The following is a 107,375-nucleotide window of genomic DNA, read 5'->3' as shown; positions in this document are numbered from 1 at the left end:
TGTCTCGGCAGCCTGAAGAAGGTCAGGGTTTGTTCGATGGCATCCTCGGCCCAGCCTGTCAGGCGCGGATAGCGTGCCGACCATTTGGCAAGCCATGCGGCAAGATCAGCCCTGGCCTCTGCGAGATCGCGCCGGTCGTAGAGCCAGCGCAATTCCTGCAGGCAGTCGTCGCCGTGCTTCCTCGGCAGATGATCGAGCGCGTTCCTGAAGAAGTGCACGTAGCAGCGTTGCCAGGCGGCTTCGGGGATCACCTCGCCGATCGCTCCACCAGGCCGGCGTGATCGTCGGACACAACCAACTCGACGCCCTTGAGGCCGCGCGCCTTGAGGCCGACGAGGAAGTCCCTCCAAGCCGAGCGGCTCTCGCGATTGGCCATCTCCACGGCCAGGATCTGGCGCCTTCCGTCCCAGTCGATACCGACCGCGNGCGAGATCGCGCCGGTCGTAGAGCCAGCGCAATTCCTGCAGGCAGTCGTCGCCGTGCTTCCTCGGCAGATGATCGAGCGCGTTCCTGAGGAAGTGCACGTAGCAGCGTTGCCAGGCGGCTTCGGGGATCACCTCGCCGATCGCTGCCACCAGGCCGGCGTGATCGTCGGACACAACCAACTCGACGCCCTTGAGGCCGCGCGCCTTGAGGCCGACGAGGAAGTCCCTCCAGGCCGAGCGGCTCTCGCGATTGGCCATCTCCACGGCCAGGATCTGGCGCCTTCCGTCCCAGTCGATACCGACCGCGATCAGCACCGCCTGGCTCATGACAACACCGGCTTCACGCACCTTCTCGTAGCGCGCATCGAGGATGAGGTAAGGAAACGGCTCTTGAAGGGGGCGCCTGGCAAAGGCAGCGAGGCTCTCGTCCAGCCGCTTGTTGATGGCCGAGATCGACGAGGCCGAGAAGGCATGGCCGCACAGTTCTTCCGTGATCGCCTTCACCTTGCGGGTCGACACGCCCTGNGTCGCCACCAAGGCCCGCTCGGAACGCTGGTAGCGCTCGAACAGCTCGGTGGAGAAGCGCCCGGCCCGGTCCTGCGGAACCCGCAGCTCGAGCTTGCCGACCCGCGTTACAAGGGTACGGCCGTAATAGCCCGAGCGATACCCAAGGCGCTCAGGCGTGCGTTCGCCCTTCGAAGCACCCAGCGCCTCCTCCATCTCGGCCTCGAGAACCTCCTGCATTACCGCACGGATCACTTCGTGCAGCCCCTCCGGGTTCGAAAGCAGAATGTCTTTGACGGCAGCGCTGGTCGATTTACCTTCTGTCTTGGTCATGGTGGCGTTCCTTCGCGGGAATCAGGTGACGTGAACAATCACCAGCCTGCCATGACCGCCCTCTCTCAGCGAATTTGCAGAACTCTCAGCACACTACCCCCTCCCAACAAGGGGGAGGGAGACTAGGTTGGCGCTGATTTCCGCAAAACCGTCTAAGTCGACTTAAAAAAGGGCTGGGCGTGCGGCAGCGTTCCCTCCGCCTTGTGAGGGTCCGAAGGACGGGCGAAACCCTGGCTCGCCCCGGCAAGTTAGAGTGGCGGTCCTCTTCGTAAAAGCTCATATGCGATAGCCCTTGCCCCGAGGCATTGGCATTGCCAGCTCTGTATGAAGCGCTCCTCCGCTCTCCCCACCAGCTTTGCGCCTTGACCCACCGAGGGCTCTCCCTGGAACCAAATCCAGCCTAAACTGTTCAAGTTGGTTACGACGCCGACGAGCCCTGCCGGTTGGGCAAGCGGCGATCCTGAGGAGCTCCCACCATGACCATCTCGTCCAGCTTTCGTTCGCTCGCGGTCGCGGCCATCGCCACCGTTGCCGTCGGTGCTGCCAGCGCTGCTCATGCCGATAGCGGTACGATCCGCTTTGCCGTCTACAAGGCAGCCTTCTTCGTCGGCGGCTCGGGCGGTGAGGGCACGCTGACCTTCCATGGCCGCTCCTATCCCATCACGATCGGCGGCGTTTCGGGCGGCTTCGCCTTCGGGGTTTCCAAGACCTATTTCCGGGGCACCGTGCGCCATATCCGCAGGGTGCGGGATGCGACCGGGGTTTATGGCGCGGCCGGCGGTGGCGGCGCGCTCGGCAAGGGGGCGCAGGTGATCGTCATGACCAATGACAAGGGCGCCCAGCTCGAGCTTACGGGCCGGCAGGTGGGGCTGCAGGTGAATGCGGATTTGAGCGGGTTGGCGATTTCGTTGAAGTAAGGGGCGTTGCGTCTGGGTGGGCAAGGTCGCCCAGGGCGATGGCAACCGCATAGGGTGCTCCCCCACTCCGTCTCGGCTTCGCCGAGCCACCTCTCCCCCACATCCGTGGGGGAAGAGGAAACGCTAATCTCCGAGGTCGCGGCCTTCAAAAGTTTGGGTGTCCCTCTCTCTCGAAAAGCTTGGGTTCCTCCACGCCAAAAAGCTTGGCATTTCCTCTCCCCACGGACGTGGGGGTAGAGGGGGCTCGGCGAAGCCGAGAGGGAGTGAGGGCTGGCGCTGGCCTCGGCCCCTACCGCTCCTCCACAATCCGCAAATATGCCGCCGTCACGAACAGCACGATCAGCCCGAACAAGATCCGCCGTGCCCCCTCCGGCATCTGCAGGATGGTCAGCAGTGTCGTCAGCACGGTCAGGATCAGGGCGCCGATGATGGTGCCGGTGTAGCCGCCGCGGCCGCCGAAGATGGAGGTGCCGCCGATGACGGCGGCGGCGACCGAGGGCAGCACCAGCGGTTCGGCGAGCGACAGCGACGGCGCCTTGATCAGGCCGATATAGAGCAGGCCGGTGATGCCGGCGAGCGCGCTGGAGGTGACATAGAGCGCGGTGATGACCTGCCAGTATTGCACGCCCGACAGGCGGGTCGCGCGCTCATTGTCGCCGACGGCGTAGAGCAGGCGGCCGAAGCCGGTGCGGGCGAGCGTGAAGACGATGAGGGCGGCGAGCGGCACGAACAAAAGCAGCGCGTTGGGGAAGCCCCATGTCACGCCGGTGCCGAGCCAAGCCAGGAAGTCGGGGATTTTTGCGCCCGACGCGATCACCGTGCGCTGGTAGACCTGCAGGCAGCCGGTGCCGATCAGGCTGGTGCCCAGCGTCATGATCAGCGGGTGGACGCGGAAGACGCCGACGCCGATGCCATTGACGAGGCCGATCAGCACCGCCGGCATCATCGCCAGGAGGAACGCCACCGCCGGATCCTGGTTGACCACTTGCGTGGCCATGATGAAGGCGCTCATCGTCGCCACCGTGCCGACCGACAGGTCGATGCCGCCGGTCAGCATGGTTATGGTCTGGCATCCCGAGAGGATCGCCAGCGGGATGGCGAATTTGATGGTGTTGGCGATCCAGCGCTCGTTGACGATGCCGGGGCGCAGGACCTGCAGGATTATAACCAGGATGGCGAGCAGGACGATCAGCGGGATGAGCGGGCGATCGGCCATGAAGCGCTTTATGCGGCGGCCGAAGGGGACCGGGGTGATGGCGGTGGTGCTCATGGGGCGGCTCTTGGTGTTGTGTGCTGCGAGGATGGCGCTCTACGGCGCCCCCCTCTGGCCTGCCGGCCATCTCCCCCACTTGTGGGGAGATTGGCAGCTCCAGCGCCTCGCTCCTTTTTGCAACGTTGAAGGCTGGCGAAAGCGGCGATGACAGCTGATCTCCCCCCTCGTGGGGGAGATGTCCGGCAGGACAGAGGGGGGCGCGAAGGAACGCCGACGTCTCTCTGCGACAGCACACCCATCATTGCCGCCCCCGCATGGTGATAAACGCCCCGAACATCACCACCGCCACCATGATCAGCCCCTCGATGATGGCCGTGACATTGGGGTCGATGGCGAGCAGCGTCAGGTCGGTGCGCACCAGCCTCAGCACGAAGACGGCGACGATGGGGCCGAGCAGGCCGCCTTTGCCGCCGCCGAGCGCGACGCCGCCCAGCACCACGGCGGCGACGCTGGCCAAGAGATAAGGGCCGGGGATGGGGGCGCCGATGCCGGTGCTCATGGTCAGCGCCAGGCCGCCAAAGGCGGCGAACAGGCCGGACAGCGCATAGGCGATGATGCGGGTGCGCTTGACCGGCACGCCGGAGCGAAACCCCGCCAGTTCGCTCGAGCCGATGGCGTAGATGGAGAGGCCCAGGCGCGAGCGCCTGAGCGGTATCCAGATGACGCAGAGGCAGACGATCAGCACCAGCAGGGCCTTGGGCAGCCAGGCGTCTATGGCGTCGGGCAGGCCGGGGATCGGCACGGTGCCGGAGATCAGCGCCTTCAGCCATTCGGCGATGCCGCCGCCCGGCGCGTCGAGCACCAGCAGGGCGGCGCCCTGCAGCACGAACAGCATGGCGAGGGTGACGACAATGTCGGGCACGCGGGTGACGACGATGAGCAGGCCGTTGAGCGCGCCGAGCGCAAAACCCATGGCGAGCACGAAGGGCACCACGAACAGCGCGTATTCCTCGCTCGCGCCATTCATCATCGACGCCGCGGTGACGCTGGTCAGCGCCATCATGGCGGCGACCGACAGGTCGATGCCGCCGGCGATGACGACCACCGTCTGCGCGGCGACTGCGAAGGCATAGGGCAGAACGGCGCGGGCGAGCGAGCCGAAATCATTGCTGCCATAGGCCGGCTGGATGATCCTGGTGGCGATGAACAGGACGATGAGCAGGGCGAACAGGCCGACGACCCAGCCTTGGCGGCGCAGGAAATGGCTCATGGCGCGGCCTCCGGCGAAGCCGAAGTGTTCGCGGTCGGATCAGCCAATATGCCGATATCGGCCTTGGCGCCGCGCGGCAGGCCGTAGGCGGCGCGCATCAGCGCCGGCTCGTCGGCCTCCTCGACCGGAAAAATGTCGACGAGGCGGCCGCCGAAGATGACGATGACGCGGTCGCAGACGCGCTGCACCTCTTCGAGTTCCGAGGTGTAGAACAGCACCGACTTACCGTTGCCGGCGAGTTCGCGCAGCAGCTTGTAGATCTCCTGCTTGGTGCCGACATCGATGCCGCGTGTCGGGTCGAAGCACAGGATGGTGCGGGCATCCGCCGCGATCCAGCGGGCGATGGTCACCTTCTGCTGGTTGCCGCCGGACAGGCGCTGCACCTCGCCTTGCGCGCGGGTGTCGATCTGCAGCCGCTCGATGGCGCTGAGCACGGTCGCGCGTTCGCGGCGCATGTTGATCGGACCCCAGTTGCGCAAGGCAGCGCTGAAAGGCAGCGCGATGTTTTCGCGCACCGAGCGCTGCATGGCGAGCGCTTCCGAGCGGTCGCCCGGCACATAGGCAATGCCGGCGCGGATGGCGTCGATCGGATGCGAGAATTTCACCGGCTGGCCATCGACTTCGATCGTGCCGCCGGAGGGCCGGATCGAGCCGGCAAGGGCGGCGAACAACTCGTCCTGGCCCTGGCCTTCGAGCGCGACGACGCCGGCGACTTCGCCGTCGGCGAGATCGAAGGAGACATCGCTGAGCTTGGCGCCGACGCGCAGGTTTCGCACCGAAATGCGCGGCCGGGTGGTCGCGGGCGCGGCCTTCTCGGCAGCGCTGCGGGCCGCGACATGGGTTTTGACGATGCGGGTGCCGAGCATCAGCTCGACGATCTTTTCCTCGACGCCCGGCACGATGTCGACGACGCCGACGGTCTCGCCGTCCCGCAGCACGGTGGCGCGGTCGCACAGTGCCGAGATTTCGACGAAGCGGTGCGAGATGAAGATCACGGCGCGGCCGGCATCGCCCTGGCGGCGCACCACTTCCAGCACCTTTTCGGCAAGGTTGGCGGGCAGTGCCGCCGTCATCTCGTCAAGCAGCAGCACGTCGGGCTCGACGGCGAGCGCCCGCGCCAGGTCGAGCACGCGCAGCACGGCCAGCGGGATGTCGCGCGCGGTGTCGCGCAGATCGAGGTCGGTGATGCCGAGCTCGCGCACCCAGGCGCGGAACGGCTCCACCGGCGTGCCGGTGAGCCTGAGATTGGACAGAACGTCGAGATCGGGGATTAGCGACGGCTCCTGGTAGACCGGCAGCAGCCCGGCGCGGCGCGCGGCGGCCGGCGAGCGAATGTCGCGCGCCTCGCCGCGGATCAGGATGCGGCCGGCGTTCGCCGGAATGGCGCCTGTCAGGATCTTCACCAGCGTCGACTTGCCGGCGCCGTTGGCGCCCATCAGCGCGTGGACCTCGCCCGGCAGCACGGAGAGCGACGCGTTGCGAAGCGCTGCAACCGCGCCGTAGNGCCCATCAGCGCGTGGACCTCGCCCGGCAGCACGGAGAGCGACGCGTTGCGAAGCGCTGCAACCGCGCCGTAGTTCTTGGCGACGCCGGTGGCGTCGAGGAGGGGGCTGGTGGTCAAATGGTTTGTTGTCAAAATTGATGGTTCCAGAAACTAATGTCGGCGCTCTACGGCGCCCCCCTCTGTCCTGCCGGACATCTCCCCCACAAGGGGGGAGATTGGCAGTTCCGGGGCCGCCCCTCGTCTTGCGACGTAGAAAATTAGCGAAAGCCGAGATGACAGCCAATCTCCCCACCTGTGGGGGAGATGTCCGGCAGGACAGAGGGGGGCGCCGTAGAGCGCTAGTCTGTATAGCGAGGACGGCAGTTCGCCGTCCTCGCTAATTCATTCAAGCCNGCCCATCAGCGCGTGGACCTCGCCCGGCAGCACGGAGAGCGACGCGTTGCGAAGCGCTGCAACCGCGCCGTAGAGCGCTAGTCTGTATAGCGAGGACGGCAGTTCGCCGTCCTCGCTAATTCATTCAAGCCCAGCCTTACTCCCCCGGCCCCTTGCACGCGATGATCTGCTCCTTGGTGTACGTCGTCCACTCAGGGATCGAGATCGAGACCGGCCATTCCGGGCTCAGCGACGGGTCGGCGGCTGCCTTCAGCTTGGCCTTGCCTTCGTCGGTGGCGTTGTCCCACAGCTGCGGGTCGACCAGCACGGTCTGCTGCGCCGGCTTCTTGCCGTCGAGGATCTGCAGCGCCAGCGTCACGCCCGCGCCGCCGATCGAGCCGGGGTTGGTCACGGCTGCACCGACGAGACCTTTCACCGAGCTCAGCTGGCCGACGAAGCCGGCATTGTCGGCGCCGACCACCGGTACCAGCGGCGCCTGCGATTCGACCAGCGCGTCGACGATGACGTTGTCGATGCCCGACGTCCACACGCCGTTGAACGGCGTGCCGGTGGCCAGGAACGACAGCATCTGCTGCTTGGCCTGGTCCTGCTGCCAGCCGGTGAAGACTTCCTGCGCCACCTTCACGCCGGGGTTTTCGGCCAGCGCCTTCTTGAAGCCTTTGTCGCGATCGCTATCGGCCGAGGCGCCGGCGGCGCCGCGCATGTAGAACACTTCGCCCTTGCCGCCCATCTGCTGGAACAGCCATTTGGCGCCGAGATAGGCATACTGTTCCTGGTTGTTGGAGATGATGTAGGCCGACGGTTCGGTCACCGCCTGATCGACGGCAACGACGACGATGCCGGCCTTGGTGGCTTCTTCCAGGCCCGCCTTGATGCCGGCGGGATCAGCGGGGTTGACGACGATGGCGTCGACCTTGGCGCTGATCAGATTGCGGATGTCTTCGAGCTGGCCGGCGGCATCGGTGTTGCGGTGGGCGATGTTGAGCTTCGTCACTTCGCCCGAAGCCAGCGCCTGCGCCTTCATGGCGCAGACCATTTCCTCGCGCCAGCCATTGCCCTGCACGGTGTTGGAAATGCCGATCGTGTATTTGCCTTCGGCCGACGACACGCCCATCGATGCCAGCAAGGCGACTCCGCCAAGCAGCGGGACCATGGTCAGTATTTTCTTCATGTCAGTACTCCTCCACATTGTTGTTTTTCAGTTTCTGGGCCTGACCCGTTGGCAGGATCAGACCAAGTCATTCACCTCGTTATTTGACGAACGGACGCAGCACGTCGCGGGCGAGCAGGAAACCGCGCTTGACCTGATCGTCGCTGCCTTCAAAGCGCCTGTCCTCGTGTTCGATGATGACGGAGCCGTCATAGCCGGCACGGTAGAGGCCGGAGAAAAAGCCGCTCCAGTCGACATCGCCCAGCCCCGGCATGCGCGGCACCTGCCAGCCTATCCCGGCCGAAAGGATTCCGCGCTCGAAAAGTCCATCACGATCAATCATCAAATCCTTGGCGTGGACATGCAGCATGTAGGGACCGAATTCCCGGATGAAGCGGGCCTGGTCGATCATCTGCCAGACCAGATGCGAGGGGTCGAAATTCATACCGACTTCGCCGCCCCAGGCCTCGAGGATGCGCCGCCAGATGTAGGGCGAATAGGCGATGTTGTGCCCGCCTGGCCACTCGTCATAACTGAAGATCATCGGGCAGTTCTCGAAGGCGAGTTTTACCCCGTGGCCGCGCGCATAGGCGACGGTCTCGGGCCAGACTTTCAGCGCGTCCTGCCAGTTGACGTCGACGGTCTTCGAGGCATCGCCACCGCAGAAGGTGTTGACCACCGGCACGCCCATATTGGCGGCCAGCACGATGACCTTCTTCAGATGGCCGATGACGGCCTCGCGATGGGCAGGGTCCGGATGCAGTGGGTTGGGATAGTAGCCTAGGCCGGAGACCGTCAGCTTCTTCTCCGTCAGCGAAGCGACGATCTCCTTGGCCTGCGCGGGCGAGGTGGAGGCGGCGTCGATATGGCTGGTGCCGGCATAGCGCCGCGTCGCGCCGGAGGTCTTCGGCCAGCAGGCGATTTCCAGCGCCTCGAAGCCGGCCGAGTGCGCCCAGCCGGCGACCTCGCCAAGCGGCGTCTCCGCAAACGGTGCTGTAAGCACTCCTAGTTTCATTCTGCCTCCCTAGACCCGACGACTATAATGCCGATTGTTTGGATCGCTTCAACCTCGCGACCTCATCTTGTTCGAGACTGTGCCGGACAGCCGCCGTCGGATCGTCCGACAGCAGGTCGCCCAGCGCCGATGTGACGGCCGCGCGGAACGTCCCGTCAGCGGCAAGGCCGGGGTCGAATATCCCGTCGATGGCAAGGATGGCGGACACCAGCGCGCTGGCATCGGGACCCGTCGCGTCGGCGATTGCGGCGACCTTGCCGGCATAGGGATCCGACACCGGCCAGCGTCTGCCGAAACGTTCCGAGGCCTGGATCAGATAGGCCATCCAGCCGGCGACCGGCACCGACAGCAGGCCGATGCTCTGGCCCATCGCGAGCCGGTCGCGGATCGGGTTGAGCAGGCGCTGGACGATCTTCTGCGAACCGTCGGTGGCGACCTGGTGGTTGCGGTGGCGGATCGCGGTGTTCTTCAGCCGGGCAAGGCTCTGCTCGACATAGGCAAGCGGCAGGACGCCGGATACCGGCATCAGCGTCGGCACAGTCTCCTCGACCAGCATGCGCCTGATGAAGTCCGACAGCAGCGGGTCGGCCATGGCATCCGATGTGTGCTCGAGACCAGCCAGAACGCCGAGCGTGGCGAGTGCCGTCTGGGCGCCATTCAGCACCCGCATCTTGAGATGCTCAAACGGCGTGACGTCGTCGACGAAGGTGGCGCCGACCAGATCCCAGCGCGGCATGCGGCCGGCGAATTTTTCCTCGATCACCCACTGCCGGAACGGCTCACCGACAGCGACGGCGGCATCGTGGTAGCCGAACCATTGCTCGACACTGTCGAGGTCATCTTGCGTTACCGCCGGCGCGATGCGGTCGACCATTGACGAAGGGAAGGCGGAATTGGCTGCGATCCATGCGGCCAAGCCATTGCCGCGCTGCCTGGCGAAGGTCTGCACGACATTGGCTAGGATAACGCCATTGGCCGGAATGTTGTCGCAGGACAGCAGTGTCAGCGGCCGCCCATTTGTGGCCCTGCGCTGCTCCAGCGCCCGCACCAACAGGCCGGGGACGCTGCGCGGCGTCTCGGGGTTGGCGAGGTCGTGGACGATATCAGGATGGCCAAGGTCGAGTTCGCCGCTGGACGGGACGTGGCAATAGCCTTTTTCCGTCACTGTCATCGTCACCAACTCGATATCGGGTGAGATCAGCACGCCGAGCGCCGGTGCCGCACTCTCCTGGCTGTCGACCACCCGGACGATGCTGCCGATGACGCGCGCCTCGATGTGGCTGTTCTCGCGGATCAGCCTTGTGTACAGCCCGCCCTGCCGTCCCAGCGTGTCGGCAAGGCTGGGCGGGCGGATGTTGATGCCGACGATGCCCCAGCGGTCGAAGCGCAGCGAGATGAGATCGTCGGTGTATTCGGCCTGATGGCAGCGGTGGAAGGCGCCGACGCCGAGATGCGCCATGCCGGGCGCCAGGAGCGTACGGTCATAGGAAGGTGTCTGCACCGATGCCGGCAAGCGATCGAGCAGCGCCGGCCCAAGCGTTTCGATGGAAGCGCTCACCGGTTCGCCCCGATCACCGCCTGCTCTTGGTCGACAACCGCGCCGGTCATCGGGCCGGCGGCGTCGGACAGCAGGAAGACGGCGAGGCTGGCGATGTCGTTCGGGGTCAGCAGCCGCCCGAAAGGCTGCGCGGCATTGGCCTTGTCGAGCCAGCCGGGGCCGTTGCCCAATGTCTCCGCCTGCATGATGCGTTCGGCCGGCGTGTCGGTCCAGCCGACATTGATGCCGTTGACGCGGATGCGGTCGAAGCGGTGGGCGTTGGCGGCGTTCCTGGTCAGCGTCGCCAGCGCGCCCTTGGTGGCGGAATAGACGGCAAGCTCCGGCGAGCCGCAATGGGCATTGATCGACAGAATGTTGAGAATGGCGCCACCTTGGCCGCGCTGCTTCATGTCGGCAATCGCCGCCTGCATCAGGAAGAACGGCGCGCGCGCATTGACGGCAAACAGTGACGCCCAGTCGTCGAGGCTGGCGTCGAGGAAAGAGGCGCGATCGGTCAGGCCGGCGGCGTTGACCAGCGCATCGATGCGGCCGAAGCGCTCGATGCAGGCCTGCGCCAGAAGGGTGGGGGCGTCAGGATCGGCAAGGTCGGCGGCGACGAAGATGGTCGGCGTGCCCAATTGCGAAAGCTCGGCCGCCACGGCCTCGCCACGCGCCCTCTCGCGCCCGGTGACCAACAGCCCGGCGGCACCGGAACGCGCCAGCGTCTCGGCAATGGCGCGGCCAATGCCTTGCGTCGACCCGGTGACCAGAGCCACCTTGCCGCCAAGCCGGATCTCCATTCCTCCTCCCGGGAATAAAGTTTCTATTTTGAGAAATATGGAACGGCAATTCCCGATAGTCAATTGGACCAGTGACGCCTCATTCGTCGCGCCGCGCCGCCACGCCATGGACCAGCGCCATCCCAACGGCGAGCGAGGCCGCCAGCGAGCGGAAGCCGGCAAAGTCGGATTCCACCACTTCCAGCCAGCTGTCCGAGAGCGGGATCAGCGGGCTGAAGGTGCTGTCGGTGACGGTGACGATACGCGCCTTGCGCTCATGCGCCACCGCGACGAGATCGGGCGTGATCGAATTGTAGGGGCTAAACGAGACAGCGAGCACGGCATCCCGGCCGCCGATGCAGCCGATCTGGTCGAGTGCGGAGGAGCCGACATTGTCGACCAGCACATTGCGCACGCCCTGCTGCGACAGTGTCAGCGAGAGATAGGCGGTGACGGGAAAGGCGCGCTTGGAGCCGATGACATAGATCAGCTCGGCGGCCGCCAGCAGCGCCACCATCTTGTCGAAACTCGCGACATCGAAGCCCGCCTCGATGCGGCCAAGCGAGGCCTGCGACGCGCCGACCATGCCGTGCAGGAAATGCAGATTGGGCTCGGTCTCGGTGCGCGGTTCGCCGCGCCCTTCCGGCCATGAGCCCTTGATGTGCTCCTTGAACAGGCCCTGGAAATCGGAAAAGCCGGAATAGCCGAAGATCTGGGCAAAGCGCACCAGCGTCGAGGGCTGCACGCCGGCCTGTGCCGCAACCTGCGCGATGGTGCCGAGCGCGACGTCGCTCGGATGCTGCCACAGGAAGATTGCCACCTGGCGCAGCCGCTTGGGGAAATGCACCGTGCCCGACGACAGCACCGCGCGTAGCTCCTCATAGGTCTGCGGCTGGATGTAGCCAAGCGCGGCCAGCGAGCGTCCGCGCTTGCGCGTCGCCGCCTCGTCGGTGCTGGACCGTCCGGATGCCTTGCTTGCCCCACTCATGATTTCAGGCTAGCGCGATACGATCGTTTTACAATATGAAAATTGGAAATCGTATTCGAAAGCGGTGTGCCGGGAGGAGCTTGAAAATGGTCTACGCAACATCGGACGGATCAGCCGGCAAGCGGCTGCGGGTCGGCATGGTCGGCGGCGGCCGCAATGCCTTCATCGGCGCCGTGCATCGGCTGGCCATGCGCCTCGACGACCAGATCGTGCTGGTCGCCGGCGCGCTGTCGTCGGACCCGGAAAACGCCGCCGCGTCGGCCGCCGAGATCGGCATCGCGCCAGATCGCAGCTATGCCGACTACCGCGCCATGGCCAGGGCGGAAGCTGAGCGGCCGGACGGCATCGAGGCGGTGGTCATCGTCACGCCCAACCATCTGCACGCGCCGATCGCCACGGCCTTTCTCGAGGCCGGCATCGACGTGATCTGCGACAAGCCGCTGTCGACCACGCTGGCCGATGCAGAGGCACTGGTGGCGCTGGCGAAGGCGAAAAAGCGCCGCTTCGTCGTCACGCTCAACAACACCGGCTACGCCATGGTCCGCCAGGCGCGCGAGATGGTGGCGGCGGGCGCGCTTGGCCGCATCGTTTCCGTGCATGGCGCCTACATCCAGGACTGGCTGACCAAGCCGATCGATGCCGAGGGCCAGAAGCAGGCGGAATGGCGCACCGATCCGGCGCGCGCCGGCCAGTCGGCGGTGTTGGCCGACATCGGCGTGCATGCCTTCAATTTGGCGAGCTTCATCTCCGGATGCGAGGCCGAGGCGGTGTCGGCCGATCTGTTCACCGCCGTCCCCGGACGCCGGCTCGACGACAATGCGCATGTGCTGGTGCGCTGGACGGGCGGCGCGCGCGGCACGATCCTGGCCAGCCAGACCTCGCCCGGCCACTACAATGATCTCTCGGTGCGCATCTACGGCGACAAAGCCGGGCTCGAATGGTCGGGCGGCCGGCCGGAAGAACTGCGCTTCTCCATCTACGGCGAGGAGACCCGCACGCTGGTGCGCGGCGGCCATGGCTCGACCACTGAGAGCCAGCGCGTGTCGCGCATGCCGGCGGCGCATCCGGAGGGATATATCGAGGCCTTCGCCAATTTCTACCGCGACGCCGCCGATATCGTTCGCGCGCACCGTTCGGGCGGGACGGTTGATCCGGCGCGCGCTGCACAGGTGCCCGATGTCATCGATGGCGCGCGCGGGGTGAAGTTTGTCGCGGCGGCGGTGAAGTCGAATGCTGCGGGCGGGGCTTGGACGGCGGCAAGGTTCGGGTGAGGCGAGCTATCCCTTGATCGCCGAGCCGACGATGGAATCGACGAAGAAGCGCTGCAGGAAGACGAACAGGATGAGCGGCGGCAGCACGGCGAGCGTGGCGCCGGCCATCACCAGGCCGGTGTTGACCGCACCTCTGTTGTAGCTGAGCAAGCGGCTCAAGCTGATGACAATCGGATAGGCGTCGGCATTGCCCTGCAGCACGGTCAGCGGCCACAGATAGCTGTTCCAGTGATAGACGAAGGCGAAGAGGGCTAGAGCCGCGATTGCGGGGGCGACGCTGGGAGCGACGATCTTGTAGAGGATCAAGAACTCCGAGGCGCCGTCCATGCGCGCGGCGTCGATGAGCTCGTCGGGAACGCCGGAGATGAACTGGCGCATCAGGAAGATGCCGAAAGCGTTGGCGAGGTTTGGCACGATGATGCCGGCGAGGCTGGCGTTGAGGCCGATCGAGCCGACGAGGCGGTAGAGCGGGATCAGTGTCACGATCGGCGGCAGGAACATGGTGGCGATCAGCACAGAGAACAGCAGCGATTTGGCGGGGAAGTGGTATTTGGCGAAGGCGTAGCCGGCCATCATGCTGGTCAGCAGGATGCCGGCGGTGGTGATCGAGGCGATGACCAGAGAATTCCACATCGAGCGGCCGACATTGACCACGCCCGACACCTTCTCATAGGCGTCGAGGCTCGGCGTAAGGGGGATCCACACCGGCGGCACCTGCATGCTCTCGGCCGGCGTCTTGAGGCTCGACAGCACCATCCACACCAGCGGGAAGGCCGAGGCGACGGCGACCAGCAGCATCAGCGTCGCCAGCAGCGCCTTGCGGCCGGACAGGCGTCTGCGCGACAGCCGGCTCGACGATTCCGCACTCATTCGTCGTTCTTCCGGTTGGCGAAGGCAAACAGCGCGCAGACGACGACGATCAGCGAAAGCATCAGCATGACCGCCATGGCCGAACCCAGTCCGCCCTGTGCGCGCTCGATGCCGACGCGGCGGATGTGGTAGGTCAGGACGTTGGTCGAGCCGGCCGGCCCGCCCTGTGTGATCAGCGCCACCGGCTCGAACACCTGCACGGCGTTGATAATGGCGATGACGGCGCTGAACAGAAGCGTGCGCCGCATCAGCGGCAGCGTGATGAAGCGGAACTGCTCGAAGCGGTTGGCGCCGTCGAGCTTCGCCGCCTCGTAGAGGCTGCCTTGGATTTGCGTCAGCCCGGCGATGGCCAGCACGGTGAAATAACCGACCTGCTGCCAGACATTGAGGAAGACGATCGAGACCAGCGCCGAGCGCGGCGACGACAGGAAGGGCTGTGGTCCCATGCCGATCAGGCCGAGCATCTGGTTGAGCGGCCCTTCGCTCGGCGAATAAAGCTTCGACCAGACCAGCGCCACCGCGATCATCGGCACCATGTAGGTGGCAAACAGCACCGTGCGCAGCGCCGTGCCGCCGGGCACATCCTGCTGGTAGACCATCAGGCCGAAGGCCACCGACAGAGGCAGGATGAGGACGACGGAGAGCGCGGTGTAGACGGCTGTGTTCGTGAGCGCGGCCTTGAAGTCGCGGCCGATCGAGGTGGCCCCGAAAATCTCGCGGAAATTGTCGAGGCCGACGAAGCTGGCGCTGGAAAACGGCGTCTGCGTCGACCAGTCCTGGAACGACAGCCAGACGGTGAGCAGCATCGGCAACAGGATGAAGATGCCGATCAGCGTCACGGCGGGCGCCAGCATGATGCCCGCCGAGGCACGGTACCTCTGAATCATTATTTGGCGGCGCGCTCCAGGATCGAAATGGCGTCGGCCTGCGCCGTCGCCTGCGCATCCTTGGCCGAGACCTGGCCATACTGCAACGCCTCGAGCGTCTGCTGCAGCGATTCCGAGAATTCCTGGCCGCCGGGCACGACAGGGAACGGCTTGGCATCGGTGAGCACGCTGACATAGCCGGAGAGGAATTCCGAGCCGAGCTTGTCTTTGTGCGCCTCGATGTCGGAGAGGCGTGAGGGCAGGATGCCCATCGACAACAGGATATCCGACATCGCGGAAGCGCCGTTCTTGCCGGACTTTGGATTGTTCAGCCAGGCGAGGAAGTCCCACGCCGCCTTCTGCTCGGCGGCACCTGCATTGGCGTTGACCACGGTCATCCAGGAGTAGGAGATCGAATGCGGCTTGTCGCCGCTCGGGCCGACGGGAATCGGCGCCGTTGCAATGTCGGCGAATCTGTCGCCCATGCCGGCCTTCAGTGCGCTCTCCCACCAATTGGCCATGATGATCATGCCGGTCTTGCCGGAGACGAAATTGTCGAGGAAGGGGCCGGTGGTGTTGGCGTCGGCTGTCGCCATCGAAGGCACGCTGGCGCCGGACTTGATCAGGTCTTCATAGAGCTGGAAAGTCTCCTCGGCCTGCGGGCTGTCGAGCACCGGCTTGCCGTCCTTGACCAGGTCGCCGCCATTGGAGACCAGCAGCGAGGCGAAGGGGTGGACGACACCGGCGGCCCATGAATTGATCATGCCGAAGCCTTGCTGTCCCGCATCCTTGTTGGTCAGCTTCTTGGCCGCATCCTTGAACTCGTCCCAGGTCTTGGGTGGCGCCGCGATGCCGGCCTGCTTGAACAGCGCCTTGTTGTAGTTCAGCGCATAGACGTCGATTTCGTTGGGGATGCCGTAGAGCGTGCCGCCTACCGAGGCGGCGCTGGTGATGCCCGCCGGCCAGGCGGCCTTGACCTCGCTGGCCACCGCATCGGGAGCGGGCGCGACCAGCTTGTCGCGCGCCAGTTCCGGCAACCAGAGATCGTAAATGCCGCCGATCGTCGGGCCGTCCGCGCCGCCGCCTTGCGAGCGCAGCGTGGTCAGGAGGTCGCCGAAGGGGACGGCGCGCACGGTGACGCTGACATCCGGATTGGTCTTGGCATAATCCTTGGCCGCCGCTTCCAGCAGCGCGACCGTCTCCGGCGACCAGTGGGTGAGATAGGAGATGTTGACCGATTGCGCCCAGCCGGTGGTGGGCAGGATGGCGAGGCCTGCGGCCAGTGCCAGTTTCGACGTCCAGGCAAACGACATTCCTCATCCTCCTATCGGTTCACAATGACGTTATGACAAGTTAGCGCGGCGACGCAAGGGCTTGCTGGCGAAAAAGTCTCACATGGCACGGTCACAGATTTCTTTGCAGCGCTGGAATGTGGATATTTATCGTTAGATAACAAACGGATGCGGGTACTGCAATGTCGTGAGGCGGCCAACGCCGCCATTCCTGAGGCGCAGCAGACCTCTTGCGAATGCCGCTATGTCATTATAATGACTTTTCCCGAGCCAATGACTCTCTCACGGCAGGAAATGCCGCGGGACGCCAAGGACAGAGAACAATGGGAGACTGGCAATGAGCATGCTTTCACTTGACCGGCGCGCAGCACTTGGCCTGATCGGCGGCCTTGCCGCCGCCTGCGCCGGCGTCTTCGCCTCATTGCCGGCGCGAGCCGCCGACAGCACGGTGACGCTGTGGAGCTGGCGCACCGAGGACGAGGCAGCGATGCGCCGCATCTTCGATGCCTTCGAGGCGAAGAACCCCGGCATCAAGGTCGCCATCCAGTTCACGCCCGATGCCGACTACCAGAACCGGCTGAGCACGGCGCTGCGCGGCGGGCGCGGGCCCGACATCGCCCAGCTCAAGGCCTATGGCGAATTGCAGCCCTTCGTCGAGGCCGGCTATCTCGACGCGCTGGACGACAGCGTGCCGGAGCTGAAGAACATGGAGGACGCGGCGCTTGGCGGCGCGCGCGGCCGCAGCGACGGCAAGCTCTATGGCGTGCCCTATTCGGTGCCGATGATGGGCGTCTTCTACAACCAGGATATCTTCGCCGCCCAGGGCATCGAGATACCGAAGACCTACAAGGATTTCACCGCCGTCTGCGAGAAGCTGAAGGCGGCCGGCATCACGCCGATCGCCACCGGCGGCGCCAACGGCTCGGCCTGGGAACTGGAGATCGCCGTCGGCGTCGTCGGCCCGACCGTCTATGGTCCTGAATTCTACGACGAGATGATGAGCGGCAAGGCGACCTTCGAGGATCCGCGCTATGTCGCGGCGCTGAAGCGCTTCGCCGAGCTGAAGCCGTATTTCCCCGACGGCTTCGCCGGCATCGACTACACCACCGCCACGCAGCAGTTCATCGGCGGCAAGGCGGCGATGTTCCTCGGCGGTTCGTTCGAGAACGGCAGCTTCAAGGCGCAGAACCCGAAGCTGAAATTCTCGATCTTCCCGTTCCCCGCCGACGATGCCGGGGCAAAACTCTACACCTCGGCCTTCTCCGACGGCTCCTATGGCCTGGTCTCCGAGAGCCAGAACAAGGAAGCCGCGACCAAGGTGCTGGGCTTCATGGCTTCGGCAGAGTTCGCGCAGATGTTCGCCGACGAGCTCGGCTGGCCGCCGGCCCGCACGGATGTGACGGTGAAGGATCCAGTGCTGGCCTCGATGATGGAGATGGCGAAGAATTCGACGCCCTATCTGACGCTGGTCGGCTTCCGCTGGCAGTCGCCGACGGCGTCTTCGGTGCTGCAGTCGGAGATCATCGACATGGTCGAAGGCAACATCGCGCCGGAGAAGCTGGCGGCCGACATGCAGGCCGCAGTCGCCACCTGGTTCAAGCCGAAGCAGTAGGCGCGGCCGGTCGCAAAGCGGCCGGCCTCTCACGGACCAGAAAAGCGCATGAGCACCCTTCGCCGCACCAGCAGCCTTCGCCGCACGCAGCAGCGCATGGCCGTGCTGTTCATCCTGCCGGCGCTGGCGGTCTATGCGCTGTTCGTCCTCTATCCCCTGGGGATGTCGCTCTGGGGCAGCTTCTTCGTCTGGAAGGGGCTGCGCATGGTCGAGTTCGCCGGCCTGTCGAATTTCTCAAGGCTGTTCGTTTTCCCCAGCGGCGCGCGGATCTACGGCGCGCTGTGGCACAACACCGCCTGGTTCTTCGGCATCATGGTCTTCCAAAATGGCCTCGGCCTGTTGTTCGCCTGGCTGCTGTTCCTGCGCGACAAGGGTGCGGCCTTCTTCCAGTCGGTGTTCTTCTTTCCGGCGGTGCTGAGCCCGGTCATCATTGGCGCGCTGTGGCGGTTGCTTTTGGCACCGGGTGGCGTCGTCGAATGGGCGCTGAACGGGCTCGGCCTGCACCAGGGCAGCCTGACTGTGCTCGGCAACAGCCACACCGCGCTCGCCATGCTGATCGCCGTCGATGCCTGGAACTGGATGGGCCTGCCGGTGCTGATCTACACGGCAGGTCTGCGGCAGATTTCCGGCCAGATTTTCGAGGCGGCAAAACTTGACGGCGCCGGCAATGCGCGCATGCTGTTCTCGATCGCGCTGCCGCTGCTGATGCCGGCGCTGGGCACGCTGACGACTTTGTCGTTCATCAACACCTTCAACCAGTTCGACCTCGTCTATGTCATGCAGGGCGTGCAGGGCAATCCGAGCTATTCGACCGACACGCTGGTGACGTACTTCTACCGGCTGGCCTTCGGCGCGGAAGGTGCTGTCGGCATCACCGATATCGGTCTGGCTTTGGCGCTCGGCACCGTGCTGTTTTTGATCCTCAGCATCGGCACGCTCATGATGCTGCGCTTCTTCGACCGCCGCACGGTGCAGCTATGAGCGCGCTGGCGATTTCACAAAGACCGGCCATCTCTCGGCAGCTGGCGCGGCTGCCCGGCTGGACGGTGCTGGTCGTTTGGACGGCGGCCGTGCTGTTGCCGCTCTACATCCTCATCGTCTCCTGTTTCAAGACCACGGCCGAGATCTACGACAACAGGCTCGGCCTGCCGCAAAGCTTTGCCTTCGACAATTTCATCAACGCCTGGACGCGCGCCGATCTCGGCCAGAATTTCATCAACAGCCTGATCGTCACGGGCGGCGCCGTCATCCTCACCATCGTCGTCTCGGCGATGGCCGCCTATCCGCTCAGCCGCTACAAGCTTGGCTGGAATGCCATCATGCTCGGCCTGTTCCTGTCCGGCATCATGCTGCCCATCCGGTTGGCCTCGGTCGAACTGTTCACGCTGATGCGCAATCTCGGCCTGCTGGATTCGCTGACCGGGCTGATCCTGGTCTATTCGGCGATCCGCATTCCCTTCGCCGTCTTCATCTTCGCCAATTTCATGCGCGTCTTGCCCTCCGAGTTGGACGAGGCGGCGCGCATGGACGGCGCCGGCGAGGTCCGCATCCTGTTCCAGATCATCCTGCCGATGGTCAAGCCGGCGGTGTCGATCGTGGCCATCTTCACCGCGATCGCGGTGTGGAACGATTTCTTCTTCCCGCTGATCTTCATCTTCGACGACCGCTACAAGACGGTGCCGCTGGCGATCAGCGTCTTCGTCGGCCAGTTCCGCACCGACTGGGGCCTGGTGTTCGCCTCGCTGGCGATATCCATGGCGCCCATCCTGATCATGTATTGTCTGCTGGCGCGGCAGATTCGCGAAGGCGTCGGCACCGGAGGGGGCATGAAATGATCGAAGACAGGATTTATGCGGCGAAATCCATCCTGGTGGTCGGCGCACACGCCTTCGATGCCGAGGTGATGGCCGGGCCGCTGGCGGCCGCTGCCGTCAAGCGCGGCGCCACGGTGACCTTCCTGCATCTGACCATGGGTGAGCAGGGCCATCCGTACCTGGTTCCCGCGCATTATTGCGTGCAGAAGGAAGAGGAAGCGGGCAGCGCGGCGGAGCGGCTCGGCGTCGCCATGCGTAGCTTTGGCCTGCGCGACGGCTTCCTGCCCACAGACGATCAGACGGCGCTCGAAGTGGGCGACATCATTCGCGAGCTGAAACCCGAGATCGTCATCACCCATTGGCATGGCAGCTGGCACAAGGACCATCGCGCCGCCGCGCATTTGACGAAGACCGGTATCTTCTTCGCCGGACTGCCGACCGTTGCCAGCGACCATCCGGCGCACACGCCGCAACTGCTGCTGTTCGGCGAGAACTGGGAGGACGATGACGGCTTCCGGCCCGAGCATCTCGTCGATGTCAGCGACGGGTTCGAGGCCTGGCGCGACGCGGTCATGGAGTATGAGCTGGCGCGCGGCCTGAGCAGCTTCCCCTATGTCGACTATTACAGTTCGCTCTACCGGCTGCGCGGCTGCCTGCGTGGCACGCGCCATGCGCAGGCCTTCGCGGCGGCATCGCATTCGTGGAATGCCGGCAGCGGCCTGTTCTCGCTCCCCTTCGGCAAAGGGTCCGGTCGATGACGCGGGTACTCGCCATCGATCTCGGCGCCACCAATCTGCGCGCCGGCGTATCTACGGGCGATGTCGGTGCGTTGGAGACGCGGGGCAGCGAGCCGGCGCCGGCAACCCTTGATGCCTTCATTGCGCGCATCGACGCGCTGTGCGTGGAGGCCGGGCCGGTCTCAGCGCTTGGCATCGCGGTGCCGGGTCTGGTCGAGGGCTCAATCTGCCGCTGGATCCCCAACCTGCCGTTCCTCGACGGCGTCGACATCCAGACGCTGTTTCCCAAATTGCGCGTAGCGCTCGGCAATGACGCACAGATTGCGCTGCTGGCGGAGGCTGTCGAAGGCAGTGCGAAAAACATGTCGGATGCGATCCTGCTCGCCATCGGCACCGGCATCGGTTCGGCGGTGCTGGCCAATGGCCGCATCGTTGCCGGCGCGCATGGCGGCGCCTGCTCGTTCGGCTGGGCCTGCGCCGACGTCAAAGATCATGGCGAGGAGCGCAGCGGCTGGCTGGAGCGCGTCGCGTCGGGCCGGGCGCTCGATGCCCTTGCCGGACAGATCGGCCTTGCCGACGGCCGCCAACTGATCGCCGCTGCCCAGGCCGGCGAGCTGGCTGCACTCACCTTGCTTGAACTGCCGGCGCGACAGCTCGGCACCGCGTTTGCAGGCGCTGTCGCGCTGCTCGATCCGCAAGCGGTGCTGATTTCGGGTGGTTTGGCGGACGCGCTGGATGTGATCCGGCCGCCGCTGCTTGCGGCGCTGCGACGTCAACTGCCGCCGCATCTGCGCGGCATCGACGTCAAGGCTGGAAAGTTCGGTCCCTGCGCCAGTCTGGTCGGCGCGGCGCTGGCCGGCGCCGTTGGGCAAGGGTGGAGGCAGGTGCGATGAGCGAAGCAAGCTTTCAGCAACCGGACCGCAGACGGCCGGAGCCGCTCTGGTACCAGGTCGAAGAGGCGATCCGAGCCATCGTCAAGAGCGGCGAATGGGCAACGGGCGACCAGATCCCGGCGGAGGACAGGCTGTGCGCCCTGTTCGGCGTCAGCCGCATCACGCTGCGCCACGCCTTGCGCAATCTCGAGGAGGCAGGACTGCTCAGGCGCGAACATGGCCGCGGCACGTTCGTGCGCTCGACCACGCTGGTCGCCGGCACGCGCGAGCTGACCAGCTTTACCCAGGAGATGGGCAATATGGGCGTGGTCGCGGGCTCGCGCCTGCTCGACTGCAGCCTGACCACCGCCAACGCGGCGGCTGCCGGCGCGCTGGAGATCGAAGAGGGCGATCCGGTGGTGCGCATCCGCAGGCTGCGGCTCGGCAACAACGAGCCGATCGGCATCCAGACGGCGCAGCTGTCGGCCGTGCGCGTGCCGGGCTTCCTCGATGCCGGCCTGCTGCAGGGCTCGCTCTACGAGGCGCTGGAGCGCCATTACGGCATCGTGCCGGTGGCCGCGCGGGAGAACTACCGGGTCGGCGCGGTCGGCGCGGCGGACGCCGAACTGCTCGACCTCGCTGTCGGCAGCCCGGCCTTCGTCGTCGAACGCATCACCACCGACGAGCGCGGCCCGTTCGAATTCACCGTCTCGATCATGCGCGGCGACCGCTACGAAATCCGCTCGACGCTGCGCGCCGGACGCGTGCCGCTGAACCCAAGAAGCTGATCCATTCCAGACCGACACATCAAACAGGAGTACCCACGTGTCCGATCTCTACATCCACCGTCTCGCCGCCCTCATCGACCAGGCTGCGAAAGCCAATGAAGAGGCCTTTGGCCAGGCGGCCAGCCACTTTGCCGACTCGCTCGAGGGCGGCGGGCTGGTGCATCTCTATGGCTCCGGCCATTCGGTGCTGCCGGTGCAGGAAGTGTTTCCGCGCTATGGCAGCTATGTCGGTTTCAACCCGCTGACCGACCCGCGCGTGATGTGGCACAATGTGCTCGGCGCCGGCGGCGTGCGCGAGCTGTTGTGGCTGGAGCGGACGGAAAAATACGCCGAGAAATTCCTCGACCACCAGCCGCTCAACAAGGGTGATTCCATCATAATCTTCGGCCATAGCGGCCGCAACTCGTCCGGTATCGACACCGCGCTCTATGCCAGGAAGCGCGGCATCTTCGTCGTCGCGGTCACCAGCAAGAACAATCTGGACAAGCCGGCGACGCACTCCTCCGGCAAGCGGCTGGCGGATGCCGCCGACCTCGTCATCGACACCTGTTCGCCGATCGAGGACGCCATCGTGCCGGTCGAGGGCTGGAGCCGGCCGGTGTCGGGCTCATCGACGGTGCTTGCCATGATCCTGGCGCATGAGCTGATCGCGCGCACCGCCGAGCAGCTCGCCAAGCGCGGCATCGAACTGCCGGTCTTCGCCTCGCCGACCATTGCCGGCGTGACGCTGCACGACACCGACGTCATCTACGGCGTCTACCGCGAGCGCATGCTGGATGCGCAGAAGAAGCACCTGCCGACCTTCCAGGCAACGATGCGCGGAGAGTGAAAAAAGGGAGGCCCGGCACATGCCGGGCCTCCGACGTCTCGTTCCGCAATTCCTATCCGCTCAACGCCGCTTCGGGCGCCCGGCAGGCGATTTGTTGCCGCGCGGGCCGCTCTGAACCGGCGTGTTGCCCTGGTTTTCCTCCGACAGCTTGCGCCAGCGGGCAAGGCGCTCAGGGTCGAGCGTACCCGCCTTCAACGCAGCCTGCACCGCGCAGCCCGGTTCGTGGACATGGGTGCAGTCGCGGAATTTGCACAGCGGTGCGAGCTCGGTGATTTCGGCAAACAGCGTGTCGATGCCGGATGCGACGTCGCTGACATGCAGCGTGCGCATGCCCGGCGTGTCGATCACCCAGCCGCCACCGGCAATGGGGTGCAGCGACCGCGCCGTGGTGGTGTGGCGACCCTTGGCATCGTGTTCCCGGATGCCCGCGGTCTGTTGCGGCGATTGCTGCGCCGATCCGGCCAGCGTGTTGACCAGCGTCGATTTGCCGACGCCGGAGGAGCCGACCAGCGCCACCGTCTGCCCTGCGCCACACCAGGGAGCAAGCGCCGCTGCGGCATCGGCGACGCGCGGGTTCAGCACCACCACGGCCAGCCCACGCTGCAGGGCGGCGGCCTGGCCTTGGTAAGCCTCGGCATCGTCAGCGGTGTCGGCCTTGGTCAGCAGGATCACCGGCGTCGTTCCGGCCTCGTTGGCAAGCGCCAAATAGCGCTCGAGCCGGGCGATGTTGAAATCGGCATTGCAGGACGTCACGATGAACAGCGTGTCGACATTGGCCGCGGCCAGCTGCGGGATCCTGCCGCCCTGGGTACGGCGCTCCAGCACCGTCTTGCGGGTCAGCCGGCGGAGCAGCAGATGTGTATGCTGCTCGACCAGCACCCAGTCGCCGACGGCGTAGTCGCCGGTGTTGGCATTGGCCGGCAGCGTCAGATCCACTGGCCCTGCCCGGGACAGGCCGGCCAGGCGGTCGCGGTGCACCGAGGCGATGCGCGTCGGCACGAGGTCTGCCTCATCGGCTTCAAGCTGGTCGCCGAAGAAATCCGTCCAGCCCAGGCTTGCGAGGGAGGCCGTCACGGTTTTGACCACGGCGACGGCGTCACAGACATCGGAGAGTATCCTTTGGCAAAATGGGCGCGGACCCTCGGGGCGGTTGTTCAAGCCGTGTATGGGCGGCATGGCGGAATTTGGCAAGCCGAACCGCGCCGATGGCCGAGCCGTTTCGCGCACCACGTTGGAACGCATCGCGGCGGTGGTTCGCTGATGCGCTTACGCGTCGTTACTCTCAATGTCTGCAACACGGAAGGCGAACCGGAGCGCCTGGCGGCCATTAACCGGGAGCTGAGGCGGCTCGACCCCGATCTGTCGCTCTCCAGGACGTCGTCCAGACAGCCGATGTGAAATCCCTCGATACGCTGCCGATGGTCTTGATTTGCATGCCACGCATCAGGCCTCGTCGTCGACCTCGAAGTTGGCAGGGACGGCTGAGGATGGCAGGTCGAGAAGCCTGCCAAAAGGGGGAGGGGGATGGCCGGTACCGCAGGGGGCGGGGGGTTGGGATGGGGTTGCCTGAAGCACCGGCCAAAGCGGGACACGTCCCACGCCCACAAGCTAGCAGAGCTTGGATCGGTTCATATGGTGTGATCGCGGAACTGGCGCAAAAGCGCTTTCACATCCCCGCGCCGGCGTCGGCAACGAGCCCGCAACCGGGGGTTTCCGGTCGGTTGGTGGGTTGCGCAAGCGTCGGTTGAAGGCGCTGCGGGAGGCTGTCGTTTTTAGTGCGGTTCGAGTGCTATGCGCTCAGCGACAGGTGCTCAAGGCAGGGCAATCGCGTGGCGCCACCACATGCGATTGTCCTGCTTACGCCACCGGCAGCGTTCGCCCCGCAATCAGATCCGCAGCCTTCTCCGCAATCATGACCACGGCGGCGTTGGTGTTCGACGACACGATGCTTGGCATGACCGAGCTGTCGCAGACACGCAGGCCTTGCAGACCGCGCACGCGCAACTCGGGATCGACGACGCTGTCGGCATCGCCGCCCATCCGGCAGGTGCCGACTGGGTGATAGGCGCTGCGGCCATGTTCTCGGGCGAAGGCTTCGAGTGCTGAGCGCCCCTGCATCGCCTTGCCGGGCAGATGCTCGCGGCTGATGTATCTGGCGAAGGCTGGCTGCGACAGGATTTCGCGGCTGATCTCGATGCCGTCGATGGCGCGTTCGAGATCATAGCGCTCGGCGAACGGGTTGGGGTCGATGATGGGCGCATCGCGCAGGTCCGCGGACTTGAGCGTGACGCTGCCGCGCGAACGCGGGCGCACATGGTAGGAGTTCAGCGTGCAGCCATTGCCGCCGGGAACCGAGCCGATGCCTTCCTCAACGCCGGCGCCGGGCAGGAAATGGAACTGGATGTCCGGCGTCTTCTCCGCGCGGTCGCCCCACCAGAAGCCGCCGGCCTCGACGATGTTGGAGGCCACCGGCCCCTTGCCGAACAGCGCATATTCAAGACCGGCGACCGCTTGCCAGCGCTTCTTCTTGTAACGGTCGATGCCGTGTGGTCCGTTGAGCTCGGCGACGACATCGACGTCCATGTGATCGTGCAGATTCTGGCCGACGTTTTTGGAATCGTGGACCACCTTGATGCCGTGCTGGCCGAGATGCACGGCCGGGCCGATGCCGGACAGCATCAGCAATTTCGGCGAGCCGATGGCGCCGGCGGCGACGATGACTTCGCGCTCGGCGCGGAGCAGTTCGGTGCGGCCATTGACGATGATCTCTACACCGATGGCGCGGCCGTTCTCGACCACGATGTGGCTGACCGAGGCGTCGGTGCGTAGCGTCAGTTTCTTGCGGCCGAGCGCCGGCTTCAGATAGGCGACCGCCGTGCTCGAGCGTTTCCCCCGACGCGTCGTCGTCTGGTAGAAGCCGGCGCCCGCCTGCTCACCGGCGTTGAAGTCGGCGCGGAAAGGAAGGCCCGCCTGCTGCGCCGCCTTGACGAAGATGCGGGTCAGCGGATGCGGCGCGCCGCTGGAGACGCCGAGCGGGCCGTCAGTGCCGTGCTGCGCATCGGCAAAAGTGTCGTTGCCCTCGGAGCGGACGAAGTAGGGCAGCACGTCGGCATAGCTCCAGCCGGCACAGCCGGCGTCAGCCGCCCAGCCGTCATAATCCTCAGGGCAACCACGGGTGAACACCTGGGCGTTGATCGAGGAGCCGCCGCCGAGCACACGCGCCTGCGGATAGACCATGGTGCGGCCGTCGATCTCCTTGCCGGGCGCGGTGTCATAGCCCCAGATCAGAGGCCCCGACGTCATCTTGAAGAAGCCGACCGGCAAATGGATGTAGCGGTCGGTGTCGGGCGGACCGGCCTCGAGCAGAACGACGGACACGTCCGGGTCCTCGCTCAGCCGGGCGGCCAGAATGCAGCCAGCCGAACCGCCGCCGACAATGATGTAATCCGTCATTTCCACTCCCGGGTTCTCTTTGTTGGAGCATGATCTCCGGACAAAACGGTTTCCCGATTTGTCCGAGAAAACCGGTTCCCACTTCCAGGGATCATGCTCCGGCGGGCGATGAAAATCACCGCCCCTTCCTCTTGCGCGCGACGATCTCAAGTCGCTTGTGCCGCGTCAAGAGAAAGGGTATGGTTATCGTGTTGAAGGGTTGTCGTACAAGTGGAGGAGCTTGACGATCCTCACCAGGAGGTCCCGGCCGCGCTCCACGCGCAAGATGCCGGGCGGAACAGAATTCAATCGGGAGGTTTCGAGGTATGAACGACACGAAGAATTTTGCGGTCAACCGGCGCACGCTGATGATGGGCGCCACCGCCGGCGTGGCGGCACTCGCGATGCCGAGCGTGCTGCGCGCGCAGGAAAAGCCGACGCTGGTGACGTCGATCCGCTCGCTGTCCAACCCCTATCACGCGGTGTGGAAGACCGGCGCGGAAGCGTATGCCAAATGGGCCGGGCTGGAACACGTCACGCTGGTTTCGGAAGGCAACAGCGAGAAGGGCATTGCCGACATCAAGGCGATGCTGGCCAAGACCGGCGGCAACATGGTGCTGAATTCCGATCCCAACGACACGCCCGATGCGCGCCCGATCGTCGAGGCCTGCGCCAAGGCCGGCGCCTATGTGGTGACCCAGTGGAACAAGCCTGGGGATCTGCACCCGAAGGATTTCAACCCGAACTATGTCTCGCATATCGAGTTCGACGGCATCGACAGCGGCAAGACCATCGCCGAGATCCTGTTCAAGACCATTGGCGGCAAGGGCGGCATCGTCGCACTCGGCGGCCTGATCTCGACCACGGCGGCGATCGAACGCAAGAAGGGCCTCGATGCGGCGCTCGCCGCCAACCCGGACATCAAGCTGCTCGACTTCCAGGTCGCCAACTGGAAGTCGACCGAAGCCTTCGACCTGATGGGCAATCTGCTCACCCGCTTCGGCGACGACATCAAGGGCATCTGGGCGGCCAATGACGATATGGGCTCCGGCGCACTGGAAGCGCTGCGTGCCGAAAATCTCGCCGGCAAGGTGCCGATCGTCGGCGTCGACGGCATCAAGACGGCGGTCGATGCGGTGCGCACCGGCGAGTTCGCCTGCACCGTCACTTCGGATCCGTTCTGGCAGGGTGGCATGGGTCTAGCCATCGGCTACAACGCCAAGATCGGCAAGTTCGACCCTACCAAGGAGCCCCCGGAGCACCGTGAGTTCTACGGCAAGGCGGTGCTGATCTCGCACGACAATGTCGAGGAATATTACAAGACCAATGTCGATACGAAGCCCGAGATCGACTGGAACGATCTGTGGGGCCGGGTCACCGGAGCAATCCGCACCTGATCCATCGGAGTGGGCTGCAACTCCCTGGCGGCCCGCTTCCTCCCGCAGCCGTCGCGATCCCCTTGTCGCGACGGCTGTCACCAGCAGACGGGAAGCGGTTTCTTGACAATCCATACAGAACCCCTGAAGTCCGTTTCGGACATCGAGCGGACGACGCCCATGACATCGTTCCCCGGCCGCATCGCGACATTCCTGGGCGGCAGGCGCTGGCGCAGCCTTGCGCCGCTGGCGGTGCTGATCGTGTTGTGCATACTCATCGCCATTGCCAACCCCAATTTCATCGAGCTGCGCAATCTGGTGCGGCTTGCGAATTCCGCCGCCGTGCCGCTGACGCTGGCGATGGGGCTGACCTTCATCATCCTGATGGGCAGCATCGACCTCGCAGTCGAAGGCACGCTTTCGGTGGCGGCGATGGTGCTTGTGCTGCTCGCCGCCAATGACGGCAACGGCAACGACTATGGCTGGTGGGCGGTGCTCGCTGCCATCGCCGCCGGCACCGCCATGGGCTTCGTCAGCGGTCTCATCCAGACCATGCTGCGCATCCCGTCCTTCATGGGCACGCTCGGCATGTGGTTCATCGGCCTCGGCCTGTCGGTCTATATGCTGGGCGGCACGGCCATCAAGCTGAACGACGCCTCGATCCGCGACCTGGCCTTGCACCGTTTCCTCGGCCTGCCGGTGGCGGTCTGGGTCGCGTTCGGCGCCTTCCTGCTCGCCACTGTCATCCAGTATCACACCAAGCTCGGCCGCCACATATTGGCGATCGGCGGTGATGAGGATGTCGCCAAGCTCTCCGGCGTCAATGTCGTGCGCGTGCGCATCACCGCTTTTGCGCTGGCCGGGTTCTTCTTCGGCATTGCCGGCGTGCTGGCCGCGGCACAGCTCGGCCAGTCGCACGCCGTCATCGGCGACGGCAGGCTGTTTGCAGCGGTCACCGCAGTGGTCGTCGGCGGCACCGCTTTGACCGGCGGCGAGGGCGGCGTCGTCAACACGCTGATCGGTGTGCTTATCGTCACCGTGCTTGCCAATGGCATGATCCTGCTCGGCATCTCGCCCTACATCCAGCAGACGGTGCAGGGTCTGATGATCATCGCCGCGGTGGCGCTGTCGCTCGACCGTGTCCGCCTGAAAATCGTCAAGTGAACGCCATGCTGCAGGCGTCCAGCATCATCAAGAATTTCCCCGGCGTCCAGGCGCTGCGCGACGTCTCAATCGAGGTGCGGCCCAATGAAGTTGTCGGGCTGATCGGCGAGAACGGCGCCGGCAAGTCGACGCTGATGCGGGTGCTGGCCGGCGGCTACCGGCCGGATAGCGGCTCGCTGACGCTGGATGGCGAACAGCTGCGCATGCGCAACGCCCGTGATGCGGCCAGGCATGGCATCGGCATGGTGTTCCAGGAGCAGTCGCTGGTGCTGAACCTGACGGTTGCCGAAAACATCTATCTCGGCGAAGAGGACCGCTTCACCCGCTTCGGCCTCGTCAATTGGCGCGCCATGAACGCGGCGGCGCGGCGGCAACTGGCCAAGATCGGCATCGACATCGACGTCACCGCGCGCACCTCCGAACTCACCTTCGCCGCACGCCAGATGGTCGAGCTCGCCAAGGCGCTGACCTTGGAGGAAGTGGTCGAGCGGCAGTTGCTCATCCTGCTCGACGAGCCGACCTCGGTGCTCAGCGCCGCTGATATCGAGGTGCTGTTCGCGCGGGTGCGCTCGCTTAAATCCCGCGCCAGTTTTGTGTTCGTCTCGCACCGCCTCGACGAGGTGCTCAACATCTCCGACCGTGTCTACACGATGAAGGACGGCGCGGTCGTCGCCGAGCACCGCGCAGCTGAAGTCACCGCGCCGGAGCTGCACGAGATCATGGTCGGGCGCGGCCTGCAGGCCGAATATTACCGCGAGGCCCGCCAGCTCGCGCCGCGCGATATCGTGATGGTCGAGGCCAAGGGGCTTGGCGCCAACGGTTACTATCACGGCGTCGATCTCTCGATCCGGGCCGGCGAGATTGTCGGCATTGCCGGCGTCGTCGGCTCCGGCCGCGAGGAGGTGACGCGCACCGTTGGCGGCTTCGTCCAGCATGATGCCGGCGAGATGAAAATCGCCGGCGATGCCGTGCGCTTCTCCTCGCCGGAGCCGGCTGTGCGCAAGGGCATCGGCTATGTCCCGCGCGAGCGCCGGCTCGAAGGGCTGGTGATGTTCCTGTCGATCGCGGAGAACATTTCGCTGGCCGATCTCTCCAGCGTCATGCGCCATGGCGCCATCGACTATGGCAAGGAGCGCCGGCTTGCCGCCGACTGGATCAAGCGGCTGCGCATCAAGGCGCCCGGTCCCGATGCCGCCTGCCGCAAGCTCAGCGGCGGCAACCAGCAGAAGGTGGTGCTGGCGCGCTGGATGACGGCGGGCTCGCGCATCCTGGTGCTCGACCATCCCACACGCGGCCTCGATGTCGGCGCCAAGGAGGAGGTCTACGAATTGGTACGCGATCTCTCGGCGCAAGGCGTGGCGATCCTTTTGATTTCCGACACGCTGGAGGAAACGATCGGTCTGTCGCACCAGGTGCTGGTGATGCGCGACGGTGCAATCACCGCGCGCTTCGATGCCAGTCCGGGCAACAAGCCGAACCAGGTCGATCTTCTCAGGGCAATGGTGTGAACCGATGAATGAGGCGTTCTCCATCAGGCAGGTTTTCGAGGGCAAGTGGACGCAAGGCGCCATTCCGCTGATCCTGCTGGTCGGCCTGCTGCTGATCATCGAGATCGCCGCGCCCGGCTTCCTCACCGGCGAAACCGTGGCGCTTTTGTTTGCCAACACCGCCGTGCTGTTCATCCTGGCGACCGGCGTCACCTTCGCCATTCTGCTCGGCGGCATCGATTTGTCGATCCAGGCGGTGGCGTCACTAGCCAGCGTCATCCTGGGGCAATTGCTGCCGTCGCTCGGCCTCGCCGCCTTTCCGGTGGCGATCCTGTCGGGGCTCGCCTTCGGCGTGTTGAGCGGTGTAGTCCACGTCAAGCTGCGCGTGCCGTCCTTCGTCGCGACACTCGCCACCGGCGGCGTGGTCACCGGCCTGGCGCTCTGGGTCTCCAATGGCCGCGCCATCACCATCGAGGAGGCTGGTCGCGAAAACACCGCCTGGATCAACGCCACTGTCGCCGGCATTCCCGTGGTGGTGCTGATTTCGGCGGTCATCGGCATCGCCGCCTTTCTGGCGCTGCGCTACACGCGCTTCGGCCGGCAAGCGATCGCGGTCGGCGCCGGCGAACCGGCGGCGTGGGCGGCCGGCATCAATGTCGACCGCACCAAGATCATCGCCTTTGCCGCGTCGGGTATGCTCGCGGCCATCGCCGGCGTCGTGCTGGCAGCCAGGCTGTCGAGCGGTTCGCCGGTGCTGGCCAACCAGCTGCTGCTGCCGGCCATCGCCGCCGTAATCGTCGGCGGCACGGCGATCACCGGCGGGCTCGGCGGCGTTGCGCGCACGGCGGTCGGCGCGCTGATCATCTCGATCGTGCGCATCGGCATGACCTTTGTCGGCGTCAACATTTTCCTGGAAAACATGGTGTTCGGCGCGGTGCTCATTGCCGCCGTCGCCATTACCATCGACCGCAGCAAGATCGCGGTCATCAAGTGATCCCGCCTCCCAGGCAAGCGCGGACAGGACGGGACCGCATCGGCGCGAGGCCGATGCGGTCCGGCCCGATCGGATTACATCGTGTCGAGGCCGATCAGCTCGATCTTGTAGCCATCGGGGTCTTCGACGAAAGCGATGTGGGTGGTGCCGTGCTGCATCGGGCCGGGCTTGCGCGGGATCTTGGCGCCGCGCTTTTCCAGTTCGGCGCAGACCGCGTAGATGTCATTGACGCCGAGCGCCAGGTGGCCGAAGCCGGTGCCGATCTCATAGGGTTCCTCGCGGCCCCAGTTCAGCGTCAGCTCGACGACGGCTTCCTTGTCCTCGGGGCCGTAGCCGACAAAGGCGTTGGTGAACTTGCCGCCGGGATAGTCGTCGCGGCGCAGCAAGGTCATGCCGAGCACTTCGGTGTAGAAGGCGATCGACTTGTCGAGGTCGAGCACCCTGATCATGGTGTGCATATAGCGAAAGCCCGGGGCGTCGCTCATTGGGGAAGTCCTCCGAATTCTGTGATTTGCGGGTCTGATCATCCACATCGCACGCTTGGCGGCAAGCCTCGCTTGATGTTCTCAATCAGGGTTGTATGATAACACGACAACGCCGGTATTTGTCCAGCCGTTTTGCCGAGGGGCCCAGAGCCAATCCATGAATGCCGTGCCGCCACCCTCCGCATCGCAGATCGCAGCCCTGGCCGGCTTGCTGCCGAATGGCGGGCTGCTGACCGAGGAAGTGGATCTGGCGCGCTACAGCCGAGATTGGTCGGGCGATCATTTCGGCCGGCCGCTGGCGGTGGCGCGGCCCTCTTCGGTGGAGGAAATGTCGGCGCTGATGCGGTTCTGCCATGCCGAGCGCATTCCGGTCGTGCCGCAAGGCGGCCTGACCGGGCTCGTCGGCGCCGCAGTGGCGGCGGATGGCGGCGAGATCGTCATCTCGCTGGAGCGCATGAACAGGATTCGCTCGATCAGCCCGATCGACTTCGCCATGGTGGTCGAGGCCGGCTGCATTCTCGAGGACGCTAAGCGCGCCGCCGAAGCGAGCGACTGCCTGCTGCCGATCACTTTCGGCGCGCAGGGCAGCTGCCGCATCGGCGGCAATGTCGCCACCAATGCCGGCGGCTTCAACGTGCTGCGCTACGGCATGACGCGCGACCTGGTGCTTGGCCTCGAAGTGGTGCTGGCCGACGGCCGCATCTGGAACGGGCTGAAAGTGCTGCGCAAGGACAATCGCGGCTATGATCTGAAGCAGATCTTCATCGGCTCGGAGGGCACGCTCGGCATCGTCACCGCGGCGGCGCTGAAACTATTCCCCAAGCCGACGCAGATCGAAACCGCGCTGGTTGGCCTGCGCTCCGTCGAGGACGCGATGGCACTCTATGGAAGGGCGCGGCGCGATTGCAGCGATTTGCTCACCGCCTTCGAACTGATCCTGCGCGGCGGCATCGAGATCACCATGCGCGAAGGCCAGGATTTTCCCGATCCGCTCAGCCAGCCCTATCCCGTCTATGTGCTGATCGAGGTGTCGTCGGGCGGGCTGATCGACCTCTCCAATATGCTGCTGGGGTTTCTCGGCAGCGTGGAGGACATCGTCGAGGACGGCGTCATCGCTTCGACCAGGGCTCAAGGTGAGCGGTTGTGGCTTTATCGCGAGATCATGGTCGAGCGGCAGGGCAGGGGCGGGCGCTACCTGCGCACCGATGTGTCGGTGCCGATCTCCAGGCTTGCCGATTTCGTCACCGATGCGCTGGCCGGCTTGGAGAAAGCCCGGCCCGACGCGCTGGCCGTCACCTACGGCCATGTCGGCGACGGCAACATCCACCTCAACGTCGTGCCGCCGGAAGGCATGGGCACCGAGGCGATGGAACATCTGTTCGAGCAGGCGGAAGCCGAGATCTTCACCGTCGTCGATCGCTATGGCGGCTCGATCAGCGCCGAGCACGGCATCGGCCGGGTCAAGCAGAAGGCGTTCCTCGAACGCATCGATCCGGTGACGCTCGACCTCGCCGCCGGCATCAAGGACGCATTCGACCCGCGCCACATTCTCAGCAACGGCCGCGTTCTGGCGTCCGCACCCGCCGTCGACTATAGGTGAGCGATGACGCTGAAACTCGACAAGGTCAATCGCGGCCCACACCTCTCCACTCTGGTGGCCAGTTCCATCTCGCGCGAGATCGCGCAAGGCCGGCTGAAGCCGGGTGACCAGCTGCCGACCGAGGCGGCGCTGGCAACCACTTTCGGGGTCAGCCGCAACGTGGTGCGCGAGGCGATCGCGCGGCTGCGCTCGGAAGGCCGAATCTGGTCGCAGCAGGGGCGCGGCGCCTTCGTGGTCGAGAGCAACAACCCGACGGTGCTGACCATCGACCATGAGACGCTGCAGCGCGCCGACTCGTTTCGCAATCTGTTCGAACTGCGTGGCATCCTCGAAGTGCAGGCGGCGGCCCTTGCCGCAAAACGGCGCAGCGACGCCGATCTCAAAGCCATGGGCGATGCGCTGTCCGGCATGCGCGCCGCCCCCTATGGCAGCGTCGCCTGGCTGCGCAGCGACCTCGAATTCCACCGCACCGTCGCCGAGGCGACGCGCAATTCCTACATGGGCCAATTCCTGGTCTTCGTGTCCGAGCGGGTGCGCGAAAGCATTCTCGCCGCCGGCAACCAGCAAAAGTCGGACGACATGGCCCGCATCACGCTCGGCGAACATGAGCGCATCCTGAGAGCGATCCGTGCCGGCGACGCCGAAGGAGCGCAAGCGGCGATGCGCGACCATCTGGCGGGCGCGGCGCTGCGGGTGGGGTTGCATGAGGGGGAAGCTGCGGAGATAGCGCCGGGGCCCGAGGCGGCGTCTCCGGTACGGCATTCGCGGTTGCGGAAGGCTGTGCGCGGGCAGGCTTAGGGATAGCCTTGCCTTATCCGCGCGCTGGGCCAATCGCCTATGGCGGCGCTGACCCCCACTCCGTCTCGGCTTCGCCGAGCCACCTTGCCGGGGCGAGCCACGGGTCTCGCCCGTCCTTCGGACCCCCCATTTCATGGGGGATGAGGAAATGCCAATCTCCGACATCGCAGCCCTTCAAAGCTTGGGTTTCCTCTCCCCCACGAATGTGGGGGTAGAGGTGGCTCGGCGAAGCCGAGACGGAGTGGGGGAGCGCCATATCAGATTTCACTCGGTCGTCGGCTCAACCAGCTCAGGGCCGGAGATAGGCCGCCACCCACCGCGCTATTTCAGCGGCAAAAACAGCTCAGGCACCACCTCGCGCACCGGTCCGTTCGACGAAAAGTGTCGCTGGCAATAGATCGGAAAGTCGCGCGCCTCCTCGCCGCTGGCCGGAAGCCATTCGCGGTAGAGGTAGAGCGCTGCCGGCTCGAGATTGTTGGTGTTGCCGGGATAGCGCAGCACCGCGCAGCGTCCGGCGGGGATCACGCCGGCCTTCATCTGCGCGTCCTCGATCCGCCCGCCTTCTACCGGCAGGTCGGTTCCGGCACAGATATCCATGCTGTAATCGGCCGGGTTCGCCGGCTCCCTTTCGGAACGGAAGATGTTGAAGGTCGGGCTTGTCTCGGGCGAGAGGCCGGCCGCCTTGCGCCAGGCGATGAAGCGCTGGATGGTGTCCTGGAGCGTCGCCCGGTCGCCGCGATGCTCCATGATCGCCACAGGCGTCGGCGGCACATCGCGGATCATCACGTCGTCGGGTTCGAAGATTATCTGCATGAGCGTGGTCCTTGCTTTGTCGAGCGGCCCGAAGGCCATGAGCCACGACCCCCAGTCGGGAGATTTCCGAAACGACGAAGGCGATTGTCCGAACCGTTGCCTGAAGGCGCGGGCGAAGGCATCCGGCGCGTCGTAACCGGCATCCATCGCTATGTCGGTGACGCTTTGGGCGTCGCTCTCGGCAAGCCGGTACGAAGCGCGCTTCAGGCGGGCGAGCTGGACATAGCGATGCACGGACAAGCCGAAGGTTGACGTGAACTGCCGGTGGAAATGGTATTTCGAGAACGCCGCGACGCCGCTCAACGCTTCCAGGCCCAGATCGCCGTCCAGATGCTGGTCGATGTGGTCCAGCACCCGCTGCATCCGGGCATGGTAGTTTTCAAGTGGCGTCATCAAACGTCTCGTCCTGCGTGGCGACACCAGATAGGCGCTCCCGGATATATCGCGCTCGACCGATCTTGCGGTTTGACACGGATGGACGCGTGCCGCATCTCCGGCGCGCATTAACGACTGCGGATGGCTGCGGGCAGGTCGCAAGATAGGCAGTGGCTCAGTCTGTCCGGTCGGCGGACTGTTCCAACACGACATCGAGAGTGATCATCGCAGGGCTAAGGTCGCTGGCGGCAGTGTGAATGACCTGCCGTACCCGTCGGATTGGTGAAGCTAAGCAGAAGGCGACGCGTCTTTTGCTTTTACGTCAGAAACGAAGGGAAACTCCGCGCCGTTGAATGCCCACCAGTAGCGATTAATAATCTGCCACCAAGTCAAGTAAATGCGCTTTGACTTGTCGCTGCCTAGGCTTTCGGCAGCAGCATTGTAGGCTATGGCGTCCATTGCGCGCATCGGAGGCGGCTCCTCTGCGTAGAGGCGTTTAAGGGTCGCCTCCCAATCTCTGACCGTTGAGGGGCTAGGCTTGTCGGCCTCAGCGATTTCCGCCGTTAGTTCGTAGAAACGGCGTTGCAAAAATTCATGTGTGCGCGCCTTACCTCCAAAGTCGAACACCAACTGCAATAGTCCCGCCATGGTTGCCACAAAAGCCAGAACCGCCGGGGGAGCGAAGGTCTTCTCAAAATCGGCTACGGCCGCTGCGCCCGCTGCGACAATTATCAAGCTCATGAGCCGGTTGAGCAGGTCGTAGTAGTTGCGCCGCGCGGTGTGGTAGATCGCGTTTCTGAGCGCATCAAAATTGATTTTAGACGGTTCGCGCATCGCATTTGCCATCAGTTTGGGGGCGGTTTAACTCCCGGCCCCGCCATCCTAATATAGATCTTATTCCCGACCGGAGCAAATATGAGAGGTTTGATACTCTCGTATCCAAGTTTTTCAGTTATCGCTCCAAGCGCATCAACGAAGCCAGACTTATACGCGTCGAAATTGTCAGATTTTAGAACGGCGCGAAAATCAGAAGCGTCATTTTGTGACACCTCGATGTATGAAATCTGTCCGGCCTTGGCATTGGCGATCAATGCACCTGGCTGCCCATCAAGCATCACTTGATATTCCCCAGGCGGCACGCGGTATTGCCTTACGAGGGGAAAACCGGGCAGGTTCCATTCAAAATTGTCGAGAGAATTGCCCTTCGCATCGGTGGCGGAAATGGACAGTTCTTTGGACGGATTTTGGACATAGACTGCTATCCCACTCTGATCGGGAGGCATCTCAATCCACTTCTGTACATCGCCAGCAAATGCTGGAAGCGCGGCCGATGTTGTTGCAAGAAAAATCAGTGCTGCCCGCAACATCGGGTTCCCCAAATTCGATGAAGTGAGCACGGATAATGACATATCTATGGATTGATTGCTATCTGCGCTTTCTGGACTTGCCCAGGCCTGCGGATTCGTCTTTGTGTCTCTACTGTAGCCATGCAGCTGCGGCGTTTTGAGCATTCGCTTCAGCGTGTCTTTAGCTGCATATATCCGTTTTTCACTAGGTTCTAGAATGGCCTACGACGAATTTGAGATTGACAGAATTAAGCACGCTCTTGGCGACATGTGCATTGCATGGGCACATCTTGAGGAAGGGTGCTTCATGGTCCTCTTTTACACCATGCGGGATATCGAATACACGGCCTATGAACTTATCCGAAACGAGCTCGACCTTCGCGGTGCTTTGCAGGTCTGCAAGGGACATGCGGTCGCTAACCGCTGGGAGCGCCACAGCGACCATATCCCTATCCTGGTTGACTTGATCGATGGTGAAATTCGAGCAGCCCGCAACCGATTTATCCACGACCCAATCACTAGTGGGGTAACATCGTACATTCGCCAATCATACGTGACGCGCTACCGAAAGAGCCCACACAAACTCGACGTGCATATCGGCACCCATACCGAGGTGAGCTCCGAAGAGATTTATACATTCACGCGCGCCGTGCGGGCACTAGAGCGCTACGCTGGGTCAATCGTCCAATATCTCGATTGGTTGGATGGTGAGCGTCAATTCGATTGGGAGTTTCCGTCGATGGAACTCGCTCAGCTAGGCGCGCACTTTGCCATCACCGAGTACACCCAGATCGCCAAATCGCGGGGTTCAGTTCGATAATCCTCTGGCACCCATGGCGCTCAAATATATGATCGCGCTGCCCTATCGCTCCAGTCCCATCACTCCCCCGCCGTCTCCACCAGCGACACCCCATTCAACCCCGCGACAATATCCGACAATGCCGGCACGAACTTCTCGCCGTGGCCGGTGGCAACCGCCGTGGCAAACCCATTCCGCACGGCAGCGCCGATCGGGTTGGCCACACCTGCGGCCTGGGCGAACGACGCGAGGTAGGTCATGTCTTTCAGCGCGTTGGCGATGGCGAAGCGCTGGGCGTTTTCGTTGCGGTTGAGGACGAAGTCGAAGAAGGCCTGGTAGAAGCCGCAATCCATGCGGCTGCCGGAGATGACGCTGTTGAAGACCTGCGGCGTCAGGCCGCCCTTGGCGCCCAGCGTCAGCGCTTCGGAATAGATCGCGGAATAGCCCATCGAGACGAAATTGTTGAGCAGCTTCATGGTGTGGCCGCTGCCGGTCGGGCCGGTGTGGACGACACGGGCGGCAAAGGCTTCGAGCACCGGCCGGGCGCGGGCAACGACTTCCGCCGGACCGCCGACCATGACGTCGAGCTTGCCTTCAGTGGCTTCCTTGGGCGTGCGCGCCAGCGGCGCGTCGATCAGCGTTATGCCTTGCTGGGCGAGATCGGTGGCAAGCGCTGTCGTCGATGACGGGTTGGAGGTCGAGCAGTCGATGATGAGCAGAGGCGTCGCGGCCGCTGCCAGCCCGTCCGGTCCCTTGACCAGCGCTTCGACCTCGCGCGTGCCGGTGACGCACAGGATGACGATGTCGCAGGCGGCGGCAAGCGCACGCGGGCTTGCCGCTTCGGTGGCGCCGGCCGCGATCAGCCGGTCGGCGGCGGTGCGGCTGCGGTGGACATACACCGCCAGTGGCCAGCCTTTGCTGAGCAGATTGTCGGCCATGCCGGCGCCCATGCTGCCCAGGCCGATGAAGCCGATGCGTTCTTTCATGCAATCCTCCTTGGACCCGCGTCGGCGGGCTCACCTTTCGTCACCTTGCGGCGAACACCTGTCGATGCAATCCTTCGAACAAGAATCGAACCGGAGTCGCGCCGATGGCGGAGCCCATGACTTTCGATGCCATACCGCAGGCGCCCAATCTCAGGACCGGGCTCGTCAACACGCTGATCGCGCAGATCGAATCCGGTGACCTGGCGCCGGGCCAGCGGCTGCCGACCGAGCAGGAGATTGTCGCCGCCACGGGCGTCAGCCGCACCGTGGTGCGCGAGGCGCTGGCGGCGCTGCGCGCCCGGGGGCTGATTACCACGCGCCAGGGCCTCGGCGCCTTCGTCGCCAAGGATCCGATGCCGAAGATTTTTTCCGTCCTGCCAGACGATCTCGAATCGATCGACGAGGTGCTGCGCGTGCTCGAACTGCGCATGGGCATCGAGGTGGAAGCGACCGGCCTTGCCGCCGAACGGCGCAGCGAGGCAGCGCTGGCGCAGATGGGCGCGAAGCTGGACGCGCTGGAGACGGCGGTGCGTGCCGGCGGTTCCGGTTCGGAAGAGGATTTTGGCTTTCACCGCGCCATTCTCGCCGCGACGCAGAACCCGAATTTCACCCGGCTGTTCGACACGTTCGGCAGCGCCATGATCCCGCGCCAGTGGACGCGGCTCGACCGGATGACGGAGGCTGAGCGGGAAAAATATCTCGACCGCATGCAGCGCGAGCACCGCGCCATTCTCGGGGCCATCGAAGCCAGGGACGTCAACGCCGCGCGCCGCGCCATGCGCAGCCATCTGACCAAAAGCTATGCCCGCTTCGAGGATCTGCGCGACAAGGCTGTTCACGATTAGGGAGCCAGCCACGGTTGACCGACTGCTCATCCGGCGACCCCGCCGAGATAAAGTTGGCGCATCAGCGACATGTTCCTCCCGGCTCCAAATTGTTGCAATCTTGCCGGGTTGTCATACAACCCTGTAGTCTGGTAAATCCCAGGAAGAGGGATGTCAATCGCGTTGCCATGCGGTATGAGGCTCCCGAAATCAGAACCGTCATCAAAGCCGCAAGTCAGGAAGCAAAATGCATTCACGGAAATTTGGCCGTACCGGCAGATCAGTCAGCGAGATCGGCTTCGGCGCGTGGGCGATCGGCGCCGCCTGGGGCGAGGTCAATGATGACGATGCGGTCGCAGCCCTGCATGCCGCGCTCGATGCCGGCGTCAGCTTCCTCGACACCGCCGACGTCTATGGCGACGGCCGTTCGGAAAAGCTGATCGCACGGGTGATTAAGGAACGCGGTGGCGCGCGCCCGTTCATCGCCACAAAGGCCGGACGGCGGCTGCCGAAGCAGACCGTCGAAGGCTACAGCGTCGAGAACCTCAACGGCTGGATCGACCGCAGCCTGAAATACCTCGAGACCGACACGCTCGACCTGGTGCAGCTGCATTGCCCGCCGACCGATCTCTACTATCATCCGGAGGTGTTCGAGCGTCTCGACAAGCTCACCGAGCAGGGCAAGATCCGCAATTACGGCGTCAGCGTCGAGCGTGTCGAAGAGGCGCTGAAGGCGATGCAATATCCCGGCGTCGTCAGCGTGCAGATCATCTTCAACGCCTTCCGCCAGCGCCCGGCCGAGCTGTTCTTCGACCAGGCGAAAAAGAACGATGTCGCCGTCATCGCCCGCGTGCCGCTGGCCAGCGGCCTGTTGTCCGGCAAGTTCAGGGCGGACACCAAGTTCGAGACCACCGACCATCGCCTGTTCAACAGGAAAGGCGAAGCCTTCGATGTCGGCGAGACGTTTTCGGGCGTGCCCTATGAGGTCGGCCTAGCGGCGGTCGAGAAGGTGCGGCCGCTGGTGTCAGGCGACACCACGATGGCGAAATTCGCTCTGCGCTGGATCCTGATGTTCGACGCTGTGACGGTTGTCATTCCCGGCGCCCGCAATCCGGCGCAGGCGGTTTCCAATGCGGAAGCGGCGGAGCTTGCGCCGTTGTCCTCCGAGTCGATGGCCAAGGTGAAGGCGGTCTACGATGAGAACATCAAGCCCTACGTGCATCAGCGCTGGTGAGCCAGCGCCTGCCGCCCTCGACCGGCTGACTGACCAGAGGTCAGCCGGGGCAAAATTGCGCTCGTCGTTACAAGCTGTGCAGCGGATCCTTTGATCCACCGGTCATTTAATCGGCCGTGCCGCTTGTTATTGTGCAGTGCAGCAACGATATTGCTGCGTGTGCGTTGTGTGCACGAGTCTGCCCATTCCGGCGCGCAAGGATACCGATTTGCGAGACATATCCGATACGATCGCCCGGCTGAGCGCGATGCGCCGCCGGCCAGCCGGTGCAGGGCTGAGCAAGGACGACCACCTGTCCGAGATGACAGGGTTCGGGTCCAATCCCGGCGCCTTCCGCGCGCGGTTTTATCTCCCTGAAAACCTGCCGAAGGAGGCAGCGCTGGTCGTGGTGCTGCATGGCTGTACCCAGACTGCCGCCGCGTACGACCATGGTTCCGGCTGGACCGAACTTGCCGACGAGCAGGGTTTTGCCGTGCTTTTCCCCGAGCAGCAGCGCGCCAACAACGCCAATCTTTGCTTCAACTGGTTCGTGCCAGGCGATATAAGCCGCGACAGCGGCGAGGCGCTGTCCATCCGCCAGATGATCGAGGCGGCCGTGGTCACTCACGGTCTCGACCGCAAGCGGATATTCGTCACCGGCCTTTCCGCTGGCGGCGCCATGGCGGCGGTGATGTTGGCGACCTACCCGGACGTGTTTGCCGGTGGCGCGATCATTGCCGGGCTTGCCTATGGCAGCGCCTCGACCATCCCCGAAGCCTTCGACCGCATGCGTGGCCATGGCGGCCCGTCCAGAAGCGACCTGCAGCGTCTTTTGCGGGCTGCTTCGCCGCACAAGGGGCCGTGGCCGAGGATTTCGGTCTGGCAGGGCTCGGCCGATACGACAGTGGTGCCTTCCAATGCCGACGCGGTGCTGGCGCAATGGCAGGGCGTGCACGGCCTCGCTCAAGCGCCGACACGCACGGAAAAGGTCGACGGTCAGAGCCGCAAAGTCTGGTCCGATGGCAAAGGCCGCGACGTGGTCGAGGCATACAGCATTGCCGGCATGGGCCATGGCACGCCATTGCAGGCGAGCGGCGACAATGCTCTCGGCAAAGCAGGGCCGTTCATGCTGGATGCCGGGATTTCCTCGACGCGCCACATCGCCCGTTTCTGGGGGCTGACGAAGCCAGAGGTACGACGCACGGCGAAAGCCGAGGCCGCTTCAGGCACTGCATTGCAGCCTTTCTCGCCGAAGGAAAAACCGCGAGCTGTCCGTGTCGATCCGGCCCCGGAGCCTGTCAATCCGCCAGGCGGTCCGGCGGGCGGGATTACCAAGGTCATCGAGGACGCGCTGCGGGCAGCGGGATTGATGCGCTGAGGCGGAGGCTCGCCCCGCACGAAGGACAAGGGCAAGCACCAGCATCATTATCGCAGCAGGCCTTCGTCCTCGAACGCATCCCAGCCCTTCAGTCCGGGCGGCGGGCCCTCCGTGTCCCGGGCGTTCCTCGCAGTGCGCGCTTGGCCGGTGCCCTTTCCCGCGCGCGTCAACGCGGCCTTGCCCGCGCCGCGCCGCCTGTTCTCGGCCACTTCCTGGACATCCTGCTCTCTCCACACGGTTGCCAGATCGCGGTCCAGGACGTCCTCGATGTGGTGCGGGTCGAAAACGTGGAAGGTGAGCAGACTTTGATCGCCCACGCATCTTGACGGTGCGTGTGCCGGTGCTTTGCAGCCGACCGTCCTTGAGCCATTTGTGGCGCTCGCGCGAAGAGATCGTAAGGATATCCTCGACCTCGCGTGGAAGCACAGGCAGCGCTTCCACTCCCTCCAGTGTTTTGGAGATACTGGCAGAGGCGGCCTTGAACGCTTCCGCTTCTGATCTCGACATTCGCAATGCGATGCGGCCCGTCTCGGCCTTGACGTGCTTCCTGACTGCCCATGGCAGCCGGGCTCTGACTTCACGTTCGATCCCCTTGGAGCGCACGGCGGACCCGAGTGTCGCTGACGGCGACAACGGCCATTCGGCAATCAGTTGCGGGGACGGGCTCATGCTTTCCTGGGGCTGGGTTCGTTGGTTCGACGTCAACACGGCGAGAGCCGGTCAAGCCAAGGCAACAGCGAAAAGATGAGAACCCGCCCCTTATGGCCGAATCTGAACGTCGCTTGCAGTGCGCCGACAGCACCTTCGGCCCCGCCGCCGTACGGCGACGGGGCTCGATGATCAGAGTGGGCTGGCGTTGCGCGTTCTGTCGCGCTCGGCCTCGATGTCGGTGTAGGGGTCGGCATCGGCATCGAAGCCGGTCCAGCCACCGGCTTCGTAGGCGCGTCGGCGGTCTTGCAGATCGACCGAGTTGGACTCGCCAAGAATACGCTCGGCCTCGTCGGCGAGTTCGTCACTGACCCTGGCGGTCACCATCGTGCCACCGCGGCGAACGCCCTCCGCATAGACATGCGCATCCCTTTCGGGGACGCCGGACTCGGTCAGCGCCCCGACGATGCCGCCGGCAGCGCCACCGACGACCGCGCCGCCAACGGCGCCGACCGCGGTGGCGGCCAGCCATCCTGCGGCCACGACCGGACCGACGCCCGGAATGGCCATGATGCCAAGCCCTGTCAGAAGCCCGCCGGCGCCGCCAATGACGGCTCCGAGACCGGCGCCGCCGGCTGCATCCTCGGCGGCGTTGGAGGTGTCGCCATCGTCGTACCAGTCGTCCGAATTGTTGGCGACGATGCTGATGTCGGCCTGCGGCACGCCGATTGCCTCCAGTTCGCCGACGGCATCGGAGGCATCATCGTAGTTGTCGAAAAGTCCGGTTACCGTTTTCATGGTCTTGATCTCCTCGATCTGGTTCAGAGGTTCAGTTGGCGCCGGCAACGACGTTGCCCTGATAATCGAGCGCCACGGTCGTGGTCTTGCCATCCTTGGTGGCCTGACCGCGCCAGATGCCCTGGTCGTCTTTGGTCAGCTTGGACACGCCGGAGAAGCCGGCATCCTGAATGCGGCTCTTCGCCTGATCCTCGGTGAAGCTGTTGGCACCCGGGACCGGGGCGGCCGGATTGGTGGTGTCGGTCGTGCTCACGGCCGGGGTGGTGGAGCTGGTGGTCGACGATGCATTTTCGGCGGAAGCGATCTTCTCGACCATTTCCTGATGCATTTTGAGCGTCGGCAAGGTCTCGGAGGCGAAGGTCTTCAGCTGCGCGTTGTCGCCGTCGTTGGCGTAGCTCTCGAACAGCGTGACCGCCTCCGAATGCGCATCGCGCTGCATCTGGACATAGGGCTTGTCGACGGCATCGTTGGCATTCTGCAGAGCCTCCAGATCGGCCTTGTGCTTGGCGTCCAGCTCCGTCGGCACTTTCAGCTTCTGTTCGCCGGCGATGGTCGCAAGCTTGGCGTTGGCGGCGCCGTGATCGTCGATCATCTTCTTGGCGAAATCCTTGACGCCTTGATCCTGGGCCTTGCCTTCTGCGATCTTGCTGGAGTCCACTTCGAACAGGCCGCCGATGGCAGCCTTGTCGACAAAGTCCTGAGCACTGTCGGCGGCGAAGGCGGGCAGGGCGAAGACCATGGCTGTGGCGGTGGCCAGCGAAGCTAGAAGAACACGTGTTTTCATGGACAGAAATCCTCGTTGGGGCACACATCGTGCTGTGAGCCTAACCAGTGCGGCCAAGCTTTGTTCCGCCGCCCAAGCGTTATAACCGGGAGGGTCGATGCCGCGATGATGGCCCCTCATCCTCGGCTTTTTGCGCCTTTGCCATGCCGACGCTGAGGACGGCGACCCGCTCGATGGGCGCCTTGCAAGTCGATCAAAAAGGGAAACGAGGCCCTTCGCCGCCGGCAAGTGAACACCGCCCGCGGTGAACTATCGAGGTTCAGCGATCGTTGCGTTCGAGGCGGCGCGCCACCTCTGTCTGGGCGACCTGGAGCAGCGTGTCTATTTCGAACATCGCCGCCGCATGGCCGCCGTCGCGAATGACACGGCGGGCGCGGTGTAGCAGATCGGAGACCGTCCGCAGCGTTTCAGCATGGCTCGATCGATTCGACAAATGCGTGCCCTCCATCAGCCACAACCGTTGGATCGGGAGAGTGTTCCCAAAGTTGGCGGCCGGCCGGGTGAATGACTGTGAGCGCAGGCAGCGGAACCATCCTTGTCCGTTGGCCGTTCCCCCTGCCTCAACGAAAGGAACAGCCATGGCCGAGAACGACACCCCGAAGGACACCGCGAAGGACACCCCCAAGGACACCCCGAAGATTTCCGCCCGAGAGGCCCAGGAGGCCCTGGAGAAGCAGGTCGCATCGCTGAGGCGCGAGATCAGCAAGATCAACCGGACGCTTGCCGAGCGCGCAGAAGATGCCGTCGGCGAAGCCGGCGGCTGGTACGGCAGCGCGACCGAGCGCGCGGCACGGGCAACGCAGCAGCTGAGATCGCAGGCGCAGACGGTGTCCGAAGCCGTCCAGCAAAATCCCGGCACCATCAGCAGCGCTTTCGTGCTTGGTGGCATTGCCGGGTTGTTGATCGGCATGCTGCTCGGGCAAAGCCAGGAACGCGACCGAGGCTGGTTCTAGCGAGGTATCTTACGACCTATTGCGCCCGCCGGCTTTGCCGGCGGGCCTTGTATTTATGGACGCCAGATCAGTATCGCTTGAGTGAAAAGCTCCCCGCTCGGAAATTCGGCGTTGACGGCTAGTCCTACTAGTAGGTAGGTAAACGCCATGAGCAACCTTGTGGCGACCTCCGATCAGATTCTGGCGTCCGCGCGAAACTTCATCGTGGCCGGCGGCTACAACGGATTCAGCTATGCCGATATCGCCGGCGAGGTGGGGATCCGCAAGGCGAGCATCCACCATCATTTCCCCAGCAAGGTCGATCTTGTCCGCACGCTTGTGGCGCGCCATCGCGAGCGTACCGAGGCCGGCATGGCAGATCTGGAAAGTAAACTCTCGGACCCGCTTGCACTGCTTCAAACCTATGCCGACTACTGGGCAAAATGCATTGAAGATGCGAGCGTCCCGTTTTGCGTCTGCGCGCTGCTTGCCAGCGAACTCCCTGCGCTCCCGGCTGAAATTGCCGTCGAAGTGCGGGCTTACTTCAGGTTTCTGTCGTCCTGGTTGACCAGGGTCATGGAGCACGGCGCCGAGCAGGGGATTCTCGGATTTGCAGGCTCGGCGGAGCTGGAGGCCGAGACCTTCATGGCGACCGTTCATGGCGCCATGCTGTCCGCGCGCGCCTATGGCAACCCCGCCATGTTCGGCACCATTCTGACGCCAACCGTGCAGCGTCTGTCTCGGAAGGTTCACTAACAGGAATTTGCGCGACAGGGGCGGCGAGCCCCTTCACCGAATTCCCTCGACGCGTCCATCATGCCTACCTTCTAGTAGGTAAACACAAAAAGGGAAATCCGAAAATGCTTGCCAAGACGAATGAAGCCAACCAATCCTCATGGCTCACGAGCTACTATTTCATACGCTTTGCCGTGGCGGCCGCCTGGGTGCTGCTGGCCTTTACCGTCGCCAGCACAATGCCGTCCCTGGCAGCCATCATGCTGGTCGCCTATCCCGCCTGGGACGCGCTGGCCAATTTCGTCGACGCCCAGCGCAGCGGTGGGCTAAGCCGCAACAAAACGCAGCTGCTGAACTTCGTCATCAGCATCATCACCACGGCGGCGGTCGCCATTGCTCTGGGCAAAAGCATGAATGCGGTGCTCGCGGTGTTCGGCGTCTGGGCGGTCCTGTCGGGCCTCTTTCAGCTGGCAACCGCGGTCCGGCGCTGGAAGTCCGGCGCGCAGTGGGCAATGGTGCTGAGCGGCGCCCAGTCGGCGCTGGCCGGCATCTTTTTCGTGAAGATGGCGGGCAGCGCTGCGACGGTCGGGATCACCGATGTCGCGCCCTATGCCGCGTTCGGCGCCTTCTACTTCCTGGTCTCGGCAGTCTGGCTGACGGTGAGCGACGCGCGGCGCAAGGCGGCTGAGGCCGCCGGCTGAGGACGTCGCTCGTTCGAAACGGGATTTGTGGTCGGCGCCGCCTGCGCGGCGCCCTCGACAGTTGAGTTTCCCTGCCGCGGTCGTATGTTGTTGCCGTAGTGGAGGATCACAAATGCCCATTCGACGCAAAGCCACCGAGGCCGGCGTTTTGCAGCCATCCGAACTCGAGCTGTTGGGCCGTGTATTCGAGCAGCTTAAGCGCGACGGTCAATCGCCGGAAGCACGCGACGCCATCGCATCCCGGATTATCGCGAACTATATGGCCGGCGTGGTCGACGAAGCCGAGCTCGTCAGTCTTTCGAGGCAACCGCTGGGCCGGTAGCGCGCTTTCCATTCCGGGTTCAGAAGAGTTTCAGGTCGTCAAATCAGAGGGATAAGGCAATGCCGGCTGACCCACCGATAGAGCGACGGTCGCATATCCGTGATCTTGTTCTGAAGGAAGCGACAATCCGCGTTGGCGACGCCAGTATCAATTGTCTGGTTTGTAACCAGCACGCCCACGGTGCGGAGCTGCGGGTCAAGGCCGATATCGCAATCCCCGACCGTTTCGTCCTTCACGTGCCGGTCGATCATACCAGCTATCGCGCCGTGGTGCGGTGGAGACGGAACGAGCGACTTGGGGTGCAGCTTGATTCGGGAAGGCAGGCCTAGATGGCGGTAGCCGGGACGGATCACCCAGCTGTTCAAGTGCAGGGTTGATGGGACAAGGCAGGGCTCGTTTGCGGCACGAACGCTTCTTCCATGCTGCTTGCGATTTGCAATCAGTTGCTATAGCGTCTGACTGCTTGCATTACAAGCGGTTGGTCCGTGGACCCACTAGGTGAAGGCGCTGCTTTTGGGCAAACTTATCTTGGGAATGAACGTTTCCATCGATGGCTATGTCGATGACCTTGCCGGAAATCTGGTCATGGGCGCACCAAGCCAGAAGCACTTCGAGTACTGGATCGAGACGATTCGCAACCATGCCGGCGCTGTGTATGGCCGCCGGATGTACGAGGTCATGCGCTATTGGGACGATGATCACGCGGAATGGGATGCTTCGCTTCGCCAGTTCGCGACACTCTGGCGCAAGCTGCCCAAATGGGTCGTTTCGCGCACACTTTCACGGGTCGGCCCGAACGCCACCCTCATCTCCGGCGATATTGAAACGCAGATTCGCGAGATCGCGGCCCGCACGGAGGGTATCCTGAGCGTTTCCGGTCCGGAACTGGGCGGTCTTATGACCGGGCTGGGCCTGATTGAGGAATATCATCTGCACGTGAGGCCGTTCGTGCTCGGCAAGGGCAAGCCTTTCTTCCACGAGGCAAGGCCTCCGCTGCAACTGGTGTCGAGCACATTGATCGATGACGATACCGTTCATATGATCTATGTGCCGCGAGGCTGAACGATAAGGCGCTTCAGCGCCAACATGCGAACCAACACGTACGTTCGCAGTGGGCCTGGTCCCGGCCTTCGCACCGAGGTCTCACATGTCAGCTTGCGTGCTGGGTATCCAAGCAGCAGAGGGTCTGCTGTCGGCCGAAAATCTGCCGGTCAGCAATGCGCCCCATGCCGGTCAAAGAGGCCTTGCCGCCGTTCCTCCATAAGCAGACATTGCAGACCTACAAGGACATCGCTTTTACGCCCGAAGCGCCGCTTCGGTTGGTCCTTCAGTGACCTGGCGGCACAAGGGCGTCGTCCTCCACCGCCCGACCTCGTCCGCAACTCATCGTTGCCGCCAGCGGCTCTGCTCCTGGCCTTCCCGCGATGACCGAGCGGGTAGTGAAACATCATGGTCAAGCCTGAAAAGCAAGGTCCAACCTAGCCGCCTTTCCAGGCCTGCGTCATCATCGTCCAGCAGTTCAGGATCCTGCGTGCGCCAGCCGGGTCCGTCGGGTCGGCCGGCCGCACAGTTTTTTTCATCCCGCTGGAACATTGGCGAAGGAATGCAGTTGGTGTCGCTGCAGATGCCGCCGCGCGGTGCCTGTGGGCGATTGGTGGCAACACCTGATCGGCCGCCGCTCCTTTACGAGGGCGGCTTAGCGTGTGAGCCAATCCTGCAGCAAAGGCCTAGGGATTGGAACGACCAACAGGAGGCAGTCATGAAGCACCAGACACTCGATCAACTCCAGTCAGTCGCGGACATCAGTCCACTATCGCCGGCTCTGCTGGCTACAAGGACGCAACGGATAGAGCGGTGGGCGGAACTGCTCTATCGAAATCCGACGCGCTCCCTTGTGGCTCTCACCGGGACTGAGCATCTGCATCCCTCTGTCCGCGGAGAAGCGCGCGCGGTCGGATCGGCGATCAGTGTCGCCTTTGACGATCCACTGCTGCGTGCGTCGGGCATGCAATCGGATACCTACGGGGAAGCCAGACGCTTCTTCGAACTCTCCGATTGGCAGTTGCATGAGATCGTCTGCAGTTGCCACACCGGCGCCACCATGCAGGCTGGCTGGGCCGCCGGGCGTGTCCGCAGGGTCCTCAATGGGAGCAAGATATTGGCTTGGCTGAGAAAAGGATTCATGCCGCACTGAGACACAGCGCTTGCGCCTGAAGAAGCATGCAGGCTCCAGCAGAGATTGCGTCGGCTCCGCGAAGGCATGGCTGACCTCAATGGAGTAGGGCGGCCGAGTTGCTTGCGACTTCAGAAATGACGTTCACCATTGCTTAGTGGACCTCGTCAGGGTGATCGGCAAGTTCGTGAATAGCGAGTACCAGCGCCAGTTTCGACCAACCGGTCGGCAGCGCCCTCGTGACCAAGCGGGGTTACTTATCCTCGGTGCGTCACATGTGCGCTTCGTCAGCGGTATAGCCTGCCAATCCCTCCACAGCCGTTTTGACGCTGCGAAAAGCTCGAGGCGTGAGGGGGCAATTTAACCCAGGAATCCCGAAAACGGACCTTCCGCTTTCGGCCCCGAAATTGAAATCCGAGGCACCCCGCCATCACCCCGGAAAGATCGTAAACCCGCCATCGACGCGGAGCACCTGCCCATTGATAAATCGTGCGCGGGGGCCGGCTAGAAAGGCCACCGCCTCGGCGATCTCCTCCGGCTCGGCATAGCGGTTCAGCGACTTCTTGCTCGAATCCATGCGCTCCGGATCGACCGTGCGGGTCGCCTGGAAGCGTGCCGTCTTCGTGGCGCCTGGGCTGACCGCGTTGATGCGCACGCCGTCGTCGATCAGTTCCTTGGCGAGACAGCGCGTGTAATGCACGACCGCGGCCTTCAAGGTGGAGTAAACGACCTCGGGCGAGCAGCCGAGATGTGCCGCCGCGGAGGCGATGTTGATGACGGAGCCGCCGCCGCGCTGCTTCATCGGCGGCACGAAGGCCTGGCAGACCAGCATCGTGCCGATCAGATTGTTCTCGGTGAGCACGCGGATGTCGTCCAGTTCGATGTCGAGGGCGTTGTTCGGGTTCGGCTTGCCGCCCTTGGCGCCGATGTCGCCGCCAGCGCAATTGACCAGCACATGGACGTCGCCGAGATCGGCCTCGATCCTGCGCTTCATCTCGGCCACCGCCTTCTGGTCGCCAATGTTGCCGGTCACCGACGTGACCTTCGTGCCGTGCCGCTTCAGGCGCTCGACCACTTCGCCGAGATTGGCGAACTCGCCGTACTTCGCCGGCGCTTCCTCGTCCATGTCGTGGATCGCGACATTGGCGCCGAGTTCGGCCAGGCGCTCGGCCATCACGCGGCCGAGGCCACGGCCGGAGCCGGTTACGAAGGCGGTCAATCCATCGAGTTCACGTGCCGTCATCGGATATTCTCCATCAGTTTGCGCATGTTGGCGGCGCTGCGCCGGATCATGTCGAGCTCATAGGAAACCAGTGAGACGTCGGCTTCGCGCTCCCAAGGCGTGCGGTAGTCGGCATCGTCGGGCAGCCGGTTGCGCTGCGCGGCCGCCAGGCAGGCGGCAAATTCGCGTGCCGTCTTCTGCGGATAGCCGCGCCACCAGTCGTCGCTGAGATAGCGGACATGCCGGGCCTCTAAGGCGCCCGGTTCGAGAACGGCGGTCATGCGATCGTGGTGCTGGCCAAGAATGGCGAACAGCTTGGCAAACGGCACCGCACCGTCGCCGATGGCGCAGCGGATCAGCCGGTAACCTTCGGTCGTGAACTGCACGCGGTAATCCTTGAGGTGGACATGGCGGACATAGGGGGCGATCACCTTCGTAAAATCGAGCGGCGCTTCGCCGACCGGGAACGTGTTGCCGGTGTCGAAGGTGACGCCCACACTGTCACCACCGAGGGCGCAGAAATCGACGAGTTCCCGGCTGGTAAAGTCCTGGTGGTTTTCGATCGCAAGGACATACCCTTCGGTATTCGCGCGGGGACCCCATTCCACCAATCGCCCCCGAATGATGCCGGCGTACTCGCTCCATTTTGCGCCGGCGGCGTTGCGGTCGCCGCAGAGAACCGGCGTCAGCGCCGTCCGGATGATTTTGGCCTTGAGCAGGCGCGCGGCCCGAAACGCATCGTCGAGCGGTTCGCCCACCAGCAGGCCGCCGCTGACGACCGGCGTGATGCCAAGGCCGGCGAGCCGTTCGCGCAGCGCGATCACCGCGTCGTCGGAAAGCTCGCTCAGCCATGGCACCCAGATCTCCAGCACGCGCGCGCCGAGTTCGGTCGCGAGCGCGATGAAACCTTCGAGCCCCGCTGGCTGCGGATTGGCGCGTGGCGTGCCGCGGCCCTGGAGGCCGAGATGATAGGTCAGGCCGTAGGGGTTCAGGCCGACCTCGAGCATGAAGCGATCCTTTGAGTCAGGTGTGGTCATCTCAGGCCGGCATCCACGGTGATCGACTGCTTGGTGATCATGCGGCTGTCGTCGGCGGCGAGGAACAGCACCGTGCGCGCGATCTCCTCGCCGAGCAGAACCTTGCGGATCACCTGGCGCTGCACGACCTGGTCGACCGAACCTTCGGTCTTGTACCAAAGCTCCCGCTGCCGGTCGGTGATGACGGCGCCCGGCTCGATGGCGTTGACGCGGATGTTGTCGGGGCCAAACGCCCGCGCCAGCGCGAAGGTCAGCCCGACCACCGCAGCCTTGGCCGCCGCATAGGGGGCCATCTCTGACGCGCCGAAACGCCAGGCGATCGAGGAAAAATTGACGATCGAACCAAAGCCCACTTCCTTCATGTGCGGATGCACGGCCTGAGCGGCAAAGAAGTGGTGCCTGAGGTTCACATCCTGGGCATGGTCCCATGTCGCCTGGGTCACGTCGGCGACCGGCTGGCGATTGTCATCGGCGGCGTTGTTGACCAGCACCGCGACAGGCCCTAGGCGGTCGCGCACCGTGCCGATCGCGGCCTGGAGGGCGGGGATATCGGTCACATCGCAGCGCAGGAACAGGGGCGCGTGCGCTGCCGCGGCGGCGAGTTCCCGCGCGAGCGCCTCGCCGGCCTCCTGCTGCAGATCGAGAAACGCCACTCGTGCGCCATTGGCGGCGAAGGCGCGGACCGTGTCGGCGCCGATGCCCGACGCACCGCCGGTGATCAGCACGACACGCTCGGACAGGCTCGGATAGGTGGCGAAGGACAAGGCGGAACTCTTTTCAGATCAGGCTTCGGTCAGATCGGGTCAGATCAGATCAGGCGTTGGGTCGTCGGGTCGAACAGGCAGGCACGCGCCATGTCGATGCCGAGCGTCACCGTCTCGCCCATAAGCGGCGTGCCGTCGGGGTCGAAACGGCCGGTGATCTCCTTGCCGCCCAGGCGCAGGACGGCCATGGTCTCCGCGCCTGTCGGCTCGACCAGTTCGACCACTGCATCGATCTGCGCGATGCCCGGCTTGCGGCGCGCAAGGTCGGGATCGAAGCGGTAGATGTGCTCGGGACGGATGCCGAGCACGAGCTGTCGCGGCGTGTCGGATGGGAGCGCCTGGACGATCGGCAGGCTGGCCGTCTTGCCGTCGGCGGTCTGCAGGACAACAGTGCGGCGACCGCCTTCCTGGCTCAGTTCGGCGGCCAAAAAATTCATCGCCGGCGACCCCATGAAGCCGGCGACGAACATGTTGGCCGGACGATTGTAGATCGTGGCGGGATCGTCGAATTGCTGGACCTCGCCCTGATGCATCACGGCGATGCGCGACGCCAGCGTCATCGCCTCGACCTGGTCGTGGGTGACGTAGACGGTGGTCTTGCCGACGCGGTGATGCAGCTTCTTGATTTCGGTGCGCATGTCGACGCGCAGCTTGGCATCGAGATTGGAGAGCGGCTCGTCGAACAGGAACAGTTTGGGATCGCGCACCAGCGCCCGGCCCATGGCGACGCGCTGGCGCTGGCCGCCCGAAAGCTGTCCGGGCTTGCGCCCTAGCAGCGGTTCGATCTGCAGGAAGGCGGCAACCCGCTTGACGGCCTCGTCCTGCTGCGGCTTCGGGACGCGGCGGCTTTCCATGCCGAAGGTGATGTTCTCGCGCACCGTCATCGTCGGGTACAGGGCATAGGACTGGAACACCATGGCGATGTCGCGGTCCTTCGGCGCCACCGAATTGACCAGCCGCCCGTCGATGCGGATCTCGCCGGAGGTAACGGATTCGAGCCCGGCGATCATCGCCAGCAGAGTGGACTTGCCGCAGCCGGACGGTCCGACCAGCGCGATGAACTCGCCGTTCCGCGCTTCGAGATCGATGCCCTTCAGCACCTCGACCGCGCCGAAGTTCTTGCGCAGCGATCGGATGATCAATGTCGACATGCAATGCCCTTCACTTGATCGCGCCTCATTTGATGGCACCTTGCGTCAGGCCTCGCACAAAATACTTGCCGCCGAAGAGATAGATCAGCAGCGGCGGCAGCGCGCCGATCAGCACGGCGGCGCTCATGACATCGTAGGCGCGCACATTGGTGCCGCTTGCCGTCAGCGCGACGAGCGCTGCCGTGATCGGCTGTTGCTGCCCGGAGGTGAAGACGACGCCGAACAGATATTCGTTCCAGATGCCGGTGAACTGCCAGATCACCGTGACGATCAGGATCGGTGAGGAGAGCGGCAGAATGATCTTGCGGAAGATGCGCCAGAAGCCGGCGCCGTCGATGCGCGCCGCCTTGATCAGGTCGTCGGGGATGCTGACGTAGTAGTTGCGGCAAAACAAAGTGGTGAACGAAATGCCCTGGATAACGTGGATGAGGACGAGCCCGTAGACCGAATTGCTGAGGCCGAGATTGCCGAGGATGAACGCCCACGGCATCAACGAAATCTGGCCCGGAATGAAGACGCCGAGCAGCATGCAGGTGAACAAAGCTTCCGAACCTCTGAAGCGCCATTTCGACAGGATGTAACCGTTCATCGCGCCGACCGCCGTCGAGATGATCGTGGCCGGGATCGTCATCTTCAGGGAGTTGTAGAAGTTGCGCTGCATGCCCTCGCAGGTGCCGCCGATGCAATAGGTGCTCCAGGCCTGGCCCCAGGCATCGAGGCGGAAGCTGCGCGGCAGCGAGATCAACCCGTTGCGCGCGATCTCCTGCTGGTCGCGGAATGAATTCAGCACCACCACCAGCAACGGGACCAGGTAGATCGCCGCGAAGACGACCAGCAGCCCATAGATGGCGAAGCGGGTGAGAAAATGCCGGCGCGACGCGACTGCGGCAGCGCGACGGTCGAGCGACTGGTCCAGGGAGACGTCAGCCATGGCCGGCTTCCTTGCGCCGGCGCCAGACCACCCAGAATGAATAGGGCACCAGCACCACGGCAACAGCGGCAAGCATCATGATGGCGGCGGCCGCACCTTCGCCGATCTGGCCGCGTTGGAACATCAGGTCATAGACGTAGATGGCGGGGAAGGTGGTCGAGATCCCCGGGCCGCCTTTGGTCAGGGCCGCCACGAGGTCGAAGGTCTTGATGGCGAACTGGATCTGGATGACGGCGACCGCCAGGAAGATCGGCGCAATGGTTGGCAGAAGCACCTTGCGATAAATGCGGAACGTCGATGCGCCGTCGATCTGCGCGGCCTTGACGAGGTCCTGATCCACCGAGCGCAGGCCGGCCAGGAACAGCGCCATGGCAAAGCCCGAGGCCTGCCAGACACCGGTGATGATCACCGCGTAGATCGCATAGTGCCGGTCGCTGGCGAGTGCGAAACTGAAGCTCGCCCAGCCGAAACCGCGCACCATGGCCTGGATGCCGTCGGTCGGATTGTAGAGCCAGCTCCAGACCGTGCCGGTGACGATGAAGGAGACGGCCAGCGGATAGAGGAAGATCGTGCGCCAGGCCGCTTCGCCGCGCACGCGCTGGTCGATCAGGATCGCCAGCAGCAGTCCCACCGCCATCGAGCCGACGATGTAGAAAGCGCTGAAGAAAAACAGGTTGTTGTAGGCGATGTTCCAGCGCCGGTTCGCCCACAGCGACGCGTAGTTCTCGAGGCCGACGAAGCCGTAGGTCGGCAGCAGCGAGGAGTTGGACAGCGAGATATAGAGCGTCCAGCCGGTGAACACGAAGACGTAGACGAAGCTCGCCACGAGAGAGGGGCCGAGCACCAGCAAGGGCATCGCGGAGCCCAGCCGCTCGCGCCAGGGGCGGGCGGGCGTCGGGACCGACAGGATCAGGTCGTGATTTGACATTCAGAGCACGGAAATTGGCAGAGCACGGGACTGGAAGGGAGGACGGCCGGGCGGATAGGCATCGCGCCCGGCCATTCCCGTCTATTTCTGTGCTTCCGCCGCGTCGGCCATCGCATTGGCGCCATCCTCGGGCGACATGTCCGGTGTCGCCACGAACTCGGTAATGGAGTCCATGATCGCGCCGCGCATCTTCTGCGGGATGGTCATGTTGTGCGCCATCGAGCGGACCAGCGTGCCGTCCTTGATCGAAGCCTGCAGATCCTTCTGCGAGAGCTGCTGGCACGGATTGAAGCCCTTCGACAGATCGATATCCAGGCGTGCAGGGATCGAGCCCTTGGCCTGGTTGAAGACCGTCTGGAAGTCGGGCGACAGGATCAGGCTGGCCAGCAGCTTCTGGCCGTCGATGTAATCCTGGTCCTTCTGCTTGAAGAACACGACCGAGTCCGAGTTGAGGATGAAGCCGGGTTTGCCCCAATCGGTCGGCGCCTGGGCGCAGACATAGTCGGTGCCTTCCTTGAAGCCGGCGGCGGTCAAAAGGCCGATCGTCCAGTCGCCCATGATGTGGAACGCCGCGTCGCCCTTGCCGACCAGCGCCGACATCGAATCCCAGTCGCGGCCGACCATGCCCGGATCCATGTATTTGCTCGTCATCAGGCGCATCTGCGTGAAGGCCTTGACCATTCCCGGGCTGCGCATGGACTCGACATCGCCTTCCACAAAGGCCTTACGGTAGAGATCGATGTCCTGGCCGTAGAGCACGACCTCGAACACCGTCGAATCCGTCCAGTCGGCGGTCGAATGCGAGATGCAGATCTTGCCTGTGGCGACGATCTTGTCGCAGGCGGCATTGAACTCGGCCCAGGTCTTGGGCATTTCCGCCACGCCGGCCGCCTGCATGACCTTGGGCGAGGCCCAGAGCCAGTTGATGCGGTGGATGTTCATGGGCGCGGCGACCCATTTGCCGGTCGGCTTCATCACCGGAAGCAATTCCGGCGCCACCACTTTCTCCCACCCTTCCGAGGCCGCCAACTCGTCGAGATCGGCGGTCATGCCGGTCTCGTTCCATTCGGCGATCTCGGGGCCCTTGAGCTGCACGGCAGGCGGGGCATTGCCGGCGATCACGTCGGCGCGCAGCTTGGCCAGCGTATTGGCGGTGTGGCCGGCGATCGAGGTCTGTTCCCATTTGCCGCCCTTGGCGGTGAACATCTCGCCGAGCTTGGCGATCGCCTGGGCGTCCGATCCGGTCGCCCATTGGTGCAAAAGGTTGGTCTTGGGCTCGGCGAAGGCTGTTCCGGCGAAAAATGTGCACGCAGCAGCGGCCGCAAGCGCGGTCATGACGGACTTCATCGTTTCACTCCCATATCGTGTTGCACGGTTCGTCTCGACCGCTTAGGGCCGCGGTTTGAAGCCGCCGCCGGCGAGATGCGTTAATCTCGAGTTCTTTCCAAGATGACATATTGGAGCTATCAGTCAACGATGTTTATGTTGAGCCATGACAAAACCTTCGCTTAGATCCTGGCTGATCGACAGACCCTCCGCGTCGCCGGAGAGCATGATCGTGCGCTGCCTGAGCGAGCGCGGCGCACTCTCCGCGTTGCAGATCGCACGCGCCACCGGTCTGGCGCGCTCGACGGTCTCGACCGCGCTTAACGGCTTGAAAAAGTCTGGAATGGTGATCGAAGCGCCGACCATCCGGGACGGCATCAGAGGCATCGGCAGGCCAGCCGCGGCGGTGACGCTCAATCCGACAGCGGGCACCTGCGTCGGCATTCACCTGGCTCTCCAGCAGATACGGCTCATCGTCGCCGATGTCTCGCATTCCGTCATTGCCGAACAAAATATTCCAATGGCGCTGGACTACCAGCCGCAACAGGCGGCCCAGGCGGTCAAATCGGCGATTGCCCAATCCTACAGGGAAAACGGTCTGCCGATGGCGGGGCTCCTGGGGGTTGGTGTCTCCGTCTCCGGCCCTGTCAGCCGCGATGGAGTGGTGCTGCGCGCAAGCATGGTTCCAACATGGGCCGGCGTCAACATACGAGATGTGTTCGGACCCGTTCTGGAACAGCCGATCTTCGCCGACAACGAGAGCAACTGCGCGGCCATTGCCGAGCTGATGTGGGGTGCGGCCGTCGGCCAGGACGATTTCGTGCTGTTCAAGATCGATCTGGGTGTCGGCGGGGCCATTGTCCAGCATGGCCGGCTGGTGACGGGCGTCGCCGGCGGCGCCGGCGAATTCGGGCACATCAGCATCGATCCCGGCGGCGACCTTTGCCGCTGCGGCAATCGCGGGTGCCTGGAGCTCTACGCGAGTTTTACCCGACCGCTGGAACAGATTTCGCGTGTCGTTGGGCGGCAAGTCACCATGGACGATGTCATCGCCATGGCCGAGCAGGGCGACGTCAGGGCGTTGCGGATGATCGAGGATACCGCCGAGATCGCCGGCCGGGGTCTCGGCCTGATCGGCTCGGTGCTCAATCCGCCGCTTATCATCATCGGCGGCCACATGGCTTTGGCAGGGGACATTCTGTTGACGCCGCTGATCGCGTCCTATGAACGCCACACGCTGATCAAGTCCCGGGATGTCGCTCCCGCGCTGCGCACGCGCATCATCGTTGGCAAGCACACCGAGAACGATGCCTTGCTGGGCGCGGTCGGCCTCGTTTTGAGACACCAGACGAAGGAACTGTCGCTGGGGTGATCGTCAGGACCAGCCTGTGCTTGTGCAAGTCAATTGCACGTGTCCGCAGCCTTGAGCGCTTCGGCGCGTGACGATTTGGGCAAATCCGCGATCCGCCGGACAGAAGCGTAAAACCTTGGATAGTCGCCCGAACACAGGTCGAACAAGCGAAGAAAGGCCGGAACCTGTTCACCGTAGACAGAAGTTGCCGCGAGCTTGGCGTTGTTGATCGGGGCAGCGAACCAGGCGTCGTATCCCCGGTATCCCGCCCAGTGCCTGTCGCGCATCTGCCGGTAGCGCGCCCGCAACCGGTCGATGGTTGCTGCCTTGGCGGCCGCCATCTTTTCCGGGGTGCGGGGACTACCATAGACCTGCCTTAGCTCGTCGCGCGTCTTCGCCACCAGTCCGAGAAAATCGGCGCTGCGTTTGCGGTCGGCTTCGTAGCGGCGCAATCCGGCCCGGTCGCCGGCGGCGCGGAGCCATTCCCTGACGCCGCTGGTTTCAACGGCAACGGCGAATGCCTCGTTGATGCGGAATCGCCATCCACATAGAGGCGCTGATGCGCCAGTTCATGAAAAACAAGGCTTGCGAGATAGGTGTCGTCCTGACGCAGCATGGTGCTCAGCAGCGGGTCACTGGACCAGCCAAGCGTGGAATAGGCGGTGACGCCCGAGACATAGACGTCCAGCCCCTGTCTTTGAAGTTCGACAGCGCTTTCAGCCGCGGATTTCCGGGAGAAATAACCCCGGTATGGAACGCAGCCGAAAACCGGAAAGCACCATGTTCGTGGCGCCAGCGAGAATTGCGGCGCGGCAAAAACGGCCCAGGTCACGGCGTCCCGATGGATGTCGACATAGCTGCGGTAGCTGTTGTTTTCGGGCAGTGCCAGTTCATCTGTCGCAAACCGTCTTATGGCGCTGGCCGACGTCAATTTGGCGCGCAATGCTTCAGGCGTCGAAGGATCACGGATGAGTTTTCCAATATTTTTGCGGGCGGCCATGATCTGCGCGTGACCCTGGAACGACTGCGCGTAGTAGGAAATGCTCGTGCAGCCGGTCGCCCCGGACGCGATGATCGCCGCGGCAAGCATCCGAAGAACGCGCTTCACTGTTTGCCCACCCTTGCCCATCTCCCCATGCAGCAAACGTCCTGGTCCACCTCAAACAGGAGGCACCGGTTTCCGTCAAGAGCTGCAGGGGCAGGGGGCGACACCGACCTGGGCAGGGCAATGCGGGCATTCGCCTAGGATTGACGAAAGTCCGCCGCAGGGCGGAGCGAGCGAGATACGGACCGTCCGTCGAGGCGCGGTTCCCACAAGCTGCCGCGCGCTACTGGTCCGAAAACTTCACGCTCACACCGCGCTGGCGAAAATAAGCCTGCATCAACTTACGGCCCGAGCGGTTGTTCTGGGCCAATTTTGCCGGATCGAACACCGCCTGTTTTGCGCCCTCTCGTGTCAGCGCAGCCTTGAGCGTCGCGATATGGGCGTCGATGTCGGCATTGTCCGCCCGCAGCGAGGCATAGATACTTTCGGTCGCTTCGGCCACAGTCGGTTCGCTCACAGATGTCGTCCTTTGGTTGGTTGGGCGGCGGCTTTACCACAGATTTGCGGCTCCGACGATATCGACTGAACCGTCGGAGCACAGCGCCCAGGGCGCAAACCGCAAAACGTATGTATTCGACCCAGCTAAACATTGCCTGGCAGGCGAATGGGTCTAACTATCGTTACGAAACGGGGGGAATCAGGTGGCTGCCAATCGTCGAAACGACATCTCATCGTCCGAGCGGGGGCTAGGACGGATTCTTGCGGCAGGCAATGCCCATCCGCGCACAGCTCTGCCTACCGTGGCAACCATCGTCACGACGGTAGCTGCGCTGTATTTCGGTCGTGAGGTGTTCCTTCCCATTGCCATCGCGCTGCTTTTGACCTTTGCGCTGGTGCCGATGGTCTCCGCACTGAAGCGTGTCGGCTTGCCTCGGCTGCCCGCAGTGCTTCTGAGCGTGATTGGCGCATTCGCGGCCCTGGGCCTGTTCAGCTTCATTGTTGCGACCCAGGTAAGCGAGCTTGCTCAGAACATTTCCGTCTACCAGACAAACATTCTGACCAAGGTACGTTCCCTCAAGGAGACGGGCGTTGGTGGCGGCATAATTGCCAGGCTGAGCGGGGTGATCGAGCGTGTCGGTCAGGAGATCGACAAGCAGGATGTGGCGCCGCCTGCGGCCGACAAGCCCCGGCGCGAGCCTGTTCCCGTCGAGATCGTCGCCCGCGAGAGACCTCTGGAGGTATTGCAGAACATCATCGGACCGTTGATCAGCCCGCTGGCATCAGCTGGCCTGATCATCATCGTCGTCATCTTCATGTTGCTTGAGCGCGAGGATCTGCGCGACCGGTTTATCCGCCTTGTCGGCTATGGCGACCTCCATCGCACAACGCAGGCATTGCAGGATGCCGGCAAACGGGTTGGCCGCTATCTGATCATGCAATTGGTGGTCAATATCGTCTACGCGATACCAATCGCAATTGGCCTTTGGGTGCTCGGCATTCCCAACGCGCTGCTGTGGGGGTTGCTGGCACTGGCGCTGCGCTTCGTTCCCTATATCGGCCCTGTTATCGGCATGCTGCTGCCCTTGTTTCTGGCCTTGGCGGTTGCGCCCGGCTGGTCGCTGGTGCTGTGGACCGCCGCACTGTTTGTCGTCATGGAATTGGTAACCGGCAACGTCATCGAACCGTGGCTCTATGGCTCGCGCACGGGACTTTCTCCTTTGGCAATCATCGTTGCGGCAATTTTCTGGACATGGTTGTGGGGGCCGCTCGGCCTGGTCCTTTCGACGCCGCTGACAGTTTGCCTCGTCGTCCTCGGGCGACATGTTCCGCAGTTCGAATTTCTCGACGTCCTGTTTGGCAACGAGCCCGTCCTTGAATCTCACGCCCGGCTCTATCAACGGCTCCTGGCCGGCGATCCCGACGAGGCCACTGACCATGCCGAGGAGATCCTCGAGGAGAAGTACCTGATCGATTTCTACGACACTGTCGCCATTCCTGCTCTCCTGTTGGGCGAGCAGGACCGCATGCGTGGCGTGATGGGCGATCAACAGCGAAGGCAGGTGGCGGCGAGCGCCCAAATTCTTGTGGCAAATCTTGCCGACGATGCACAGGAAGAGGCAAGCGAGGAAGATGCGCCGGCAACCACCGCGGAAGGGAGCGCGAGCAGGGAAACAGATGGCGTCGAAGAGGAAGAGATCGAGTTGCCCGACGGCAAGGACATGTCGGTGCTTTGTGCCGGCGGTCGCGGCGAACTCGACGATGCCGCTGCCGCCATGCTCGCTCAGGTGCTGGAGGTGCAAGGTGCTACGGTGGCGAAGGCCAGTTTTGTCGATATGGAGCCGGCAGGTATTCGTCGTCTCGAACTAGAGGCGATCGACACCGTCGTGGTCGGTTTCCTGAACCGGGATTCGCTCAAGCATGCCCGCTTTCTGGTCCGGAGACTGAAGCGCGCCAAGGCAGGTTTGAGAATTGGGATTGTGTTCTGGTCAGACGCGGAGCAGGGCGATGTCGGGCAAGAAAGGCAAGCTTTGGCCGCCGACATCAGCGCCGATTTCGTAGCGCACGGCATGGTCAACGCTGTGCTTGGCGCACTTTCTCCAGCGCCGGCCGTTCCCCTCAAAGTCGTTTCGAAACGCCGCGATCGACGCCGTCCGGCCCCTCGAAAACGGATCCCGGCCCAGGCAACGGCCGCAACAGCCTAGCCGCACCGCCATGTCTCAGATTGCCGCGCCGGCGCTGGAATGCCTGGTGCGACGGCAAGATCGTCCCCACTCGCAAACCATGGAACAATCTCGCGGCCTTGCGGTTCCTAACATCGAAGGAGAACCCCCATGCTTAGATTCCTTATCCGCCTCGGCGCGATCTACGCGGCGTTCCAGATCGGCCGAGAGTTCGGCCGCAAGGAGACCGAAATCATGCTCCTGCCGCCGCCCGTTGACTACGAGCGGCAACCGACGTCAAGAAACGAAACCGATTTCGGAGAGGCATAGGACCGGTCAATCTGTCTGGTCGATCTGGCCCATGCTGGCGCCGTCCCTGCGCGGGGCGCTTTATCGTACGAACGGACCCGGCCACTTGGCTGTTGCCAGGATCGTTTCTGGCAACGCAATAATTGAGCCGCTATCTCTGTCGCTCAAACGCGGCACAGCGAGGTTGACCGTGCGTCGAAGAATGAGTCTCAGATCCTGGCGTTGAGCCGATGGAGAAGGCATGATCAGCACGGGCAAGGACGAGCACAACCCTAAGAAAGTGGAAGGGAATGAAGCACTGGTGCTGTCAACTGCCAAAGAGACCGGCATCACCGAGGATCAAGCGCGCGACCTTGTTCGCCTGATCGGCACCGGCCGCAATTCGCTGCTCCGTGAGGCACGGCAGCTGCTCCGGCAGCGCCTGGCTAGTTTAGACCGAAGGTGCTCAGAGCACGGCTATCCCGTCGCCTTCTGCTGCCCGGCGGTCATCGCTTTGAGAGCCCGGACCACCTCTGGAGGTCCGGCGGGTTTCATCACTCTTACGCCGGACGAGAACGCTTCGGGGGTTTCCTCGAGCCCCAGGCCGGAATAGACGATGAAAGGAACCGCCCGCCCTGCCAAGGTTTTTGCCGCGTCAACAGCCTCGCCGTCCGACAGCCTGACGTCCAGGATCGCTGCGGCGGGGGTATGGTCCGCAAGAAAACGTTTCGCCTGGGAACATGTCGCCGCCAATGCCACGGCAAAGCCCGCCTCCGAAAGAGTGGACTCCATATCCAGTGCTATCAAGGCTTCGTCGTCGACGACAAGGACCAAGGGTTTGCCCATGCGCGGATGATCGCACGTTTGTAGATGGAAGACGAGTCGAGGCTACGACCCTTTTAGGGTCCGGTTCCCGTACGCAGCGGGTCGAGACCGCGAGCAATGGGAACCAACTGATCCAAGCCGCATTATATTTGGTTGGACTGGACAAGGTGTTTGGGATGCATGAAGCAACACAGGCGAATGTTGTCGCCTTCGAAAACCCGGGGGTGTCCAGCAATGACGGTCTGGATTTCGATTACAAGGATTTCTTCGAAAACGGCGCCGTTGCCCTCCATCTGGTGAACGCAGACGGCGTAATCGTGCATGCCAACCAGGCTGAGCTCGACCTTCTCGGCTATCCCGCAGAGGACTACCTCGGTTGCCACATCGCCGAGTTCTATCCCGACCGGGACGTCATAGAGGACATTTTGGGTCGCCTTGCCAATGGCGAGAAGATCGTAAGATATCCGGCGCGATTGAGGGCCAGCGATGGATCGATCAAGCACGTCGAAGTCACCTCAAGCGGACATTTCCGGGACGGCAAGCTGATCAACACCCGGTGCTTCACGGTCGATGTAACCGACTTGGTGCACACCCGCTCGGAGCTCAGGCAGCATGACAGTACCTATCACCAGATACTCGACGGCCTACCCGTCGCCATCTACACGACCGATCAGGATGGGACGATCACCTACTACAACCGCGCCGCGGCCGATCTGGCAGGCAGGGAGCCTGAGGTCGGCAAGGATAAATGGTGTGTGACGTTCAAGCTGTTCAGTGCCGACGGCAAGGAATTGCCGCACGATGAATGCCCGATGGCCATCGCGCTCAAGGAGAACAGGCCGGTCCGCAATCAGCAAGCTGTTGCGCAGCGTCCCGATGGATCGTTTTTTCCGTTCCTGCCCTACCCGACACCGCTGCGGGACGAGCACGGCGCTCTGATTGGCGCCGTCAACATGCTGCTGGACCTGACGGACCGCCAGCGTGCCGAAGAAACCAGGCAGCACCTGTCAGCGATCGTGGAATCCTCATTTGACGCTATCGTCAGCAAGGATCTCAACACCATCATAAAAAGCTGGAACCACGGCGCCGAACGGCTTTTCGGCTATACCGCCGACGAAGCGATTGGCCGGTCGGTGACCATGCTGATCCCCGAAGACCATCAGGACGAGGAACCCCGCATCCTCCAACGCATTCGCCGCGGCGAGCGCGTCGAACCATTCGAAACGACCCGCCTGCGCAAGGATGGCAGCCTGGTTCCGGTTTCGCTGACGATATCGCCCGTGCGTAACGCAACTGGGCAGATCACCGGCGCATCGAAGATAGCGCGAGACATCACGTCGGCGAAGGAGAATGAATACCGCATCCGCATGCTGATGCGCGAGGTCAACCACCGGGTGAAAAACCAGTATTCGGTCATCCTGTCGATGATCCGGGAGACCAACAAGCGATCGGAGACGCCAAAACACTTTGAAACCCAGGTGCGCGAGCGCATCATGGCGTTGTCGCGATCTCACGACCTGCTTGTTTCGGCGGATTGGAAGGGTGCCACGATCAGCGACCTCTTGGCGGCCCAGGTCGAGCCTTTCCCGCGGGGGGATGTGATCGAAATGTCGGGCCCATCATTGGTGCTCAGTCCCAACGCAGTTCAGTATCTCGGGATTGCCTTCCACGAACTGGCGACCAACTCGGCCAAATACGGCGTGCTCTCAGGGGACAAGGGCCGGATTTCGGTCACATGGGGCATCACCGGTTCCGGTGCTTCGAGGCTCTTTCACCTCACCTGGGCCGAATCCGATGGTCCGCAGGTTCAGACTGTCGGACAAGGTGGCTTTGGAACCGTTGTGCTGAAGCGGGTTGCGCCCGCAGCGGTCAGTGGGCAAGGAATTCTCGAACACGGTCCGCATGGCATAACATGGAGCCTGGAAGCGCCTTTGGTTTCCGTGGCAGCTTCTGCCGACCATGAAGCTTAGAAGCAGGAAGCAGCCCTGCAACGAGCATTCGTCAATTGGAAGCCCTTGATGCGGCCTTTGCCGAGCGAAAACCCCGTTTCCGCTAAAGATCGCCAGAGCCATTGCTAAAGTCGGCAGAGCAAATCACCGGCAGAGGGCGCATTTCGTTGCACGGAACGGGACAGGACCGGCGTAGCCAGAGGCGAGGTAACTATGGACATCGACGAGTTCCGTGCGACCCTTCAGGGTGTAGANGGACAGGACCGGCGTAGCCAGAGGCGAGGTAACTATGGACATCGACGAGTTCCGTGCGACCCTTCAGGGTGTAGAGCCCCCGGCGAATCTTGGGATGGCGCTCCACGCTCTATGGTGGGATAGACAGGGCGATTGGGAGCGGGCGCATGAGTGTGTGCAGGCCAACGAATCTGATCCGGCCTCTGTATGGGTTCATGCCTATCTGCACCGCAAAGAAGGCGACCTTTCTAATGCAGCCTACTGGTACCGCCGCGCCGGGCAGCCTGTGNATGCCTATCTGCACCGCAAAGAAGGCGACCTTTCTAATGCAGCCTACTGGTACCGCCGCGCCGGGCAGCCTGTGGCAACTGGCAAGCTAGACGCAGAGTGGGAGTCGATTACAGAATCACTTCTTGCAGGATAGTGAGGGGTCGCCCAAGGGGCAGCCTAGCGCCTCATCGCCCCCGTAGAGGCGAAACTCACCTCCGCCCGATGGGATCGGCTGGGCCCAGGAGGTCCGAACGTTTCCGCATAAATTCATGCAGCGAGATTGTTCTCGCGATTCCGTAAGGTCTCTGTTTAATAAGCTATATCTAATATTGACTATTTTCTGTCGCTCAAAAGTCGCAGACTTCATTTTACTGATCACCGTTAGCTTCTTGGTAGCTCTCACGACTATAAACTTCTTGCGGGCGAATAGCTTTCATGCTGCCTTCGCGCACTCAGGAATCAGGGAGCTTAGGCATGGCGGAGCGGATTGCGCGTGATGGGTTTTGGGTTTTGCATCTCGCGCGCTTGCCGCAAGTCGTGTCGCTTCGCTCCGGCACTTCCGCCTTGACGATCCTAACTGTTGCCCTTGCGCTGAGCGCCGCGCCGGCTCGGGCCGATGGCGGCAATGGTAGCAGCGCAGGCGCTGGACAAGGTGGCGTTGACGGCGCGCTCGCGAGTGCCCCGGGTCAGAATGCCGCCAATGGCGCGACCGCTGGTGGCGGTGGTGGCGGCATTGACCTCACGACGGGTGACGGGGCGCCAGGAGGATCGGGAGCGGTAAGTGGGACAGCCAACAACCCAAATGGCGTTGCCGGTGCCACTGGTGCTACGGGTCTGGTCATCTCGACAGACGGGACCATTGCAACCAGCATCAGCGGCGGAGCCGGCGCTTTGGGCTCCCCTGGCACGAATGGCGTCGTCAGGAGCGGCGGCGGTGGCGGTGGCGGTGTGGGCGTCAGTGCCACGGCCGACGTTACAGTCACTGGCACAGGATCGGTGAGTGGTGGCACTGGCGGCCGAGGTGGGACCAATGGCAACAGCGGCAGCGGTGGTGGCGGCGTCGGCATATTCTCGTCCGCAAACGTGTTTGTAGAGGCGGGCGGCAGCGTTACCGGCGGCACGAGTCTCTCCACAATTGGGGTCCAAGCAGGTGGTGGCGGCGGCGCAGCTGCCATTGTCCTGATGGGCGGCGGGACAATCCAGAACAGCGGGAATCTGCTCGGGGGTGCCGGTGGAAGAACAGTTCTCGGCGGCGGTGGGGACGGTGGCGCCGCTGTTCTGCTGCTTTCAGGTGGAACCGTCATCAACAGGCTAGGTGCGACGATCGTTGGCGGCAGTGGCGGTCAGGGCTCCTTGGCAGGCGGCGATGGCGCCGCAGGGATCAAGGGCGCCAACATCGCGGTCATCAATGCGGGTACGATCAGCGGCGGTGCCGTCGGCACCGGTGGCGGAACGCCGGCAGCCGGCAAAGCCATCCAGTTCACCGGCGGCGTCAATTCGCTGGAGATTCAGGCCGGCTCCACCATCACAGGCAATGTGGTCGCTTTCAGCGCCGCGGATACATTCAAGCTGGGTGGCGATATCAGCGCCAGTTTCGGTGTGTCGCAGATCGGCGCTGGCGCCAAATATGACGGGTTTGGGTTCTACGAGAAAACCGGAAACAGCACCTGGACCCTAACGGGGACGACAACTGCCGTCACGCCTTGGACCTTGTCCGGCGGGACCCTGCAAATTTCGAGTGACAACAATCTGGGCGCCCTCTCGGGCGGCTTGACCTTCGACGGCGGCACGTTGCGCACGACCACCAGCTTCGCCACCAATCGCAATGTCCTGATCAATTTGACCGGCGGGTTCGACACGGTGGCAGGCACGCAGTTGGACGTGTCAGGCCAGGTGACCGGCACCGGCACACTGGTCAAGAGCGGCGCCGGCACCCTCAACGTCACCAATTTGTCCAACAGCTATACGGGTGGCAACATCGTCAATGCAGGAACGCTTGCCGGCGACACCGTGGCGATCCGTGGCGACATCCTGGACAACGGCGCTGTCTCGTTTCTCGACCTCGGCCCCCACACCTTCGGCGGAAATATCTCCGGCTCGGGCAGCGTCGACATCGAAGGCTTCGGCACGCTGACGCTGACCGGTGCCAACACCCACAGCGGCGGCACCAAGGTCGGGACCGGCAAAAGCATCTCGGTCGCGTCGGACCAGAATCTGGGTGCCGCTACGGGCCTGCTGACACTCGACGGCGGCGAACTCGGCACGACAGCAAGCTTCGCCATGAGCCGCGATGTCAAGCTCACTTCCGCCTATGGCTACTTCCGCGCGGCGGCGGGTACGACGCTGACCGCGAATGGCGAGCTGAGCGGCGTGGGCGGCGTCTACAAGGAGGGCGCCGGCACCCTAGTGCTCAACGGCGACAGCACCTATTCCGGCCGTACCACGGTCGACGGGGGCAAGCTCGTCGTCGAAGGTTCGCTTGGGAATACCGAAACGACGGTCAACAGCGGCGGCACGCTGGGCGGCTCCGGCTCGATAGGCGGCGCGGTGATCGTCGCCGATGGCGGCGTGCTGGCCCCCGGCTCCAGTCCGGGTACGCTTACGGTCGGATCGCTCAGCCTGAGCTCCGGTTCTATGCTCGACTACGAGCTCGGCCAGGCAGGAATTGTCGGCGGCGGTGTCAACGACCTGATCGAGGTGACCGGAGCGCTGACGCTGGACGGCAGCCTCAACATCACCGATGTAGGCGGCTTTGGCCCTGGCGTCTACCGGCTCATCAATTATGGCGGCGCCCTCACCGACAATGGTCTCGAACTCGGCAATCTGCCGGCCGGCGTCACGGCGGCCGATTTGACGGTGCAGACTTCTGTCGCCAACCAGGTCAATCTTATCAGCAGTGTCGGTAACGACCTGTTGTTCTGGGACGGTGACGCGGCCGGGAATGCCAACAACAATCTGGTCGATGGCGGCAACGGCACTTGGACTGCGGCAAGCCCGACGTGGACGATGAGCACCGGCCTGGTGACCGGCGCGATGAAGCCGCAACCCGGTTTCGCCATCTTCCAGACGCTTGGCGGCACCGTCACCACCGACGACAGCGCCGGCGCGCTGGAGGTTACCGGCATGCAGTTCGCTGCCGATGGCTACCGCATCGAGGGCGACTCCGTCACGCTCGCCGACGCCGGTGGCGAGAGCATCATCCGGGTCGGCGACGGCTCCCCGGCCGCAGCGGGCTATATAGCCACCATCGCCTCCGTGCTGACCGGGGCAAGCAGCCTTACCAAGACTGATGCAGGCACGCTGGTGCTCGAAGGCGCCAACACCTACACGGGAGGTACGACCGTCTCGGGCGGCGTGCTTTCGGTTTCGGCCGATAACAATCTCGGCGTTGCTGCCGGCGAGCTGACGTTCTCCGGCGGTACGCTGCGCAACACCGCCGTCTTCTCCTCGGCGCGCGATATCACACTTTTGGCGGCCGGCGGCACCTTCGACACGATGGCTGACCTCACTTTGTCCGGCGTGATCTCGGGGGCCGGCAGTCTTGCCAAGGCCGGCGCCGGCACGCTGACGCTTACGGGAACGAACAGCTATGGCGGCAACACGTTGGTCAGCGCTGGCACGCTGGTCGGCGATGCAACCTCGATTCGTGGCGACATCGGCAATTCCGGCACTGTCGTGTTCGACCAGGCGGCGGACGCCAGCTTCGCCGGCGATATCTCCGGCACCGGCGCAATGATGAAGGATGGCGCCGGCGTGCTGACGCTGTCAGGCACGTCGCTGCTGGACTGGACCGTCAATCAAGGCGGCCTCGTCTCGGCAGCCGAGCGCTTCGGTGGCGATGTCGCGATCGGCGCCGGCGCCTCCTTCACATTCGACCAAGTCGCCTCCGCCAGCTATGCCGGCGTGCTCTCGGGCGCCGGTACGTTCATCAAGGACGGCCAAGGCACGCTGCTGCTTGCGTTGGACAACTCAGGCTTTACCGGCGCCACTACGGTCAGCGGCGGCACGCTTGCCGCGGGCGCTGCGAACGCGTTCAGTTCCTCCTCGCAGTTTTCCGTCGCCTCGGGCGCCACGCTCGATCTTGCCGGCACGTCCCAGACGATTGCGGGGCTGAGCAACGCCGGAACGGTGCGCATCGCGGGTGGCGTCCCAGGCGACACACTTACCGTCAGCGGCGACTATATCGGCAATGGCGGCAACGTCATCCTCAACACGGCGCTCGGTGGTGACGGTTCGCCGACCAATATGCTGGTGATCGCCGGCAACACGTCAGGGACGGGTACCCTTCAGGTCGTCAATTTCGGCGGGTCCGGCGCCCAAACGGTCGGAGGCATCAAGATCGTCGACGTCGGCGGCGTCTCGAACGGCAGCTTCTCGCTCGACGGCAATTATACCTTCGAAGGCGATGCAGCGGTCGTCGCGGGCGCCTATGCCTACAGGCTTTACCAAGGCGGCGTCAGCACGCCGGCCGACGGCGATTGGTATCTGCGTTCGGCCCTGGTCAACGGCGATCCCGATCCGCAGCCACTCTATTCGCCCGGCGTGCCGCTGTACGAGGCCTATGAAGGGGTGCTGCAGGCCTTCAATGAACTGGGCACCATGCAGCAACGCATCGGCAATCGGTCGTGGGGCGAGGGTGCTACACCGCAAGGTGCGGACCTGCCAGGCCAGGGCTCGGTCGACGGCAAGGCGATATGGGCGCGCATCGAAGCTGCCCATGCCGAGATCAAGCCGGAGACGTCGACCTCCGGCACGAACTATGACGTGACCACCTGGAAGCTGCAGGCCGGCGTCGATGGCCTGCTGCACGAAAGCGACGCCGGTACCCTGATCGGAGGGATTACGGCCCACTACGGAACCGCGTCGTCGGACGTCTCCTCGATCTTCGGGGCAGGGTCGATCGCTGCCACCGGCTACGGCGTCGGCAGCACGCTCACCTGGTTCGGCAGCGGTGGCTTCTACGCCGACGCGCAGGCTGAGGCGACATGGTATGACAGTGACATCCGGTCGGCCACGCTAGGCACCGCGCTTGCGGACGGCAACAACGGTTTCGGCTACGGGCTGAGCATCGAGACCGGACAGAAGATCGCCCTCAACGGCAACTGGTCGCTGACGCCGCAGGCCCAGCTTGCCTATTCCTCGGTCGACTTCGACGCGTTCACCGACCCGTTTGGCGCCGTCGTGTCGCCCGGCAGCAGCAACAGCCTCGTTGGCCGGCTCGGCCTCTCCGCGGACTATGAAGACCAGTGGGTGGACGATGCGGGGCAAGTAAGCCGTACGCACATCTACGGGCTCGGCAACCTTTACTACGACTTCCTCGACGGAAATGATGTCGATGTGTCCGGCACGAAGCTGGTCAGCGAAAATCAGGCGCTGTGGGGCGGTGTCGGCCTTGGTGGCTCGTTGAGCTGGGCGGACGGCCGCTACGCAGTCTTCGGGGAAGGCACCGTGCGGACAAGTCTCAAGGATTTTGGCGACAGCCATGCCCTGGGCGCCAAGCTCGGGTTCGCTGTGAAATGGTAGCGGCGATCAAGATGGACATGTCGACCTTGGCTTGAGCGTCGTGTCCGGCACGGCTATGGAATCCGGACTAGCGGGCCACCCGGCTCGTCGGCCTCGGACGTTTCCTTACCGGCTGCCGGCATCAAGTACCAGGCTCGCATCCGAAGCACCCTGGCGCTCGATCACAGGGATGCCAGCGCGCTGGACATGCGCTCCAGCCCTTGGCGCAACAGAGCACGCGGGCAGCCGACATTCAGGCGAATGAAGCCTTCGCCGCCAGGCCCATAGACGCGGCCGTCATAGAGATTAACCCCGGCCCGATCGACAAAGAACTTCTGAATTCCACCCACTCGGCCATCGAGCGCGCACGCGTCCAACCACACCAGAAACGATGCGTCGGGCTGCATGGGCGTGATGCCTGGAAGGTGTTCACCGGCGAACTCGCAAACCAGATCGATGTTGCCGGCGATGTAGTGCGTGAGTTGGTCGAGCCACGGCGCGCCGCTGCTGTAAGCAACCTCCAAAGCCAGGCGGCCGAAAAAGTTCGCATTCACCATGAATGACGCCTGCATTGCGGCAAGAAGCGCCCCGCGGCGCTTTTTGCTGGCTACCGAAATGGTTGCCGAAGGAACCCCGGCAAGATTGAAAGTCTTCGTTGGAGCGGTGCAGATGAACGATTTCTCGGCAGCATCTTCCGAGATGGAGGAGAAGACGATGTGGGGGCGATCCGACAACCTTATGTCGCAGTGAATGTCGTCGGATATGACCAGGATCCCATGGCGCTCGCAGACGTCGTTGAGCGCCGCCAATTCTTCGCGTGTCCAGGCCATTCCGGCAGGGTTGTGAGGATTGCACAGCAGGAATGCCTTGGCACCGCCGGCCGCCAGTTTCTCGAAATCCTCGAGATCGAGTTCATATCTGTTGTTCTGCAGCCTCAGCCGGTTCGTAAGCAGAACCCGCCCGTTTCCCTGAACAACTTCGAAATAGGGCGAGTACACGGGCGACTGCACAATGACGCCGTCACCGGGCTTGGTGAAGGTTCGCAGTATCGCAGCCACCGACGGCATGATCGCCGGCGCGGGAAGCAAGGTCTCCAGTTTCGGCGACCAGTTGTGCCGGTGCGCGAACCACGATTGCACGATCTCATAGTGGCGCGGATCGCGGCGTGTGTAGCCGTAAATGCCATGCTCCGCAGCCTCGCGCAGTCGCGCGATGACGGTTTCCGGAGCGCGGAAGTCCATATCCGCCGTCCACAGCGACAGCAGGTCCTGGCCCTCGACCTGGGGAGAGAACTCGTCCCACTGGTTGGCCCATTTGACGGATCCGAACTGCTGACGGTCGTGGATTTGGTCGAAATCTGTTCCCGCGATATGTCGCTGCCCATGCGCCGATGCGGGCGTGTCTGCACAAGCCATTTGATAGTCACCTTGCCGCGGGCATTGCTTGTGGCATCATCATCGCCTCCTAGGATTTGTGGCCACGCGCCAATTGGCGCTCCATAGATTGCGAGTAACGCGACATGCCGAAGCAAAAGCTCCAGTAGACCAACCCCGCAAAGAGGTAGCCGGTTGATGAGATCGTCGGGCCTGCCCAGTTCGGATCGACGCGCGCCGTTTCGACGGCCTTCAGGAAATCCGCGATGCCGACGATGGCGACCAGAGTCGTGTCTTTGAACAGACCGATGAAGGTCGAGACGATGCTCGGTATGACGATCGTCAACGCCTGAGGGAGGACGATCAGGCGCATCATGTCGAAGTAGCCGATCCCGAGCGCCTTGGCCGCTTCGTACTGGCCCTTCGGGATCGCCTGAAGGCCGGCTCTCACGACCTCGGCCATATAGGCGGACGAGAACAACGCTATCGCGATGAGCGGGCGCAACAGACGATCAGGTGTCAGATAATCCGGGACGAAGAGCGGCATCATGAAGTTCGCCATGAACAACACTGTGATAAACGGCACGCTGCGGACGACTTCGATGAACGTGACGCAAACCGTCTTGACGAACGGGAGTTCCGACCTGCGTCCAAGCGCCAGGATAACCCCGATCGGAAGCGAGAAGACGATACCCACGATCGACATCAGCAACGTGATCAAGAGACCGCCCCAGAGCGCCGTATCGATGACAGGCAAATGAAGCCAGGCAACGCCGCGCACGAGAACGAACGCGGCCACGGGGTAGACGAGGAAGAACAGCAACGCCGCCACTTTGCGCCGCGGAGCCTTCGTCCACAGGAGCCAACCGATGAGGATGGCGCCGATCGCCTGCGCAAGGTCCACCCGCCACCGCTCGGAAACCGGATACGCGCCGTATCGCAGGTAGTCGAACTTCTCGGCGATGAAAGGCCAGCAAGCCCCCTGGCTGTTCGCACGGCAAGCTTCATGGCCGCCGCTCCAGACCGCGTTGAAGATCGCAAAGCTCAGGAAGTGATGCAGCAGCCACGTGGCGAGGAGGACAAAGCATATTGTCAGCGCGCCTGAAGACGGCGTCGAAAACAGGTTCTTTTTCATCCAGCTCACTGGACCCGGTCGAACGTCCGCGGGAGGCGCCATGGCTGGTATGAGCGCGCTGATCACAATTGGCGAACGCATGGACTGATCGCTCATCCGTCACCTTTCAACAATTGCAAAATGTTGGTTGCACGCGTTCATGACCAACGACGTGGCAAGGGAGGTGACGAGATAGACCGACAGAGTAATCGCCATGACCTGGACGGCGGCTCCGGTCTGATTGAGCACCGTGCCGGCAAAGATCTGAACGAGGTCGGGATAGCCGATGAACACGGCAAGCGACGAGTTCTTGATGAGGTTGAGATACTGGCTTGTCAAAGGGGGAATGATGATGCGCAGCGCCTGGGGAACGACGACCAGACGAAGCGTCTTGCCCGGCGCCAGCCCCAACGCATGCGCAGCCTCGGTCTGGCCCTTTGGCACTGCCTGAATTCCACCTCGCACGATCTCGGCGATGTATGAACCGGTGTAGACCGACAGACCGATCAGGAGAGCGGCAAACTCCGGATAGAGCTGATGCCCGCCTTGAAAATTGAAACCCCGTAGCTGCGGGGCGACGAACGAGACCGGCTCGCCAGCCGCCAGGAACACGACCAGCGGAAATCCTATCAAGGTCGCCAGACTGACCAGAAGCACCGGCAGCTGCCTGCCCGTCCGTCTCTGGATGCTCCTGGCGCGAAACCAGAACGCAACGCAGCAGGAAATGGCCGCAACGAATGCCAGGCCCACCAGACCCGCTCCCGGATGCAAATGAATCTCCGGAACGATGAGGCCGCGATTGTTGAGGTAGATGCCGCCGGGAATGGCGATGGACGCCTTCGGCGAGGGCAACGGCTTGAGGACGGCGTTGTACCAGAACAGCAGCTGCAGCAATAACGGAACATTGCGCACAAGCTCGACATAGGCGGTCGCCACCTTCGAAACGATCCAGTTCGGCGACAGGCGGGCAACGCCGATGACGAAGCCAAGCAACGTCGCAAACAGGATTGCGAGGAGACTGACGTAGAGGGTGTTGACCACTCCCACCCAGAACGCCTGACCGTAGCTGGACAATGCATCGTACGGTATCAGGGTTTGATTGATGTCGAAGCCGGCAGACTCATTCCAAAAGTCGAATGAGAGCGGAATCCCCCGGACCCGCATATTCGATGCAGTCTGCATGCCGATGCCCAGCGCCAAGGCCAGCAGGCAGCCGGCGAGCAAGAGCTGGTAGAGGATGCCCCGCACCTTCGTATCGTGCAGCGACAACCTCCTGCGCGACGGCGCGGGAAGCGACAAATGGGACATGGGCTGTTCCTATCGGGTCCGTGCAAGGCGCTGACGGTAACACGCCAGCGCCTTGCAACCATGCCTTTGCCTAAAGCGCGTCGGGTTTGAACGGACTCAGGCGACGCGCTTTAGGGTCTTCGTTATGCATGTCGTTGTCTCAAAACCGGGGCCATTTTTGAGCGACATGCATTAGCGGATCGGCGGAGCGTACTGAACGCCGCCTTGGTTCCAGAGCGCGTTCATGCCACGCTCCATTTTCAGCGGCGAATCCTTGCCGACATTGCGTTCGAACACTTCGCCGTAATTGCCGACCTGCTTGATCACCTCGACCGGCCAGTTATCGCCGAGCCCGATGTCCTTGCCTATGCTGCCTTCCACGCCAAGCAGGCGGCGGATGCTGGGATTGTCAGACGATTTCATGGCATCGACGTTCTTGGAGGTGACCCCGTATTCCTCCGCGGCCACCATGACGTAGAGCGTCCACTTCGCCACATTGAACCACTGGTCGTCACCCTGCCGCACGGCCGGGCCAAGCGGCTCCTTGGAGATCAGCTCGGGAAGAACAATGCTGTCGTCCGGCTTGGCCATGCGAAGCCGCGACGCGTTCAAGGTGGAGGTGTCTGCGGACAAGACGTCGCAACGTCCCTCCTCATAAGCCTTCACGACAGCTTCCTCGTCTGCGAAACCAACCGTCGTGTACTTGATCGACTGCGAGCGAAAATAGTCGGCAAGGTTCAACTCGGTCGTGGTGCCCTGGGTGACGCATATCGATGCGCCGTCAAGTCCCTTGGCTGACGTGATATTGTCCGCCTTGCGCACCATGAACCCCTGGCCGTCATAGAAATACGTGCCGGCAAACAGTATGCCTAGCGACGTATCGCGGGACGATGTCCAGGTTGCGTTGTGGGCGAGAATGTCGATCTCTCCCGACTGCAAGGCGGTGAAGCGATCCTTTGGCGTCAATGGGATGAACTTGACCTTTTGCGCGTCCCCGAGCACGGCAGCGGCCACGGCGCGACAATAATCGACGACAAATCCGGTCCATTTGCCTTCATTGTCGGGAAGGCTGAAGCCAGCCGTGGCCGAATTCGTGCCACAGGTCAGCACGCCATTTTTCTTGACATTATCGAGGGTTGCGGACCACGCCGAGGAGGCGGTGCACGCGATGGCGAGGGCAAGTAGGCCCTTGAACGTTGATCTCATTTCGGCATTCCCCTGTTATTGTTGAAGGGAATGTGCTCTCCAGCCCAAGTATTCGTCAAATCGATTGTTCTCATGGTGAAAATGAGCGCTGGTCATAGTTGCGAAGCACTCCCAGCTGAAAAGCGGTTGAGTGGTGAAGCAGCGCGCGCGACCTATTTTACGGCCGACCCCGGTGCTCCGACGGTGCCTTGGTGTCTCTTGCTCCGCGATTCGTTGTAGATTCCCACGATGATTTCCCGGAGCCACCTGGTTCCCGGGTCATTCGCCATCTGGCGGTGAACAATAAGCCAGGCATTCACATTCGCTATCGGAAGGGGTGGCGGGACCAACGTCACCTCACTCCTCTCATCCAGCATTTGCAGGATGGCATCACCGCAATGGGTAATCAGTTCAGTGCCGCGAAGCGCCCAGGGCAGCACCGGATAGTTCGAGATGGTCGCAACGACATTGCGGCGAAGACCCATCTGTTTGAGGGCGGCATCCGCGAGGCCTTCCGCCAGGCCATCTGCGGAAATCTGGAGGTGGGAACTGGCCAGATAGGTTTCCAGCGTCATTGCGCTTCTGGCGATCTTGCTTCCGCTCCACACTGCGCAAAACAATCGGTCCTGGCCAAGCTCCACCTTCAAGAGACCTGGGTCGTCGCGTATCGCTGCTCCCGTCAGCGCGCAGTCAACTTGTCTCAGATAGACCGATGAACCGATTTCGGGTCCGTTTGCGGGAATGACGTTCAGCGTCGCGCCAGGAGCTTGCCTGGAAAATTCTCGAATGAGGCCCGGGATGAAAACCATGGCATGATAATCTGTAAGTCCAACGCGAAAGTTGCGCCGCGTCGTTGCTGGATTGAAGATCTGATGCCGGTCGATCGATGCGCGGATCGTTGCGAGTGCGGCGGAAATATTCGACAGCAGCTCAACTGCCCGGGGAGTTGGCCGCATCTCGCCGCCATCTCTGGTGAACAATTCATCCTGCAATAGATACCGAAGCTTCGACAGGGAGTGGCTTACAGCTGATTGTGTTCTGCCCAATTCGGTAGCCGCCCGCGTCACGCTCCTTTCCCGCATCATCACGTCAAAGACCCGCAATAGATTGAGGTCGATATCGTTATAATTCATGGAATTACCTCATCTGCGACCTGAGACCGCACCAGGCGGCACTAACGCGTTGGTTGCGACGGTGACAGATGGGGCACGAAGAGTGAAGACAGAGGTCCGGCTACGCCTTTGAAACTCTGGCGGTTGAACAGGTGACGGCGACCGCCGGATCGCTCCGCGGCATTTCTGCGCCTGGCTTGGCGAGCAAGCCGGCAATCCGCCATGAACCCAGGGCGAGCATGTGAAGTAAAGTCAGCCGCACCCGCTGGGATGGAAAATCGCAGCGGTTTCAATGGCTTGATAATGGCGGAGAGAGCGACAGCCATATTGCTGTCTCATGTCGTCTCAATCAATGAAAATTGTAGGGCAATAACAATGCTTTAATATAAAATGGCTGTCTCGCGCCGTTGCAATCCGTATCATCCAATGTCATTGTTTTTGGCGGGTAAGATGATGGGATAGAGAAATGCCGAAGATCGCGAAGGAACTTTCAGCACTAGCCGTCAAGAACTTGAAACACCCCGGATCGACCACACCGGGCAACGCTGTGTTTGCTGTTGGCGGTGTTGCCGGGCTCATGCTCCAAATCACGCCGGGCAGCGGCCGGTCATGGCTATTGCGCACAACAAACGTCAATGGCCGGCGTTGCGAAATGGGTCTTGGCGGGCATGACGTATCATTGGGCGAAGCCCGCGAGCGGGCGAGGGCGACCAAAGACAAAATCCGCAACGGCATCAATCCGCTTCAAGAGAAGCGCGAGCGTCGCAAAGCCGCGATCGAGGCCGCAAAGCGCCATCTCACATTCCGCGATGCCGTTGACAAATTCCTTGCCGACACGCTGGCGGAATTCAGGAACGAAAAGCATCGGAAGCAATGGCAATCCACGCTGGACAAGTATGCAATGCCCGTCATCGGCAATCTTGCCGTTTCCGAAGTCACCAAACATCACATGGTCGAAATCCTTAAGCCGATCTGGACGACCAAGACGGAGACGGCCACGCGTTTGCGGCAACGTTGCGAACGCGTGCTTGATTGGGCAAAGGCACACGGACACCGCGACGGCGACAATCCGGCACAGTGGAAGGGCAATCTCAATGCCATGTTGTCCAACCCAAGCAAGGTTGCGACAGTCGATAATCAGCCCGCTGTTCAGTTGAAAGACGCGCCCACGTGGTTCGCAGCATTGCGCAAACGCGAAGGCACGGGTGCACGGGCATTGGAATTCGCGACATTGACCGCTGCGCGATCAGGCGAAGTGCGCGGCATGGAATGGCCTGAAATCGATTGGCACGCCAAATTGTGGACGGTGCCGGCATTGCGAATGAAAATGAGGCGGCCGCACGTTGTGGCGCTATCCGATGCGGCAATGACAATCCTAATTGCGATGAGAGAGGCCGCGGCCGCCGACACAGAATATGTGTTTCCGGCGATCCGGGGCGGCATGCTATCCGACATGACGTTGAGCGCTACCATGAGACGGATGCACGAAAGCGAGATCGAGGCGGGCCGCACGGGCTGGCTCGACAAGAACTCGAAGCGTCCAGCCGTGCCCCATGGGCTGCGGTCAACGTTTTCTGATTGGGCAGGGGAGTTGTCCGACTATCCCCGAGACATGCGGGAATTTGCGCTCGCCCACGCCATCAACAGTGACGTTGAGGCAGCATACCGGCGCGAAACCATGATCGATAAGCGCCGCGCCATGATGAGCGATTGGGCTGCGTTTTTGCGGGGCGGGAACTGACCAAAGCTCTAAGACATGAGCCTCGGCAACGCTGGCCGAAGGCGATTATCAGCGGTGGCGCTGAGATGTTTCCGCTCAGTTCGGTGGGCGCTGGGTGGCGCCACCTCTAATTTCGCCTGGCTAAGCGCACCCCGGGCCCACCACCATTCTCGGGGATGAATTCGATGCCAGCGTTCTCCAGGGCACCTTGTACCGCCTGCAGCGTGTTGTCGAACAAAACCTCGCCGCGCTCCAATCGCGCGATAGTGTTGGGAGAGACCTTGGCGAGGGCAGCAAGCTCCCGAATGCCTAGATGAAGAGCTGCCCGCGCCATCCGACACTGGGCCGAAGTTATTGCCATTCGTAGTAACCCTGTTACTAAGTTGTTGCATTTTCTGGCCATAGATAGTAACACTGCTACTACCGTTGATGCCGACAAGCATCTTGAGCGGTTGGACGGGTGCGGTCACACCTGTCCAACCTGACCACAACCCCAGCTTTCATGGAGCTCGGATCATGGATGATTCCGACAATAGCATGAGTTTGTCTATCGTCACCCGGCGGCGCTTGCTGGGGGGCACGGCCACGGCCGCCGTGGCATGGCCCTTCCAGGTAAAGTCGCGGGCCGCCGAACTGACGGACGGCAGCATCGCGGCTGATCCTGCTCTTCGTCTGTGTGGGAGCTGGCAAAAGATCCACAACGAGACACTGGCGCTGTGCCGCGAACAGCAAAGGTTGGAGACACACCTCGCCAGGACGGTCGGCTTTCCCTGCGCCAAGGTACGGCTTGCCGATGGTAAGGAATCAACGCTCCATTCCATGGAAGGCCTGAACGACGCGTACTCTCCCGAAATTGAAGTCGAATGGAACAGGGCGGTTGCCGACTTCGCGGCACACCAGGCGCGTTGGGATGCCGCCGATGCTGAGATCGGCTATTCGAAAGCAGACGAACTGATACGGCAATCCGAAATAGCTGAAAGCGAACTTCTGGATAATCTACCGCAGACAGCCGCTACCTCCATCGAGGGCATTTTAGCCAAGCTGCTCGTTATCTTGCATGACGGTGAGCATTGGGAACATCCCGCCGATTTCCCTTGGCCTCATATCCGTTCGGTGCTGGATGACCTCGGCCGCCACCACAAAATATCGATCCGGCGATGATAGCGATCGATCGGGCAATCGTTAGCCTACGGACCTTATAGGCGGTGAGGATGCAGCCTGCTTCGAAGGAAGCCGGATCGGAGGCAGCCCGTTACGGCCGCTTCGCTCCAAAGTTGCCTACTTGAGCAACCCATCTTGATAGGCGCGAGGCCGACCATCGTTTCTGGTTTGAGGTTTTCGCTCGCCTCGGCGGCGCTCCTGACGGACATGGCAGTAACCCTGCCGCCGTGACCGCAGCGTCTCGATGAAGCCAGCTTTCCGCGCAGTGTGCATCACCCTCATCACAACTTGTCGCCCTCGTCTTGCGGACGCCACGAAACGGGATTGGTGATCCAGCGACTGATGTCGGATTCATGCCAGCCTGCACCGTGGATACTGATCTGGATCTGGCGTGGGAAGGTGCCGTCGGCGATCTTGCGATAGATGGTGGACCGGGACAGACCTGTCCGGGAGACGACGGTTTTCAGGCGGATGATACGGTCTGGTTCGCGCATGGACGCACTGCCTCCTGCTGGTTGTTTTTGACTGCTCCTGATCAAGAGAGGACAGACACTTGCGGGCGCGCAAGAGGGTTTTCCGCGTCATCGTACCCAGGCATAGAGACGGCGGCAGATAGGACTGTCTAGAGTCCAACGCCCCGGCCCCGCCCGAGGTCGATGCCGTGGGTGAATGCGAGTTCCGCACCAAGGCGCCGACCAGAATCGACGCTGATGCCAAGGTCGTGCTTGCGGTTGGCGAGGATAGATTCAAGCTGCGGATCGCGCTCGAGGCTTTTGGCCATGTCACCCATCGCCGATCGCGTGGCCTTGTAGCCGGACATGTCACCCGCCTGATACTGGTGCTGGCTGGTCCGGTCGAGTTTGTGCCAACGCTCCACGAAATGGTCTGCGCGGCGGCCAGGATCGTTGTCCAGTCCGGTGCGGATTTCGGTTTCAAGCTGGAGGGCGCGGATGGCGCGGTTGATGTATCCGCCGGCGGCCTCGGCGACAAGTTCCGGGCTCTTCACATAAGCCGCCTCGGCATCGCGCCAACCATGGGGGCGCACCTCGTCGAAGGCTTTTCGGGCGTTAGCCAGTTCGCGCAATCGCATCGGGCTGGCCTTGTTTCCTGCGCCCTCGTCGCTGAATATCGCGTCCATGGCGCGGGCATGGCGCACGAGCGCATCGGTTCGGGCTTTCCGCAACGCCGCTTGCCCGTCCTCGGCGATCTCTCTGGCGGGCGCTGCGGGTTCGAGGCGCACTTCCTCTCTTTCCGGCCCGCGCATGGCGTCGAAGTCGGGCCCGCCATCTGCCGAAGGGCGCCGGCCGTCGAACATGTTGCGTAGCCTTTCAGGCACGACCTTGCGCACGATCTCTGCGACACGCTCGCGGAACGTGATGCCGCGCCGCTCGGCATAGTGTCGCGCCGGGTCGACCTGCTCGTAATCCGACGCCATGTCCTTGGCGCGGTCCCGTGACAGCGTGCGGTCCAGTCGTTCGCGGTTCGCGAAGTCGTCGCCGCCGTGATGCAGGTTCATCTTGTCGCGATGCCGCGACAGTGCAACGTAGCTGCCATGCGCATCCATGCCCGGCGTGGCGAGCACATGGGTCCGGTCGACCGTCATGCCCTGCGCCTTGTGAATGGTCGCGGCATAGCCGTGGTCGATGTGCGCGTAGTCTTTCAGGTCGAAGCGAACCGATCTGCCGTCATCGGTGCGCACGGTCATGCTTCGTTTGCTGACTTCCTCCACGATGCCAAGCGTGCCGTTCTTGACGCCGAGCCCGCGCTCGTTGCGCAGGAACATGACACGGTCGCCGCTGGCGAAGTTTCTTGGGCCGCGTTCGACAGTCACCGGAACATCGTCGCCGAGATCGCCGGCGGCGCGCATGCGCTCGCGGGCTGTCTGGTTCAGCGCGCGTACTTCGTCATTTGTGTGGGTGAGGATGATCCGGCTTGCCTCTGGATGCGCCTGCCTGTCGCGATCCCAGCGCTCGACAAGTTCATCTCGCGCCTCATTGCGCGTTGCAGCCTGATGCACCATGCCTTGCGCGTCGTAGGCGCTGATCGCGGCGCCGATCCTGCCGGTTGCCAGATCGCGCGTGGCATCGCGCTGCCAGTCCTCGCGCTGCCGGCGCACCTGGCCGATTTCGACGCCGCCGTGTCGGTCATGGATCGAACGGAATGCAGCGCCGGCTTCGATGGCCTGCAACTGCTGCGCATCGCCGACGAGGACGATCTTTGCGCCAACGTCCGCCGCATGGGAGAGCACGCGCTCCAACTGGCGCGTGCCGACCATGCCGGCCTCATCGATCACCAGGACATCGCGCGAGGTGAGCAGATCGCGGCCCTGTGTCCAGCTGTGCTCCATACTGGCGATGGTGCGCGACGGGATGCCCGATCCGCCTTCCAGATTCTCCGCGGCAATGCCGGAGAGTGCCGCGCCTCGAACCTCGTAGCCCGCAGCTGCCCACGCCTGGCGCGCAACGCCCAGCATGGCGCTCTTGCCCGTCCCGGCAAAGCCGACAACGATACCAAGACCGCGGCCGTCGGTGATGTGCGCAAGCGCATCGGTCTGCTCGCCTGACAGGACAAGCCCGCGTTGCGCAGCCCGCGCCAGTGCTGCCTCCCGATGTGCGTCACTCACCGCGTGTCGCTCGTCCAAATCGATACGCTCTGCCGCGTGGTGAAGGCGCTGTTCGGTGTCGATCATCTGCTTGGTGGTGAAACGGTCTTCGCCGCGCCGGTCCTTGCCGAGTTCAATCAGATCAGGTGCGTTGCTGATAGCTGCCACGACCGCGTTGAACTGTTCCATTCCGTCGCTGTGGCGATGCGCAAACTTTGCTATGTCCTTTCGGGTGAAGGTCGATTGCTGATGGGTGATGGCATCGAGCGCCACGGATGGATCGGCAAGGATGCGCGCACCATTGTTGCGCGCGATCTCGCGATGCAGTTCGGCGCGATCGGCTTCGATATCGCCAGCAGCAAGGCCACTGCCCTCGATGCGTTGCGCCGGTGCACCAATCTGGGTTTGCGGCTCCAGGGCAATGCCCTGTGCTTCCAGACTGCGATGATCGATGCGGGCGTCGATGTCGAGTTCGGCCAGACGCTCATTGGCAAGCTCCGCCCATCGCTCGCGCCAGCGCTCGACCAGCTGGGTAGCATTCCAGTCGCGAACCTTGGCGCCAAAACCATTCTCGTCTACGGACCGCATGGTCAGCATGACATGAGCATGCGGTTTGGGACTGCCATCCTCCGCCCTGTCCCAATGCACATTGAGATCGGCGACCATGCCCCGGCTGACAAACTCTGCCTGAACGAAGTGGCGCGCCAGTTCGATGCCTTGCGCCTGGCTGAGTTCGCGCGGCAGGGCGAACTCCACCTCGCGGGCGAGCTGGGCATCCTTGCGCATCTCGAAGGCTTCGACATCGTTCCACAGCCTCTCGCGGTCGCGCCAGGCTTCGGGTGCATCCTCAGGCAACATCACCTCGGAATGGACGACACCGCGTTTGGCTGAAAAATCATGGCTGTGTTCGATGCGCTCGTCGCGCAGCCGCGACGCCGAGCGGTACGCGGCGGACGCCACCGCGCTTGAGCCTGCCTTGCGGCCAATGACCTTGACGTGAAGATGATAGATCGCCATCGCGACCAGATCATTTGCACGTCAAACCGCACGTCGGCACGACGTATAAGCGCGCCCTCCCTCGAAAAAATCTCGGGATGGACCAGCCCGTCCCGGGCTGTCTCGGCAACACTGAAGCCTTCCGGCAGGTGCTCAACTATCGTCATTGCATCGACAACTCATGGAGACGACGATGCGCAAACCACGGGACTTTGATGCGGAACTGAAGGCGTTGGAAGACAAAGCGCGCGAACTCAAAACGCGAAAGGTGCAGCAACTTGGCGAACTGGTTATCGCTACCGGCGCCGATGCGCTCAGCGCCGAGGAATTGGCAGGTGCGCTGATCGTGCTGGCGGAGACCAAAGAGGCCGGAAAGCGGGAGGCATGGGCGAAGCGCGGGGCTGCCTTCTTTCAAGGCCGGTCGGGGCGAACTGCACAGGCAACTGACCGCGACGCTGACGGCACTTCGGCGCGATCGGACAGACCGCAACCGGCATCAGGGGGCACGGGCGCGGCATGATATGCGCACATGGCAGGTCGAGCGCCGTAAGCGCACGCGGCATCTGATCGAACTGGGCGGCCTCGTGATCAAGGCCGGGATTGTGGACCTCACCGGCGATGATCGCGCCACCATCCTCGGCGCTCTGCTCTGGGTGGCCGACAAGCTCAAAAGTGATCAGGGTGAACACTCCCGCGAGCTATGGGCCGCAAAGGGGAGGCAGGCGTTCGAGGCGTACGCGGCAACACACAAAGGGGAAACGGAGTCTGAACCATCGGAGGCTGAACACACTGCGTTCCGCTCGTGAACGCTAGAATGCTGAAGCAAACGATACGGAAGGCGAGCGGCAGGCTATGAGTGGTATGAGGCAGGCGGTGGCCTATCTCCGTACCTCGTCCGCAGCCAATGTTGGCCTGGACAAAGACAGCGACCGGCGCCAAGGCGAGGCCGTTGAGGCATTTGCTAGGTCAACCGGTCACGAAATCATCGAGAGCTATTACGACGCGGCGGTGAGCGGCGCCGGGTAGTGTCTCAGTTTGAAATTTAGGGTGCGGTCTATTTGTAAGCCGCGCTTGCTAGGCTTCGGTCGTTCGCTATCACTGCAATAGGGTGCGCATAGCGCAGCGCACGTCAGCAATATGGAAGGTTTGGGCAGCCCACCATTCCGTGGGGGTCACAAGCTCCTCCAGTCGCGTGACAATTAACTCCTGGAGAAGTACAGCTGTTAGGATAGCATATTCTGTCACCTTGGGGACAGTGAAGACACGCGTAGGCGGCGACCGGACTTTGATTAGCGGCAGTGTCCGGGATCGGCGTAGCTACCGGGTCGGCGGCAATAGCAGTGCCGCTGATGATAAGCGTGCAAGCGAAAACAACGAATAACCGGATCATTACAAGCCCCTCGCGTTTGTGGTCCTTTTCTCATAAGACCGTTGGCGAATGCGTGCAACTAGCGACGGCCCACTTGCTATGTATCGCACGGACCACTTGCAGGTTCACCATTCGCCTCCATGCTTTCCGCTAAGCATATAGGCGTTTGCACAATTCGGCCAAACGAATTAGGCGTTTCCGCAAATTTCAAACTGAGACACTACCCGGCGCCGACGCGGTTACAGCGTGCCCCGGTTTTTCTGCGATGCTCGAACGGCTCCTGTCCAATGTCTTGCGCACCATCCTTCACCGGTCTGTCCGTCAGTTTCGGTGCGGCTCACGGTGTTCGCGTAAACGACAAGGCTACCTTGCTCGCCTTTTCGAACGTTGCCGCCCAACTCCTGGGCCTGCTTGAATGTCATCCAGATCGGCGCGGCATACCCTTTGCTGCTTGCTTCCGACCACAACATGATGACGTTGATACCGCGATAAGGAACGCCGCTCGCGCGAAGCGGCCTGTTAATCCTGCCGGCCGCATGCCCGGCGCTCCAAGGCTGGTTCCAAGGCCTAACGCCTTTTTCCAACTCGGCAACGATGTTGTTTGTGATCCTCTCGTAAATGTCCTGTTTCATATTCGCCTCGCTTGCTTGGGTTGAGTCGCGAGACCGTTTCCTTGAGACGTTGCGCATGGATCCCTGGCCAGCGCCGAGCGTCCATCTTTCAATCCGCCCGTGCGGGCGGAAATGGACGTCGGATCGAAAGCGGGGACGCCAAAGCCGAACCCGCTAAAGCGGGCGTCGGTCGGCCCCACCGGAGGAGCTTTGCTCCTAATGGAGCGGGCCAGCCGGACTTCGGCTATTGGGACCCTCCCAGGCGTCGGTGTAAGCTGGACAAATCGGGTGCAGCGCGTGCAACACGCGCGTCGCAAAAAGAGCTGGCGGCCGACGAGGCCGCATCATTCGCACCGCTAGGGATCGTCACCCGACTGGGCTGAAACCGCCCGAGCGGGTTCGGTCGAGCGCACGCGAGATAGAGCCCATCCGTATTTATCGGGGCGGCAAGAAAAATGAAAATCTGGGGCACTGGTTTCCGGGTGGCAAATACCTACCTGTGGGCAACCGCATATTGTCCTTGCATTCCTGTTCTCCCTATGTTCCGCTTTCGGTTTGCGACAATACTGTCGTTGAGGGCTTATGAGCACAGATCACGTCGGTCACCGCGATATCGTCGCCTTTGCAGACGAGCGCGTGAATTTGAAAAGAGACGACGCGTACGACCTGCGCCGGCAAGCAAACATGCTGCGCGATCGGCTTGAGAATTATATTGGCGACAATCCGCATTTCGAACTGCGAAAGATGTTGTTGTCTGGCAGCCTCGCAAAGGGCACGGCTTTGAAGTCAATCAGCGACATCGATGTCGGCTGCTACGTGTCTTCCTCCGGTGCCCCGCACAAGATTTCTGACCTCATTGAATTTATTGCGGTGCGGCTTGCGAAGGCGTTTCCGAATTTTAGGCCTGACCAGATAAAGCCGAAAGAGTACTCGGTCGCCGTCAACTTCATAACGACTGGCAACGAGGTTGATATCGTCCCGATTTTGTATAGCGGCGATCCCCAGTGGCGGGGCGATCTCGTGTCGCAGGACACGGGTGAGAAATTGATGACCAGCATCCCGATGCATCTCGATTTCATTCGGCGCCGCAAGACACGTAGTGAGACTCATTTCGCTCAGGTAGTTCGGCTCATCAAATTCTGGTGCAAACTTCAGAAACAGGCCGATCCGGAGAATTTCCGGTTCAAGTCGTTCATGGTTGAGTTGCTGGTCGCGCACCTCGCGGACAGAGGCTTGGTGCTTAACGACTATCCTGAGGCCCTGGCAAAAATATTCACGTACATGGCGTCCGACGATTTCCGGACGGTCATTTCGTTTGCCGATTACTACGACCCAAGCATGTGCAAGGCGACGACCGACCCGGTCCGGATATGGGACCCGGTGAATTGCGAAAATAACGTCGCAAAACTTTACGAACACCAACAAATCGAGGATTTTCGAGGCCGCGATCGCAGCGGGTGACGCCATCGACTATGCGCTGCGTGCCACCACTAAGGGGGAGACGGTGCGGGCGTGGCAGAAAGTATTTGGATCAACCTTTAGCGCGTAGGCCCCATGAGCACATACACAACCACACAGACCGAGACCTTCACGATCGCCCATGCGAAATATTTGGCGTCGAAGGTCGCGACTGACCTCAAGAAGTTTCAGCGCTTCTACACGGACGGCCCGACCGACGAGTGGATCGACAAGTACGAGCGCGAGCTTGCCGTAATGCTCAAGTACAAGACTCTCAATTGGGTCGTCTACGGATTCAAGCGCGGCGAAAAATGGACCGAAGCATCTATTCGCTACACGATGCTGCCCAACGGCTCTCTCGCCAGTGACGATGATCCGGGCAAGATTCGGCCTGCCCTCGATGTAAGTGGCGCCACGTTCACGTCGTTCCTTCGGTACGACTACTCGGGTTTGACCGAAGAACAGCGGAGAGCGTTGGGGCGTGAGTTGCCATTCGAGCGCGGGAGTGGCTCCGCGCCCGAGCTTGAGGCCGGCTATTGGGCCGATGACCTCAACTATGGAGCCGGGGGACGCGGCATCGGCCGTGCCACGGTGAGGAAATGATGCACGAGAAAGTCGGACTGGAAGAGGTTTTCGATCGCCGTCTGGATTTTCCGGACATGGATGCGCGCAAACGCTTCCTACGGCTTGTTGGCGTCGATGATGCGAAGTCCCGGCTGACAAAGCTGCTGGGAATCCTGGTCAATCCAGCCGGTCCGAAACAATGGGCCGAGAAGCACCACAAAGGCGCGGTGACGCTACTTGACTACGTCGAGCGCAGGCCACCGCTGGTCGTGCTAGCCGGCGACGTTGGCACCGGCAAGACCGAACTCGCGGAGACGGTCGGCGACGCCGTCGCCAGGCAGGAAGATATCTCGGTGACGCTCTATCCGCTGAGCCTTTCGTCAAGAGGCTCCGGCAAGGTCGGCGAGATGACGAAACTTCTATCGGCCGCTTTCGATGAGGTCATCAGAGCCGGTGAAAAACTGAAGCGCCCCAATAACGCAAAGGCGAGTGGGGGCTTGATTCTTCTCGTGGACGAGGCCGACGCAATCACGCAAAGCCGTGAGAACACGCAGATGCACCACGAAGACCGTGCCGGCGTAAACGCATTCATCCGCGGCGTCGACCAAATCGCACAAAAACGATTGCCGGTTGCAATTATCCTTTGCACGAACCGGCTGAGCGCGATCGATCCGGCTGTTCGACGCCGGGCGGCGGATGTGTTCGAATTCAATCGTCCGAACGATGCGCAGCGGGAAGTGGTACTGTCCTCACCTCTCACGGAAGCGGGATTCAGCGCGGCCGATATCCACCGCGTCGTCGCGATGACTGGTCCGCAAAAGGGCCGCGAATACGGTTTCACGTTCTCCGATCTCACGCAGCGACTCTTGCCGACTTTGGTTCTTGATGCTTATCCGACCAAGCCGATCACGGTGGCACGCACGCTCGAGCTATTAACGACGATCTCTCCGACGCCGCCTTTTCGCGATGGCGGCATATGACCCAGGCGGTCCCGGTACGCCGCGATGGGGATGCGTTCCAGTCACGGGTGTTCTGGTCCAAAGCGGCGCGTCTGCTCGATCCGGCAAGCAACGTTATTCGCGTCGGGTTCGAGAGTGGTCCGAAGGGCTTCGATGATGTTTGGGTCGACTACGATCCTGCAAAATCATTGAGCTTGATGGGGTTAGTCCCACTTGGCCGCGAGCATATTCAGTGTAAGTGGCACGGCACGCCTGACACTTACGGATTTGCGAATTTGTCCGAGCCTGAATTCATCAATGCGAATGCAGTCTCACTCCTGGAGCGCGGTCTCAAGGCGCGGCGCGCCTACACCGGCGATCGCACCGGTGCACGGTTCCGGCTGCTGACCAATTGGCGGATCGAAAGAAGCGATCCGCTGAAAGACATGATGAATGAGCGCTCGCAAGAGCTGCGCCTTGAGCGCCTCTTTTTAGGAGGCGATCGGAGCAAGGCAGGTCAGATCAGAAAGAACTGGCGGGATCATCTTTCAATCGACGATGACGAGCTTCGCGGCCTTGCCGGCATGCTGGCCCTGTCGGAGACGACCGAGTCATTGGAGGAGATACGAGAGCGCCTGAATGATATTTTCGGCCTGGTGGGCCTACGTCGCATTCCGGCGAACGAGAGCACATTTGGCTACGACGATCTTCCCTACCAGTGGGCTGCCAAGGGAAGGCTCGAATTCGATCGCCAAAGCTTCATGGAAGTCTGCTCTCGCGAGGGTCTGCTGACGACGCCCGGCGATCATGGGCCTAAGGTGTACGGCGTCAAATCCTTCGAGCATAAGACGGACAAGCTCGAAGATCGCTGCACCGCCCTCCTCAATCTGGTTCCGAGCTTCAACGAGCGCCAGATACGTCCCGAAGCAGATTGGGCGACATCGCTTTATCCCGCACTTTCAAGCTTTCTTTTGGCCGCCGCGCAGCCGGCGGACCGGCTGCGGCTCATTCTCGATGCGCACCTGACGCTGAGTTTCGCGGCAGGGTCGGTGCTCGACATCAAGTCTGGGCGCATTGTCGAGTTGGAACAGCGCATCGTCGGCAAGACGATTTGGAGCGCGGATGACACAGAGCTCGATCCGGCGTGGCCCGATTGGAATTTCGAGCTCAGGCCGATGGCCGGAGAAGGCAAGGACATCGTTGTCGCGATCGGCGTCACCCATGATCTGGATGCGGCCGTCGGCGAATATGTGTCGCGCGCAGTTCCAACCGCCGGGCAGTTTTTATCAGCGAAGCCGTCGAGCGGAGTAGGCGCGACTTCCATCCGTTCCGGCCATCATGCGTTTCGTCTAGCTGAAGCGCTGACCGCAAAAATCCGAAGCCTTAAAACTCCAAGCAGCGCCGCGCGTGTGCACATCTTCATGGCGGCACCGGGAGGCTTTGCCTTCTTCCTCGGCCAGCGGCGCGTCGCGATGGGGTCGGTGACGCTCTACGAGTTCGACTACGAGGAGAATCAAGACGGCTCCTATCAGCCCTCGCTGTCGCTTCCGGTTTAGCAACAAGCGCGTGTTTTGAACTCGCGCCTGGAATTGCCTTATTGCAGAGTATTCGCGCTGCATCTGCCGGAGCCGTAGCGCGTGAGAACGTGGTAGTATACGGCCTGCATAACATGGGGTGTATAGATGCTACAGATAAATACGGGGAAGCTTTTCGCGCGCGGAGTCGGACGAACAAACCGCCTAAGAGGCGTTTTATATTCAAATCTATATCTTCGCGACGAACCGATCGTTACCGCCGCAGGCACGCTGCTTGGAACCAACTCGCTGAGGGAAAACCTGGCGCTCATATATGAGTTGGACGAACGAATAGAAGAAGAGCCTGTCGGACCTGGAGTTTTGGTCTCGCACGGAATCGAACCGTTCCTCGTCGATTTTTCTGCCGTCGCGTCGTTCGGATTTGATGCTGTGGTTTCCCCTGAGGCTGCGTTGGTCGACCGCTTGTTGAGTGCGAAGCCGAGCTTGGCTTCTTACGCGCCGCCTCGCGATTTTCTCAAGCGCACATTTAAGGACCAGATTTGGCTAACGCCGGAGGATAGCGCGAAGTTTGTTAGTCTTGTGCGCGATTTGCTGGCTTTGGACCGGCGCAGGTTCTTAGCGGCGATGCGAGCCATTCGAACCTACGTCGCGGGCGTGCACCGCCTGCTCGATGATCTGGGCGTGGCTTATACGCTGATGGTGTCAGCCATTGAATCCCTGGCACAAGATTTCGACGGTTACCAGAGCGGTTGGGACGACGTAGACGAGCGGAAGCGAAAGCCAGTCGACGTGGCGCTTTCGCGTGCATCAGCCCGAACCGGACAGCGCGTTCGCGAGGCGATCCTTTCTGCCGAACACGTTTTGCTTTCGCGGCGCTACCGCGCGTTTGTCACGGCACATCTCGATAAGAGCTACTTCCGCAACTTCTCGATTGAAGATGGTACCCCGGTTGCGGCCTACGAGCTTGATGAGGCTTTGCGTCAAGCCTATGCGCTTCGATCAAGATACCTGCATAATCTGCGGGTCTTACCCGACAGCCTGACCCATCCATTTGGCCACTGGGAAGTCACTTACGTAGACCGGAAAGCGGTCCTGACGTTTCAGGGGCTCGCACGCCTTACGCGTACGGTGATCAAAGAATTTATCGCGCGAGGTCAGAAGGTCGAATTCGAAGAGTATAACTACCGGCACGAACAGGCGGGCATCCGTTTGATGGAGATGGCGTCGCAGTATTGGGTTGGCAAACCTCTCCAAAGGGCCGATCACGCGAAAATTCGGTTGGAGGGGCTGCTGTCCCAGCTCGTAGGCGTGATGAGCAATGACAAGGACGCTCAGCTGACGGATTTGCGTCCGATGCTTTCCGATGTTGAGCGCATGATGGCTAAGGCAAGTGCGCGAAATAAACCTGCCATGTTTGCATTATACGTTCTGTTCAACCTTGTCGTTTCATCAGACTTGCGGATGCCGGGCTTCGACGCCTTTGTCGAAAAGCACCATACGGCTTTTGATGCGCCGTCGATCGAGGGTTTGGTCGCACTGACGTTTTTGGACAAAGTCGGTGAATGGCCTCTGGAGGCGCATCGCCAGCAGATTGACCAGTACTTCGAGGTTCGAGCGACACCGAAAGGGCTACACGCGCCGCGTACCGTCGACGCGGCCATGTGTTTGGCCTTGGCAGAAAGATATCGTGAGGCACGAGAGTACGACCAGATGCGGGCGATGGTTTCAAATGCCGTCGAAAGCCTTCCTGGAAATGCTGCCTTGCTGGAGCTGGAGCGGGCGTTCCGCGAGGATGCACCCATCACCTGGCGTACGGTCTTGTTCCCGCCGCCTCCACCAAGCAGCTGAGGAGAGGCCAGTTTTCGTGATAGAACGACGGAACAATTGAGGGGGGAGATATGGGTAATCCGCAGAATTTCAGCATCGACGTTCCACGCCGATGTCAAATGCTACTCGAACAGCTTTGGCCGTCAGTGTCGAACAAGACTGACGGGCGGATGCTTCCGCTGAACGCGTCATTCCTCCTGGCGATCTCTACGCCAATGGTCAACTTGCCGATTGAGAGGATCTGGAAGCCGCAAAACGGTCGGGCGGTCGGCCATCTTAATGATGCCGTCCTCGACGCCTCGCTCGCAAAAGCGGTGAAGGCGGATATAGGTCAGAGCCCCGTTTCCAAGGCACCCTTCTACAAAGCGGACGCCTGGCGCTATCACTATTTGCCAAAGGGTGCGGCGCTACCTGATCTCTCCAAACAGGGCCTGCCGGCCGCCGTTCAACAAGCTCTTGGCATGGACGGCGCATTGAGCGCTGCCGACGCGCTTGCTACCGAAACATTCTGCAGCATTCTGCGAAACGGATTGGCACACGGCGGCGTTCTCTACCTCGACAGCCATGGCCAGACGACCGAAGGGACGCCGGTTACGAGGTTTTGCTTTGTCAGTACGAATCAGAAAAATCGGGCCGTCGTGGGGTTGCATTTTCTGCAGATCACTATGCAGGATTATCGCGCATTCCTCAGGAAATGGGTCGGCTGGCTTCAAGGCGCGGCGGCGAAGCCTGGGCCGAAGAAGACATAAGAAGCCGCGCGTCGGTTGGCTGCGCATGCCCTGCGGTGCGGCTGTTGCCGATGGCTGGTAGAGACGGCGGTGAAGATCGCTGCAGGTGGCAACGCCATAGTGCCTTTTTCGCATAGTGCACAAAAGCGGCAGCCGAGCCAAAAGCTCGCCTAATATTTACGTCTCTGGTACGTTTTTTGAATGCTCAAACAGTTAGCCGCAAATCTTGAACAACTGGACCTTGCCCACGATCATTTGATGCTGGGCGATGCAAATAATGCGCGGTTTGCGCTGATGCTCACGGACAATGCGATCGAGATAACACTCCATCACATTGCTGAACTTCAGGCCGGATCAAACAGGTCGTGGCACCGGGACAAGGAATTCAAATACGAACGCGAACTCGCGGATGCGCTTGGGCGCAATTTTGAGCCGAAGGTGAAATTCGCGCGCCTGATGGGCCATTTCTCGCAGGAGGTCAGCGAGACGATCCTCACAGCGCATGGCTATAGGAACGAGGTCTATCATATCGGTGTGAAGCATGAAGAGCTGCTTCCGGCACTTAGTCGGTTCTACTTTTCTGTCGCTTGTGATGTGCTGGCAACCCTGAAATCCGTCGGAATCGGCTGGGGCTCAAATTTGAAGATTCCCGAGCGTGCCAAGAAATATTTTCCGAACCACGATAAGCGTTTCATGCCGGGTAGTTGGGAGGAATACAGAGCCGGTTGTTCGTTGCTGGCGAGCAAAGTGAGCGGAAGTGATGACGCCTTGAGGGCACATCTGGCTTCGCACATGGACCGCGTAATTACGGAGAAGGACGAGTTCATCAAGTATCTACAGGGTGGCTATCCGCGCGACAAACGACCGACGCGAGAGCAAATTGTAATCGACTGTCAGGCGTGGCCGGTAACATTCAGCGAAGCTGGAAAAGCCTTCCTGCGCTCCAATCCTCCGTCAGGCAAAAGCGTCCACAGTTACGTTCAATGGATTGGTGAGCACTATCCACTTCAATATCGTAACGATCCCATCCCTTCGTGGCGCAAACGTCTCCAGGGCGTGCGCGGGGAGAAGAATTCCCACAAAGCCCTTCGAAAGTATCAGATGTTTATGGATGAAACGTCAGCCGTGCGCGGCTGGATTGACGAAGCCACATCTGCGCTCGACGCTCACGTTGAGGAAGAGATCGAACGGATGCGAGGGAATTGATTTGATGCAAGGTCTTTGAGCTCAATCCAAAAAGCTAAAGTGCTCGGGGTTCCCGCTCCAGGGTGAAAACAGATGTCTCCCATCCCAGAATGTTGCCTCACCGCTGTAGAAGGTGCGTTTCGCGCGCCAAACGGTCTCGGCTTTTTTCATATCGAGCGCCCGCTCATTCATGAGGGGTACCTCAAGTCCTGTCTGACCATACCCGTCATGCGAGACGATTTCGTTGGGTAGAGACATCAAAAGCGCTGCATGGTTTGTCTCTTTGATGATCAGCGCAAATTCATTGAGAACCATATTGTAACCAGAGTTGCTCGTAGGATGCGCCTGTCTTTCTTTCCTGAGATACTGAGTAGCAATTTGCGAACGTTTTCGGTGGAGACAAGCAGGACTTATCTTTGATGATGCCCGCTGTTGCCTCTTCGCACCATCCAACGACATCTGCTGAGGTAGCCAGTTGCAGCGATCCTGACGTTCTGGCAGCGAACCGTTTAGCAACCGGCTCATAGTTCGACGTGGTGACAACGATGCTTTTCTGCGCGTTTTCAACGGCTGCAATTCCGTGAAGAGCAGCTACCGCATCGAGTCGAATGTTGCGATGCGGTGCATACTTCTTCGCCTGCACGAGCGTCAGAATGTCTCCAATCGGATCGCGTTGCAGCAGACGGATGTCGACGCCTCCGTCGTTGCGGCCAGGACCCAACTCGGCCTGAAAGCCTTGGCTCTGGAAGATGCGATACAGGAGAATTTCGTACTCTCGCCACGACAATCGATGGAGGTCGTCTGGCCGCCCAGCGAAATGGGCGTAAATCTCTTCATAGACATCGGAGCAATCCGGCTTCAGCAGGCTGCAAACCCATTGCCAATGAAAGAGGGCATCGAATGCAGCGGACACTTCAGGATCTTGTGCGAAGAATGCCATGGACGTGCCGTCGCGCTGCTCGGCGTCGAAGCCCAAGCCATCTACAAGTTTGTAGAATTCTTCGGCCATTCCCTCATCATCAGCGTATCCATTGAATATGCTAAAAAGCGGCCCTTCAAAGTACATGAGGGAGACTACGGAGGGAGGATTCGGCTCACCGTCTACGTGCTCCAAATAGGATTTGAAGCCGCAATCGAACCAAAGATCGTTTTGTCTCGCCCAAGCTTCGATTGTCTGCTCCAGCGTAGCGATCTTGGCGGCCAGTGCTATGTCGTCATAGGGCTGCATGCGTTCCTTCATCACCGCAAGATTAGCGCACGACAGCTCGATTTCACAGATCGCAAAGGAGGTGTTGTCACTAACAAAAAATTAACTAGAACTCTACCCAGATGAACCAGAAGCTGCCAATACTCATCTTGGCGTCGCGTCGGTGAGGTCTTGAAATATGTCGCTGATGGAAAACAGGTGAGTTCAGATTACACAAGATACACCTGAGCGGCCGCCGACTAAATCAGTATCCGTATTTGTTTTGGCGGTCTTTAAATGCCTTTTCACCGCCCTCCATGGTGGAGGTGATGACCTTGCAAATCGACGGCGTATCGATTGCACCTGCGCATTCAAATTGACGTTCGCCTGTGTCCTTCACGTCAAGATGCCCTACCAACTCTGACGATCCATTGACGACAATGTTCGCGTTGTGACTGGCAAAAATGAGCTGCCGGTTTTGCTTTGCAGTGTGCAGCTTGTCCGTAAGCTCTGCGATGATGCGGTTATCGAGATCACCTTCGGGCTGATCTATGATCAATGGCCCCCCGGGCTGCTCGAGAAGCATAAAGAGCAACGCCGCCGCTCGCTGGCCCTCCGACGCCTTTTCGAAGGCAATTTCTTTGGCACCATCGGAATAGGAGAGGGTAATCATCGGCTTCGGAAGGGCGGCGGCAACTGTCTCCACCCGCGTTGTGTCGAGCTTTTCGCTTAAAGCCGCGCGAATACGATCTGTGTCACCAAGCACTCCGAACAAGACAGCACAATCGGGCTGCTTCTCGCCGCTGGCCGCGCCTATCTGACGCCAATACAGAAGCGAAAGGCTATCGGCTCGCATATGGTCGAGGAACGCGATAGGCGTGTCTTCGGCTACAGCATCATCCAATTCTTTGAGACGGGTCGCTTCTTGTGATCCTGTTTTGTTGGCGAGCAGATCGACTGCGTCTTTTATCTCCGAAACGTCGCCCGCCGCGTCTACAATAGCTTTGATTTTCCCGTTGGACAGACGCTCGATCTCCTTCGCCCATTCCTGCGTCCGTTCTGTACGACGATCATTTAATGTCCTGAGGGCAACAAGCTTTTCATTCAAGCCGGCAGCCGGGTCCCCATTGGCTTTGATTCTCGCGTCCAAATCACCGATCTGGTTGGTGAGGTCGGTGATCTCTTCCCGAAGCTTAATGATCTGGCTTGTAGCGGTCTTGTGTGCCCCCAGCTTTTCGAGAACCTCGTCTCTCGCTGCCCTCGCCACCTTGAAATTTGCAGCCCATTCGGTTTCAGCCGCAGCCAATGTTGAGCGCTTGGCTTTCATATCTGCTTTGAACTGTTTTATGCCGGCGCTGAAGGTTGAAAATAATTCGCCATAGCCATTGCGTATTGCCGCCGAGTCATCGGCCGAATCAGTCGCTAGATCGCGTTCGATAACGAGCTCTGTGATCGATTTATCTAGCTCTTCGACTATCTGGTCAGCATGTTTTGATGCCTGGAGCCGCTTCGATTCAAATTCATTCGCCTTGTCGAAATACGCGACAATAGACTTATCTTCTTCGGATAGGGCGGGAAGCGTCTTTTCGAGTGCCTCGACGCGCTGAGTGAGCGAAGCCTTGGTCGTGGTTAGCTTGCGCAGTTGAGATTGCAATATCCAATGCGCAGCAAGACCTTGAACGCCGGCCTTGACCGTGACCTTGGCAGCTTCAATGTCGAGGGTGAGGCGGTCGTCTTCTCGTTTGTAGTCCGGATTTACAAACTGCAGTAGGTCGGAAAGCTGGGTTTTCTTGCCTGCCTGCTTTCCGATTTCTGCAAGCTCGCCTTGGCTATACACTACGGCAGGAAATAGCGCCCGAAGCTCTTTGACCGTGGCCGTCTGCTTCGATCCATTGGGATAGGTAATTGTCGGCTGATAGGCGGTCGCAGGGCCTCGAACTATCTCGAAAGCCGCATTGTCTTGTGTGACCGTTAGCTTGACCCGCGCGCCCTTTGCAATGAGCGTGTCATTGATCAGGTCACGCATGCGCTCCGTTCCCGAATAGTGGTCGCGCTCGACATCATAGCAGCTACGGCCCAATCCAAAGGACACATACTCAAGGAATGAGCTTTTCCCGCTACCGCGTCCGCCAATGACTGAGTTGAACTCGGGGCTAAAAGGGAATTCTGTTTTTTCCAAAATTGCGGAGCCATCGATCTCAATCTCAGACACCACGAGGGAAGGGAGTTGGGGTGGTTTAGTGGTGATCCGGGATTTGTGACCTAGGAACGCTTGGCGGATCGCCTCTGCGGTCGGTGCTGCCAGTTTAATCCAGGTACTGTTTGACCCGACCGTCGAAAAATCAGCGGATCGGCTGTCCGACGTTGGAAGGGGAAAAATCTCTCTCGTGCACCAGGTCTTGTCGAGACCGGAAAGTCGCCTCTGATTTTTGGTCCCCAGTGTGGAGTGCGTTTGACCTTGATCAAGATAGCCGCCGACGTAGGGCATGCGGCGAAAATCGGCGTGGCCTCCATCGGTCAAAACTGTGTGGCTGTTGCCTTGAGAGACATTCGGCAGAACGATGTACTTACCGCAAAGCCCATCGAGTTTATCCAACTCAGAGCCGATATCTGCGTAGTTGTAGGCGAGCTGGGTGACCTTCGGACTTTTGGCGTGCTTTTCTTCTAGATCGGCGTAGACAATGCCAAGCTTGCCCTGTGCCTGTCTGCGCCAATCCTCCGAAATGTCAGCGTCGAAAATGATCAGGGATTGCTTGCCACCAGCGGCGGTAAGTTCCATCCCTGGAAAAAGCCAGAAATCGAATTGAGGATCGGCTGCCTTTCGTTCTGCTATTACCTGCTGAACGTATGGGATGAATACCATCTCATGGTGATCGGTGAGGGCGATGGCACTCAGACCCCGGACGATGCATTGATCCAGAAGTTCATTCGCCCACTGTTTGCGCGCAACGTCAACGTCGTGCGCTGCTGCGGGCGCGCCCGTGGCTTTTAGGACTTCGCCTAACCCGACCGTTCTCGCGCCGATCCAAGCGGGATCTCGGGGCGTGTGAATCTGAAAATCACATTTTCTCCATGACGCGAAGCTCATATTTCCCCCTAGCCAAGCGTATCAGCGCTCAGTCATATTTTGTTGTCAGAATAGGCAAGAGCGGGCAGATTGCCCAGCGAAAGTATTTCTGGGCATCGTGCTATTAACTAAAACGAATGGCTTACTTGCCTTTTCCAAAGAAAAAGCCGCCCCTGCAAAGGGCGGCTTTTCTCAGAAACTCTATTCGGCACTTTCGTCCTGGTCCACCGGGAGGACGAAGAGGACGCCTTGCCGTTGGCTCAGTTCGACCGGGATCAGATCGAGGCTGAGAATGCCGCCGGCTTTGCCGTGCTTCCTGGCCCAGATGGCGCCGATCTCTTTGGGCTTGGCGAGGACATCGTTGCCCTTGTCGTCTTTGCCGGTGATGCGGGAGAAGGTGACCCGGAAGAGGGGACGTTCGGATTTGGCGTTGGTGCTCATGGTGTTTCCTTTCGTTTAAGAGCCGGACCATCCAGCCGATGCGCGAAAAGAACCTGATGAAGCGGCGAAGGCGTCAAAGAGAACACGGGAGCGAAGCGAATGGAGCGGGCACGACATTGACCCAGCGACGCCATCGGGTAAGCGCGTCGGATAACGGATGGATGGTCAGCTCCCCATAAACAAGGAGACGGCGTACCACCGACGAGTCAGCGGTAGCGACGCCTCTACATCGGAATTCGGATGGGTGAACGGCACCAATGAATACGGTCGCATTTGACAGCGGTGTCGCATGAAAGAGTGGGCTGACATGCTATCATCGGATCAACCGATTCCTCGGTCGCCTAAACATCGAAGATAGAGTGCTACGTTGAAGATCGGGTACGCGCGCGTCCCCGGCTGGATGCCTCATGCCGTCCCATGCTGTCTAAATCAATAGCACCCTGCATGATGGGCTTTTTGGCGGGTAAGTTCTAAAATTCGCTCTAAGTTCTTGATTTTGTTGATGAACTGGCGGAGAGAGCGGGATTCGAACCCGCGTTACGGTCTCCCGTAAACACACTTTCCAGGCGTGCGCCTTCAACCACTCGGCCACCTCTCCGTCCTTGCATTCGCGCCCGGCCGGTTTTGCCACGCGGGTTGGGGAGATGCATCCCTTTGGGATTTGCGGGAAGACCCGCTTGATGGACACCGCCAACCAGCGGATGCCCTTCCCGGCGCCCGTCAATCAAACAGGCGCGGGGCTCATCTAGTCGATCCGGCGCCGAATGCCAAGCCATAACGGCAGTCTATTCGCTTTGCCGGCCATGCATCGTTTCGCGGGGCGTTGAACGGCTCCGCTTCTAAGGCGCTTCGGTTCTGAATGGTGTGCACGGGCAAGGCGGCAGGGCCGGCCGCGCTTGACTTCGCCCCTCGCCACCTGTCGAGTGCGGCGGAGGCTTTGCGGGGGCAACGTCCAGACGTGACATCGAGCAATGAACAGCCGGCCAGCGGAACGCCGGCCGGAGGCATGCCAGGCGGGCTGACGCCCGCAGGGCCTCCGGACAGCGGGCTGTCCTTCGTGCCCGTGGTCTGGCTCCTCTTCGTCATGGCATGGTCGGTCTACTGGCTGGTCTCGGCGCGGTGGCTGTTCGAGAGTTCCGGCGTGCCGGACAGGATCTTCTATTTCGTGCTTGGCGGACTGGCCTTCGACATCGTCACCATCGTGTGGGGGCTTTATCTGCTCGGCCTCGCCTTCAGCCGTTCCGCGCGCTTTCCGCGTCATTTCACCATCTGGCAGATCACCACCATCGCCTGGCGGCTGGCCGAGCAGGTCTATGCGCTGACCGTGCCCGATTTCACCGTCTCCGCCAGGGAGCTTGCGATCGCCGCCACCGAAATCGTCATCGGCCTGTTTTGCATTTACCTGCTGCGCCGCCGCGACGAGGCCAAGGCCTTTTATGCAAGGCCGGAAGCGCAGGCACCGTCAGCCTTTGGTTCGATCGTCGCCGCGCTGGCCGGCATCATCCTCGGCGCCGTCGTCGGCACTGTCGCCGGCTTCGCGCTTGGCGCGGGGATCGCCGAAGCCACCGACATCAGCTGTTTCGAAGGCGGCTGCGGCTACTTCGCGGTGTTCATCGGCCTTGCCGGGCTGGTGGTCGGGGCCATTGGCGGCGGCGTCCTCGGCGTCTGGCTCGTCCATCGGCGGAGCCGAAAGGTGGCCATATAGGCGGGCGATAGGCTTCAAATTCGCGTATGGCGATTGCACGCGGGGCGTGCGCATTCTATTCCTCGCCTTTGACCGGAAGGTCCTCGGGAGGAACTTGAGGACCGGGGAAGATTTCGATGTTGCGTTTTTTGTTTCGCCTCGCGGCCATGATCGCACTCTCGGTCGCCGTCATCATGGCCGTGCTCGACGCGACGCGCTCGGTGGCGGCTTCCACATTGGTCATGACGCCGCTGAATTCGAGCTGGCTGGCGGTTTCGCCCGACACCCGCGCGGCCTTCGAGACCTTCGTGCGCGCCAAGGTCAATCCGACGATATGGGATGGCGGCATCGCCTGGGTGCTTGCCCAGCCGGGGTTTGCCGTGTTCGCGGTGCTTGCCTTCATCCTCTATGCGATCGGCTACCGGCGCCGGCGGCGCGGCGGAGAATTCGCGCCGGGCTGATGGGTTGTCCCAGCGGACTTGCGACGACAACGCGGCAATCGTCCACAGCTGTCACCGCATTGGGCATGTTTTTCCAACGGGGGGCATGCTTTTCCAAAAGGTCAAAATTCCGCGTGAATTTTGTTTCGGGCCGTGCCAGATTGCCTTGAGCGGGAGGGGAGTACACTCCTGGCTGATGCCGCATGCCTGCCGGAGAACCGGGCAGGCGGGCGGCGCGTAACGGAAAAAAATAACCGACAGGGTGTGGATCACATGAAACGTATCGTTCTCGGCCTCCTGGCCGCAACCGCAATGGTTCTTCCGGCTTTCGCCGCGGATGTCCAGCCGGCCATCCTCTACGATCTCGGCGGCAAGTTCGACAAATCCTTCAACGAGGCTGCCTATCACGGCGCCGAAAAGTTCAAGACCGAGACCGGCACCGCCTATGTCGAGTTCGAAGTGTCGAACGCCTCGCAACGCGAGCAGGCGCTGCGCCGCTTCGCCGAGGACGGCCGCAACCCGATCGTCATGGCCGGCTTTGCCTGGGAGGATGCGCTGAAGGTGGTCGCGAAGGAATATCCCGATCTCAACTTCGCCATCATCGACGATGCCGTCGATATGCCCAATGTCCGCTCGCTGGTCTTCAAGGAAAACGAAGGCTCCTATCTCGTCGGCATCCTGGCGGCGATGGCCTCGAAGTCCAAGAAGGTGTCCTTCATCGGCGGCATGGACATTCCGCTGATCCGCAAGTTCGAATGCGGCTATGTCGGCGGCGCCAAGGCGGCCGGTGCGACCGATGTCATCCAGAACATGACCGGTGACACGCCCGCGGCGTGGAACGATCCGGCCAAGGGCGGCGAGATCGCCAAGACGCAGATCGACCAGGGCTCCGACGTCGTCTATGCCGCGGCCGGCGGCACCGGCGTCGGCGTGCTGCAGGCGGCGGCGGATGCCGGCAAGCTCGGCATCGGCGTCGATTCCAACCAGAACGGCCTGCAGCCCGGCAAGGTGCTGACCTCGATGCTGAAGCGCGTCGACGTTGCGGTCTACACCGCCTTCATGGACGGCAAGAACGGCACCTTCAAGGGCGGCCTGCAAAATCTCGGCCTCAAGGAAGGCGGCGTCGACTACGCCATGGACGACAACAACAAGGCGCTGGTCACCGACGAGATGAAGGCTGCCGTCGAAAAGGCCAAGGCCGACATCATCGCCGGCACGATCCAGGTGCACGACTATACCGCCGACAACGCCTGCCCGTATTGATTGATAAGAATTCGCTTACGAACCGCCGGGTAAAAGCCCGGCGGTTTTGTTTGAGGGCTTTAAAGGACGTTGAGGATTGGCGGAGGTCTCGGCGACGTCCGATCTCCCCCCTTGCGGGGGAGATGCCTGGCAAGGCAGAGGGGGGCTGTCCCTCGGCCTAACGGCCAATCAGGTTGGCGATCCTTCACACCCCCTCTGGCCTGCCGGCCATCTCCCCCGCAAGGGGGGAGATCGGCAGTTTCGGCGTTGCGGGTCCTTCTTCGCAAGTCCATATGCGATTGCCTTGGACGTCAGGGCAGAAGCGCACCGCCGGTCGACAACAAGCCCAAGAGATAACCCAGCGCAAACACCACGTTCAGCGCGATGGCGATGACGGCGCCGCGTCGGGCACCGAGCGAATGCACGCCGACGCCATAGGGCTTCCGCTCCAGTCTGCCGATCACCGGCTTCGCTTCGTCCTGGCCGACCACACGCATCTGCGGCAGTTCGGCGATGCGTTGCGAGATCAGCCGCCAGCGATCGTCGTCGCCCGAGGGCCGCCCCGTGCCGTCGAAGACATGCATGCGCTCGGCCAGCCGCATCACCGTGTCGCGGAAGGCGGGATCGATCGCCAGGTCTCGCTCGGCACGCTCGCGGTCGCGATCGTTCATCAGGCCAAGCACATAGTCGCCCGCCCGCGTAACGCGATCGCTTTCACCGGCCATCGGCTTCTCCTTGCTACCAGTGCGGCGGTTTGGTTATCGGCACGTCGGGTGCCGATTGTTCCTCCAGCGCCATGAAGCGCCCGGTCAGCGCATCCAGCTTGCGCTGCATGCGCTCGATGACCGTCCACTGTTCGGCGATCTGGCCCGACAGTTCCTCGATCGTCTTTTCCTGCTCGGCGGCGCGGATTTCCAGCGTCGTCAGCCGGTCGACAGGCATGATCATTCGAAACTCCCCAGGTCCTGGTGCACGCAGGTGCAGCATGATGCGACTGTCGAGCCTTGCATATTAGTGAATGTGAAGGTCTGCGGCCACGTTCGAAATTGACAAGCGCACCGGGATTTGTCGAGAGTGGCCACTGCGCCGCCAATTGGCACGGGTGGGGCATCATGCTAGGCGTTTTGACCAAGCGATAAAAAAATAAGAGTGGGACAGGCTGCATGGCGCAAGCCGCAATCGAACTGATCGGCATCAACAAGAGTTTTGGCGCCGTTCGCGCCAATCGCGACATCAATCTGGAGATCGCACGCGGCACCATCCACGGCATCGTCGGCGAGAACGGCGCCGGCAAGTCGACGCTGATGTCGATCCTCTACGGCTTCTACCAGGCCGACAGCGGCGAGATCCGCGTCGGCGGCAAGCCGGCGTCGATCAAGACTTCCAACGACGCCATCGCGCTCGGCATCGGCATGGTGCACCAGCACTTCATGCTGGTCGACAATTTCACCGTGCTGGAAAACATCATCCTCGGCGCCGAAAGCGATGCGCTGTTGAAAAAGAGCATCGCCAAGGCGCGCTCCGAACTGGAGCGGCTCGAGCGCGAATACGGGCTGGAAGTCGATCCCGACGCCATCATCGAGGAATTGCCGGTCGGCCTGCAGCAGCGTGTCGAAATCCTGAAGGCGCTTTATCGCGGCGCCGAAATCCTGATTCTCGACGAGCCGACGGGCGTATTGACGCCGGCCGAGGCCGACCATCTGTTTCGCATCCTCAGGCAGTTGAAGGACCAGGGGAAAACGGTGGTGCTGATCACCCACAAGCTGCGCGAGATCATGGCCATCACCGACAATGTCTCGGTCATGCGCCAGGGCACGATGGTGGCGACGCGCGAGACCAGCAAGACGACAGTCGGCGAACTGGCCGAACTGATGGTCGGACGGCGCGTGCTGCTGCGGGTCGAAAAGGGCGAGACGGAGGCCGGCGCGGTCAAGCTGGCCGTCAAGAACCTGACGGTGAAAGACCAGCGCGGCGTCACCATGGTCGACGACATCTCCTTCGATATCCACGCCGGCGAGATCGTCGGCATTGCCGGTGTCGCAGGCAACGGCCAGTCCGAACTGCTCGAGGCGATTTCCGGCATCAGGCGCGCGGTTTCCGGCTCGGTGATGCTCGATGGCAAGCCGATCGACCTGACCGGGGCCGCCGATCCCGGCGAGTTGCGCGACCGTGGGCTCGCCCATGTGCCGGAGGACCGCCATCATGTCGGCCTGGTGCTGGCCTTCGAGGAGAACGAGAATTCGATCCTCGGCTACCATGACGACCCGCGCTACCTCAAAGGGCCGTTCCTCAACATCGACGCCATCATGACCGATGCCAAGGACAAGATCGAGAAGTACGATATCCGTCCCGGCAATCCGCGTCTGAAGACGGCGAATTTCTCCGGCGGCAACCAGCAGAAGATCGTGCTGGCGCGAGAAATGGAGCAGGATCCCGGTGTTCTGATCGTCGGCCAGCCGACGCGCGGCGTCGATGTCGGCGCCATCGAATTCATCCACAAGCGGCTGATCGCAATGCGCGACCAGGGCAAGGCGGTGCTGGTGGTGTCGGTCGAGCTCGACGAGATCCGTTCGCTGTCGGACCGCATCCTGGTGATGTTTGCCGGGCGCATCGTCGGCGAACGTGGCCCCGAGGCGACCGAAGGCGAGCTTGGCCTGCTGATGGCAGGCGTCGATCGCCAGGAGGCGGCAGAGTGAGCACGCCTTACGCCAAGCTGCCGGCCTGGGCCGATTATGGGCTGATCCCGCTGATCAATCTGTCGGTGGCCTTCATCGTTGCCGGTTTCGTCGTCATGCTGGTCGGCGAAAACCCGTTTCGTGCCGCCGTCATCCTGGTCGAGGGCGCTTTCGGCAAGGGAACCGGCATTGCCTTCACGCTGTTCTATGCCACCACCTTCATCTTCACCGGCCTGTCAGTGGCGGTGGCCGCACATTGCGGCCTGTTCAACATCGGGACCGAGGGCCAGGCCTATATTGCCGGCCTTGGCGTGGGCGTGGTCTGCCTCGCCTTCGACACTGTGCTGCCGTGGTGGCTGACCTTTCCGCTGGCGATCGTCGCCGGAGCCGCCGTCGGTGCGCTGTGGGCGCTAATTCCGGCCTATCTGCAGGCCAAGCGCGGGTCGCACATCGTCATCACCACCATCATGTTCAACTTCATCGCGGCCTCGATCATGGTCTATCTCCTGGTCGGGCCATTGAAGCCGGCGGCGTCGCAGGCACCGCAGACGCGCAACTTCCTCGCCGGGGCCGAGCTGCCGAAGCTCAACTGGATCATCGAACTGTTCGGCGCCAAGATCCGCTCGGCGCCGTTCAACATCTGCTTCCTGCTGGCGCTGCTCATGGCATTCCTGGTCTGGCTGCTGATCTGGCGCACCAAGCTCGGCTACGAGATGCGCACCTATGGCCACAGCCCGAAAGCGGCGCGCTATGCCGGCATTTCGGAGACCCGCATCATCATCATCGCGATGATGATTTCGGGCGCGCTGGCCGGCATGATGACACTCAACCCGGTGATGGGCGACCAGCACAATGTGGCGATCGATTTCGTCTCCGGCGCCGGCTTCGTCGGCATTGCCGTGGCGCTGATGGGCCGTCTGCATCCGGTCGGCATCGTGCTGGCGGCGATCCTGTTCGGCATGCTCTACCAGGGTGGCGCCGAACTCGCCTTCGAAATGCCGGCGATTTCCCGCGACATGATCGTCATCATCCAAGGCCTGGTCATCCTGTTTGCCGGTGCGCTGGAGCACATGTTCCGGCCCTACGTCCAGGCGCTGTTCGCCTCGTTCAGTCCAAGGTCGGTCGGCATCGAAGGGGTCAAAGGGAAGGGCGCCTGAGATGGACGTCTTCATCGCCATCGTGCAGATCCTGGACTCGACCATACGCCTGTCGGTGCCGCTGCTGCTCGCTTGCCTCGCCGGCCTCTATTCGGAACGCGCCGGCGTTTTCGACATCGGGCTGGAAGGCAAGATGCTGGTCGGCGCCTTTGCAGGTGCGGCCGCCGCTTCGGTCTTCCATTCGGCCTTCCTCGGTCTCGGCATGGCGATCGTGATGTCGGTCGCCTTTGCCCTGGTGCACGGCTTCGCCTCGATCACCCATCGCGGCAACCAGATCGTCTCCGGTGTGGCCATCAACTTCGTCGCCGCCGGCTCGACCATCATTCTGGGCCAAGCCTGGTTCCAGCAGGGCGGGCGAACGCCGGCGCTGCAGCCGGGCGAGCGTTTCGAGGCCATCACTCTGCCTGGTGCTGCCGCGATCCACGACGTGCCGATCATAGGGCCGATCTATTCCGAGCTGCTCTCTGGCCATTCGATCCTGGTCTATCTCGCTTTCGCCATGGTGCCGTTCACCTGGTGGGTGTTGTTTCGCACCCGCTTCGGCCTGCGCCTACGCGCCGTCGGCGAGAACCCGGCCGCCGTCGACACCGCCGGCATCTCGGTCGCCTGGCTGCGCTACCGGGCCCTGATCTGCACCGGTGTGCTGACCGGCATTGCCGGCGCCTACCTCTCGATGGTGCAGAATGGCGGCTTCGTGAAGGACATGACCGCGGGCAAGGGGTACATCGCACTGGCGGCGCTGATCTTTGCCAAATGGCGACCGGTGAACGCCATGTTCGCCTGTCTTCTGTTCGGCTTCCTCGACGCGGCGGCGATCCGCCTGCAGGGTTCGCCGCTGCCGTTGATCGGCAAGGTGCCGGTGCAGTTCATGCAGGCGCTGCCCTATGTGCTGACCGTGATCCTGCTTGCCGGCTTCATCGGCAAGGCGATCCCGCCGCGCGCCGGCGGCGTGCCGTATGTCAAGGAACGTTGATCCGGGCACGCTAGTGTCTGAGACCGTTGAGCCGAACATGCGGCTCGGTGCTCGAAAGGCGCCAGGAAACGCAAATGGCCGGGTTTTGAACACGATCGTCGGAGAGAACGTCTAGATGTCGCATGATCTGTTCGAAGCCGCGCAGGAGGCCATGGCCAAGGCCTACGCGCCCTATTCGAAGTTTCCGGTGGGTGCGGCGTTGCGCACCGAAGACGGCCGTGTCTTCACCGGCGCCAACATCGAGGTCGCGTCCTATCCGGAAGGCTGGTGCGCCGAGACCACGGCGCTCGGCCATTACATCATGGGCGGTGGCGGCAAAATTGTGGAAATCGCCGTCATTGCCTCGCGCATGGCCAAATGCTCGCCCTGTGGCGGCTGCCGGCAAAGGCTGGCGGAATTCTGCCGGCCGGACACAAAGCTCTATCTTTGCGACAACACCGGCGTGGTCGAGACCGTGACCATGGGCGACATGCTGCCCTACGGGTTTCGTGGCGACATTTTGAAGTGAGAGTTGGCTGATATGAAGGAAGCTCTGGACCACCTCGTCGAAAGGCTGGACGGGTTAGCGCCGACAACGGCGATGGTGCTGGGGTCGGGCCTTGGCGGGCTTGTCGACCAGGTCGAGAATGCCGTGCGCATCTCTTATGCCGACCTGCCGGGTTTCCCCCGCAGCGGGGTGACTGGCCATGCCGGCGAGGTGGTCGCGGGGCTTTTCGCCGGCACGCCGGTGCTGATGCTGTCCGGCCGCGCCCATTACTACGAGCACGGCGTTGCTGCTGCAATGCGGCCGGCGCTGGAGGTGCTTGCCGGCATCGGCATCACCAAGCTGATCCTTACCAATGCCGCCGGCTCGGTCGATCCCGACATGCTGCCAGGATCGGTGATGCTGATCACCGATCACATCAATTTCTCCGGCTCCAACCCGCTGATCGGCGAGCCGAGCGACCGCCGCTTCGTCGGCCTGACCGAAGCCTATGATGCCGGCTTGCGCGCGGCGATCGAACGGTCGGCGAAGGCGACAGGGACGGCGCTGCACAAGGGCGTCTATATGTGGTTTTCCGGTCCGTGTTTCGAAACCCCTGCTGAAATCCGCATGGCGCGCATCATGGGCGCCAATGCG

96 protein-coding genes, 1 tRNA gene and 6 pseudogenes (1 of these 103 only partly in view) are annotated in these 107,375 nt (G+C 62.3%); 53 read left to right on the top strand and 50 right to left on the bottom strand.

From position 1 onward, the window contains the following. Positions 1-388: pseudogene (locus X730_RS1000000168475) on the bottom strand (transposase); the annotation flags it as partial. Beyond that, positions 349-1,262 (bottom strand): annotated as a pseudogene (locus tag X730_RS0133070) (IS256 family transposase); the annotation flags it as partial. The pseudogenes X730_RS0133070 and X730_RS1000000168475, both read right to left, overlap by 40 nt. A 476-nt stretch (positions 1,263-1,738) precedes the next feature. Between X730_RS0133070 and X730_RS161165 the strand changes: the two are divergent. After that, the gene (locus X730_RS161165) at positions 1,739-2,179 is read left to right on the top strand and encodes a hypothetical protein (protein WP_023825535.1); all 441 of its coding nucleotides are present in this window, start codon (positions 1,739-1,741) and stop codon (positions 2,177-2,179) included. 289 nt (positions 2,180-2,468) lie between these two features. Here the strand turns inward: X730_RS161165 and X730_RS161170 are convergent, their stop codons facing one another. From X730_RS161170 to X730_RS161205, 8 genes and pseudogenes are all read right to left on the bottom strand, one after another. Then, on the bottom strand, positions 2,469-3,449 hold the full coding sequence (locus X730_RS161170) for an ABC transporter permease (protein WP_023825534.1): 981 nt from the start codon (positions 3,447-3,449) through the stop codon (positions 2,469-2,471). 241 nt (positions 3,450-3,690) lie between these two features. After that, positions 3,691-4,662: an ABC transporter permease gene (locus X730_RS161175; protein WP_023825533.1), complete on the bottom strand. Its 972-nt coding sequence runs from the start codon at positions 4,660-4,662 to the stop codon at positions 3,691-3,693. Then, positions 4,659-6,283: pseudogene (locus X730_RS161180) on the bottom strand (sugar ABC transporter ATP-binding protein). Before X730_RS161180 ends, X730_RS161175 begins: the two are co-directional and overlap by 4 nt. 412 nt (positions 6,284-6,695) lie before the next feature. Continuing rightward, a complete protein-coding gene (locus X730_RS161185) occupies positions 6,696-7,730 on the bottom strand; it encodes an ABC transporter substrate-binding protein (RefSeq protein ID WP_023825531.1) in 1,035 nt (344 codons plus the stop codon). Between the two features lie 79 nt (positions 7,731-7,809). Continuing rightward, entirely contained in the window at positions 7,810-8,724 is a 915-nt protein-coding gene (locus X730_RS161190) for a sugar phosphate isomerase/epimerase (RefSeq protein ID WP_023698628.1), read from the bottom strand. 22 nt (positions 8,725-8,746) lie between these two features. Then, the gene (locus X730_RS161195; RefSeq protein ID WP_023825530.1) at positions 8,747-10,282 is read right to left on the bottom strand and encodes a mannitol dehydrogenase family protein; all 1,536 of its coding nucleotides are present in this window, start codon (positions 10,280-10,282) and stop codon (positions 8,747-8,749) included. After that, positions 10,279-11,061 carry an SDR family oxidoreductase gene (locus X730_RS161200; RefSeq protein ID WP_023825529.1) on the bottom strand — a complete coding sequence of 261 codons (783 nt, stop codon included), beginning with the start codon at positions 11,059-11,061 and terminating at the stop codon, positions 10,279-10,281. Before X730_RS161200 ends, X730_RS161195 begins: the two co-directional genes overlap by 4 nt. Before the next feature lie 79 nt (positions 11,062-11,140). Continuing rightward, the gene (locus X730_RS161205; protein ID WP_023825528.1) at positions 11,141-12,028 is read right to left on the bottom strand and encodes a MurR/RpiR family transcriptional regulator; all 888 of its coding nucleotides are present in this window, start codon (positions 12,026-12,028) and stop codon (positions 11,141-11,143) included. Between the two features lie 86 nt (positions 12,029-12,114). On the opposite strand from X730_RS161205, the gene X730_RS161210 reads away from it, so the two are divergent. After that, positions 12,115-13,299, top strand: coding sequence for a Gfo/Idh/MocA family oxidoreductase (locus tag X730_RS161210; RefSeq protein ID WP_023825527.1), 1,185 nt, complete (start codon positions 12,115-12,117; stop codon positions 13,297-13,299). A gap of 6 nt (positions 13,300-13,305) precedes the next feature. On the opposite strand, the gene X730_RS161215 is transcribed toward X730_RS161210, so the two are convergent. The 3 genes from X730_RS161215 to X730_RS161225 are packed head-to-tail and all read right to left on the bottom strand — an operon-like array spanning position 13,306 to position 16,348. Further along, positions 13,306-14,169, bottom strand: coding sequence for a carbohydrate ABC transporter permease (locus X730_RS161215; protein WP_023825526.1), 864 nt, complete (start codon positions 14,167-14,169; stop codon positions 13,306-13,308). Further along, complete coding sequence (locus tag X730_RS161220; protein ID WP_023825525.1) at positions 14,166-15,056, bottom strand: sugar ABC transporter permease; 891 nt, start codon at positions 15,054-15,056, stop codon at positions 14,166-14,168. The genes X730_RS161215 and X730_RS161220 overlap by 4 nt, the downstream gene beginning before the upstream one ends. Further along, positions 15,056-16,348: an extracellular solute-binding protein gene (locus X730_RS161225; protein WP_023825524.1), complete on the bottom strand. Its 1,293-nt coding sequence runs from the start codon at positions 16,346-16,348 to the stop codon at positions 15,056-15,058. The genes X730_RS161220 and X730_RS161225 overlap by 1 nt, the downstream gene beginning before the upstream one ends. A gap of 316 nt (positions 16,349-16,664) precedes the next feature. On the opposite strand from X730_RS161225, the gene X730_RS161230 reads away from it, so the two are divergent. From X730_RS161230 to X730_RS161260, 7 genes are read left to right on the top strand one after another with little or no spacing between them, the layout of a single operon-like run. Beyond that, positions 16,665-17,939 carry an extracellular solute-binding protein gene (locus X730_RS161230; RefSeq protein WP_023733561.1) on the top strand — a complete coding sequence of 425 codons (1,275 nt, stop codon included), beginning with the start codon at positions 16,665-16,667 and terminating at the stop codon, positions 17,937-17,939. 48 nt (positions 17,940-17,987) lie between these two features. Then, the gene (locus X730_RS161235; protein ID WP_031196540.1) at positions 17,988-18,920 is read left to right on the top strand and encodes a sugar ABC transporter permease; all 933 of its coding nucleotides are present in this window, start codon (positions 17,988-17,990) and stop codon (positions 18,918-18,920) included. Beyond that, complete coding sequence (locus tag X730_RS161240; RefSeq protein ID WP_023698619.1) at positions 18,917-19,774, top strand: carbohydrate ABC transporter permease; 858 nt, start codon at positions 18,917-18,919, stop codon at positions 19,772-19,774. The genes X730_RS161235 and X730_RS161240 overlap by 4 nt, the downstream gene beginning before the upstream one ends. Then, a complete protein-coding gene (locus X730_RS161245) occupies positions 19,771-20,511 on the top strand; it encodes a PIG-L family deacetylase (RefSeq protein WP_023698618.1) in 741 nt (246 codons plus the stop codon). The genes X730_RS161240 and X730_RS161245 overlap by 4 nt, the downstream gene beginning before the upstream one ends. Then, positions 20,508-21,383 (top strand): ROK family protein, encoded by an 876-nt coding sequence (locus X730_RS161250; protein ID WP_023825523.1) that lies wholly within the window; start codon positions 20,508-20,510, stop codon positions 21,381-21,383. Before X730_RS161245 ends, X730_RS161250 begins: the two co-directional genes overlap by 4 nt. Next, entirely contained in the window at positions 21,380-22,150 is a 771-nt protein-coding gene (locus X730_RS161255) for a GntR family transcriptional regulator (protein WP_023683130.1), read from the top strand. Before X730_RS161250 ends, X730_RS161255 begins: the two co-directional genes overlap by 4 nt. Positions 22,151-22,187: 37 nt before the next feature. Then, entirely contained in the window at positions 22,188-22,979 is a 792-nt protein-coding gene (locus tag X730_RS161260; RefSeq protein ID WP_023740873.1) for an SIS domain-containing protein, read from the top strand. 60 nt (positions 22,980-23,039) lie between these two features. Here X730_RS161260 and rsgA read toward each other — a convergent pair whose 3' ends face one another. Continuing rightward, on the bottom strand, positions 23,040-24,053 hold the full coding sequence (gene rsgA / locus X730_RS161265; RefSeq protein WP_245261286.1) for a ribosome small subunit-dependent GTPase A: 1,014 nt from the start codon (positions 24,051-24,053) through the stop codon (positions 23,040-23,042). Positions 24,054-24,239: 186 nt separating this feature from the next. Here rsgA and X730_RS1000000167350 point away from each other — a divergent pair, with 186 nt between their 5' ends. Further along, positions 24,240-24,377: a hypothetical protein gene (locus X730_RS1000000167350; protein WP_023691904.1), complete on the top strand. Its 138-nt coding sequence runs from the start codon at positions 24,240-24,242 to the stop codon at positions 24,375-24,377. A gap of 459 nt (positions 24,378-24,836) precedes the next feature. Here the strand turns inward: X730_RS1000000167350 and X730_RS161270 are convergent, their stop codons facing one another. After that, positions 24,837-26,432, bottom strand: coding sequence for a GMC family oxidoreductase N-terminal domain-containing protein (locus X730_RS161270; protein ID WP_023825521.1), 1,596 nt, complete (start codon positions 26,430-26,432; stop codon positions 24,837-24,839). A 305-nt stretch (positions 26,433-26,737) separates the two neighbouring features. Here X730_RS161270 and X730_RS161275 point away from each other — a divergent pair, with 305 nt between their 5' ends. The 4 genes from X730_RS161275 to X730_RS161290 all read left to right on the top strand — a co-directional run bounded on the left by X730_RS161275 (position 26,738) and on the right by X730_RS161290 (position 31,432). Beyond that, a complete protein-coding gene (locus tag X730_RS161275) occupies positions 26,738-27,808 on the top strand; it encodes a sugar ABC transporter substrate-binding protein (RefSeq protein ID WP_023825520.1) in 1,071 nt (356 codons plus the stop codon). A gap of 159 nt (positions 27,809-27,967) precedes the next feature. Next, positions 27,968-28,951, top strand: a complete 984-nt coding sequence (locus X730_RS161280; RefSeq protein WP_023825519.1) for an ABC transporter permease — start codon at positions 27,968-27,970, stop codon at positions 28,949-28,951. 5 nt (positions 28,952-28,956) lie between these two features. Next, positions 28,957-30,459, top strand: coding sequence for a sugar ABC transporter ATP-binding protein (locus tag X730_RS161285; protein WP_023825518.1), 1,503 nt, complete (start codon positions 28,957-28,959; stop codon positions 30,457-30,459). 4 nt (positions 30,460-30,463) lie between these two features. Further along, positions 30,464-31,432 carry an ABC transporter permease gene (locus X730_RS161290; protein WP_023825517.1) on the top strand — a complete coding sequence of 323 codons (969 nt, stop codon included), beginning with the start codon at positions 30,464-30,466 and terminating at the stop codon, positions 31,430-31,432. A 74-nt stretch (positions 31,433-31,506) separates the two neighbouring features. Here X730_RS161290 and gloA read toward each other — a convergent pair whose 3' ends face one another. Next, on the bottom strand, positions 31,507-31,917 hold the full coding sequence (gene gloA, locus X730_RS161295; protein WP_019856614.1) for a lactoylglutathione lyase: 411 nt from the start codon (positions 31,915-31,917) through the stop codon (positions 31,507-31,509). Positions 31,918-32,074: 157 nt separating this feature from the next. Between gloA and X730_RS161300 the strand changes: the two genes are divergently transcribed. Then, positions 32,075-33,517 carry an FAD-binding oxidoreductase gene (locus X730_RS161300; RefSeq protein ID WP_023825516.1) on the top strand — a complete coding sequence of 481 codons (1,443 nt, stop codon included), beginning with the start codon at positions 32,075-32,077 and terminating at the stop codon, positions 33,515-33,517. Between the two features lie 3 nt (positions 33,518-33,520). After that, positions 33,521-34,315, top strand: a complete 795-nt coding sequence (locus X730_RS161305) for a FadR/GntR family transcriptional regulator (RefSeq protein WP_023671079.1) — start codon at positions 33,521-33,523, stop codon at positions 34,313-34,315. A gap of 321 nt (positions 34,316-34,636) precedes the next feature. Here the strand turns inward: X730_RS161305 and X730_RS161310 are convergent, their stop codons facing one another. From X730_RS161310 to X730_RS161320, 3 genes are all read right to left on the bottom strand, one after another. After that, positions 34,637-35,524: an AraC family transcriptional regulator gene (locus X730_RS161310; RefSeq protein ID WP_023825515.1), complete on the bottom strand. Its 888-nt coding sequence runs from the start codon at positions 35,522-35,524 to the stop codon at positions 34,637-34,639. Between the two features lie 267 nt (positions 35,525-35,791). Next, positions 35,792-36,337, bottom strand: coding sequence for a hypothetical protein (locus tag X730_RS161315; RefSeq protein WP_023728487.1), 546 nt, complete (start codon positions 36,335-36,337; stop codon positions 35,792-35,794). An 11-nt stretch (positions 36,338-36,348) separates the two neighbouring features. Then, a complete protein-coding gene (locus tag X730_RS161320) occupies positions 36,349-37,014 on the bottom strand; it encodes a hypothetical protein (protein WP_155922389.1) in 666 nt (221 codons plus the stop codon). 52 nt (positions 37,015-37,066) lie between these two features. Here X730_RS161320 and X730_RS161325 point away from each other — a divergent pair, with 52 nt between their 5' ends. Beyond that, a complete protein-coding gene (locus X730_RS161325) occupies positions 37,067-37,669 on the top strand; it encodes a hypothetical protein (RefSeq protein ID WP_023691893.1) in 603 nt (200 codons plus the stop codon). Between the two features lie 59 nt (positions 37,670-37,728). Here X730_RS161325 and X730_RS161330 read toward each other — a convergent pair whose 3' ends face one another. Next, complete coding sequence (locus X730_RS161330; protein WP_023825514.1) at positions 37,729-38,634, bottom strand: NAD(P)-dependent oxidoreductase; 906 nt, start codon at positions 38,632-38,634, stop codon at positions 37,729-37,731. 104 nt (positions 38,635-38,738) lie between these two features. On the opposite strand from X730_RS161330, the gene X730_RS161335 reads away from it, so the two are divergent. The 3 genes from X730_RS161335 to X730_RS161345 all read left to right on the top strand — a co-directional run bounded on the left by X730_RS161335 (position 38,739) and on the right by X730_RS161345 (position 42,049). Beyond that, the gene (locus X730_RS161335) at positions 38,739-39,479 is read left to right on the top strand and encodes a FadR/GntR family transcriptional regulator (protein WP_023825513.1); all 741 of its coding nucleotides are present in this window, start codon (positions 38,739-38,741) and stop codon (positions 39,477-39,479) included. A 226-nt stretch (positions 39,480-39,705) separates the two neighbouring features. Then, positions 39,706-40,692 (top strand): aldo/keto reductase, encoded by a 987-nt coding sequence (locus tag X730_RS161340; RefSeq protein WP_023825512.1) that lies wholly within the window; start codon positions 39,706-39,708, stop codon positions 40,690-40,692. A gap of 208 nt (positions 40,693-40,900) precedes the next feature. Further along, a complete protein-coding gene (locus tag X730_RS161345; RefSeq protein WP_023825511.1) occupies positions 40,901-42,049 on the top strand; it encodes a PHB depolymerase family esterase in 1,149 nt (382 codons plus the stop codon). Positions 42,050-42,096: 47 nt separating this feature from the next. Here X730_RS161345 and X730_RS01000000164145 read toward each other — a convergent pair. The 4 genes and pseudogenes from X730_RS01000000164145 to X730_RS161360 all read right to left on the bottom strand — a co-directional run bounded on the left by X730_RS01000000164145 (position 42,097) and on the right by X730_RS161360 (position 44,727). Beyond that, positions 42,097-42,718: pseudogene (locus X730_RS01000000164145) on the bottom strand (hypothetical protein). A gap of 171 nt (positions 42,719-42,889) precedes the next feature. Further along, positions 42,890-43,495, bottom strand: a complete 606-nt coding sequence (locus X730_RS161350) for a hypothetical protein (RefSeq protein WP_023825510.1) — start codon at positions 43,493-43,495, stop codon at positions 42,890-42,892. Positions 43,496-43,526: 31 nt separating this feature from the next. Then, entirely contained in the window at positions 43,527-44,279 is a 753-nt protein-coding gene (locus X730_RS161355) for a DUF4142 domain-containing protein (RefSeq protein ID WP_023825509.1), read from the bottom strand. A gap of 259 nt (positions 44,280-44,538) precedes the next feature. Further along, positions 44,539-44,727, bottom strand: coding sequence for a hypothetical protein (locus X730_RS161360; RefSeq protein WP_023671089.1), 189 nt, complete (start codon positions 44,725-44,727; stop codon positions 44,539-44,541). Between the two features lie 130 nt (positions 44,728-44,857). On the opposite strand from X730_RS161360, the gene X730_RS161365 reads away from it, so the two are divergent. From X730_RS161365 to X730_RS161395, 7 genes are all read left to right on the top strand, one after another. Next, on the top strand, positions 44,858-45,232 hold the full coding sequence (locus X730_RS161365; RefSeq protein WP_023733542.1) for a hypothetical protein: 375 nt from the start codon (positions 44,858-44,860) through the stop codon (positions 45,230-45,232). Positions 45,233-45,379: 147 nt separating this feature from the next. Then, on the top strand, positions 45,380-45,967 hold the full coding sequence (locus X730_RS161370) for a TetR/AcrR family transcriptional regulator (protein ID WP_023710872.1): 588 nt from the start codon (positions 45,380-45,382) through the stop codon (positions 45,965-45,967). A 104-nt stretch (positions 45,968-46,071) separates the two neighbouring features. Further along, positions 46,072-46,647, top strand: a complete 576-nt coding sequence (locus tag X730_RS161375) for a DUF308 domain-containing protein (RefSeq protein WP_023825508.1) — start codon at positions 46,072-46,074, stop codon at positions 46,645-46,647. 112 nt (positions 46,648-46,759) lie between these two features. Next, positions 46,760-46,969, top strand: a complete 210-nt coding sequence (locus X730_RS161380) for a hypothetical protein (protein ID WP_023671091.1) — start codon at positions 46,760-46,762, stop codon at positions 46,967-46,969. 59 nt (positions 46,970-47,028) lie between these two features. Continuing rightward, on the top strand, positions 47,029-47,298 hold the full coding sequence (locus tag X730_RS1000000168470) for a PilZ domain-containing protein (protein WP_023726509.1): 270 nt from the start codon (positions 47,029-47,031) through the stop codon (positions 47,296-47,298). Between the two features lie 184 nt (positions 47,299-47,482). Next, on the top strand, positions 47,483-48,031 hold the full coding sequence (locus X730_RS161390) for a dihydrofolate reductase family protein (RefSeq protein WP_023824588.1): 549 nt from the start codon (positions 47,483-47,485) through the stop codon (positions 48,029-48,031). 697 nt (positions 48,032-48,728) lie between these two features. Then, positions 48,729-49,163: a hypothetical protein gene (locus X730_RS161395; protein ID WP_023671095.1), complete on the top strand. Its 435-nt coding sequence runs from the start codon at positions 48,729-48,731 to the stop codon at positions 49,161-49,163. Between the two features lie 409 nt (positions 49,164-49,572). Here X730_RS161395 and X730_RS161400 read toward each other — a convergent pair whose 3' ends face one another. The 7 genes from X730_RS161400 to X730_RS161430 all read right to left on the bottom strand — a co-directional run bounded on the left by X730_RS161400 (position 49,573) and on the right by X730_RS161430 (position 56,522). Continuing rightward, positions 49,573-50,385, bottom strand: a complete 813-nt coding sequence (locus X730_RS161400; RefSeq protein ID WP_023710874.1) for an SDR family oxidoreductase — start codon at positions 50,383-50,385, stop codon at positions 49,573-49,575. Further along, the gene (locus X730_RS161405) at positions 50,382-51,371 is read right to left on the bottom strand and encodes a TIM barrel protein (protein WP_023710875.1); all 990 of its coding nucleotides are present in this window, start codon (positions 51,369-51,371) and stop codon (positions 50,382-50,384) included. The genes X730_RS161400 and X730_RS161405 overlap by 4 nt, the downstream gene beginning before the upstream one ends. A gap of 26 nt (positions 51,372-51,397) precedes the next feature. Beyond that, positions 51,398-52,165, bottom strand: a complete 768-nt coding sequence (locus X730_RS161410; protein ID WP_023710876.1) for an SDR family oxidoreductase — start codon at positions 52,163-52,165, stop codon at positions 51,398-51,400. A gap of 44 nt (positions 52,166-52,209) precedes the next feature. Beyond that, entirely contained in the window at positions 52,210-53,316 is a 1,107-nt protein-coding gene (ugpC, locus tag X730_RS161415) for a sn-glycerol-3-phosphate ABC transporter ATP-binding protein UgpC (protein ID WP_023686485.1), read from the bottom strand. Positions 53,317-53,341: 25 nt separating this feature from the next. Further along, positions 53,342-54,247, bottom strand: coding sequence for a carbohydrate ABC transporter permease (locus X730_RS161420; RefSeq protein WP_023671100.1), 906 nt, complete (start codon positions 54,245-54,247; stop codon positions 53,342-53,344). After that, on the bottom strand, positions 54,240-55,175 hold the full coding sequence (locus tag X730_RS161425; protein WP_023671101.1) for a sugar ABC transporter permease: 936 nt from the start codon (positions 55,173-55,175) through the stop codon (positions 54,240-54,242). Before X730_RS161425 ends, X730_RS161420 begins: the two co-directional genes overlap by 8 nt. A gap of 81 nt (positions 55,176-55,256) precedes the next feature. Beyond that, complete coding sequence (locus X730_RS161430) at positions 55,257-56,522, bottom strand: ABC transporter substrate-binding protein (RefSeq protein WP_023710878.1); 1,266 nt, start codon at positions 56,520-56,522, stop codon at positions 55,257-55,259. Between the two features lie 145 nt (positions 56,523-56,667). Here X730_RS161430 and X730_RS161435 point away from each other — a divergent pair, with 145 nt between their 5' ends. Further along, entirely contained in the window at positions 56,668-57,873 is a 1,206-nt protein-coding gene (locus X730_RS161435) for an ROK family transcriptional regulator (protein WP_031196532.1), read from the top strand. Between the two features lie 29 nt (positions 57,874-57,902). Here the strand turns inward: X730_RS161435 and X730_RS01000000164140 are convergent. Together X730_RS01000000164140 and X730_RS161440 are read right to left on the bottom strand one after the other, a co-directional pair. Then, positions 57,903-58,852, bottom strand: a pseudogene (locus X730_RS01000000164140) (aminopeptidase). A gap of 328 nt (positions 58,853-59,180) precedes the next feature. Then, positions 59,181-59,414 (bottom strand): hypothetical protein, encoded by a 234-nt coding sequence (locus X730_RS161440; protein ID WP_023686482.1) that lies wholly within the window; start codon positions 59,412-59,414, stop codon positions 59,181-59,183. A gap of 184 nt (positions 59,415-59,598) precedes the next feature. Here X730_RS161440 and X730_RS161445 point away from each other — a divergent pair, with 184 nt between their 5' ends. After that, positions 59,599-61,599, top strand: coding sequence for an AI-2E family transporter (locus tag X730_RS161445; RefSeq protein ID WP_023686481.1), 2,001 nt, complete (start codon positions 59,599-59,601; stop codon positions 61,597-61,599). Between the two features lie 129 nt (positions 61,600-61,728). Then, positions 61,729-61,887 carry a hypothetical protein gene (locus tag X730_RS1000000168050; protein WP_023671107.1) on the top strand — a complete coding sequence of 53 codons (159 nt, stop codon included), beginning with the start codon at positions 61,729-61,731 and terminating at the stop codon, positions 61,885-61,887. 435 nt (positions 61,888-62,322) lie between these two features. On the opposite strand, the gene X730_RS161450 is transcribed toward X730_RS1000000168050, so the two are convergent. After that, positions 62,323-62,691: a response regulator gene (locus tag X730_RS161450; protein WP_023825505.1), complete on the bottom strand. Its 369-nt coding sequence runs from the start codon at positions 62,689-62,691 to the stop codon at positions 62,323-62,325. A gap of 155 nt (positions 62,692-62,846) precedes the next feature. On the opposite strand from X730_RS161450, the gene X730_RS161455 reads away from it, so the two are divergent. From X730_RS161455 to X730_RS1000000165140, 3 genes are all read left to right on the top strand, one after another. After that, positions 62,847-64,640 (top strand): PAS domain S-box protein, encoded by a 1,794-nt coding sequence (locus X730_RS161455; RefSeq protein ID WP_023683170.1) that lies wholly within the window; start codon positions 62,847-62,849, stop codon positions 64,638-64,640. A 268-nt stretch (positions 64,641-64,908) separates the two neighbouring features. Then, positions 64,909-65,277 carry a hypothetical protein gene (locus X730_RS1000000169190; RefSeq protein ID WP_081731497.1) on the top strand — a complete coding sequence of 123 codons (369 nt, stop codon included), beginning with the start codon at positions 64,909-64,911 and terminating at the stop codon, positions 65,275-65,277. A 737-nt stretch (positions 65,278-66,014) separates the two neighbouring features. Next, a complete protein-coding gene (locus X730_RS1000000165140; RefSeq protein ID WP_196814788.1) occupies positions 66,015-70,646 on the top strand; it encodes an autotransporter outer membrane beta-barrel domain-containing protein in 4,632 nt (1,543 codons plus the stop codon). A 161-nt stretch (positions 70,647-70,807) separates the two neighbouring features. Here the strand turns inward: X730_RS1000000165140 and X730_RS161460 are convergent, their stop codons facing one another. The 5 genes from X730_RS161460 to X730_RS161480 form a co-directional block, all read right to left on the bottom strand. Continuing rightward, positions 70,808-72,040, bottom strand: a complete 1,233-nt coding sequence (locus tag X730_RS161460) for a MalY/PatB family protein (protein ID WP_050588057.1) — start codon at positions 72,038-72,040, stop codon at positions 70,808-70,810. A 49-nt stretch (positions 72,041-72,089) separates the two neighbouring features. After that, a complete protein-coding gene (locus tag X730_RS161465; RefSeq protein ID WP_023825502.1) occupies positions 72,090-73,229 on the bottom strand; it encodes an amino acid ABC transporter permease in 1,140 nt (379 codons plus the stop codon). A 3-nt stretch (positions 73,230-73,232) separates the two neighbouring features. Next, the gene (locus tag X730_RS161470) at positions 73,233-74,360 is read right to left on the bottom strand and encodes an amino acid ABC transporter permease (RefSeq protein ID WP_348633121.1); all 1,128 of its coding nucleotides are present in this window, start codon (positions 74,358-74,360) and stop codon (positions 73,233-73,235) included. 231 nt (positions 74,361-74,591) lie between these two features. After that, a complete protein-coding gene (locus X730_RS161475) occupies positions 74,592-75,605 on the bottom strand; it encodes an amino acid ABC transporter substrate-binding protein (protein WP_023735055.1) in 1,014 nt (337 codons plus the stop codon). A gap of 152 nt (positions 75,606-75,757) precedes the next feature. Then, positions 75,758-76,717 (bottom strand): LysR family transcriptional regulator, encoded by a 960-nt coding sequence (locus tag X730_RS161480; protein ID WP_023686474.1) that lies wholly within the window; start codon positions 76,715-76,717, stop codon positions 75,758-75,760. A 445-nt stretch (positions 76,718-77,162) separates the two neighbouring features. Between X730_RS161480 and X730_RS0133035 the strand changes: the two genes are divergently transcribed. After that, positions 77,163-78,437, top strand: coding sequence for a tyrosine-type recombinase/integrase (locus X730_RS0133035; protein ID WP_031196527.1), 1,275 nt, complete (start codon positions 77,163-77,165; stop codon positions 78,435-78,437). A 106-nt stretch (positions 78,438-78,543) separates the two neighbouring features. On the opposite strand, the gene X730_RS1000000168465 is transcribed toward X730_RS0133035, so the two are convergent. Further along, positions 78,544-78,771 carry a helix-turn-helix transcriptional regulator gene (locus tag X730_RS1000000168465; protein WP_245261291.1) on the bottom strand — a complete coding sequence of 76 codons (228 nt, stop codon included), beginning with the start codon at positions 78,769-78,771 and terminating at the stop codon, positions 78,544-78,546. 161 nt (positions 78,772-78,932) lie between these two features. On the opposite strand from X730_RS1000000168465, the gene X730_RS161490 reads away from it, so the two are divergent. After that, entirely contained in the window at positions 78,933-79,577 is a 645-nt protein-coding gene (locus tag X730_RS161490; RefSeq protein WP_031196525.1) for a hypothetical protein, read from the top strand. 281 nt (positions 79,578-79,858) lie between these two features. Here X730_RS161490 and X730_RS161495 read toward each other — a convergent pair whose 3' ends face one another. Together X730_RS161495 and traA are read right to left on the bottom strand one after the other, a co-directional pair. Further along, complete coding sequence (locus X730_RS161495) at positions 79,859-80,071, bottom strand: AlpA family phage regulatory protein (RefSeq protein ID WP_023825499.1); 213 nt, start codon at positions 80,069-80,071, stop codon at positions 79,859-79,861. A 128-nt stretch (positions 80,072-80,199) separates the two neighbouring features. Next, entirely contained in the window at positions 80,200-83,196 is a 2,997-nt protein-coding gene (gene traA / locus X730_RS161500) for a Ti-type conjugative transfer relaxase TraA (protein WP_023825498.1), read from the bottom strand. Between the two features lie 172 nt (positions 83,197-83,368). Between traA and X730_RS161505 the strand changes: the two genes are divergently transcribed. The 3 genes from X730_RS161505 to X730_RS1000000165705 are packed head-to-tail and all read left to right on the top strand — an operon-like array spanning position 83,369 to position 84,201. Then, on the top strand, positions 83,369-83,695 hold the full coding sequence (locus X730_RS161505) for a conjugal transfer protein TraD (protein WP_023825497.1): 327 nt from the start codon (positions 83,369-83,371) through the stop codon (positions 83,693-83,695). Between the two features lies 1 nt (position 83,696). Further along, a complete protein-coding gene (locus X730_RS161510) occupies positions 83,697-83,981 on the top strand; it encodes a conjugal transfer protein TraD (protein WP_023825496.1) in 285 nt (94 codons plus the stop codon). A 46-nt stretch (positions 83,982-84,027) separates the two neighbouring features. Continuing rightward, positions 84,028-84,201 (top strand): recombinase family protein, encoded by a 174-nt coding sequence (locus tag X730_RS1000000165705; RefSeq protein ID WP_023825495.1) that lies wholly within the window; start codon positions 84,028-84,030, stop codon positions 84,199-84,201. A gap of 648 nt (positions 84,202-84,849) precedes the next feature. Here X730_RS1000000165705 and X730_RS01000000164135 read toward each other — a convergent pair. Further along, positions 84,850-85,176 (bottom strand): annotated as a pseudogene (locus X730_RS01000000164135) (ArdC-like ssDNA-binding domain-containing protein); the annotation flags it as partial. Between the two features lie 561 nt (positions 85,177-85,737). Between X730_RS01000000164135 and X730_RS01000000164130 the strand changes: the two are divergent. The 7 genes from X730_RS01000000164130 to X730_RS161540 all read left to right on the top strand — a co-directional run bounded on the left by X730_RS01000000164130 (position 85,738) and on the right by X730_RS161540 (position 93,411). Beyond that, complete coding sequence (locus X730_RS01000000164130) at positions 85,738-86,616, top strand: CBASS oligonucleotide cyclase (protein WP_245261284.1); 879 nt, start codon at positions 85,738-85,740, stop codon at positions 86,614-86,616. A gap of 93 nt (positions 86,617-86,709) precedes the next feature. Beyond that, positions 86,710-87,216: a hypothetical protein gene (locus X730_RS161515; protein WP_023825493.1), complete on the top strand. Its 507-nt coding sequence runs from the start codon at positions 86,710-86,712 to the stop codon at positions 87,214-87,216. Continuing rightward, positions 87,213-88,157 carry an ATP-binding protein gene (locus tag X730_RS161520; protein ID WP_245261283.1) on the top strand — a complete coding sequence of 315 codons (945 nt, stop codon included), beginning with the start codon at positions 87,213-87,215 and terminating at the stop codon, positions 88,155-88,157. The genes X730_RS161515 and X730_RS161520 overlap by 4 nt, the downstream gene beginning before the upstream one ends. Further along, a complete protein-coding gene (locus X730_RS161525) occupies positions 88,154-89,671 on the top strand; it encodes an SAVED domain-containing protein (protein ID WP_023825491.1) in 1,518 nt (505 codons plus the stop codon). The genes X730_RS161520 and X730_RS161525 overlap by 4 nt, the downstream gene beginning before the upstream one ends. Positions 89,672-89,797: 126 nt before the next feature. After that, positions 89,798-91,498, top strand: coding sequence for a hypothetical protein (locus X730_RS161530; protein WP_023825490.1), 1,701 nt, complete (start codon positions 89,798-89,800; stop codon positions 91,496-91,498). A 50-nt stretch (positions 91,499-91,548) separates the two neighbouring features. Next, a complete protein-coding gene (locus tag X730_RS161535) occupies positions 91,549-92,226 on the top strand; it encodes a hypothetical protein (RefSeq protein WP_155922388.1) in 678 nt (225 codons plus the stop codon). A 180-nt stretch (positions 92,227-92,406) separates the two neighbouring features. Continuing rightward, positions 92,407-93,411 (top strand): hypothetical protein, encoded by a 1,005-nt coding sequence (locus tag X730_RS161540; RefSeq protein WP_023825488.1) that lies wholly within the window; start codon positions 92,407-92,409, stop codon positions 93,409-93,411. Between the two features lie 21 nt (positions 93,412-93,432). Here the strand turns inward: X730_RS161540 and X730_RS1000000165135 are convergent, their stop codons facing one another. The 5 genes from X730_RS1000000165135 to X730_RS161555 form a co-directional block, all read right to left on the bottom strand. Next, entirely contained in the window at positions 93,433-93,705 is a 273-nt protein-coding gene (locus X730_RS1000000165135) for a hypothetical protein (RefSeq protein WP_023825487.1), read from the bottom strand. After that, the gene (locus tag X730_RS01000000164125; protein WP_196814787.1) at positions 93,692-94,618 is read right to left on the bottom strand and encodes a restriction endonuclease; all 927 of its coding nucleotides are present in this window, start codon (positions 94,616-94,618) and stop codon (positions 93,692-93,694) included. Before X730_RS01000000164125 ends, X730_RS1000000165135 begins: the two co-directional genes overlap by 14 nt. 223 nt (positions 94,619-94,841) lie before the next feature. After that, positions 94,842-97,664, bottom strand: a complete 2,823-nt coding sequence (locus X730_RS161545) for a TrlF family AAA-like ATPase (protein ID WP_081731495.1) — start codon at positions 97,662-97,664, stop codon at positions 94,842-94,844. A 180-nt stretch (positions 97,665-97,844) separates the two neighbouring features. Beyond that, positions 97,845-98,084, bottom strand: coding sequence for a hypothetical protein (locus tag X730_RS161550; protein WP_023825483.1), 240 nt, complete (start codon positions 98,082-98,084; stop codon positions 97,845-97,847). Between the two features lie 508 nt (positions 98,085-98,592). Continuing rightward, positions 98,593-98,682: transfer RNA gene (locus X730_RS161555), tRNA-Ser, on the bottom strand. A gap of 360 nt (positions 98,683-99,042) precedes the next feature. On the opposite strand from X730_RS161555, the gene X730_RS161560 reads away from it, so the two are divergent. The 3 genes from X730_RS161560 (at position 99,043) to X730_RS161570 (ending at position 101,471) form a co-directional block, all read left to right on the top strand. Beyond that, entirely contained in the window at positions 99,043-99,789 is a 747-nt protein-coding gene (locus X730_RS161560) for a hypothetical protein (protein WP_023825482.1), read from the top strand. Positions 99,790-99,905: 116 nt separating this feature from the next. Next, positions 99,906-100,229: a hypothetical protein gene (locus X730_RS161565; RefSeq protein ID WP_023671119.1), complete on the top strand. Its 324-nt coding sequence runs from the start codon at positions 99,906-99,908 to the stop codon at positions 100,227-100,229. 252 nt (positions 100,230-100,481) lie between these two features. Continuing rightward, the gene (locus tag X730_RS161570; RefSeq protein WP_023683177.1) at positions 100,482-101,471 is read left to right on the top strand and encodes a BMP family ABC transporter substrate-binding protein; all 990 of its coding nucleotides are present in this window, start codon (positions 100,482-100,484) and stop codon (positions 101,469-101,471) included. Positions 101,472-101,761: 290 nt separating this feature from the next. Here the strand turns inward: X730_RS161570 and X730_RS161575 are convergent, their stop codons facing one another. Then, positions 101,762-102,175 carry a hypothetical protein gene (locus X730_RS161575; protein ID WP_023698757.1) on the bottom strand — a complete coding sequence of 138 codons (414 nt, stop codon included), beginning with the start codon at positions 102,173-102,175 and terminating at the stop codon, positions 101,762-101,764. A 13-nt stretch (positions 102,176-102,188) separates the two neighbouring features. After that, on the bottom strand, positions 102,189-102,395 hold the full coding sequence (locus X730_RS161580; protein WP_196813704.1) for a SlyX family protein: 207 nt from the start codon (positions 102,393-102,395) through the stop codon (positions 102,189-102,191). Positions 102,396-102,613: 218 nt separating this feature from the next. Between X730_RS161580 and X730_RS161585 the strand changes: the two genes are divergently transcribed. The 5 genes from X730_RS161585 to X730_RS161600 all read left to right on the top strand — a co-directional run. Then, a complete protein-coding gene (locus X730_RS161585) occupies positions 102,614-104,146 on the top strand; it encodes an ABC transporter ATP-binding protein (RefSeq protein ID WP_023698756.1) in 1,533 nt (510 codons plus the stop codon). Then, a complete protein-coding gene (locus X730_RS161590) occupies positions 104,143-105,282 on the top strand; it encodes an ABC transporter permease (protein ID WP_023698755.1) in 1,140 nt (379 codons plus the stop codon). The genes X730_RS161585 and X730_RS161590 overlap by 4 nt, the downstream gene beginning before the upstream one ends. A gap of 1 nt (position 105,283) precedes the next feature. Continuing rightward, positions 105,284-106,255, top strand: coding sequence for an ABC transporter permease (locus X730_RS161595; protein ID WP_023683182.1), 972 nt, complete (start codon positions 105,284-105,286; stop codon positions 106,253-106,255). A 115-nt stretch (positions 106,256-106,370) separates the two neighbouring features. Beyond that, positions 106,371-106,763: a cytidine deaminase gene (gene cdd / locus X730_RS0133025; protein ID WP_023683183.1), complete on the top strand. Its 393-nt coding sequence runs from the start codon at positions 106,371-106,373 to the stop codon at positions 106,761-106,763. A gap of 12 nt (positions 106,764-106,775) precedes the next feature. After that, positions 106,776-107,375: the 5' portion of a purine-nucleoside phosphorylase gene (locus X730_RS161600; RefSeq protein ID WP_023698753.1), read on the top strand. The gene runs 219 nt beyond the window's last position; only the first 600 of its 819 coding nucleotides appear in the window; its start codon is at positions 106,776-106,778; its stop codon lies beyond the right edge, outside the window.

It is taken from the genome of Mesorhizobium sp. L103C131B0 (genome assembly GCF_000502275.1).
GTDB lineage: Bacteria > Pseudomonadota > Alphaproteobacteria > Rhizobiales > Rhizobiaceae > Mesorhizobium.
Note: the sequence above shows the minus strand (reverse complement) of the source record. Positions and strands in the feature narration are given on the sequence as shown.

Coding starts and splice junctions, on each gene's coding strand:
- X730_RS161165 (WP_023825535.1), top strand. CDS start 1,739: ATGACCATCTCGTCCAGCTTTCGTTCGCTCGCGGTCGCGGCCATCGCC.
- X730_RS161170 (WP_023825534.1), bottom strand. CDS start 3,449: ATGAGCACCACCGCCATCACCCCGGTCCCCTTCGGCCGCCGCATAAAG.
- X730_RS161175 (WP_023825533.1), bottom strand. CDS start 4,662: ATGAGCCATTTCCTGCGCCGCCAAGGCTGGGTCGTCGGCCTGTTCGCC.
- X730_RS161185 (WP_023825531.1), bottom strand. CDS start 7,730: ATGAAGAAAATACTGACCATGGTCCCGCTGCTTGGCGGAGTCGCCTTG.
- X730_RS161190 (WP_023698628.1), bottom strand. CDS start 8,724: ATGAAACTAGGAGTGCTTACAGCACCGTTTGCGGAGACGCCGCTTGGC.
- X730_RS161200 (WP_023825529.1), bottom strand. CDS start 11,061: ATGGAGATCCGGCTTGGCGGCAAGGTGGCTCTGGTCACCGGGTCGACG.
- X730_RS161205 (WP_023825528.1), bottom strand. CDS start 12,028: ATGAGTGGGGCAAGCAAGGCATCCGGACGGTCCAGCACCGACGAGGCG.
- X730_RS161210 (WP_023825527.1), top strand. CDS start 12,115: ATGGTCTACGCAACATCGGACGGATCAGCCGGCAAGCGGCTGCGGGTC.
- X730_RS161215 (WP_023825526.1), bottom strand. CDS start 14,169: ATGAGTGCGGAATCGTCGAGCCGGCTGTCGCGCAGACGCCTGTCCGGC.
- X730_RS161220 (WP_023825525.1), bottom strand. CDS start 15,056: ATGATTCAGAGGTACCGTGCCTCGGCGGGCATCATGCTGGCGCCCGCC.
- X730_RS161225 (WP_023825524.1), bottom strand. CDS start 16,348: ATGTCGTTTGCCTGGACGTCGAAACTGGCACTGGCCGCAGGCCTCGCC.
- X730_RS161230 (WP_023733561.1), top strand. CDS start 16,665: ATGAGCATGCTTTCACTTGACCGGCGCGCAGCACTTGGCCTGATCGGC.
- X730_RS161235 (WP_031196540.1), top strand. CDS start 17,988: ATGAGCACCCTTCGCCGCACCAGCAGCCTTCGCCGCACGCAGCAGCGC.
- X730_RS161240 (WP_023698619.1), top strand. CDS start 18,917: ATGAGCGCGCTGGCGATTTCACAAAGACCGGCCATCTCTCGGCAGCTG.
- X730_RS161245 (WP_023698618.1), top strand. CDS start 19,771: ATGATCGAAGACAGGATTTATGCGGCGAAATCCATCCTGGTGGTCGGC.
- X730_RS161250 (WP_023825523.1), top strand. CDS start 20,508: ATGACGCGGGTACTCGCCATCGATCTCGGCGCCACCAATCTGCGCGCC.
- X730_RS161255 (WP_023683130.1), top strand. CDS start 21,380: ATGAGCGAAGCAAGCTTTCAGCAACCGGACCGCAGACGGCCGGAGCCG.
- X730_RS1000000167350 (WP_023691904.1), top strand. CDS start 24,240: ATGCGCTTACGCGTCGTTACTCTCAATGTCTGCAACACGGAAGGCGAA.
- X730_RS161270 (WP_023825521.1), bottom strand. CDS start 26,432: ATGACGGATTACATCATTGTCGGCGGCGGTTCGGCTGGCTGCATTCTG.
- X730_RS161275 (WP_023825520.1), top strand. CDS start 26,738: ATGAACGACACGAAGAATTTTGCGGTCAACCGGCGCACGCTGATGATG.
- X730_RS161280 (WP_023825519.1), top strand. CDS start 27,968: ATGACATCGTTCCCCGGCCGCATCGCGACATTCCTGGGCGGCAGGCGC.
- X730_RS161285 (WP_023825518.1), top strand. CDS start 28,957: ATGCTGCAGGCGTCCAGCATCATCAAGAATTTCCCCGGCGTCCAGGCG.
- X730_RS161290 (WP_023825517.1), top strand. CDS start 30,464: ATGAATGAGGCGTTCTCCATCAGGCAGGTTTTCGAGGGCAAGTGGACG.
- gloA (WP_019856614.1), bottom strand. CDS start 31,917: ATGAGCGACGCCCCGGGCTTTCGCTATATGCACACCATGATCAGGGTG.
- X730_RS161300 (WP_023825516.1), top strand. CDS start 32,075: ATGAATGCCGTGCCGCCACCCTCCGCATCGCAGATCGCAGCCCTGGCC.
- X730_RS161305 (WP_023671079.1), top strand. CDS start 33,521: ATGACGCTGAAACTCGACAAGGTCAATCGCGGCCCACACCTCTCCACT.
- X730_RS161315 (WP_023728487.1), bottom strand. CDS start 36,337: ATGCGCGAACCGTCTAAAATCAATTTTGATGCGCTCAGAAACGCGATC.
- X730_RS161320 (WP_155922389.1), bottom strand. CDS start 37,014: ATGCTCAAAACGCCGCAGCTGCATGGCTACAGTAGAGACACAAAGACG.
- X730_RS161325 (WP_023691893.1), top strand. CDS start 37,067: ATGGCCTACGACGAATTTGAGATTGACAGAATTAAGCACGCTCTTGGC.
- X730_RS161330 (WP_023825514.1), bottom strand. CDS start 38,634: ATGAAAGAACGCATCGGCTTCATCGGCCTGGGCAGCATGGGCGCCGGC.
- X730_RS161335 (WP_023825513.1), top strand. CDS start 38,739: ATGGCGGAGCCCATGACTTTCGATGCCATACCGCAGGCGCCCAATCTC.
- X730_RS161340 (WP_023825512.1), top strand. CDS start 39,706: ATGCATTCACGGAAATTTGGCCGTACCGGCAGATCAGTCAGCGAGATC.
- X730_RS161350 (WP_023825510.1), bottom strand. CDS start 43,495: ATGAAAACGGTAACCGGACTTTTCGACAACTACGATGATGCCTCCGAT.
- X730_RS161355 (WP_023825509.1), bottom strand. CDS start 44,279: ATGAAAACACGTGTTCTTCTAGCTTCGCTGGCCACCGCCACAGCCATG.
- X730_RS161360 (WP_023671089.1), bottom strand. CDS start 44,727: ATGGAGGGCACGCATTTGTCGAATCGATCGAGCCATGCTGAAACGCTG.
- X730_RS161365 (WP_023733542.1), top strand. CDS start 44,858: ATGGCCGAGAACGACACCCCGAAGGACACCGCGAAGGACACCCCCAAG.
- X730_RS161370 (WP_023710872.1), top strand. CDS start 45,380: ATGAGCAACCTTGTGGCGACCTCCGATCAGATTCTGGCGTCCGCGCGA.
- X730_RS161375 (WP_023825508.1), top strand. CDS start 46,072: ATGCTTGCCAAGACGAATGAAGCCAACCAATCCTCATGGCTCACGAGC.
- X730_RS161380 (WP_023671091.1), top strand. CDS start 46,760: ATGCCCATTCGACGCAAAGCCACCGAGGCCGGCGTTTTGCAGCCATCC.
- X730_RS1000000168470 (WP_023726509.1), top strand. CDS start 47,029: ATGCCGGCTGACCCACCGATAGAGCGACGGTCGCATATCCGTGATCTT.
- X730_RS161395 (WP_023671095.1), top strand. CDS start 48,729: ATGAAGCACCAGACACTCGATCAACTCCAGTCAGTCGCGGACATCAGT.
- X730_RS161400 (WP_023710874.1), bottom strand. CDS start 50,385: ATGACGGCACGTGAACTCGATGGATTGACCGCCTTCGTAACCGGCTCC.
- X730_RS161405 (WP_023710875.1), bottom strand. CDS start 51,371: ATGCTCGAGGTCGGCCTGAACCCCTACGGCCTGACCTATCATCTCGGC.
- ugpC (WP_023686485.1), bottom strand. CDS start 53,316: ATGTCGACATTGATCATCCGATCGCTGCGCAAGAACTTCGGCGCGGTC.
- X730_RS161420 (WP_023671100.1), bottom strand. CDS start 54,247: ATGGCTGACGTCTCCCTGGACCAGTCGCTCGACCGTCGCGCTGCCGCA.
- X730_RS161425 (WP_023671101.1), bottom strand. CDS start 55,175: ATGTCAAATCACGACCTGATCCTGTCGGTCCCGACGCCCGCCCGCCCC.
- X730_RS161430 (WP_023710878.1), bottom strand. CDS start 56,522: ATGAAGTCCGTCATGACCGCGCTTGCGGCCGCTGCTGCGTGCACATTT.
- X730_RS161435 (WP_031196532.1), top strand. CDS start 56,668: ATGACAAAACCTTCGCTTAGATCCTGGCTGATCGACAGACCCTCCGCG.
- X730_RS1000000168050 (WP_023671107.1), top strand. CDS start 61,729: ATGCTTAGATTCCTTATCCGCCTCGGCGCGATCTACGCGGCGTTCCAG.
- X730_RS161450 (WP_023825505.1), bottom strand. CDS start 62,691: ATGGGCAAACCCTTGGTCCTTGTCGTCGACGACGAAGCCTTGATAGCA.
- X730_RS161455 (WP_023683170.1), top strand. CDS start 62,847: ATGCATGAAGCAACACAGGCGAATGTTGTCGCCTTCGAAAACCCGGGG.
- X730_RS161460 (WP_050588057.1), bottom strand. CDS start 72,040: ATGGCTTGTGCAGACACGCCCGCATCGGCGCATGGGCAGCGACATATC.
- X730_RS161465 (WP_023825502.1), bottom strand. CDS start 73,229: ATGAGCGATCAGTCCATGCGTTCGCCAATTGTGATCAGCGCGCTCATA.
- X730_RS161475 (WP_023735055.1), bottom strand. CDS start 75,605: ATGAGATCAACGTTCAAGGGCCTACTTGCCCTCGCCATCGCGTGCACC.
- X730_RS161480 (WP_023686474.1), bottom strand. CDS start 76,717: ATGAATTATAACGATATCGACCTCAATCTATTGCGGGTCTTTGACGTG.
- X730_RS0133035 (WP_031196527.1), top strand. CDS start 77,163: ATGCCGAAGATCGCGAAGGAACTTTCAGCACTAGCCGTCAAGAACTTG.
- X730_RS161490 (WP_031196525.1), top strand. CDS start 78,933: ATGGATGATTCCGACAATAGCATGAGTTTGTCTATCGTCACCCGGCGG.
- X730_RS161495 (WP_023825499.1), bottom strand. CDS start 80,071: ATGCGCGAACCAGACCGTATCATCCGCCTGAAAACCGTCGTCTCCCGG.
- traA (WP_023825498.1), bottom strand. CDS start 83,196: ATGGCGATCTATCATCTTCACGTCAAGGTCATTGGCCGCAAGGCAGGC.
- X730_RS161505 (WP_023825497.1), top strand. CDS start 83,369: ATGCGCAAACCACGGGACTTTGATGCGGAACTGAAGGCGTTGGAAGAC.
- X730_RS161510 (WP_023825496.1), top strand. CDS start 83,697: ATGCGCACATGGCAGGTCGAGCGCCGTAAGCGCACGCGGCATCTGATC.
- X730_RS1000000165705 (WP_023825495.1), top strand. CDS start 84,028: ATGAGTGGTATGAGGCAGGCGGTGGCCTATCTCCGTACCTCGTCCGCA.
- X730_RS01000000164130 (WP_245261284.1), top strand. CDS start 85,738: ATGAGCACAGATCACGTCGGTCACCGCGATATCGTCGCCTTTGCAGAC.
- X730_RS161515 (WP_023825493.1), top strand. CDS start 86,710: ATGAGCACATACACAACCACACAGACCGAGACCTTCACGATCGCCCAT.
- X730_RS161520 (WP_245261283.1), top strand. CDS start 87,213: ATGATGCACGAGAAAGTCGGACTGGAAGAGGTTTTCGATCGCCGTCTG.
- X730_RS161525 (WP_023825491.1), top strand. CDS start 88,154: ATGACCCAGGCGGTCCCGGTACGCCGCGATGGGGATGCGTTCCAGTCA.
- X730_RS161530 (WP_023825490.1), top strand. CDS start 89,798: ATGCTACAGATAAATACGGGGAAGCTTTTCGCGCGCGGAGTCGGACGA.
- X730_RS161535 (WP_155922388.1), top strand. CDS start 91,549: ATGGGTAATCCGCAGAATTTCAGCATCGACGTTCCACGCCGATGTCAA.
- X730_RS161540 (WP_023825488.1), top strand. CDS start 92,407: ATGCTCAAACAGTTAGCCGCAAATCTTGAACAACTGGACCTTGCCCAC.
- X730_RS1000000165135 (WP_023825487.1), bottom strand. CDS start 93,705: ATGGTTCTCAATGAATTTGCGCTGATCATCAAAGAGACAAACCATGCA.
- X730_RS01000000164125 (WP_196814787.1), bottom strand. CDS start 94,618: ATGCAGCCCTATGACGACATAGCACTGGCCGCCAAGATCGCTACGCTG.
- X730_RS161545 (WP_081731495.1), bottom strand. CDS start 97,664: ATGAGCTTCGCGTCATGGAGAAAATGTGATTTTCAGATTCACACGCCC.
- X730_RS161550 (WP_023825483.1), bottom strand. CDS start 98,084: ATGAGCACCAACGCCAAATCCGAACGTCCCCTCTTCCGGGTCACCTTC.
- X730_RS161565 (WP_023671119.1), top strand. CDS start 99,906: ATGTTGCGTTTTTTGTTTCGCCTCGCGGCCATGATCGCACTCTCGGTC.
- X730_RS161570 (WP_023683177.1), top strand. CDS start 100,482: ATGAAACGTATCGTTCTCGGCCTCCTGGCCGCAACCGCAATGGTTCTT.
- X730_RS161575 (WP_023698757.1), bottom strand. CDS start 102,175: ATGGCCGGTGAAAGCGATCGCGTTACGCGGGCGGGCGACTATGTGCTT.
- X730_RS161585 (WP_023698756.1), top strand. CDS start 102,614: ATGGCGCAAGCCGCAATCGAACTGATCGGCATCAACAAGAGTTTTGGC.
- X730_RS161595 (WP_023683182.1), top strand. CDS start 105,284: ATGGACGTCTTCATCGCCATCGTGCAGATCCTGGACTCGACCATACGC.
- cdd (WP_023683183.1), top strand. CDS start 106,371: ATGTCGCATGATCTGTTCGAAGCCGCGCAGGAGGCCATGGCCAAGGCC.